The sequence below is a fragment of the Mesobacillus maritimus genome, from assembly GCF_023715205.1.
Classification (GTDB): Bacteria; Bacillota; Bacilli; order Bacillales; family Cytobacillaceae; genus Mesobacillus_B; species Mesobacillus_B maritimus_C.
The window spans coordinates 57,672-173,014 of sequence record NZ_JAMBNR010000011.1; the positions used below are offsets into that span (position 1 = coordinate 57,672).

At 39.1% G+C, this 115,343-nt stretch carries 106 protein-coding genes, 2 pseudogenes and 1 riboswitch (2 of these 109 cut by a window edge); of the genes and pseudogenes, 74 read left to right on the plus strand and 34 right to left on the minus strand.

Features of this window, described 5'->3' with window-relative positions:
- The 4 genes from M3182_RS16385 to metH all read left to right on the plus strand — a co-directional run.
- Positions 1 to 605, plus strand: partial view of a replicative DNA helicase gene (locus M3182_RS16385; RefSeq protein ID WP_251559023.1) — the end only. 676 nt of this gene lie to the left of the window's left edge; only the last 605 of its 1,281 coding nucleotides appear in the window; its start codon lies beyond the left edge, outside the window; it ends in the stop codon at positions 603 to 605.
- A 37-nt stretch (positions 606 to 642) separates the two neighbouring features.
- Complete coding sequence (locus tag M3182_RS16390) at positions 643 to 1,068, plus strand: hypothetical protein (protein ID WP_251559025.1); 426 nt, start codon at positions 643 to 645, stop codon at positions 1,066 to 1,068.
- 373 nt (positions 1,069 to 1,441) lie between these two features.
- The gene (locus M3182_RS16395) at positions 1,442 to 3,289 is read left to right on the plus strand and encodes a bifunctional homocysteine S-methyltransferase/methylenetetrahydrofolate reductase (RefSeq protein ID WP_251559027.1); all 1,848 of its coding nucleotides are present in this window, start codon (positions 1,442 to 1,444) and stop codon (positions 3,287 to 3,289) included.
- Positions 3,282 to 6,713: a methionine synthase gene (gene metH, locus M3182_RS16400; protein WP_251559029.1), complete on the plus strand. Its 3,432-nt coding sequence runs from the start codon at positions 3,282 to 3,284 to the stop codon at positions 6,711 to 6,713. The genes M3182_RS16395 and metH overlap by 8 nt, the downstream gene beginning before the upstream one ends.
- Before the next feature lie 301 nt (positions 6,714 to 7,014).
- On the opposite strand, the gene M3182_RS16405 is transcribed toward metH, so the two are convergent.
- Positions 7,015 to 7,695 (minus strand): phosphoribosylaminoimidazolesuccinocarboxamide synthase, encoded by a 681-nt coding sequence (locus M3182_RS16405; RefSeq protein WP_251559031.1) that lies wholly within the window; start codon positions 7,693 to 7,695, stop codon positions 7,015 to 7,017.
- 508 nt (positions 7,696 to 8,203) lie between these two features.
- Between M3182_RS16405 and M3182_RS16410 the strand changes: the two genes are divergently transcribed.
- Positions 8,204 to 10,486 carry an ATP-binding cassette domain-containing protein gene (locus tag M3182_RS16410; RefSeq protein WP_251559033.1) on the plus strand — a complete coding sequence of 761 codons (2,283 nt, stop codon included), beginning with the start codon at positions 8,204 to 8,206 and terminating at the stop codon, positions 10,484 to 10,486.
- A gap of 225 nt (positions 10,487 to 10,711) precedes the next feature.
- Here the strand turns inward: M3182_RS16410 and M3182_RS16415 are convergent, their stop codons facing one another.
- The gene (locus M3182_RS16415) at positions 10,712 to 11,047 is read right to left on the minus strand and encodes a DUF4363 family protein (protein WP_251426039.1); all 336 of its coding nucleotides are present in this window, start codon (positions 11,045 to 11,047) and stop codon (positions 10,712 to 10,714) included.
- A gap of 94 nt (positions 11,048 to 11,141) precedes the next feature.
- Between M3182_RS16415 and M3182_RS16420 the strand changes: the two genes are divergently transcribed.
- The 3 genes from M3182_RS16420 (at position 11,142) to M3182_RS16430 (ending at position 13,853) form a co-directional block, all read left to right on the plus strand.
- A complete protein-coding gene (locus M3182_RS16420) occupies positions 11,142 to 11,828 on the plus strand; it encodes a DUF421 domain-containing protein (RefSeq protein ID WP_251426041.1) in 687 nt (228 codons plus the stop codon).
- A gap of 89 nt (positions 11,829 to 11,917) precedes the next feature.
- On the plus strand, positions 11,918 to 12,262 hold the full coding sequence (locus M3182_RS16425) for a hypothetical protein (protein WP_251559035.1): 345 nt from the start codon (positions 11,918 to 11,920) through the stop codon (positions 12,260 to 12,262).
- 322 nt (positions 12,263 to 12,584) lie between these two features.
- Positions 12,585 to 13,853, plus strand: a complete 1,269-nt coding sequence (locus M3182_RS16430) for a mechanosensitive ion channel family protein (RefSeq protein ID WP_251426044.1) — start codon at positions 12,585 to 12,587, stop codon at positions 13,851 to 13,853.
- 102 nt (positions 13,854 to 13,955) lie between these two features.
- Here M3182_RS16430 and M3182_RS16435 read toward each other — a convergent pair whose 3' ends face one another.
- The 4 genes from M3182_RS16435 to M3182_RS16450 form a co-directional block, all read right to left on the minus strand.
- On the minus strand, positions 13,956 to 14,822 hold the full coding sequence (locus tag M3182_RS16435) for a metal-dependent hydrolase (RefSeq protein ID WP_251426045.1): 867 nt from the start codon (positions 14,820 to 14,822) through the stop codon (positions 13,956 to 13,958).
- Between the two features lie 150 nt (positions 14,823 to 14,972).
- The gene (locus M3182_RS16440; RefSeq protein WP_349774416.1) at positions 14,973 to 15,152 is read right to left on the minus strand and encodes a sulfurtransferase TusA family protein; all 180 of its coding nucleotides are present in this window, start codon (positions 15,150 to 15,152) and stop codon (positions 14,973 to 14,975) included.
- A 68-nt stretch (positions 15,153 to 15,220) separates the two neighbouring features.
- Positions 15,221 to 16,444, minus strand: coding sequence for a selenium metabolism membrane protein YedE/FdhT (yedE, locus tag M3182_RS16445; protein ID WP_251426048.1), 1,224 nt, complete (start codon positions 16,442 to 16,444; stop codon positions 15,221 to 15,223).
- Between the two features lie 62 nt (positions 16,445 to 16,506).
- Complete coding sequence (locus M3182_RS16450) at positions 16,507 to 16,845, minus strand: DsrE family protein (protein WP_251559037.1); 339 nt, start codon at positions 16,843 to 16,845, stop codon at positions 16,507 to 16,509.
- Between the two features lie 304 nt (positions 16,846 to 17,149).
- Here M3182_RS16450 and M3182_RS16455 point away from each other — a divergent pair, with 304 nt between their 5' ends.
- The 4 genes from M3182_RS16455 (at position 17,150) to M3182_RS16470 (ending at position 21,293) form a co-directional block, all read left to right on the plus strand.
- The gene (locus tag M3182_RS16455; RefSeq protein ID WP_251559039.1) at positions 17,150 to 17,293 is read left to right on the plus strand and encodes a hypothetical protein; all 144 of its coding nucleotides are present in this window, start codon (positions 17,150 to 17,152) and stop codon (positions 17,291 to 17,293) included.
- A gap of 172 nt (positions 17,294 to 17,465) precedes the next feature.
- The gene (locus tag M3182_RS16460; RefSeq protein ID WP_251559041.1) at positions 17,466 to 18,662 is read left to right on the plus strand and encodes a hypothetical protein; all 1,197 of its coding nucleotides are present in this window, start codon (positions 17,466 to 17,468) and stop codon (positions 18,660 to 18,662) included.
- Positions 18,663 to 18,885: 223 nt separating this feature from the next.
- Positions 18,886 to 20,121 (plus strand): Zn-dependent hydrolase, encoded by a 1,236-nt coding sequence (locus tag M3182_RS16465; protein WP_251559042.1) that lies wholly within the window; start codon positions 18,886 to 18,888, stop codon positions 20,119 to 20,121.
- The gene (locus tag M3182_RS16470) at positions 20,118 to 21,293 is read left to right on the plus strand and encodes a M20 family metallopeptidase (protein WP_251559044.1); all 1,176 of its coding nucleotides are present in this window, start codon (positions 20,118 to 20,120) and stop codon (positions 21,291 to 21,293) included. The genes M3182_RS16465 and M3182_RS16470 overlap by 4 nt, the downstream gene beginning before the upstream one ends.
- 311 nt (positions 21,294 to 21,604) lie before the next feature.
- Here M3182_RS16470 and M3182_RS16475 read toward each other — a convergent pair whose 3' ends face one another.
- Positions 21,605 to 22,273: a hypothetical protein gene (locus tag M3182_RS16475; RefSeq protein WP_251426054.1), complete on the minus strand. Its 669-nt coding sequence runs from the start codon at positions 22,271 to 22,273 to the stop codon at positions 21,605 to 21,607.
- A 697-nt stretch (positions 22,274 to 22,970) separates the two neighbouring features.
- Here M3182_RS16475 and M3182_RS16480 point away from each other — a divergent pair.
- Together M3182_RS16480 and M3182_RS16485 are read left to right on the plus strand one after the other, a co-directional pair.
- Entirely contained in the window at positions 22,971 to 25,040 is a 2,070-nt protein-coding gene (locus M3182_RS16480) for a cation:proton antiporter (RefSeq protein WP_251559046.1), read from the plus strand.
- Between the two features lie 374 nt (positions 25,041 to 25,414).
- Positions 25,415 to 25,930, plus strand: coding sequence for a DoxX family membrane protein (locus M3182_RS16485; RefSeq protein ID WP_251559048.1), 516 nt, complete (start codon positions 25,415 to 25,417; stop codon positions 25,928 to 25,930).
- Positions 25,931 to 26,213: 283 nt separating this feature from the next.
- Here the strand turns inward: M3182_RS16485 and M3182_RS16490 are convergent, their stop codons facing one another.
- From M3182_RS16490 to M3182_RS16505, 4 genes are all read right to left on the minus strand, one after another.
- Positions 26,214 to 26,696: a DUF456 domain-containing protein gene (locus M3182_RS16490; protein WP_251559050.1), complete on the minus strand. Its 483-nt coding sequence runs from the start codon at positions 26,694 to 26,696 to the stop codon at positions 26,214 to 26,216.
- Between the two features lie 282 nt (positions 26,697 to 26,978).
- Entirely contained in the window at positions 26,979 to 27,668 is a 690-nt protein-coding gene (locus tag M3182_RS16495; protein ID WP_251559052.1) for a serine/threonine protein kinase, read from the minus strand.
- A gap of 78 nt (positions 27,669 to 27,746) precedes the next feature.
- On the minus strand, positions 27,747 to 28,469 hold the full coding sequence (locus M3182_RS16500) for a phosphatase PAP2 family protein (protein WP_251559054.1): 723 nt from the start codon (positions 28,467 to 28,469) through the stop codon (positions 27,747 to 27,749).
- Between the two features lie 524 nt (positions 28,470 to 28,993).
- Positions 28,994 to 29,971, minus strand: coding sequence for an NAD(P)H-dependent flavin oxidoreductase (locus M3182_RS16505; protein ID WP_251559056.1), 978 nt, complete (start codon positions 29,969 to 29,971; stop codon positions 28,994 to 28,996).
- Between the two features lie 270 nt (positions 29,972 to 30,241).
- Between M3182_RS16505 and M3182_RS16510 the strand changes: the two genes are divergently transcribed.
- From M3182_RS16510 to M3182_RS16615, 23 genes and pseudogenes are all read left to right on the plus strand, one after another.
- A complete protein-coding gene (locus M3182_RS16510; RefSeq protein WP_251559058.1) occupies positions 30,242 to 30,949 on the plus strand; it encodes a nucleotidyltransferase domain-containing protein in 708 nt (235 codons plus the stop codon).
- A gap of 360 nt (positions 30,950 to 31,309) precedes the next feature.
- Positions 31,310 to 31,441, plus strand: a complete 132-nt coding sequence (locus tag M3182_RS26215; protein ID WP_285868519.1) for a hypothetical protein — start codon at positions 31,310 to 31,312, stop codon at positions 31,439 to 31,441.
- Positions 31,442 to 31,730: 289 nt separating this feature from the next.
- A complete protein-coding gene (locus M3182_RS16515) occupies positions 31,731 to 32,048 on the plus strand; it encodes a hypothetical protein (protein WP_251426064.1) in 318 nt (105 codons plus the stop codon).
- A complete protein-coding gene (locus M3182_RS16520) occupies positions 32,045 to 33,250 on the plus strand; it encodes an EndoU domain-containing protein (RefSeq protein ID WP_251559060.1) in 1,206 nt (401 codons plus the stop codon). Before M3182_RS16515 ends, M3182_RS16520 begins: the two co-directional genes overlap by 4 nt.
- A gap of 20 nt (positions 33,251 to 33,270) precedes the next feature.
- A complete protein-coding gene (locus M3182_RS16525; RefSeq protein ID WP_251559062.1) occupies positions 33,271 to 33,606 on the plus strand; it encodes a tRNA-Val4 in 336 nt (111 codons plus the stop codon).
- Positions 33,607 to 34,319: 713 nt separating this feature from the next.
- Positions 34,320 to 34,517: a hypothetical protein gene (locus M3182_RS16530; protein ID WP_251559065.1), complete on the plus strand. Its 198-nt coding sequence runs from the start codon at positions 34,320 to 34,322 to the stop codon at positions 34,515 to 34,517.
- 35 nt (positions 34,518 to 34,552) lie between these two features.
- Positions 34,553 to 34,981: pseudogene (locus M3182_RS26405) on the plus strand (RNase A-like domain-containing protein); the annotation flags it as partial.
- Positions 34,982 to 34,996: 15 nt separating this feature from the next.
- On the plus strand, positions 34,997 to 35,296 hold the full coding sequence (locus M3182_RS16540; RefSeq protein ID WP_251559068.1) for a contact-dependent growth inhibition system immunity protein: 300 nt from the start codon (positions 34,997 to 34,999) through the stop codon (positions 35,294 to 35,296).
- 519 nt (positions 35,297 to 35,815) lie between these two features.
- Positions 35,816 to 36,121, plus strand: coding sequence for a hypothetical protein (locus tag M3182_RS16545; protein ID WP_251559070.1), 306 nt, complete (start codon positions 35,816 to 35,818; stop codon positions 36,119 to 36,121).
- Between the two features lie 318 nt (positions 36,122 to 36,439).
- Positions 36,440 to 37,114 (plus strand): coiled-coil domain-containing protein, encoded by a 675-nt coding sequence (locus M3182_RS16550; RefSeq protein ID WP_251559072.1) that lies wholly within the window; start codon positions 36,440 to 36,442, stop codon positions 37,112 to 37,114.
- A 138-nt stretch (positions 37,115 to 37,252) separates the two neighbouring features.
- Positions 37,253 to 37,543: a hypothetical protein gene (locus M3182_RS16555; RefSeq protein ID WP_251559074.1), complete on the plus strand. Its 291-nt coding sequence runs from the start codon at positions 37,253 to 37,255 to the stop codon at positions 37,541 to 37,543.
- A 286-nt stretch (positions 37,544 to 37,829) separates the two neighbouring features.
- Complete coding sequence (locus tag M3182_RS16560) at positions 37,830 to 41,600, plus strand: AAA domain-containing protein (protein WP_251559077.1); 3,771 nt, start codon at positions 37,830 to 37,832, stop codon at positions 41,598 to 41,600.
- 539 nt (positions 41,601 to 42,139) lie between these two features.
- Positions 42,140 to 42,997, plus strand: coding sequence for a DUF6602 domain-containing protein (locus M3182_RS16565; protein WP_251559079.1), 858 nt, complete (start codon positions 42,140 to 42,142; stop codon positions 42,995 to 42,997).
- A 784-nt stretch (positions 42,998 to 43,781) separates the two neighbouring features.
- Positions 43,782 to 44,210 (plus strand): hypothetical protein, encoded by a 429-nt coding sequence (locus tag M3182_RS16570; RefSeq protein WP_251559080.1) that lies wholly within the window; start codon positions 43,782 to 43,784, stop codon positions 44,208 to 44,210.
- Positions 44,201 to 45,205 carry a hypothetical protein gene (locus tag M3182_RS16575; protein WP_251559082.1) on the plus strand — a complete coding sequence of 335 codons (1,005 nt, stop codon included), beginning with the start codon at positions 44,201 to 44,203 and terminating at the stop codon, positions 45,203 to 45,205. Before M3182_RS16570 ends, M3182_RS16575 begins: the two co-directional genes overlap by 10 nt.
- A gap of 225 nt (positions 45,206 to 45,430) precedes the next feature.
- Positions 45,431 to 45,607, plus strand: coding sequence for a hypothetical protein (locus M3182_RS16580; RefSeq protein ID WP_251559084.1), 177 nt, complete (start codon positions 45,431 to 45,433; stop codon positions 45,605 to 45,607).
- The gene (locus M3182_RS16585) at positions 45,600 to 46,166 is read left to right on the plus strand and encodes an ABC-three component system protein (RefSeq protein WP_251559087.1); all 567 of its coding nucleotides are present in this window, start codon (positions 45,600 to 45,602) and stop codon (positions 46,164 to 46,166) included. The genes M3182_RS16580 and M3182_RS16585 overlap by 8 nt, the downstream gene beginning before the upstream one ends.
- Positions 46,150 to 46,392, plus strand: coding sequence for an ABC-three component system middle component 8 (locus M3182_RS16590; RefSeq protein ID WP_251559088.1), 243 nt, complete (start codon positions 46,150 to 46,152; stop codon positions 46,390 to 46,392). The genes M3182_RS16585 and M3182_RS16590 overlap by 17 nt, the downstream gene beginning before the upstream one ends.
- On the plus strand, positions 46,382 to 48,181 hold the full coding sequence (locus M3182_RS16595; RefSeq protein ID WP_251559090.1) for a DUF2326 domain-containing protein: 1,800 nt from the start codon (positions 46,382 to 46,384) through the stop codon (positions 48,179 to 48,181). Before M3182_RS16590 ends, M3182_RS16595 begins: the two co-directional genes overlap by 11 nt.
- 447 nt (positions 48,182 to 48,628) lie before the next feature.
- A complete protein-coding gene (locus tag M3182_RS16600; RefSeq protein ID WP_251559092.1) occupies positions 48,629 to 49,624 on the plus strand; it encodes a Wadjet anti-phage system protein JetD domain-containing protein in 996 nt (331 codons plus the stop codon).
- Complete coding sequence (locus tag M3182_RS16605) at positions 49,615 to 51,129, plus strand: hypothetical protein (RefSeq protein ID WP_251559094.1); 1,515 nt, start codon at positions 49,615 to 49,617, stop codon at positions 51,127 to 51,129. Before M3182_RS16600 ends, M3182_RS16605 begins: the two co-directional genes overlap by 10 nt.
- Positions 51,126 to 51,875: a DUF6063 family protein gene (locus M3182_RS16610; RefSeq protein WP_251559096.1), complete on the plus strand. Its 750-nt coding sequence runs from the start codon at positions 51,126 to 51,128 to the stop codon at positions 51,873 to 51,875. The genes M3182_RS16605 and M3182_RS16610 overlap by 4 nt, the downstream gene beginning before the upstream one ends.
- Entirely contained in the window at positions 51,853 to 56,319 is a 4,467-nt protein-coding gene (locus tag M3182_RS16615) for a coiled-coil domain-containing protein (protein ID WP_251559098.1), read from the plus strand. The genes M3182_RS16610 and M3182_RS16615 overlap by 23 nt, the downstream gene beginning before the upstream one ends.
- A gap of 132 nt (positions 56,320 to 56,451) precedes the next feature.
- Here M3182_RS16615 and M3182_RS26520 read toward each other — a convergent pair whose 3' ends face one another.
- Positions 56,452 to 56,520 carry a hypothetical protein gene (locus tag M3182_RS26520; RefSeq protein WP_432806715.1) on the minus strand — a complete coding sequence of 23 codons (69 nt, stop codon included), beginning with the start codon at positions 56,518 to 56,520 and terminating at the stop codon, positions 56,452 to 56,454.
- A gap of 224 nt (positions 56,521 to 56,744) precedes the next feature.
- Here M3182_RS26520 and M3182_RS16620 point away from each other — a divergent pair, with 224 nt between their 5' ends.
- From M3182_RS16620 to M3182_RS16655, 8 genes and pseudogenes are all read left to right on the plus strand, one after another.
- Entirely contained in the window at positions 56,745 to 57,179 is a 435-nt protein-coding gene (locus M3182_RS16620; protein ID WP_251559100.1) for a hypothetical protein, read from the plus strand.
- Between the two features lie 207 nt (positions 57,180 to 57,386).
- Positions 57,387 to 59,018, plus strand: a complete 1,632-nt coding sequence (locus M3182_RS16625; RefSeq protein ID WP_349775461.1) for a flavin monoamine oxidase family protein — start codon at positions 57,387 to 57,389, stop codon at positions 59,016 to 59,018.
- A 27-nt stretch (positions 59,019 to 59,045) separates the two neighbouring features.
- A complete protein-coding gene (locus tag M3182_RS16630; protein ID WP_251426089.1) occupies positions 59,046 to 59,570 on the plus strand; it encodes a Rid family hydrolase in 525 nt (174 codons plus the stop codon).
- A gap of 18 nt (positions 59,571 to 59,588) precedes the next feature.
- Positions 59,589 to 59,780, plus strand: a complete 192-nt coding sequence (locus M3182_RS16635) for a twin-arginine translocase TatA/TatE family subunit (RefSeq protein ID WP_251426090.1) — start codon at positions 59,589 to 59,591, stop codon at positions 59,778 to 59,780.
- 83 nt (positions 59,781 to 59,863) lie between these two features.
- Positions 59,864 to 60,582 (plus strand): annotated as a pseudogene (gene tatC / locus M3182_RS16640) (twin-arginine translocase subunit TatC).
- A 324-nt stretch (positions 60,583 to 60,906) separates the two neighbouring features.
- Positions 60,907 to 61,305 (plus strand): CidA/LrgA family protein, encoded by a 399-nt coding sequence (locus M3182_RS16645; protein ID WP_251426093.1) that lies wholly within the window; start codon positions 60,907 to 60,909, stop codon positions 61,303 to 61,305.
- Positions 61,283 to 61,963 (plus strand): LrgB family protein, encoded by a 681-nt coding sequence (locus tag M3182_RS16650; protein WP_251559102.1) that lies wholly within the window; start codon positions 61,283 to 61,285, stop codon positions 61,961 to 61,963. Before M3182_RS16645 ends, M3182_RS16650 begins: the two co-directional genes overlap by 23 nt.
- A gap of 104 nt (positions 61,964 to 62,067) precedes the next feature.
- On the plus strand, positions 62,068 to 62,424 hold the full coding sequence (locus M3182_RS16655; RefSeq protein WP_251426097.1) for a hypothetical protein: 357 nt from the start codon (positions 62,068 to 62,070) through the stop codon (positions 62,422 to 62,424).
- A 505-nt stretch (positions 62,425 to 62,929) separates the two neighbouring features.
- Here M3182_RS16655 and M3182_RS16660 read toward each other — a convergent pair.
- The 6 genes from M3182_RS16660 to M3182_RS16685 form a co-directional block, all read right to left on the minus strand.
- Positions 62,930 to 64,045, minus strand: a complete 1,116-nt coding sequence (locus M3182_RS16660) for a YheC/YheD family endospore coat-associated protein (protein WP_251559104.1) — start codon at positions 64,043 to 64,045, stop codon at positions 62,930 to 62,932.
- Positions 64,046 to 64,605: 560 nt separating this feature from the next.
- Complete coding sequence (locus M3182_RS16665) at positions 64,606 to 65,568, minus strand: ABC transporter ATP-binding protein (protein ID WP_251559105.1); 963 nt, start codon at positions 65,566 to 65,568, stop codon at positions 64,606 to 64,608.
- 12 nt (positions 65,569 to 65,580) lie between these two features.
- Positions 65,581 to 66,579 (minus strand): ABC transporter ATP-binding protein, encoded by a 999-nt coding sequence (locus M3182_RS16670; RefSeq protein WP_251559107.1) that lies wholly within the window; start codon positions 66,577 to 66,579, stop codon positions 65,581 to 65,583.
- Between the two features lie 478 nt (positions 66,580 to 67,057).
- Positions 67,058 to 67,987 carry an ABC transporter permease gene (locus M3182_RS16675; RefSeq protein WP_251426102.1) on the minus strand — a complete coding sequence of 310 codons (930 nt, stop codon included), beginning with the start codon at positions 67,985 to 67,987 and terminating at the stop codon, positions 67,058 to 67,060.
- A complete protein-coding gene (locus tag M3182_RS16680) occupies positions 67,984 to 68,913 on the minus strand; it encodes an ABC transporter permease (RefSeq protein WP_251426103.1) in 930 nt (309 codons plus the stop codon). The genes M3182_RS16675 and M3182_RS16680 overlap by 4 nt, the downstream gene beginning before the upstream one ends.
- Positions 68,914 to 69,009: 96 nt before the next feature.
- Positions 69,010 to 70,662: a peptide ABC transporter substrate-binding protein gene (locus tag M3182_RS16685; RefSeq protein ID WP_251559110.1), complete on the minus strand. Its 1,653-nt coding sequence runs from the start codon at positions 70,660 to 70,662 to the stop codon at positions 69,010 to 69,012.
- Between the two features lie 348 nt (positions 70,663 to 71,010).
- On the opposite strand from M3182_RS16685, the gene M3182_RS16690 reads away from it, so the two are divergent.
- The 5 genes from M3182_RS16690 (at position 71,011) to M3182_RS16710 (ending at position 77,529) form a co-directional block, all read left to right on the plus strand.
- Positions 71,011 to 71,475, plus strand: coding sequence for a PadR family transcriptional regulator (locus M3182_RS16690; protein ID WP_251426107.1), 465 nt, complete (start codon positions 71,011 to 71,013; stop codon positions 71,473 to 71,475).
- Between the two features lie 15 nt (positions 71,476 to 71,490).
- Complete coding sequence (locus M3182_RS16695; RefSeq protein ID WP_251559112.1) at positions 71,491 to 73,236, plus strand: ABC transporter ATP-binding protein; 1,746 nt, start codon at positions 71,491 to 71,493, stop codon at positions 73,234 to 73,236.
- Positions 73,229 to 75,052 (plus strand): ABC transporter ATP-binding protein, encoded by a 1,824-nt coding sequence (locus M3182_RS16700; protein WP_251559114.1) that lies wholly within the window; start codon positions 73,229 to 73,231, stop codon positions 75,050 to 75,052. The genes M3182_RS16695 and M3182_RS16700 overlap by 8 nt, the downstream gene beginning before the upstream one ends.
- A gap of 325 nt (positions 75,053 to 75,377) precedes the next feature.
- Positions 75,378 to 76,871, plus strand: a complete 1,494-nt coding sequence (locus M3182_RS16705; RefSeq protein ID WP_251559116.1) for a DUF1538 domain-containing protein — start codon at positions 75,378 to 75,380, stop codon at positions 76,869 to 76,871.
- Positions 76,861 to 77,529, plus strand: coding sequence for a P-II family nitrogen regulator (locus tag M3182_RS16710; RefSeq protein WP_251426115.1), 669 nt, complete (start codon positions 76,861 to 76,863; stop codon positions 77,527 to 77,529). The genes M3182_RS16705 and M3182_RS16710 overlap by 11 nt, the downstream gene beginning before the upstream one ends.
- A 121-nt stretch (positions 77,530 to 77,650) precedes the next feature.
- Here M3182_RS16710 and M3182_RS16715 read toward each other — a convergent pair whose 3' ends face one another.
- Both M3182_RS16715 and M3182_RS16720 read right to left on the minus strand, forming a co-directional pair.
- Positions 77,651 to 78,619, minus strand: coding sequence for an LCP family protein (locus M3182_RS16715; RefSeq protein WP_432806716.1), 969 nt, complete (start codon positions 78,617 to 78,619; stop codon positions 77,651 to 77,653).
- Positions 78,620 to 78,997: 378 nt separating this feature from the next.
- On the minus strand, positions 78,998 to 79,633 hold the full coding sequence (locus tag M3182_RS16720; protein ID WP_251426121.1) for a CBS domain-containing protein: 636 nt from the start codon (positions 79,631 to 79,633) through the stop codon (positions 78,998 to 79,000).
- A gap of 249 nt (positions 79,634 to 79,882) precedes the next feature.
- On the opposite strand from M3182_RS16720, the gene M3182_RS16725 reads away from it, so the two are divergent.
- Complete coding sequence (locus M3182_RS16725; protein ID WP_251426122.1) at positions 79,883 to 80,434, plus strand: CueP family metal-binding protein; 552 nt, start codon at positions 79,883 to 79,885, stop codon at positions 80,432 to 80,434.
- A 69-nt stretch (positions 80,435 to 80,503) separates the two neighbouring features.
- On the opposite strand, the gene M3182_RS16730 is transcribed toward M3182_RS16725, so the two are convergent.
- A complete protein-coding gene (locus tag M3182_RS16730) occupies positions 80,504 to 80,692 on the minus strand; it encodes a hypothetical protein (protein WP_251426123.1) in 189 nt (62 codons plus the stop codon).
- 672 nt (positions 80,693 to 81,364) lie between these two features.
- On the opposite strand from M3182_RS16730, the gene M3182_RS16735 reads away from it, so the two are divergent.
- The 3 genes from M3182_RS16735 to M3182_RS16745 all read left to right on the plus strand — a co-directional run bounded on the left by M3182_RS16735 (position 81,365) and on the right by M3182_RS16745 (position 85,064).
- Entirely contained in the window at positions 81,365 to 82,960 is a 1,596-nt protein-coding gene (locus M3182_RS16735) for an amidohydrolase (protein WP_251426124.1), read from the plus strand.
- 190 nt (positions 82,961 to 83,150) lie between these two features.
- Positions 83,151 to 84,002: a YhcN/YlaJ family sporulation lipoprotein gene (locus M3182_RS16740; RefSeq protein WP_251426125.1), complete on the plus strand. Its 852-nt coding sequence runs from the start codon at positions 83,151 to 83,153 to the stop codon at positions 84,000 to 84,002.
- A gap of 273 nt (positions 84,003 to 84,275) precedes the next feature.
- Complete coding sequence (locus M3182_RS16745; RefSeq protein WP_251559120.1) at positions 84,276 to 85,064, plus strand: hypothetical protein; 789 nt, start codon at positions 84,276 to 84,278, stop codon at positions 85,062 to 85,064.
- A 327-nt stretch (positions 85,065 to 85,391) separates the two neighbouring features.
- Here the strand turns inward: M3182_RS16745 and M3182_RS16750 are convergent, their stop codons facing one another.
- Positions 85,392 to 86,666 (minus strand): erythromycin esterase family protein, encoded by a 1,275-nt coding sequence (locus M3182_RS16750; RefSeq protein WP_251559122.1) that lies wholly within the window; start codon positions 86,664 to 86,666, stop codon positions 85,392 to 85,394.
- Positions 86,667 to 86,998: 332 nt separating this feature from the next.
- On the opposite strand from M3182_RS16750, the gene M3182_RS16755 reads away from it, so the two are divergent.
- Positions 86,999 to 88,957 (plus strand): electron transport protein, encoded by a 1,959-nt coding sequence (locus M3182_RS16755; RefSeq protein ID WP_251559124.1) that lies wholly within the window; start codon positions 86,999 to 87,001, stop codon positions 88,955 to 88,957.
- 78 nt (positions 88,958 to 89,035) lie between these two features.
- On the opposite strand, the gene M3182_RS16760 is transcribed toward M3182_RS16755, so the two are convergent.
- Positions 89,036 to 89,512 (minus strand): CBS domain-containing protein, encoded by a 477-nt coding sequence (locus M3182_RS16760; protein ID WP_251426129.1) that lies wholly within the window; start codon positions 89,510 to 89,512, stop codon positions 89,036 to 89,038.
- 259 nt (positions 89,513 to 89,771) lie between these two features.
- Between M3182_RS16760 and M3182_RS16765 the strand changes: the two genes are divergently transcribed.
- Both M3182_RS16765 and M3182_RS16770 read left to right on the plus strand, forming a co-directional pair.
- Positions 89,772 to 90,341, plus strand: coding sequence for an RNA polymerase sigma factor (locus tag M3182_RS16765; RefSeq protein ID WP_251559126.1), 570 nt, complete (start codon positions 89,772 to 89,774; stop codon positions 90,339 to 90,341).
- Positions 90,319 to 91,944, plus strand: coding sequence for a DUF4179 domain-containing protein (locus M3182_RS16770; protein ID WP_251559128.1), 1,626 nt, complete (start codon positions 90,319 to 90,321; stop codon positions 91,942 to 91,944). The genes M3182_RS16765 and M3182_RS16770 overlap by 23 nt, the downstream gene beginning before the upstream one ends.
- Before the next feature lie 59 nt (positions 91,945 to 92,003).
- On the opposite strand, the gene M3182_RS16775 is transcribed toward M3182_RS16770, so the two are convergent.
- Genes M3182_RS16775 through M3182_RS16800 form a run of 6 tightly spaced genes read right to left on the minus strand, consistent with a single transcriptional unit; the run spans position 92,004 to position 96,183 of the window.
- A complete protein-coding gene (locus tag M3182_RS16775) occupies positions 92,004 to 92,624 on the minus strand; it encodes a peroxiredoxin family protein (RefSeq protein WP_251559130.1) in 621 nt (206 codons plus the stop codon).
- Positions 92,621 to 93,247, minus strand: a complete 627-nt coding sequence (locus M3182_RS16780) for a hypothetical protein (RefSeq protein WP_251426133.1) — start codon at positions 93,245 to 93,247, stop codon at positions 92,621 to 92,623. Before M3182_RS16780 ends, M3182_RS16775 begins: the two co-directional genes overlap by 4 nt.
- Positions 93,247 to 93,645 carry an OsmC family protein gene (locus M3182_RS16785; protein WP_251559133.1) on the minus strand — a complete coding sequence of 133 codons (399 nt, stop codon included), beginning with the start codon at positions 93,643 to 93,645 and terminating at the stop codon, positions 93,247 to 93,249. The genes M3182_RS16780 and M3182_RS16785 overlap by 1 nt, the downstream gene beginning before the upstream one ends.
- 50 nt (positions 93,646 to 93,695) lie before the next feature.
- Positions 93,696 to 94,769: a HAMP domain-containing sensor histidine kinase gene (locus M3182_RS16790; RefSeq protein ID WP_251559135.1), complete on the minus strand. Its 1,074-nt coding sequence runs from the start codon at positions 94,767 to 94,769 to the stop codon at positions 93,696 to 93,698.
- Positions 94,756 to 95,454, minus strand: a complete 699-nt coding sequence (locus M3182_RS16795) for a response regulator transcription factor (RefSeq protein ID WP_251559137.1) — start codon at positions 95,452 to 95,454, stop codon at positions 94,756 to 94,758. Before M3182_RS16795 ends, M3182_RS16790 begins: the two co-directional genes overlap by 14 nt.
- Before the next feature lie 15 nt (positions 95,455 to 95,469).
- Positions 95,470 to 96,183, minus strand: coding sequence for a cytochrome c biogenesis CcdA family protein (locus M3182_RS16800; RefSeq protein ID WP_251426137.1), 714 nt, complete (start codon positions 96,181 to 96,183; stop codon positions 95,470 to 95,472).
- Positions 96,184 to 96,252: 69 nt separating this feature from the next.
- Between M3182_RS16800 and M3182_RS16805 the strand changes: the two genes are divergently transcribed.
- The 6 genes from M3182_RS16805 (at position 96,253) to M3182_RS16830 (ending at position 100,452) form a co-directional block, all read left to right on the plus strand.
- Positions 96,253 to 96,822 carry a class I SAM-dependent methyltransferase gene (locus tag M3182_RS16805; RefSeq protein ID WP_251426138.1) on the plus strand — a complete coding sequence of 190 codons (570 nt, stop codon included), beginning with the start codon at positions 96,253 to 96,255 and terminating at the stop codon, positions 96,820 to 96,822.
- 652 nt (positions 96,823 to 97,474) lie between these two features.
- A complete protein-coding gene (locus M3182_RS16810) occupies positions 97,475 to 98,041 on the plus strand; it encodes a sulfurtransferase TusA family protein (protein ID WP_285868545.1) in 567 nt (188 codons plus the stop codon).
- A 12-nt stretch (positions 98,042 to 98,053) separates the two neighbouring features.
- The gene (locus M3182_RS16815) at positions 98,054 to 98,443 is read left to right on the plus strand and encodes a DsrE/DsrF/DrsH-like family protein (protein ID WP_251559139.1); all 390 of its coding nucleotides are present in this window, start codon (positions 98,054 to 98,056) and stop codon (positions 98,441 to 98,443) included.
- A 22-nt stretch (positions 98,444 to 98,465) separates the two neighbouring features.
- Positions 98,466 to 99,593, plus strand: a complete 1,128-nt coding sequence (locus M3182_RS16820; RefSeq protein WP_251426141.1) for an MBL fold metallo-hydrolase — start codon at positions 98,466 to 98,468, stop codon at positions 99,591 to 99,593.
- A 183-nt stretch (positions 99,594 to 99,776) separates the two neighbouring features.
- Complete coding sequence (locus M3182_RS16825) at positions 99,777 to 100,142, plus strand: rhodanese-like domain-containing protein (RefSeq protein WP_251559140.1); 366 nt, start codon at positions 99,777 to 99,779, stop codon at positions 100,140 to 100,142.
- Between the two features lie 13 nt (positions 100,143 to 100,155).
- Positions 100,156 to 100,452 (plus strand): rhodanese-like domain-containing protein, encoded by a 297-nt coding sequence (locus tag M3182_RS16830; protein WP_251426143.1) that lies wholly within the window; start codon positions 100,156 to 100,158, stop codon positions 100,450 to 100,452.
- A 478-nt stretch (positions 100,453 to 100,930) separates the two neighbouring features.
- Here the strand turns inward: M3182_RS16830 and M3182_RS16835 are convergent, their stop codons facing one another.
- Positions 100,931 to 101,431, minus strand: a complete 501-nt coding sequence (locus M3182_RS16835; protein WP_251426144.1) for a hypothetical protein — start codon at positions 101,429 to 101,431, stop codon at positions 100,931 to 100,933.
- A gap of 101 nt (positions 101,432 to 101,532) precedes the next feature.
- Here M3182_RS16835 and M3182_RS16840 point away from each other — a divergent pair, with 101 nt between their 5' ends.
- From M3182_RS16840 to arsA, 10 genes are all read left to right on the plus strand, one after another.
- Positions 101,533 to 102,123: a vWA domain-containing protein gene (locus M3182_RS16840; RefSeq protein WP_251426145.1), complete on the plus strand. Its 591-nt coding sequence runs from the start codon at positions 101,533 to 101,535 to the stop codon at positions 102,121 to 102,123.
- Between the two features lie 386 nt (positions 102,124 to 102,509).
- On the plus strand, positions 102,510 to 102,665 hold the full coding sequence (locus M3182_RS16845) for an FbpB family small basic protein (protein WP_251426146.1): 156 nt from the start codon (positions 102,510 to 102,512) through the stop codon (positions 102,663 to 102,665).
- A 15-nt stretch (positions 102,666 to 102,680) separates the two neighbouring features.
- The gene (locus M3182_RS16850) at positions 102,681 to 103,073 is read left to right on the plus strand and encodes a sporulation protein (protein ID WP_251426147.1); all 393 of its coding nucleotides are present in this window, start codon (positions 102,681 to 102,683) and stop codon (positions 103,071 to 103,073) included.
- 48 nt (positions 103,074 to 103,121) lie between these two features.
- Positions 103,122 to 103,889, plus strand: a complete 768-nt coding sequence (locus tag M3182_RS16855) for a TerC family protein (protein WP_251559142.1) — start codon at positions 103,122 to 103,124, stop codon at positions 103,887 to 103,889.
- 74 nt (positions 103,890 to 103,963) lie between these two features.
- Positions 103,964 to 104,578, plus strand: coding sequence for a protein kinase family protein (locus tag M3182_RS16860; protein WP_251426149.1), 615 nt, complete (start codon positions 103,964 to 103,966; stop codon positions 104,576 to 104,578).
- 251 nt (positions 104,579 to 104,829) lie between these two features.
- Positions 104,830 to 105,168 (plus strand): ArsR/SmtB family transcription factor, encoded by a 339-nt coding sequence (locus M3182_RS16865; protein ID WP_251426150.1) that lies wholly within the window; start codon positions 104,830 to 104,832, stop codon positions 105,166 to 105,168.
- Between the two features lie 15 nt (positions 105,169 to 105,183).
- On the plus strand, positions 105,184 to 106,485 hold the full coding sequence (locus tag M3182_RS16870; RefSeq protein ID WP_251426151.1) for an arsenic transporter: 1,302 nt from the start codon (positions 105,184 to 105,186) through the stop codon (positions 106,483 to 106,485).
- Positions 106,486 to 106,659: 174 nt separating this feature from the next.
- On the plus strand, positions 106,660 to 107,079 hold the full coding sequence (gene arsC, locus M3182_RS16875) for an arsenate reductase (thioredoxin) (protein ID WP_251426152.1): 420 nt from the start codon (positions 106,660 to 106,662) through the stop codon (positions 107,077 to 107,079).
- A 182-nt stretch (positions 107,080 to 107,261) separates the two neighbouring features.
- Positions 107,262 to 107,615 (plus strand): arsenite efflux transporter metallochaperone ArsD, encoded by a 354-nt coding sequence (arsD, locus tag M3182_RS16880; protein ID WP_251426153.1) that lies wholly within the window; start codon positions 107,262 to 107,264, stop codon positions 107,613 to 107,615.
- 206 nt (positions 107,616 to 107,821) lie between these two features.
- Positions 107,822 to 109,591 carry an arsenical pump-driving ATPase gene (arsA, locus tag M3182_RS16885; RefSeq protein WP_251559169.1) on the plus strand — a complete coding sequence of 590 codons (1,770 nt, stop codon included), beginning with the start codon at positions 107,822 to 107,824 and terminating at the stop codon, positions 109,589 to 109,591.
- Between the two features lie 511 nt (positions 109,592 to 110,102).
- On the opposite strand, the gene tenA is transcribed toward arsA, so the two are convergent.
- The 3 genes from tenA to M3182_RS16900 all read right to left on the minus strand — a co-directional run bounded on the left by tenA (position 110,103) and on the right by M3182_RS16900 (position 113,078).
- The gene (gene tenA, locus M3182_RS16890) at positions 110,103 to 110,786 is read right to left on the minus strand and encodes a thiaminase II (RefSeq protein WP_251426154.1); all 684 of its coding nucleotides are present in this window, start codon (positions 110,784 to 110,786) and stop codon (positions 110,103 to 110,105) included.
- A 244-nt stretch (positions 110,787 to 111,030) separates the two neighbouring features.
- A riboswitch (TPP riboswitch) is annotated at positions 111,031 to 111,154 on the minus strand.
- Positions 111,155 to 111,268: 114 nt separating this feature from the next.
- Positions 111,269 to 111,901 (minus strand): DUF1541 domain-containing protein, encoded by a 633-nt coding sequence (locus M3182_RS16895; RefSeq protein ID WP_251426155.1) that lies wholly within the window; start codon positions 111,899 to 111,901, stop codon positions 111,269 to 111,271.
- A gap of 91 nt (positions 111,902 to 111,992) precedes the next feature.
- Positions 111,993 to 113,078: a TDT family transporter gene (locus M3182_RS16900; protein WP_251426156.1), complete on the minus strand. Its 1,086-nt coding sequence runs from the start codon at positions 113,076 to 113,078 to the stop codon at positions 111,993 to 111,995.
- A 150-nt stretch (positions 113,079 to 113,228) separates the two neighbouring features.
- On the opposite strand from M3182_RS16900, the gene hemG reads away from it, so the two are divergent.
- Positions 113,229 to 114,614 carry a protoporphyrinogen oxidase gene (hemG, locus tag M3182_RS16905; protein ID WP_251559144.1) on the plus strand — a complete coding sequence of 462 codons (1,386 nt, stop codon included), beginning with the start codon at positions 113,229 to 113,231 and terminating at the stop codon, positions 114,612 to 114,614.
- A 54-nt stretch (positions 114,615 to 114,668) separates the two neighbouring features.
- Here the strand turns inward: hemG and M3182_RS16910 are convergent, their stop codons facing one another.
- On the minus strand, positions 114,669 to 115,343 hold the 3' portion of the coding sequence (locus M3182_RS16910; protein ID WP_251559146.1) for a metal-dependent hydrolase. Its footprint extends 354 nt past the window's final position; only the last 675 of its 1,029 coding nucleotides appear in the window; its start codon lies beyond the right edge, outside the window; it ends in the stop codon at positions 114,669 to 114,671.

Sequence of the window (115,343 nt, forward strand, 5' to 3'; positions counted from 1 at the left end):
TTAACCGTGCAAAAATGCGGGACCCAAAAAGAATGTTGAATCAAATTCAAAAGAATCTATGGTGTGATGTGCTTGGAGACCTCGCAGAAACCCATACCCAAATCTTTGATGGGGCGGGACAAAGTGTTGCCGAAATGCGAGCGAAAACAAGAAAGCTGATGCATCAATTTCCAAACAAGAAACCGATACTTTTTATTGATTACTTAACACTGATTCTTCCAGATCAAACTTACAGTGGGAACTCCCATATGCAAGTATCGGAAATATCCAAATCACTAAAAACGATGGCGAAGGAATTTAATTGCCCGGTTATTTGCTTGGCGCAGCTCAATCGCTCGGTAGAATCCAGAGCCAATAAGCGGCCGCTGATGTCAGATATTCGGGAATCGGGTAGTGTCGAACAAGATGCGGATGTCATTTTGTTTTTATACCGAGAAGCATATTATGAAAAGGAATCTCAGGATCACTCCCTTGAAATCATTATCTCGAAAAACCGAAACGGTCCAGTGGGAACAGTCGCTGTGAATTACAACGTACATACAGGGAGAATTGAGGACCAAAAGGGACAGAACTTCCCCTTGCATGACCTTAAAGCACGAAACTAAACACGATAGAAAATTCATAAACCGATGTGTTTTTCACATGCTTGTGAAAGATCTGTACCTAGACGCGATTACTTTAGAACAATCTTCCTTGGCCCATTATCTCTACCATTTACTTGCAGAAGGGATCATTTCAGCCGATGATCCGATTGAGTCCTTAAATCTTGATCAAGCCGACCATCAAAAAGTAGCGGAAATGATTCAAACCAATCTACTGGGTTTTCATAAGGTAGGCATCTACTCACTAAAAAGAAATGCCAAGGAGTTTGTGTTTATCTTTGCTCACAATAAGCAAGAGGCAATTGAATTCTATACCGAATCATTTCAGCAATCCCCATTGAACTGTCACGAATATTCACTAGATTTCGAGCTTGCTAGAGGAAAGGGTGTTATTTCGTTTCGGGACATGAGGAAGGAATATGAACGGTTTCCAGTGATAGCGGGTTTTTTTACGCGGGGGGAGTGAAGGCGATTCACGGGGAGAAGGAAAGGTTTCTTTCTCCCCAATATGAATGTCCCCGTTTGGAGTAATAATGGGTTTTAAAAAATCGCTAAAAATCTATTCCTTGTTATAGTTTTAAACTATAACAAGGAATAGATTTTTAGTGTTACATTATATCACTTTTTTCATGATACACTTCTTGAAAGGATCAAACGAATGACAGACAAATCATGTTCTGGAGAAGAGACTGAAAGATAAGATGTCTGTAGTCCAGGAGCAATCTTGTTTTTTCAGAGCCTTTCTTCTATCAAAGAAGGTTCTTTATTTATATCTGGAAATTACTGAATAAATCGACTAAATTGAGAAATCAGTCAGCATGATAGGGAGAGGAATAAGAATGGTTAGGTTACTTGAAGCCTTGAAAACGAAGGCATTAACAGCAGATGGTGCGATGGGAACGATCTTATATTCATATGGACTTGAATCTTGTCATGAAGAAATGAACGTTGTGAAGCCAGAGTTAATTGAAAAGATTCATCGTGAATACATTGCAGCCGGCGCGGATTTGATTCAAACCAATACATATGGAGCAAATACGATTAAGCTTGCTCGATATGGTCATCAATCGCGGGTTCATGAATTTAATGAAGCGGCAGTGAGGTTGGCAAAAAAAGCAGCAGATGGAGGGCAATACGTTCTAGGGACGATTGGCGGAATTAGAGGGGTTCGTACAACCGATACTACCCTAGAAGAGATCTTGAAAGCCATTCGTGAACAAGCAGAAGTTTTAATCAACGGTGGTTTAGATGGACTTTTACTTGAAACCTATTATGACTTTGAAGAGTTAACAGAAACACTAAAAATGCTCCGTCAAATGACGGGAATGCCAATTATTGCCCAAGTATCGATGCATGAACCTGGGGTATTGCAAAATGGAATGTCACTAAATGATGCCTTACACGAATTAGAAAACTTAGGCGCTGATATTGTCGGGGTGAATTGTCGCTTAGGCCCATTTCATACCATTCAAGCGTTTCAAGGAGTAGAATTGCCTAAAAAAGCCATGCTATCCGCCTATCCTAATGCATCATTATTAGATATTGAAGAAGGTCGTGTGATTTATGAATCAGAAGTTGAATATTTTGCGCGGGCAGCTGTTCAGTTAAGAAATCAAGGAGTTCGCTTAATTGGAGGGTGTTGTGGGACGACACCTAAACATATTGAAGCCGTTAAAAAACAACTGATCAACTTGAAACCGATTGAGAAAAAAGAAACAGTCCCGCAACAAAAAATTGAAATATCTGAACCAGAACCAAGATTATTAGAACCGCTCCATGAAAAAGTAAAGCGTGAACGCTCCATTATCGTAGAGTTAGATACCCCACGTCATTTAGAAACGGATGCATTTATAAATGGTTCCAAAACCCTTTATAACGAAGGTGCCGATCTTGTCATGATGGCTGATAACTCATTAGCTTCACCAAGAATTAGCAATATTGCAATGGGAGCGATGTTAAAGCTGCAACATAATGTTCGGGTGATGCCGCATATTACTTGTCGTGATCGGAATTTAATTGGATTGCAATCGCATTTAATGGGATTGAATGCATTGGGGCTTCACGATATATTAGCTGTAACCGGGGACCCAACGAAAGTAGGAGATTTCCCAGGGGCAACGAGCGTATATGACGTTTCTTCCATGGAGTTAATTTCGCTGATTAAGCAACTAAATGAAGGAATTTCGTTCTCAGGTAAAAAATTGCGTAAAAAAGCGAACTTCTCGGTTGCTGCGGCCTTTAATCCGAACGTCCGGGTGTTAGAACGTGCCGTAGGTCGACTTGAAAAGAAAATCGAGCATGGGGCCGATTACTTTATTTCGCAACCTGTTTACTCAAAAGAAAAAATCGTAGAAATTTATGAAGCAACGAAACACTTAAAAGCACCAATCTATCTTGGGATTATGCCGTTAACTAGTTTTAGAGCTTCAGAATTTTTACATTATGAAGTTCCAGGAATTAAACTTTCAGATGAAGTGCTTGAACGAATGAAAAATTGTGACGGAGATAAAGCGCGCGAAGCGGCAGAAGGCGTTTCAATTGCAAAAGAATTGCTTGATACAGCAGTGAAATACTTCAACGGAATATATTTAATTACACCGTTTTTACGTTATGAAATGACTCTTCAACTCATGCAGTATATTAAACAACTCGATATGCAGAATAAAGGGGTACAGGCAAATGTATAATCAGTTACTAGAGGAACAATTACAAAAGAAGATCTTAATTTTCGATGGGGCAATGGGGACGATGCTCCAAGGAGAGAATTTAACACCCGATGACTTCGGTGGAGAAGAATTAGATGGGTGTAATGAAAACCTTGTTTTAACCCGACCAGATATTGTTTCGAAGATTCATCGTCAGTATTTAGAAGCGGGTGCGGATATTATTAGTACGAATACATTTGGCGGTACTCCGCTTGTCTTAAATGAATACGGTTTAGGGTCACAAGCGGAAGAAATCAATAAATGGGCAGTGCAATTAGCTGTTGAAGCTGCTGCAGAATACTCAACGTCAGACTGGCCACGTTTTGTAGCAGGTGCGATCGGACCAACTACCAAAACGCTATCAGTAACCGGCGGAATTTCATTCGATGAACTCTCTGAAAACTTTTATATCCAAGCAAAAGCATTAATTGAGGGAGGCGCTCATTTACTTTTACTAGAAACGAGTCAAGATATGTTGAATGTAAAAGCAGCAACGCTTGGGGTTAATCGAGCATTTGAAGAGACTGGCAAGAAATTGCCGATAATGGTATCGGCCACAATTGAACCGATGGGGACGACGCTTGCTGGACAAACAATCGAAGCATTCTATATCTCGATTGAACATATTCAACCAATTTCCATTGGCTTAAACTGTGCAACAGGTCCAGAATTTATGACCGACCATATTCGTTCGTTAGCTGAACTATCAACAAGTTATATTAGCTGTTATCCAAATGCGGGTTTACCGGATGAAGAAGGCCATTACCACGAGTCGCCTGAATCGTTATCAATCAAATTAAAAGGGTTTGCTGAAAAAGGTTGGTTAAATATTGTCGGTGGCTGTTGCGGTACGACACCTGATCATATAAAAGCGATCCATGATGCTGTAAAAGACTCTGAGCCAAGGAAACGTCCAGAACATACACACGGGCATGTCGTTGCCGGAGTGGATCCATTATTGTATGACGACTCGATGCGTCCGTTATTTATCGGAGAGCGTACAAATGTCATTGGTTCAAGAAAGTTTAAACAACTAATTATCGATGGGAAATTTGAAGAAGCAGCTGAAATTGCTAGAGCACAAGTGAAAAATGGAGCGCATGTGATTGATATTTGTTTAGCCAATCCAGACCGCGACGAATTAGAAGATATGCGAAACTTTATGCAAGAAGTCGTGAAAAAGGTAAAAGTCCCTCTTGTGATTGATTCAACCGATGAACATGTGATTGAGGAAGCGTTAAAGTATTCACAAGGGAAGGCGGTTATCAACTCGATTAACCTAGAAGATGGGGAAGAACGGTTTGATGCCGTCATGCCAATTGTCAAAAAATATGGTGCATCGGTCGTGGTTGGGACCATTGATGAAGTAGGAATGGCAGTTGATCGAGCACGTAAATTAGAAGTGGCGGAGCGTTCTTATCAGTTGTTAACGGAAAAGTGGGGGCTGGCTCCAGAAGATATTATTTTCGATCCATTGGTGTTCCCGGTTGGAACAGGGGATGAACAATATATTGGAGCCGCAGAAGAAACCATTGAAGGAATACGGGCGATTAAAGAAAAATTCCCGAATGCTTTAACCGTATTAGGCGTAAGCAATGTTTCCTTCGGTCTACCTCCAGTAGGTCGTGAAGTGTTAAATGCCGTTTATTTATATCACTGTACGCAAGCAGGTTTAGATTATGCGATCGTCAATACGGAAAAGTTAGAACGTTATGCTTCCATTCCAGAAGAAGAAATTCAATTGGCAAATGACCTAATTTTCAATACAAACGATGAAACACTTGCGACATTTACAGACTTTTATCGAGATAAGAAAAAAGAAAAGAAAGTGGCAAATATCCCTGCGACAGTAGAAGAACGATTAGCTTATTATATTGTCGAAGGAACAAAAGAGGGGTTAATTCCTGATTTGGAAGAAGCAAGAAATATCTTTGACACCCCGTTAGATATTATTAATGGTCCATTAATGGCTGGGATGTCTGAAGTGGGTCGCTTATTTAATGATAATCAATTGATTGTGGCAGAAGTATTGCAAAGTGCTGGCGTGATGAAAGCGGCCGTCGCTCATTTAGAACAATATATGGAAAAAGCGGAAGATGATACGGGGAAAGGGAAAGTCGTTCTTGCAACCGTAAAAGGCGATGTTCATGATATTGGGAAAAACTTGGTGGACATTATTTTAAGCAATAATGGCTACAAAGTTGTGGATTTGGGAATCAAAGTAACACCAGCCCAATTGATTGAAGCCATCAGAGCGGAACAACCTGATTTCGTTGGTTTATCCGGTTTACTTGTAAAATCTGCGCAACAAATGGTGCTAACGGCGCAAGATTTCAAAGCGGCTAATATTGATGTTCCTATACTAGTAGGAGGGGCCGCATTATCGAAACGTTTCACAGAGACGAAAATCGCTGCAGGCTACGATGGTCCTGTCATCTATTCAAAAGATGCGATGCAAGGGTTAGATCAGGCTAATCGTTTAATGGATTCCAATGAACGTAAAGTACTTTTGAAAGAACTTGATGAAGCTAGAGAAAAACGTTTGCTTGCTGATGAAAAACGTGCAGCACTACCACTTAAAAAAGCAACAGAAAAGAAAGTTCGCTCCATTGCAGAAGCACCTGTATTTATTCCGAAAGATTTAAACAGTCATGTATTAAAAAATTATTCCGTTGCACATCTACAACCTTATGTGAATATGCGTACGTTAATTGGTCATCATTTAGGGCTAAGAGGAAACGTTGAAAAACTACTAGCTGAGGGTGATGGTCGTGCGACCGAATTATATGAATTGGTCACTAGCTTCCTAGAGTCAAAAGTGTTAAATCCATCTGGGATGTATCGATTCTTCCCAGCGCAAGCGGATGGAGATGATGTGATTATCTATCATCCGGAAGATGCGAAAACCGAAATTGAGAGATTCACTTTCCCTCGCCAACAAGAAGCGCCGTTCTTATGTTTAGCGGACTTTTTAAAGACAGTTGAAAGCGGCGAAATGGACTATGTTGCCTTAATGGTGGTCACAGCTGGGCATGGTGCGAGAGAAATCTCAGAGAAATATAAGAACGAAGGGAAGTTTTTAGAAAGCCATGCATTGCTAGCAACAGCCCTAGAGTTAGCAGAAGGATTTGCGGAACGTATTCATCAAGAAATTCGTGATGGCTGGGGATTCCCGGATGCGACGGATTTTACAATGCGCGAACGTTTTGCGGCCAAATATCAAGGACAACGCTTCTCATTTGGCTATCCAGCTTGTCCAAACTTAGAAGACCAAGAAAAACTATTTAAATTATTGAAACCAGAACAGATCGGTGTAAATTTAACGGAAGGCTTTATGATGGAACCTGAAGCCAGTGTTTCAGCCATTGTGTTTGCCCATCCAGAAGCAAGATACTTTAATGTATAATTGAGCTTTCGTGCCTCCAAAGAGAGTGAACTTTACTCTTTTTGGGGGTTTTTTGATCGTTGAAAAGGGTGTGGGGTCAGTCACAGTTTAGTAAAGATTTTGAGAGACTGCCCCCGTTCCCCAACGTTAAAATTTTGTGCAAAATGGAAAGAAAATGATGTACACCAATTATTGGTGGCCTTGTCATTGCAGGATTACGCGGGGTTTTGGAAGGATAAAGCATAGGGGACGGCCCTGTGCTTGTTTTCGGATCGGACTACTAAAATTAGAAAGCGTAGGGTACATCCCTACGCTTCTCCTACTATAAGAATAATTTTTCTAATTCAATCGGTTCAATATACTCTCCATCTTTATAAGCACGCATATTTCCTCCAGAGATTTCATCTATGAGGACGATTTGTTTGAATTTGCCCACACGGCCAAATTCAAACTTGATATCATATAACTCGATACCTTTCTTGGAAAGTTCCTCCTTGACTACATTTCCAATTTGTTGAGTTAATGCTTTTAACTCTTTATATTCATCTTTAGATAAAATGCCAAGCATATCTAAAGCATCCTCGCTAATAGGAGGGTCTTGGCGTTCATCATCCTTCAAGGTAACTTCCACGAATGCATCAAGCGGTTGCCCTTCCTGTGCATATAAGCCATATCTGCGTAAAAAGCTGCCTACGGCTCTATACCGACAGATTACTTCAAGACCTTTTCCGAACATTTCCGCAGGCTTAACCGTCATAGTAGCCTCTTCCGTATTAGCATCAATATAATGGGTAGGGATTCCTTTTTCCTTTAAAAGTTCAAAAAAGAATTTGGTTAATCTTAATCCTGCTTGTCCTGCACCTTCCATCGTTAAGCCCACAGTGTTTGCTCCAGGATCAAACACACCATCTACTCCCGTGACATCATCTTTAAATTTAAGTAAATAATTCCCATCCTGCAATTCATAAACATCTTTTGTCTTTCCCGTATACTTAAGCTTCATAATAAAATCTCCTTAGAATTTTCCAAACATATTTAATTACACAATAATTATAATAATATAAAAATAAAAAAATAACATGGATTATTGCACATTCATTCTATCTAAGAAAGATGCTCGGATCGGTTCCTCGAAACTTATATATATTCGGCCACCGATTCATAGTCAACCAGACTATGAGCTAGGCTCTGGCCTTCTATAAACACTGTAAACCCGTCTCCTCTAATTTGATCCCGTTTCTTCATGTCCAAGTGATTACGAAAAAAGGGCCAGCCACCATCTAAGTTGGTGTCTAGCACTATTTTATTAAGTCAAAAAGAAAGGATTGTCCTTTTTATTAAAAATGTTGGTCATGGGTACCGATTTGTTCATAGATACAAAGTTGGGAAAGCAGCATCCCTAATTTATTGATATCATTAGAAGGGTGGGGGCGGCCAAAAAGGTATTCTCCCTATTAGAGTTGACTAGACTTGTAGCAAACTGGAGAAGCAAAAACAGGAACGGTGATCAAATGTTGGAAAGAAAAGATGAAATCATTTTAAGAGGGCTAAAAGAAAACAATTTAAAAAATATCGATTTAACTCTATCTAAAGAAAAAATTACCGTCTTTACTGGTCTTTCAGGGTCAGGAAAGAGTTCCGTTGTTTTTGATACGCTAGCAACAGAAAGCAGAAGGCAAATGACGTTGAACTATCCTCACTATGTCAGAAATCAAATGCCAAGGTACGAAAGGCCACACGCTGATCTTATGCAAAACTTAAGCCCGGTTGTGGTCGTGGAACAAAGGCCAATCGGGGGCAATTCCCGTTCAACCTTAGGCACTTATATGGATATCAATCCGTTGATTCGACTATTGTTTTCAAGGATCGGGAAGCCATCCATTGGTTCAGCCACTGATTTTTCGAGTCAAAGTTCCTTTGGGGGATGTCCAGAATGCGGTGGATTTGGGGAGGTCATTATGCCAGATCTAAATAAGATCATCGATTTCAACCAGTCACTCCGAGAGTATGCCGTGAAATTTAAGCCATTATCGCCCTCAGGTTGGCAAGGTAGATGGATGATGACGGGCGGATTATTCGATCCCGATAAACCGATAAAAGACTACTCAAAAGACGAACTCCAGTTACTGTTATATGGTCCACCAGAAGGTGAAAAAGTCTATGCGCCATTTCACACAAAAAACGGACCACAATCACATGAATGGGATGGATTATTGCCTAGATTTACGCGCCTTTATATCAACCGGGATGTGTCAAAGTTGAAAGAAATAACTCAAGATGACGTTTTAGCGGTTTCGACCCATTCCCTATGCCCAACCTGCCTAGGGTCAGGATTAAACCCAAAGGTATTGGACTGTAAAATAAATGGTTTAAATATTGCAGAATACGATCAATTAGAGCTCACGGACCTACTAGATGAATTAATGAACATAAAAGATCCGATGGGAAAATCTGTCGCAAGGCAAGCAATTCCGCCTATTGTTCAACTAGTTGAGATGGGATTAGGCTATTTGAGTTTATCAAGAAAAATGGGGACCTTATCGGGTGGGGAAGCTCAAAGGGTAAAAATTGCTCGTCATTTAGGAAGTAGCCTTAACAATCTTACCTACATATTTGACGAACCAAGTGCAGGACTTCATCCAGAAGAAGTGGATATGGTCATTCACATGATGAAAAAAATCAAAGCCCAGCATAATACCGTTATTGTCATCGAACACGATCTTTCTGTCATAAAAGCAGCGGATGAAATCATTGAGATGGGACCAGGAGCAGGTGCGAATGGAGGAGAAGTGGTTTATCAGGGGAAATTAGCCGGACTAAAAGACTCAAAGGCTGCAACCAACTTAAACCACAAGTTAAGGATCAACAAAAAACCTAGGAAGATAGAAGGTTATTTTACATTAAAAAATGCTTGTAATAATAACTTAAAAAAGATAAGCGTCGATCTTCCTAAAAATGTCTTAGTCTCGATATGTGGAGTATCCGGTTCAGGGAAGAGCTCCTTAATGTTCGGTGCATTTACAGAAAAGTATCCAGAAACCATCATGGTGGGGCAAGGTAGCATTGGAATTTCGAACCGTTCAACACTGGCTACCTACATGGGAATCATGGATGACGTTCGCTCGATCTTTTCAAAAGCAACAGGACAGCCAGCAGGTTTGTTCAGCTTTAACTCTTTAGGCGCCTGTGCTATTTGCAAAGGAAAAGGAGTTTTAACGCCAGACGTAGCATTTGCCGATCCAGTGACGGTTCCGTGTGAAGCATGTGGTGGTACAAGATATTCAGACGAAGCACTCTCTTATCGCTATCAAAATAAAAATATCGTAGAGATTTTAGACTTAACAATCGACGAAGCGATGAGCTTTTTTACAATGCCAAAGATCATAAAAAGAGTGAATACGCTAAAAGACGTAGGGTTAGGGTATCTAACTTTAGGACAAACAACCAGTTCTCTAAGTGGAGGCGAAATCCAACGACTTAAACTCGCAAGTCACTTGCAAAAAGAAGGACAAATCTACTTATTAGACGAGCCATCCTTAGGACTGCACGCAAAAGATAATGGAAAACTTTTAGAGGTTTTTCAAACACTCGTCAATAGAGGGAATTCCGTCATCATCATTGAACACAATCTAGATTTTATTGCGGCGAGCGACTGGGTAGTCGAATTGGGACCAGGTGGAGGAAAACAAGGTGGACACATTCTGTTTGAAGGCACACCAGAAGAGATGGTCAAGTCGGAAACATTGACCGCGAAATGGTTGAAGGATGGAGTTACAGAACAATTTTTCACTTAAAATGGGACTGCTCCTTGATAATAAAAAATCAATGGCAAGTGGAGGAGAAACCAACCGAAACTCTAACCAAACCGTAATCCTTTTCTGCATAAACATTGAGATCCATTCTAGTCATGTGGAGGGCTGTTCACTATTTGTACTTATGGCATTTACTAGGCGGGCTCTTTTTAGACGACTCTAAAGCACCCTCCGCCTAGTTCCTCCAAGACATCTCTCTACCAATTCCTATATTGAATAAATATGATCAATTAGTGTTTTTACAGTTTCCAATTCCATTCTTGAAAGAGTACGATCTTTTTCCTCAATGAGTACCTTTAATTTGCCAAAAGCTTCATAAAGATCTTTATATTCACCTTCACCGCCAACTAATTGTACTTTCCAAAGATTATGATCATAAAAATTAGTCAAATCCTCCATTTGTTTTTTTGCAACATCCCAATCCTCTTTATTTATGGATTGCTCCAAGTTTGCAATTTTCTCATCAAACTCCTCTCTGCCTAATTGATTGGTACATCCTAATAATAGAATGGCTATTAATATAATAATCGAATACTTTTTCATCTACTTGCACATCCTCCTAAATATTCGAATGGTAATTCTTATAATGTCCAATAATAAGATAGAATTTTCACTTGAAAAGGGACGGAGGATTTCAGTGCCAGAGGTTATCGTCATTTTAATTCGTTCTGTAATCGCATTTGTAGTATTGCTATTTTTAACGCGTTTAATGGGAAAAAGGCAGATTTCGCATCTTACTTTTTTTGATTATTGCGTTGGAATAACAATCGGGTCTATTGCTGCTGAAATGTCGATCGAGCAAAATGTTAAAATCTTAAACGGGATTACCTCTTTAGCCGTTTGGGGGCTTTTTCCTGTAGTTTTAGCATTTATTGGTTTAAAGTCTAGAAACTTTCAACAAATGACAGACGGAAGGCCGTCCATCATGATTAGAAATGGGGAAGTTCTTGAAGAAGAGATGAAGAAAAATCAATTGACCATAGACGAACTGATGATGTTATTAAGAGAAAAAAGTATCTTTAAAATTTCTGATGTAGAGATGGCGGTATTGGAAACCAATGGTGAGCTTAGTATCATGAAAAAAACCTCCCAGCAACCCATTACTCCACAAATATTAAGTTTGGTACTGAAGCAAGAACATGCACCAACGCTCTTAATAATTGAGGGGCAAATTTTAAATAAGAACCTTTCTGAATTGGGTTTATCGGAAGAATGGTTGAAAAAGGAAATCCAAAAACAAGGAGTATCTGATCTTAATCAAGTATTTTTAGCACAGGTTGACTCAAATAAGAATCTTTATGTGGATTTGTATAATAAAAAGTGACAGGAAATAATAATTAGATAACAAATATAAGTGATTGGAGAGCATTTTTTGAAAATATAGATGAGGTTTTCGAGAGAGGAGGGTTGTTTTTGAAGAAAAACTTATCTTTAATTGGAGCAATTTTTTTGATAATCATTTTAGTTAGTTGTGGTAATCAAACATCCGTCATCGAAGAAGATATTGAAATAGGAAGCGAAGCTACGGTTGAAGATAAGTATGCAGAAGAAAAAGGCATCTTATCAAAAGACGATGCTGAATTCTTAGTTTATAACGAGCTTAATGATGATGAAAAACAAAAGTATACCGTTGACTTTGTAAAAGAAGAAGGCACAAAATATTTCATTCGAGTTTACGAAACCGTAAATGCTGAAATAAAAGTTAAAAAGAAATTTACGGTTGACTATCATACAAAGGAAATTCGACAGACAAAGTAAATATAGACAATTTTAATGAAATAAATTGGCATCTTTATTCATGTAACGGAAGAGAACATGATGCAAAAAAGAACTTCTATATAATTGGAAGTTCTTTTTTTCTATACCCGAACCCATTTTAATGGCGCTATTATTAGATGGCTTTAAAAGTGTAAATGAAATTAAAGAAAAGTACCTTTGAAGACTGCCCTCAGTAAACTGAAAACGCTACAATTCAGGGGCTATGGCCCCATTTTTACGTTCTGCATGAAGTAAGAATTGACAGGATAAGACCTTTAGCCGTAAAGTTGCTTATGATGCAATTTAAAACGGAGGAGAACCAATGCAATTCATTAATAATCTACTTCTGGATATGGAATTAGAACCTAGATTAGTAGAGTATCTCTCAATCATCATTAAGATTCTGCTAATCGGGCTAATCTGTGTTGTAGCCAATTTTATCTCAAAGAGAATCGTGATCAGGATCATCACTCGGATCGTGACAAAATCCAAAGTTAAATGGGGAAAAATCATTTTAGATAGACAAGTTTTTCGAAAGTTATCCCATATTGTTCCTGCAATCATTATTTATTCATTTGCTTCAACCTTTCAAAACTATCAATCAACGATTGAAAAGTTGGCGATTGCCTATATCATTATTGTTGGGTTAGTGTTTATTCAAAGCTTGCTAAATGCACTAAATGATATTTATCAAACCTTTGAAATATCCAAGGTTAAGCCGATTAAAGGATATGTTCAGGTAGTTAACATTATTATCATGACTCTTGGGGTCATCTTAGTGATCTCGAATCTAATCGGGAAGAGTCCTCTGATTCTATTAAGTGGGATTGGTGCGCTTTCGGCTGTGTTGATGTTAGTCTTTAAAGATTCGTTATTAGGACTAGTGGCAGGAATTCAGTTAACGGCCAATGATATGGTTCGGGTTGGAGACTGGATTGAAATGCCAAAATACGGGGCGGATGGCGACGTAATTGATATCTCATTAAATACCGTGCAGGTTCAAAACTTTGACAAAACCATTACGATGATCCCGAGTTATGCTCTCATTTCCGATTCGTTTATCAACTGGAGAGGGATGCAAAGCTCAGGTGGTCGACGAATCAAGCGCTCTTTGTACGTAGATACAAGTAGTATTACGTTTTGTACCGAAGAAATGATCGAGAAATTTATCAAAGTTCATTACCTTTCAGACTATATTGTACAAAAGGAAAAGGAAATTACGGAGTATAATACTAAAAATGGAATCGATCGAAACAACCGTGTGAATGGTAGGGCTCTTACCAATATCGGTGTGTTTAGGGCGTATATCAGCAATTACCTCAAAAATCACGAAGGGATCCATCAGAATATGACCTTAATGGTTCGACAGCTGGCTCATAGTGAAAATGGGTTACCGATTGAAATTTATGCATTTACAAATTCCGTAGATTGGGCTGTTTATGAATCGGTGCAATCGGATATCTTTGACCATCTATTAGCCGTTGCACCCGAATTTGGACTTCGAGTATTCCAGAATCCGTCTGGTGCTGATTTAAGAAACCTGGTCGAAGAATCGAGCGACAAAGCCTTAGTTGGCGAAAGAAGTTATTAAAAGAATGAATTACTGAAACAAAACCGACTGTTTAAAAGAAACAGTCGGTTTTTTCTCATTTAGAATCTATTGTAGTGATAGATGTTAAGCTTAATTTGAAATTTAATAATCAAAGGATTCAAACAGAAACGATTGTCCGCCTCGGTAAAATCTCGGGTCATAAACCCCGATTTGTTTATCATCATCTATAATCACGACAAATGGTGACCACTGGTAGAGAGTCCTGGCGGCTGGATTTTCATTAAATAGTAAGTCTAAGTCTGCATCCTCTTTCGATTCTAATATATGCAAGGTTTGTTTCGGTTGGAAAATCCCATCTTGAAAGAGGGTGACTTTCTCATCTTGCTTCGTAATCACTTGAAAGGTAGTCGGGATAAAACCGGCTGATAAAGCAACTTGGTCATAATCATTACTGTACTTTTGGTAAAAATAGTAGCCTTGCACGCTTTGAAGAGCAACGTGCACCACAATGAGAATCCAGGCTGCTCGGAAATAAACGGGTCGGTTCACAACAGGCTTCTTTCGCGATAAAAAATAAGCGCCACCCATAATCACCCAGAAAACAAAATCAACAATCGAGATCGTTCCAAATGTAATGCGCATATCCGAAAAGGGCTCCAGATAGCCTGTGCCCCACGCATTAAAAAGGTCGCTCGTCCCATGTATGATCACTGCTACCCATCCAAGAAAAAACAATCGCCGATCTTTGACTTTAAAGAAAACGATGCAAAGAACATAGAATAGCAACGCCCATAGGGGAGTCAGAAAAATCGAGTGGGTAATTCCGCGATGCCACATTTGATACAGTCCTTCAGTATCCCAAGCTTGCGAAATCACATCAATATCCGGAATTTGGCTGGCTCCTACGGCTGTGAATAAATAAGCCATTTTTGTTCTGCGATCCATCTTTTCTTTAGGAACGGTGCCATATAAAGAAAGTCCAAAAAGGGTATGGGTAATCGTATCCACAGCTGTGTCCTCCCCTACATAATTTGTGTTCCTTATTATAGCAGAGGAGTCATTCAGAGCCCAAGTGAAAGGGTGGGCACCGTTTCTAAAATTTTCGTAAAGGAAAAAAACAGGCAGACACCATTGTACCGGTGCCTGCCTTATTCAACTCTATTTAACTACCTTTATATAAAAGTAGATATCTTGACCGTCCTTTTCGGGTTCAGTGACCAGTTGATAACCATGCTTGACTGCCTCCTCTGGAACACTTTTGAAGGATTGCGGGCAATCAGCGATGACTTGTAACACTTCACCGGCTCTCATTGTTTTTAGCGCATCCAGCGCATAAATGACGGGATAAGGTCAAGGCTCACCGCGAATATCTAATGTAAAATCAATCTCAAGCTCTTCCAACATCATTAAACCTCCTTAGTCGCAAGCTTTTGCGTTTCTTGTTTTGTAATGCCACTGCCATAACGGAACCGTTTTTCCCACCAACTTGAGAAAAGGAACCAAAGTGCTAGCATACCTAACGTTCCGAGAAGGGCTCCAGTAGGTCCCCATTCCTCGATTAAATTCACTGCCGCCCAATCTTTTGCCAGTGCGTTAAAGATTCCAAGATGATCCCAGCCATAAGCGAGAAGAGTGGCACCAATGATATTGCCTACTCCGACTACCCAGAAAAGGATTTGACCTTCCATGGCACGATACATCATTCCGGTTTCACATCCTCCGGCGAGAACAATGCCAAATCCAAATAACAATCCGCCAATGACGGTACTTGGAGCCGCGATTTTAATAATCTGGGCAGAGCCAGTTTGAATAAGGATAAAGGTAAGGACAACGCTGACCATCATCCCAACTGCGATGGCTTTTGACATCACGGCACGTCCACTAATCCACATATCGCGGAAAGCGGAGGTAAAGCAAATCTGTCCACGTTCAATCAGAATCCCAAATAGAGCGCCTGCAATCGCTCCAATTGCTAGAAGATTGCTACCTGTAACGAAAAAGTAAATAATGACTCCCACGTAAACACAAGATACAAGCAATCCAAGAATCGGCTGGAGATTCGATTTTTTTTGCTTCCGTTTTAAAGTGACTTTCCCTGCGCCCTTTTTTAGGTTCGGTTTGCCTAGCCACCATTTCGTGCTGACAACTTTAACCCCAAAGTAAGTACCAACCGCAGTCGCCACCATAAAAATCCAGGCGTGAAAGGAAAACTGCGGAACCCCGGTGAAAAAAGCAGCTAGATTACAACCAAGGGCCAGTCGGGCACCGAATCCCGCAATAACTCCTCCGATTAATCCCTGCACAAGGCGACGTTTTTGATTAGGAACACGAATTTTAAAGCTGTTGCTAAGTAAGATCATAATGAGTGCCCCAACCAGCATTCCGATGACAATCCACCCATCTGTCCGACCGATGGGCGATCCCTCGATCCCGACTAGGTCGAAGTAAGCCCATTCCGAAACATTCACACCAAACCATTGTAAAAAGTGACCACCGAATCTGGTGAACTCACCAGTTACAGCCCAAACAGTTCCCGTTAAGCCGAAGTATAGAGCACTGATCAGTCCTGCTAGACTAATAGCCACATAGGGATTCCAATATTCTTTAAAGATTTTCTGATACCAGTTCATGCTTAAGTCTCATCTCCTTCATTAGTAAAAAGTGCGAACACCCTAAACCCATTCCGAAAAACTTAAGATAAAGTTAGGACTTCATAAGTTGAAGCTAATTCAATGAATTGGGCCATTCCGCTAATTTTCCCAGCCACAAGCTGATTTTCAACCTCGTAGTAATCCACACATGTTTTACAAGCAAGAAGCTCTACACCCTTTGCTTCAAGCTCTTTTAATTGCAGAGAAACGAGGGAGCGTTCGGTTAGAGTGAAAACTCCAGAATTCATGCAAAAAACGGCCACAGGGAGTTCTTCCTTCTGCTTTAGAATGGTAAAGAAGGTTTCCAATACCCCTTCACCTAAATCTTTATCCCCTTTCCCAAGTTGATCGGATGCTAGTAATATGACTTTGTTTTTCAAGTTTTTCACCTCACTAAATTTTTTAGATGCTGATGTATGTACGCCAATTTTCCTTAGAAAGCTACAGTTGGATGAGCTAGGATCAAGCAAGATTCAAGTCCAGCCTCGATTTGATCAGGACAAAATAGGAAAAACAACTGCACCATACTGATTATATAAGTTGATAAGCCTAAATATAAATTCATTAAATCTATATCATCTAAGGGAAACAATCGATTTTATCGATAACTAAACAAGGAGGTTTCCTAGATGTGAGGTAAGTTTAGTTGGCTAACCGTTATGAGCTGTTCAGGAGTAGGCATAAATGGGGAAGCTACTGATGAGCATGAAAACTAGTTCATTTAAGGAAGGGAAATCAGAAGCAAAACCAGGTTCAGTTTTTTATCAAAAAAGCGTCTTAAAAAAAGATAAAGAATATACTAATCAAATGAAATTATTATCATACTAATAATATCGTTTTTATAAATTTCAACTAAAGGTGTTTAAATATTCAAATGTAAACGTTTTTACAGAAAAATATGAAAGTTTGAATTGACTGAATACTGTAATTCTATTATTATTCTAATATATCTAACAAATTAAACTGATATACAATTTAAAAGAGAAGTAGGGTGATCCTTATGTCACAGATGTTAGCTTTAGTTATTTTAACCCTTATATTATTTATCGGGGATTTGGTTGCAGTTCGAACAAAAGCCTGGGTGCCTTCCATTTTCGTTTGTGCTGTGTTGTTTTTATTAGGTTACTGGACCTTCTTCCCGCAAGATATCGTGGCGTTAGCAGGTGTTCCACCAGTTGTAGCGACGATGATGATGTACTTATTAATCACGAATATGGGAACGTTGCTTTCCGTTAAAGAATTGAAAAATCAATGGAAGACGATTGTGATTGCTCTTTCTGGGATTTTAGGGATTATCGTGATTTTGCTTACAGTTGGAACGCTTCTATTTGGTTTCGAGACAATGATTGTAGCGGTTCCGCCATTAGTTGGTGGTGTTGTTTCCTCATTAATTATGTCAGAAGCAGCAAATGCAGCTGGATTCACCACTTTATCGGTATTGGCGATTGTCATCTATGTGATGCAAGGATTTGCCGGATACCCTATTACATCGATTGTTCTAAAAAAAGAAGGAAAACGCTTGTTGAAGCTGTATCGTAACGGACAGCTTGAAAAGATAGAAGATGATCAGAAGGCCAAAGAAGAGGTGGCAGCTACAGTAGAAGCAGGTTCCACTCGATGGAAAATGCCTGAAAAATACAATACAGAGTTCTACAAGTTTTTCAAACTTGCTCTAGTAGCTTACCTTGCTTACCTTGTGTCAACAGTATTAACACCTATTGTCAATATCAGTCCATTCATCCTTTGCTTATTGTTTGGGGTCCTTGCTTCTAGTGTTGGTTTCTTAGAAAGACAAATCTTGCAAAAAGCTAATGGTTTTGGATTTGCCCTTTTAGCTTTAATGCTGTTTATCTTTGACGGTTTGAACAAAGCTACACCGAGTATGATGGTAGAAATTTTATATCCACTTTTCGGCACAATCATAATCGGTATCATTGGCATGTACATCTTCTCATTCATCGCCGGGAAAATATTAAAGGTGAGCAAGGATATGGCGTTTGCAGTTTCATTAACCGCATTATATGGTTTCCCAGCAGACTATATCATCACCAACGAGGTTATCAAGTCATTGACAGAAGATGAGAAAGAAAGGGACGTTTTAACAAGCCATATGTTACCACCAATGCTTGTTGGAGGATTTATAACCGTAACAATTGTATCCGTTGTATTAGCTGGAATATTCGTTAGCTTCTTATAGACAGGAGCGAATCAGCAGCCTAATTAAGTTTTTATAGGCTGAAGCCAAATGGAAATCTGATCGGCGTAAAAAGTCCGAGTGGCTAAGGCACAAGGAACCCTTTCATTTCACAAATCGGATGTATGCGAGGGGTTGGTTGATCCCTCGCATAAGCTTTTATACGAAGATTTCAGAGGTGAGAGGTACCTACCAGCTAAGGCGGGTAAAAACTGGAGGGAATATCATGAAGAAATTAACAGAACGGATTGAGCATCATATTGAAGAATTGAGTAAATACACGGCGACACCTGGAAATGGAACAACTCGGCTTTCATACAGTCATGAGGATTTACAGGCGCGTAATTACATCAAGCAACAAATGCAGGCATCCGGTCTGACCGTTCGCGAAGATGGCTTGGGAAACATATTCGGAAAGTTGGATGGCACGATAGAAGGTGCGCCTAGTGTCATGATTGGTTCTCATTTTGACTCGGTTCCCAATGGTGGTGCATATGATGGACCTGCTGGAGTGGTTGCTGCCTTCGAAGTTGCAGAACTTTTCCATCAAAACAACCTGAAACCCAAGTATCCACTTGAAGTGGTGGCACTAGTTGAGGAAGAAGGGGCCAGATTTGGCGGCGGGCTCATGGGGTCAAGGGGAATGACAGGTTTGCTTAGTGAAGAGGAGTTTAAGAGTTTAACAGACAAAGATGGAATCTCAACGGTCGAAGCGATGCAAAAAATTGGCTTAGATTCATCGCTACCGAAAGAAAGAGACTCCAAAACCATGAAAGCTTTTCTTGAATTGCATATCGAGCAAGGTCCGATTTTAGAAGAAAAAAACATTTCAATCGGCGTCGTGGAAGCAATTGTTGGGTTAACTCAATTTGAAGTAACGGTTACAGGAAAAGCAGGACATGCGGGCACAACCCCAATGGACCGGCGTACAGATGCATTAGTCGCTGCGGCGAAAATCATTAGTCAATTGCCAGAACTTGTAATCCAAGAAGGCAACGGAACAGTGATCACAACAGGTCGCTTAAATGTGTTTCCAAATGGGGCAAATGTGATCCCAGATAAAGTCGTGTTTACCGTGGATATCCGCTCTGGAAAAGAAGCAAATGTTCAGAACATAATTAAAAACATGCACGAATTATTTGGTACCCATAATCAAAATGGGATAGAAGTTGTAGCTGAGCAGCGATTATACATGCAACCAAAAGAGTTAAATCAAGGCATTCGCTCGCTTTTAAAAGAAAGTAGCACGGAGCTTGATATCCCGTACTGTTCGATCGATAGTGGGGCTGGACATGATGCGATGGTCTTTTCTGATTTTACAGATGTGGGGATGTTGTTTATTCCAAGCAAAGCAGGTCTAAGCCATTGTCCGGAAGAATGGTCGGATGCAGAGCATATTGCCCAAGCGGTTGAAATTTTCTACGAAACAGCAAAGAAGTTAACGGAGGTTGAATCAGAATGATCCATCAAAAAGTAAAAGAAGCCATAAATCATTATAGTGAAGAACTAACCGCTTTACGAAGAAAATTACACAGTGAACCTGAGCTTTCTTGGCAGGAAGAAAACACAACAAAGTTTGTCTGTGCGTATCTTGAGAATCTGGGGATAACTTATCATCGGACAGAACCAACCGGAGTGATTGCTGAAATTAAGGGAGGGAAGCCAGGGAAAACGGTGGCGCTTCGTGGAGACATGGATGCCTTATCTGTTCAGCAGCTTAATAAAGACTTGTCTTATGCTTCAAAAGAGGATGGGAAAATGCATGCTTGTGGCCATGACGCACATACTGCCATGTTGTTGATTGCCGCAAAGGCCTTGAACGAGGTGAAAGACGAGTTACCTGGGAATGTTCGATTGATTTTTCAACCGGCTGAAGAAGTGGCAGAAGGAGCAAAAGCGCTTGTTGAGCAAGGGGCAGTGGAAGGAGTCGACAATGTGTTTGGCATTCACATTTGGTCGCAAATGCCTACCCATAAGGTAAGCTGTAGCCCTGGACCTTCCTTCGCTTCAGCGGATCTGTTTACCGTAACTTTTACAGGAAGAGGTGGTCACGGGGCGATGCCACAAGATTGCATTGACGCAGCGATTGTTGCTTCGGCATTCGTCATGAACGTCCAACCGGTCATTTCAAGAACGATTGATCCGCAGCAACCAGCCGTCTTAACGGTAGGAAAAATGACGGTTGGCACTCGTTTCAATGTGATTGCGGAAAATGCAGTCATCGAAGGCACCGTCCGTTGCTTTGATCCAAGTACGCGAGACCATATTGAAAAACAGCTAACGCATTATGCGGAGCAAGTAGCTGGAATCTATGGGGCAAAAGCAAAAGTTGAATACACTCGTGGGACACAGGCCGTAATCAATGATGAATACAGCGCGAACCTTGTTCAAAAGGTCGCTGCTGAAGCCTTCGGAGAAGAGGTCGTCTATGATGAAAAACCAACAATGGGTGGCGAAGACTTTAGCTTCTATCTTGACGAAGTCCCTGGAAGCTTTGCGCTTGTTGGCTGCGGGAACCCAGAAAAAGATACAGAATGGGCACATCACCATGGCCGCTTTAATATTGACGAGGATGCCCTCGCCACAGGAGCAGAGTTGTATGCCCAGTACGCTTGGGCGTATTTAAATGAATAATTTCTGTGAATGATCGTGATAAATTAACCTTCGTTTCCTCTTCTACAGCTATTTAGAGAGGAAAGCGAAGGTTTTTTTTATAGGTTTTTTGCAAAGAATGTTGCTTATAAAGATCGATGGTAAAGGCAGAAACCCTGACAGCGGAATGGTTAAAGGATGAGCCAGATTACAACCTTTCAGTTGTAATCAATCTGGAGTGATCATTTTTAATTTCCTCACTCATCGGAGGAAGGTTGCTGGCTAATGACAGGATAAAAAGAGAAAAGAAAGTGGAATCCCAGATAATCAGGAATTCCACTTTCTGTTGATTGCTAGTCATGACTGTTAAATTTATATTCAAATTCAGGTGCTGTTTGTGCAAAATAACCGCTTCTTACTTGTCCAGCCCAGTTATGGAGTGCTTCCTTCCATTGTACACTATTAAAAAATTGATCAACTGTTACTGTAGAAGAGAACCATACCACTGGGGTGAATGGTGCAAGTTGTCCAGTCCATATTCCACCTGCTCGATCCTGCATCGTCCTCTCGATAACAAGAAGTAAAGGAAGGCCGCGTTGATAGGCCATGGAAGGTTCAATTTGCAAGAGCGGTGAATAAGGTTCACCTTTGTCCGTAGGTCCAGTTGGCACCAAGAGAGCAGCTGCTAGTCCATAACTTGAATTAACCAGGGTACGAATATTTTCTAATGTTGTATCGGGGTATTGTTCTGTATTAGGTAAAGTTCTGGGGAAAAGGAGAACCTTTTTAATTTCTTTAAACATCCGAATAATAAATTCCTGCTGCCTCGTAAAAGGCGGATTCGGATCACCGAGACTAAAAAGGTTTTGATGGCTAAAGAAGACGGGAATTCTAAACAAGGCAGTCGCTGCATCATTTAAATCTTGAATATCCCTATAACACTGTTCCATTTCTTCCTTACTTAAAGTTAGATTGGATTGTTGTTTTTGATTCGATTCGTCCTTACGTTTCTTATCCGACATGTTTCATCACCTCCTTAATAAAGGATATTCCAGGAAAAAAGGAGTGATTGGACGAGTATATCTAATGTGAATTTTATAAAAATCCAACACCAGCAGCAGCCCCATATGTTGTCATATACATGCATGACATGTCGAGTGTATCCAAAAGAAGGCAACCAACGTTGTGGTCGTCCTTTTTTAAGGTTCGAACACTTCCATTTGACTAGCTATAGCTACAAGCGCTACAACTTAAGGTGCAGAGGTCCCATTTTTTCGTAATGGAGGATGAAGATAGCACGGTTTAATAAGGGGATCATTTTTATTTTAACTGTAAAAAGGTTGAAATAGTGAAAGGTCAGTTTCCTCTGCAAATAACAGCTTTGCGGAGGGACTGACCTTATTTTTAGTCATTCAACCCAAGTCTATTTCAAAGAAAATCAATCATGTAACAGTCAAGTGATCATATTATTTTAACGTTAAAAGAGTGGGCATCCAGGAATATACGCCAAAATGAATGAATAAATAGATACGAATATTCAAAGACATCTGGCTGCTACTTATCAAGCAAATTAAGTAGTTTCTGATTGAGCTCCAGGTGGATCATAAATATAAATACCCCATTTAGCTAGTTTTTTTACATTATATATAGTACATTATTGTTTTGTTTTAAAAAAACGAATGTTCTATATATCTATAAGAAAGTGAGGTTGGGATCTTTATGCATGCTTTGCACCTCCCTCTTCAAGAACCAGTTCTCATATTTGGTTTTGCTGTATTAATTTTTTTGTTATTCCCTATATTGATGGGGAAATTAAGAGTACCTGCAATTATTGGTCCCATTATAGCGGGAATTATCGTCGGACCTAACGGGCTCGAAATATTAGCACGAGATTCGACAATTGAATTGCTGGGAACAGTCGGATTATTGTTTATCATGTTTATAGCAGGACTTGAATTGGACCTGGACGGTTTCAAAAAATACCGAAACCGAAGCATCTTATTTGGCATCCTATCGTTTTTAATCCCATTAGTCCTTGGAATCATCGTCGGACTATGGCTTGATCTCAGTATGATGTCAGCCATTTTATTTGGTGCCATTTTCTCTACCCATACACTTTTAGGGTACCCTGCCATTAGCCGGCTTGGCGTTTCAAAAAACAAGGCTGTCACAACAGCCGTTGGCGGGACATTACTAACAGATAGTTTGGCATTGCTTGTTCTTGCTGTCATCATAGGGGCGTCAGAAGGCGATTTAACGATTGGATTTTTTGGATCCTTGTTTCTTGCAACAGCACTCTTTGCTGTAGCTGTTCTAATTTTAACCCCCTATTTAACAAAGTGGTTCTTTAAACGCTCGAATAATGAAGGAACGATTGAATTTAACTTTGTTCTGGCGATTTTGTTCGTTGCAGGGGCAATTTCGTTATTTGTAGGACTGGAACCCATTATTGGGGCATTCTTAGCAGGTTTAGCCTTAAACCGGTACATTTATGACCACGGGCCCTTAATGAACCGAATTCGATTTACGGCAAATGCATTATTTATTCCGTTTTTCTTGTTATCTGTTGGGATGTTAATGGATCTTCGTGTACTTATCTCTAACCCTGATGCATTATTAACCATCCTTTTAATCACCATTGTAGCAGTTGGCAGTAAACTACTTGCTAGTTGGATTACCGGTAAAGTATATGGATATTCCAAGGCGGAAAACTTGGTGATCTTTGGTCTGTCCACTACACATGCTGCAGCCACTTTAGCCATAACAATGGTTGGGTATCAATTTGGCTTATTTGACCAGCAAATCATCAATGCTGTCATTATAATTATTTTAGTTACCTGTATTCTGGGGCCATATTTCTCTGAAAAATATGGGAGAAAACTGGCCGTAGCACAGGAAAAAGTGGTCTTAGACGATGCACTTCCTGAACGGATCTTAATCCCGATGGGGAACCCAAACACAATGGAATCTCTGCTCGATTTAGGTTTTGTGTTAAGAAATGCGAAAAAGACTGTTGAACCGCTTTATCCATTAACCATCGTTCAAAAGGATTTAAAACAGGCAAACAATGAAGTGGCACAAGCTGAAAGAATGCTCGGACGCTCCCTTATGTATGCATCAGGAGCAGAAGTTCCTGTTAAGCTTTTAACGCGGGTGGATCATAATATTGGTTGGGGAATCGAACGTGCGGCTATTGAAGAACGAATTACAACAATCATCGCGGGGTGGGATGGTGCAGATGTTGAGAACCAAAAGATCTTCGGGAAAGTGATTGATAATTTCCTTGAACATACCTATCAACGCGCACTCATAGCCACAATCAACCAGCCATTGAACACAATGGAACGGGTGATTCTCATTCTGCCAAATAATATCGTGCATAAACCTGGTTTTGAAGACGCCATTTCAATCGTTAAGAATATTGCTTCACAACTCAGTGCAACCATTAAATGTCTTGTCATTCGAGATGAGCTAGAAGCTTATAAGCTAGTTTCCGAACATGTACATCCGAATATTGAAGTCGAGTTCCAATCCATTGATGGCTGGAATTCCCTTTATGAAAATGATTTAAATGATGTGAAATCTACCGATCTTGTGATCTTAGTAAGTGCGAGACGAGGGACTGTGGCATGGCATCCAAATTTAGAAGTGATACCGAAAAAACTAACTTCCATGAATCTAGAAAACTTCATCGTGTTCTACCCAACAGAGATGAAAGAAACAGACATTCGCGGCTCACGTGGAACGGAAGTCCCGAAAGAATTACTTTTTAAAAGAGATTATGATTAATGATCATAGGTGGGGGAGTCCAGGAACTGACTCCGTTTTATGAAAACTCAAGGTGTGGAGTCGATCCTAGTTAAAGGCTGTCCCAATATATATAAAACTTTTAAACGATCGTTCGTCTCTTACATGTTAAGAGAAATGAAGATCGTTTTTTTTATTTTACTCAAGGTGTAGGACAGTCCCTAGGCTCCTGAAAAATTCACTGATTTAAGGGCTAACCACGATTATAGGCAGAAGAATGGGCTAAGACACATTTCTGACAAGATGTTTTTAACAATTTGTGAATTAATGAACATAATCAACATTTCTATAGTGGAAACTGATATATTATGAGTGTAATCATTAAATAAAACTTTTTTCGAAAGGAAGCGCTCATTATGTTCGCAAATATTTTAAGAGAAAACAAAATTGTAGCAGGGATTCTAGCAGTTATTCGAATCTGGCTTGGATATAACTGGATGACAGCAGGTTGGGGGAAATTGACAAGTGGAGGCTTTGATGCATCTGGATTCATTAAAGGAGCGATTGCGAATCCGATAACAGGTCCAGATGGTGCTCCTGTATATGGCTGGTATGTAACCTTCTTAGAAAGCTTTGCATTGCCAAACATTGACTTGTTCAACTTTATTGTCCCACTTGGTGAGTTTTTAATTGGACTAGGTCTAATTCTTGGCTGTTTAACGACTGCAGCGATGTTCTTCGGGCTAGTGATGAACTTTAGCTTTGTGTTAGCTGGAACTGTATCTCATAACCCAACTGATATCTTGCTTGGATTTATCATCCTGTTTGCAGGTTACAACGCAGCCCATTATGGTTTAGACCGCTGGGTGGTTCCATTCCTTCGGAAAACATTCAACAAAAAAGTGGACGTTCACGTAAAAACAACAGCCTAACTATTAAAAGCCATATCCCAAACAGATTTTGTGTATGGGGTATGGTTTTTTTCCTTATTACGCATTAACTGGTAGTGTAGTAAGCCCACCATTGAATGACGTTTACTTTATTTTCTAGGGAGACTGACACTATTTTTTCAATACATAACGACTGCCAGTCTCAACCATTCAGTGATTTAATGAAGCACAGTGGTGAATAACCGGTGCGTATATTGCTTTAGTGGAACATTTATGTGGAAAAAGATTATTCGGCCAATTTTATAAAATCCCAAACCTTCAGCTTTTAAAAAATGACAGCGATAATGAACCATCCGATCATTAATAATTGAATAAGTACTTTCGCCACACTACCTCCTAAAAATCCGATAATCGTAGCAAATCCAATTTTAAAAGCCTTCTTAGTGTCTTTATGATGGATCAATTCTGTAACAAGCACCGCTAAAAACGGAACGAGAAGAATCCCAAAAGGAGGGAAAATAAAAGAACCGACAATCGTAGCAACTCCTGCTATATTCTCTGATGTTTTTGAACCACCGTATTTTTTCACAAAATAACTGTTTGCAATGAAGTCTGCCGCGATTAAAACAACACTAAGGATTCCCATACTGAGCCAGAACCAGATTGATAACTCATTAGGGTTAATGAGAAATTGATAGACAACAAATCCTCCCCATATCGCCAACACCGACGGAATAATCGGATAGACAATCCCTACAAAACTTAAAACGAACAAGAGGATTGTTAATCCCCACCATACGAATTCCAATGTTAAAACCTACTTTCTTTTTGATTTTTTAAGGCTCTTTTCTCAAACTTTGTTGTTTTTAGAGATAAAATGAAAAAAATCAGTCGTGTTTTCGCTTGAAAGTAACTTTAAATCAGAAGAAAAGAGCCAGCAAACTTTGTATGAACGAACAAAATTGCTTATTTTGCGTTAAAATCGGCTTTAGGATTTTAACAACAATCTTTACGAAAAGAGCCTTTTTTAAAATCACTTAAGCCGACACGTTTGATCTGCATACAATTAGTACCATTGTGCTTGAGAAAATCAACTCTCTTTTTTCAAAAACGTTGGAAGAAACGTATAGGTATTCCTCATAAACTCTTCCAAAGAAAAAGGGGAATGGGCACGTTGATTGTATCTTTTGCGAAGCGTTTCTATTAATAAGAGTGGAACGGGTTTTCCCTTAATTAAATGATAATAGTGGTCATATCCCTTTTTTAAATGCTCCCATCTTTTATCATTCCCAGGCTTCACATATTCGGAGACATCAATGATTTTTGCTCTGCCATTTTGGAGGATGACATTTTTTAAATGGATGTCACGAGGATTTAACCCCTTTTGACGTACATAATCCCGAGCGTGGTCGACATCTTCCACTACCTGTTTTGGAATAGGGATCCCTTGAAGTAAACAATCATATAAAGTGATTCCTTCTTCAAAGTTTAGAACTAGGTAAGTATCTTTGGAACCAAAACAGGTTGAGAAATAGGGGGAGTTTCCTAGTGCTTCATAAACATCTCGCTCAATTTGAACTTTGTGTTTTTTATCGTCCGCATACATTTTAAAGACATAAGCTGGGATATCAGTGGATTGAAAAACAGCTGCGTCCGTCCCGATCCCAATACATTTTAACCGTTCAGATGACCCATGGATTGTTACAGGTTCGTTGTTTGGATTGGAAGTAATTGAAATTTTTGATAGGTGTTTATCAGCCAAAATCCACTCCTCTTCCATTCACCACATCTCCTTTAAAATTTATTTTTTTGTTGATAGAGTTCAGCTACAATTTTCGGTGCTTTTTAGAATCAGTCATCAAGATACCTTTGCTTCTTTGGGGGTGTTTTTGGTAGATTGAAATTTATTTTCCTTATTTAAATAGATCATTTCTAGTAAACAAATGCATAGAACTAGCCAAACACTTCCAGCCATGTAGCCTGCCAGTACATCAGAAGGATAATGTACCCCAAGATAGATCCGACTGATTCCAATCAATAAAATCATGAAACCAAATAAAAGGCCACAGCCTAACTTTGTAAGAGGTTTGTACTGACTACGTATCACCAAATAGCCTAAAAAACCGTAATACGTCATACTCCCCATGGAATGCCCACTTGGAAAACTAAACCCATCCGCCTCGATGATTCGATTGATGGTAGGACGTTCTCTCTCAAAATAGCTTTTTAACCAAAGGTTTAATAGCCCCCCTCCAGCTACAGTAAGAAAGTAAAAGAACATCCCCCAAACATTTTTGCGTTTTACAAAAAGCCAAATCATACTGATCAATAGGAGAAGGCCAAGCATAAAGGTCGATCCCATTTCCGTCATAAAAATCATGAACAGATCCATTTCTGGTGAAGCATACGATCGGACCGCATCAATCACCGTCTGATCAAAGAGGAATGGCCGTTTTTCTATTAAATCGCTTGATAAAATCATAAATATGTACAAACAAGCACCAGAGAAAAACAAACCCGTCATTCCCCAAAAAGCAAGAAGAGGGGGAATCGACCGACCCTCTGTCCATTTTCGAATCAATGTACATCACTCCTCCTAAACAAAATGGAATCTATAAAGCTGGTTCATCTAACAACAATTGAACTCTCTGAAAAGAAAAAGACCTTTACAACAGTATGTAAAGGTCTTTAAAAATAAAAAGAGACCTTACCAATTATACTGGTAAAGGTCTCGCTAGCAATCAACATCGCCAACAAAGCCGAGGACTCTCATCCCGTAATGACGACTTTGTTATTAAAGCTACTCCCCTTTAGAGGATCATATAGGTTTTTATAATAACAATATTGTAATTTTAAAGCTTTTAAAAGTCAATAAATTCACTTAACAATGAAGTCTTTACATCCATTTTTGAAGATAAAGACCCTGTTTATGTAGGTAATTATGAGTAGACCAACTACTCCGATTTTAACGTAATTAAAATTGTAGATTGTCCCCTTACTGGGGGGCTAGTTTTATACATATTCACCTCCTGCAAAGAGTATTCGGGTCGGTGGGAAAAATCTTTTGGAATGGTGAAGATTTTTCCCAAGGGATCAGCTAATCGCCTAATTGGAAAGACAATCTTTGTACTCGGTCATGATGCTGTGAATGATCGTTTCGACGGGAAGAATTTCGTTGATTTCATGAACCCGAGCCCCTGCAAAAACGAGCCCATTCTCACAATCCCCATCCATTGTGGTGATTAAAGAATCCATTGTACAGAAGCGGTAAGAGCAATCTTTCAGGCAATCGATGCACTTCTTGATTTTTACCTTTTTATCATCCGCAATTAAATCAGTGAAGTGGTTTCTTATTGCCCGACCTTCCAACCCCACCGTTGTTTTGACCATTACGGTATCTTCTTTCTTTGCATGCACATATTTTTCTTTAAATGCTAAAGGGGCATCACATTCGTTGCTGGCGACAAATCTTGTTCCCATCTGAACTCCCGAAGCTCCCAATCGGATGGCACGAGCGAGATCCTCGCCAGTCATGATTCCCCCAGCAGCAATGACAGGAATTTTAACGGATGCCACGACTTCTGGCAAAATATCGAACAAGGGCCGATCGGTGCCAAGGTGGCCACCTGCTTCATGGCCTTCTACCACAACGGCAGAAGCACCAAGACGTTCTGATATTTTTGCAAGCCTTGCGGAAGAAACAATGGAGATTACCGGAATGCCAGATTCTCTGCCCCAGCTGTACATATCCCTTGAGATACCAGCACCTGAAATAATAAAATCAACTTTTTCCTCGATCGCTACTTTCATTTTTTCAGCAAAATCATTCATTGCAAACAGGACATTGACGCCAATATAGCCACCATCCTGAAGGGATTCCTTCGCCTTCCTGATGTGATAACGCAATTCATCAAAACTAATACCGGTTCCTGAAATAATTCCAATTCCCCCGGCATTTGCAACAGCAGAAGCGAGTCCGCTTAAAGAAATGCCTACTCCCATTCCTCCTTGCATAATTGGAAAGTTAGGCGTCATATGGCCAATTTTTAATTGTGGAAAGTTCAAGTGAATACCCCATTTCATTAATAATGTTCTTCCTCCACCATATTGTAATCACTGGACATCACATGAATAGTTACAAATATAATACCTAGTCCTAAAATCAGATGATAATGATGTAGATGTCACAAAATGTACAAAATGTGCGGGGCACCACCCGGTTCCAACCAAAAGCCTAAGGAATGACAAATCCTTTTTATTCAGGTGACTGTTAGGGATGATTTTCCATCTATTTTCCATGCTCTAGAACATTAATCATTTAGGTGAATATCTTGGGTATGGGAGGTGTTGCAAATGAGAGACTCGATCAAGCGAATAGCTCAACAGTTTATTGCTTCCCACTATCCTGAATCAGATAGTGTCTGGGTAGGTGGAAGTGCTGTTTCTGGAAATTTGACAACCGAATCTGATATTGACTTAGTGATCATTGATGAAACAGAAACACCAAGACTTGAATGTTTTCACTTTCTTGGGTGGAAAATTGAAGCATTTATTTTTACGGCCTTATCTCTAGAGTTTGAATTTCAAACAGCTCGATATGTAGGGATGCCCACCATCATTAAAATGTGTGCCGAAGGTCTACTTATAAAAGATAAACATGGGAATGGAGAAGAAGTCCAAAGAGAGGCAAAAAAACTTTATGAACAAGGTCCACAACTTTGGGATGAGGACAGAATAAATGAAGCTAGGTATCAAATTACAGACTATCTGTCGGACTTTAGAAGTTCAGAAGACTTTGAAGAAAGTTTATTTATTTTAAATAAGTTAATCAATACGTTAACCGAACTGATTTTAAGGGCAAATGGACATTGGGTCGGTGAAGGAAAGTGGAAGGTTAGAAGTCTTAAATCATATGATAAAGAGATGTGTGACAAACTGTTTAAATATACGAAAACATACATGAATACAAATGATAAAACGGAACTAATTTCATTCATTCAAAATACACTTGAGAATTATAGTGGAGAATTGTTTGTTGGTTATAAGAAGTTCTTTTTGTAGATACAAAATTTCTTATATTTAAAGCAATAGTAATGGAAATGAGCTTTTTATAGTTTCAAATATTTAATTTGCCTAATCGAAACGTATTTTTTATTTATTATACAAACAACAACATACACATTGAAAATGAAAGAAGCTTCTTTAAAAGTGAACGATTCCTTTTGCTACTCTGGATCGTAACCTACCTTTCGACGGTTACCCGAAGTTTATCTAGTTGAATTTTCTTTTGTTACGATTACCTTAGCATCATTCATTACGATCTATTTTCCTAGATTTTTAGATTTCTCCATATTTGTCCATTTCGCCGAGCACCTTTGTGGCATAACCTTTAGTAACACTTAATAAAGGAGGAATTTTTTTATGCCATTCTTCATAGGTGGTTTCGGTGGTGGTCCTCGTTTCCGTTTCCGTCGAGGTCCCGTTTTTCGCCCTCGCTATCGTTTTCGTCGTGGTCCTGGTTTTCGTTTTCGCCGTGGTCGGTTCTTCTATTAATGGTGGTCAGTTTTTCTTTTGATTGATATCTGTGAGAGGTTTTACTACTAATGGTGGTGTTTATATACTCTTTCATAAATTATAACTAGAAAAGCTATATGAAGGTTAGAAACGCTAAAGCTTCGATGGCGAACAGTGGCTGTCACTGTTCGCCTACTTGTTTAGGTAAAAAGAACAAGATAAGAACCCGAAAAAAGCTCATTTATAAGATTTTCGTAGGATTTTTCAAGTGGGGTATTTTGGTAAAATTTACATATTGGTTGAGAATAATAGAAGGGTATGAAGTCTTGTGGAATTAAAGATTGCCGAGGAGTTGGAACGGAAGGCAAAACGGCAAAAAGTATTGGTTCAGATTAATATACTAGAAGGTTATCGGTCCAATGTTCGACAGGCGATTCAACGTTTAGAAAAGGGAAAAAATATGTATCGCCAAGGGCACGCGAACTATACCCCTTCATGGCAAGGGGAATCCAGAAACGCTTATGAACAGATGGCGGCAGAATTGAACCAAACGGGGAATAAAGCTTATAATACTGGTGAAGAGCTCATTTCCGCGATTAATCGTGAACTGAACAAGCTTCGCGACCAAGCGGAGGCGTTAAGATGAGCCAAATTAAGGTGAAATTTGATGAACTAGAGGCGTTTGCGAAACAGATTGGAAGAGCAGAGCAGCAATGTGATGGGGCTTTAAATGCACTTAATTGGCATTTTAGTTCGCTATTAGCCAATTTTCCGGGAGTCGTACCCGGGAATATTGAGAATCTCGAAGCGGATTTTAAATATCAAATTAAGAAATATAAAAGCCAGCTGAATAACGCTCAAAGTCTAGTGAAACTGACAGTCGAGAAATCGAGAGAAGCCGAGAAGAAAATCTCTGGTGAGACAGACAAGAATGGAAACATCTTCTTGGAGCTGATTGGCTGGTATGATGTCCAACGTCTATTTGGTGATAAAGACCCTGTGACAGGAGAAAAACTCACAGCCGGGGATCGAACATTAGCTGGAGTGATGCTAGCGTTATTCATTTTTCCACCTGCAAAGGCAGTCGGGATTGGTGGAAAAGTTGTCGTAAAAGGTGGACAAGCAGCAATTCGTGCAGCTTCGAAATCAGGATTAGCTTCACTGGCCAAAAACCCTGCCACTTTCCGCTCCATCAAAAATGTTATAAATCCAGATAAAGTCCGGACAGCATTGAACAGTGTCTACAACCAAGTCGTCCTTGGACCGCTTTCAGCGACCAAACTTTGGTTCGACAATGTTGTTAAGAAGTTGGGAAATCTTCCTGTTCCAGCTAATTTGCAGGTGCAATTGGCGGGTGCTGGAACTTACCGAAAGACATTGAGAGAGGCTTTTGATGAGGCCAAGGCCACGATTGTACAGATGGCTGGGCGTGGGAAGAGTGATGGTGGAGTAGGAGTTGTTGGGAAGGGTACGGGTAAATATAATACTGGTACAATGAAACATATATATCATGGGGAAATTAATAAACGTGGGAAAGCAGTTGGATATCATCATGAAAGTATGATGGGTGGTAAGATTATTCCAGGGACTGAGAGCGTGGCTGATAAAAAAGGGGTTTATAGAGCCAAAGTTGAAATTGATGGGGTTGAAAAAGTAGCCAAATCTAGTTTCTTTCCAAAGGAATGGAATCGTGTTGATGTGTTAAAAGCTGTTGATGAAGCCTATCAAAATAAAAAACAGATAGGTTCTAATAAGTATATAGGTGAGACTTCTTCAGGAATAAAAATAGAAATGTACATAAATAGGGATGGTTCCATAGCTACAGCCTATCCGTTATATAATAAATAGCAAAGAAGGTGATTAATAATATGAGATATTCATATGAATTTAAGAAAGATTCATTTGGTATTACAAGAATAGTGCTACCGGAGAAAATAAGTATTTTCTCGGATTTTATCGAAGATATTTCAACAGAAGATGAGGTAGATGAGTATATAGGATACGTTAAGAAAGTTTTAGAAGGAATACATGAAGACTTTGAAATTACACTGAATGCTACGAGTGTAAATATCAAGAAACATGTGACAATAGCTGAACATCATTATCGGATTGAAGAACCTTTTGAAAATACAATAGAAACTGAAGAATTTTTAGATTTGATGTTCATATGGAGAGAGAAGATTATCGAAGAGAATAAAGATTGAATGGAAAAGGATTGGGAAAATTCTTGGGTAGATTTATTTTGAATATATCAAATTTTATATATCTAATTTAGAAATATAAAAGCCAGCTGAATAATGCTCAAATTCTAGTGAAACTGACTGTCGAGAAATCGATTGTCTGACAAAGATTAATTAAGTACAAATTAATTATTTATGTGGCTAAAATATCTGTTAGTGCATAAACATGAATAATAAGTTTATTTGTTTTAAACTCTCAGATGCTTAATGAGCTTATATTTCATTCCTGACAAGGCTGTTATGGAGAACGTATTTTTTAGCAGCTAAGCTTTAAGTTTATCTTGCATTGCTTTATTTAATTAAAAATACTGAGTCCTTGATTGGCAATAGCCTTTCAAGGTTTTTTATTATGTTTGGTTGAGGGCAATCCCCCTGCTCTACTAGAGTATTCACGTCGTTTTGGACTGCTATAGTATATTAGGGGATTACTGGAACTAATTAAATGATATGATGTCCAGCGTCTGTAGGTGGTAAAGACCTCGTGAGAAAGCAAAACTCTCAGTTGGGGATCGGACCCTTGCTGTGGTGATGCTAGCGTTATCCTTTTCCCACCCACAAAAGTAGTGGTAAAGGGTGGATAAGCAGAATTTAAAGGAGCTTCGAAAACAGGCTTTGCTTCACTCGCCACTTTCCGCTCTATCAAAAATGTAGTCAGTCCAGATAAAATTCGTACAGCATTGAAAACTGTTTATAACAAAGTCATCTTAGGACCGCTTTCAGCAACAAAGGTTTGGTTCGACAATGTCGTTAAGAAGTTGGGAGATCTACCAATTCCAGCTAATTTGCAGGTGCAATTGGCAGGAGTTGGGGCTTATCGAAAGACAGTAAGAGAGGCTTTTGATGAGGCCAAGGCCACGATTGTGCAGATGGCTTGACGTGGGAAGAGTGATGGTGGAGTAGGAGTTGTTGGGAAGGGTGTAGAAATGTTAAATCAGGAGATAAAAGTTCACTTGCTCCTGGTGGTGGATTAGCTGCACATTAGGCGAAGGGTGGACATTTAATATCAAGACATGTTGGAAAAACTGACGAAGAATTAATAGAAAGATTGCATAGTAATCCTTAAATTACTGGATCTTCAACATTTAAAGATAGAATGACAGCTGAGAAAGTAGCAAATACAGTTTTAAGCAAGCCAAAGAATATCGAGAAAATAGAAAAATGGATTTCTGATCCTAATAGTAGACCCACATTACCATTAAGATATAAGGGTGACGGAGAGATACTTGGCAGAGGTGTGTCAAGACACTCAGAGGAATTAGAAAATTATACGAACGCTAAAATTGTACTTAAAAAGGATAGTAATGGGGGATTTATTCTTACAGGGTATCCAGTCAAATAGAAGAGAGGAAATACTATGAGTGAAAATTATGATTTTATTGAAGAGTTAGAGGATTTTTTGGGAGGTACGTTTCATCAAGATATTAGTTCTCCCGAACGAGCATTAGATGATTTTATAAATGAAGCTAGTAAAGAATGTCTGCTGTTTACTGTAAAGTATTGTGAAGAGTTTTTAGATAGTGATCTAACAAATCAGGAAAAGGAAAATATTATTCAAAGTAATGCAGAAATCTATTTTCCGGCAATTGAATTAACTCCTCTACAATGGATAAACAAATTAGTTGAGGAAATAAAGGAAGCTGTAAAAACAAAATAGATTCAATCGAGAGCCTTGAGTTGCTAAAAGCATTTCAAGGTCTCTTTTTGTACTGGTATCTAGTGACAGATAAGCTGTGTGATTTACCGATTCCATCTAATTTGCAAGGTGTAAATTGGCAGGTTGGTTGTGACTTATCGGAGGTTGTTGATGAGGTATCTGTCAAAAACTGTTCCCTTTATTCATGGAGTTACACCAGTCTAAAATCTTACACCGATTTCAATATTAAAATGTAAATGCCCTCAGCAAACTATTCTTTTCACTTTGCCACTACAGTCATAACTACAGTATGTTCACAAATATAAAAACCGGGAGAATTGGCAAGCACTTAGCATTACGAACGTAAGTGAAATGCAAGCATATCTCTCCATTGATCATTTCCATAATGGATGATGAACTAGTAAAGCGATTTGAAGTGTAATGTATTCCATTGAACTTGCAAAACTAACCGCAAAAAAGGCGAACGATGCCTAGTCACTGTACGCTATACATGAAGGTTTTATTAAAGGAGTGAGAACTTTGAAACTATATTTTTTAGAAGAATGTTTAGGAGAAATAGAAAATATTAGTGTCGAAGGAATGTGGATGAATGGGGAAATAGTCCCTAATAAGAACATGGAGAAATTCAACGACTTTTTTGCAGGGATTGTTGATGAGGAAAGTGACTTTGAAGAAGTGAATTTTAGTGCAGAATGGTTGGATGATCGTAATTGGTTTGCAATTGATGATAAAAATAGTAAAAAGGGGATATACATACCTGCAGTTTATCCTGATAGAGAAATTAGTTGGAGATGGAGATTTAAATTATATACGGTTGATTCTTAGTAGACCTTGATAGCAATAGCCTTCAGGGTTTCTTTTGGTGTAAGATAAATGATATGCCTTCTACCTCTATGGAAGTTAAGGTGGATTAAAGATTATATAGGGTCAGTCCCCCGACGAAATAACCATTACTTCGTCGGGGGACTGACCTTGTTTTTTTATATATTTTGGGTGCTGTTAAAATTCCTATAACTTTCACAACCTTATCACTCCTAGTACTCTTTTATTTGGTATTTTGATACTGAATGAGAGGAATTTTTAATCGTTCAACTTTTAGCTGTACAGATTCTTCAAATGAAAATAAGAAGGGAGTGGGTTGTTATGCAAACAGAAGCTAAAAAAGAAAACAAAATTAAAGGTAAGAAGCTTTGGCTGAAAGTAGTTGGTGTGCTGTTTGCTTTATTCATCGTTTATAGTATTGGAGAGAGTGCGGCAAAAGTTGAATTAGAGGAAGAAAAAGTATCGTATGATCAATTAGTAGAAAAAATTGAAGACAAGGAAAAAGAAATGGAAGAAAAGGAAAATGAAGTGGAAAAAATTGAATTAGATATAGGGAGTATTCAAAATGAATACGATAAAAACAAAGCTAAATTGGAAGAAGCGATGAAAGTTGTTGCTGAAAAAGATTCAGTGCAGAAGGAAATTGATAAGCTGACCCTTGATATTAGCCAAAAACAAGAAAAAACCAAAAAACTTGATACTGAAATAAAAGATAAGAAAGATGAATTAGCAAGCATCCAGGGAACGATTAAAGAAAAGAAAGATGCTCCTATTACTCTTCCAGCAGGGTTTTTTACTGTCGGGAAAGATCTTCCAGCTGGTAGATACAAAGCTGTTCCTAATGGTGGAGGTGGGAACTTTTTCGTGAATAGTGGAATGAAAGTTAACATCATGCTGGGAAATGGTGAATTTTATGAAGACGAATATGTCTTTTATGCAGATGAGGGAGATGAAATTGAATTGACTTTATCTGCTAAGTTTATACCTGTGGAATAATAGGGAAAAACGGTGCAAAAAACTTAATAAGTGTTTTAATTGCTGAATTTTATTGTATTAAGTAAAATTTTTCCGTTTTCCGTGGTATTATATGGATGCAGTCAAAAAGACCCATTTGGTGTTGTTAGGAGGCAAAACATGGCGTTATTTGGATCTAAGTCACCTGAGAAAATAGTTTCTAATACAGAGTTTTCATGGAAAGCGAATAAAATTAAGATAGAAAATGGTTATCTAACTAGTGAGGGCTTGATTAATATTGTGCGTATTCCTATTCGAGATATCGAAACGGTTACATACACTATAGAAGGGGTAAAAGAGGCATTGACACCGGAACTTAATATTATTGGTAAAGGTGTACTCTTAGGAAAGCTAAAAGTAGGTATAGATTTAAAGGATGAAATACAGGACTGGATTCTTGAAAGAATATAAAAGTTAATGGGGCTCACCTTATTAGGGGGGCCTTTATTGTTTGAAGAAAGATTAGAAGGGGAATCGAATTCCTCAGTATAATCGATTAACAGAACGATAGATTAGACTGAAGTAATCGTAATATTTAGTCTATTATGGATTTTTTAGAACGAAAAGGATTTAAAAGGTATAGTGACCAAATTAAAGAGGCGCTTAATGGTAAGGATTTAAATGTAAATTATTAGGGGTTATAATATACAAGGATTACACAAAATATAGGACTAATTATTTATTGTAGGTGGAGAATATGAAGCAAAAGTTAGTTCAGTTAAAAGACAGGTTGAATGACTTAAGTAAGAGGAATCGATCCATTCGTATGTTAAAGTTGTATGATAAATGGGCCTTCGATATAAGTTTAATAGATAAATTGGATCAAAAAATCAATGCTAAAACCTTAGTTGAAAGAGTTGTTGACCAAAAAGGAAATGTAGTATTGGTTAAAGCAAATGTTACGAATAAAGAATCATTAGTACTGTCAGGAAAATTAACTTCTTTGTATCGCAATATTAAGGGGATTGAGGAAGAGACAGGATTGTATGATTTATATGTTGGTTACCCATTCGTATCCGGCAGTATGTTAGATGGCACATACATCCGAGCTCCATTATTTTTATATCCAGTAAAATTAGAAAGAGAAAGAGTAAATGGTACTCAGTGGAAATTATCTTTAGAAGAAGGAGAACCACAATTAAATCGAACCCTTATTTTGGCATTTAAAAAATTTAGTGGATTAGATATTGACGAAAAGATATTTGATGAAGCTGAAGAGCAGGCGAAATCAATAAACTTTTTAAAATTGATTTCTTGGCTAAAGGAATACTCATTAAATATTCTCTGGAATAATCAACCTGAGCTAGAAAAGTTTGTAGATTACAGACAGGACACGATCCCAGAATTCCAAAAGGGTCAATTTCAACTTGATAATATGGCGATCTTAGGCAATTATCCTCAAGGTAATTCTGCTTTAATAAAGGATTTTGAGGATTTAATAAATGAATCTGAAAATGGAAATGATTTAGGGATTATCGCTGAGTTATTACAAGCTGGAGAAGAATATAAAAAAACAGAATCTGATTTAGGAGATTTGAATCAAGAGGATAAAAGGACAGAGAAATCAGAGAAAGAGAACTTTTTTGTTCTTGATACAGATGCCTCACAGGAAGAGATTATTAATGAAGTAGATCATAATCGAGGTTTGGTTGTTCACGGACCTCCAGGGACCGGTAAATCACAAGTAATTGTAAATCTCATTGCCAATTCCATCGCACAAGACAAAAGAGTCCTTTTAGTGTGCCAAAAAAGGGCTGCACTTGATGTGGTATATCAACGTCTTGAGGTATTAGGGTTATCATCACATGTTGCCTTATTACATGATGAAAAAAACGATCGTAACCCACTGTATAGGAAGCTACACACTTTATTGGAAGATGATAAAAAAATACAGGATTATGAAAATGATCTTACACAACTCTCCAACAAAATCGAAGAGTATGAAGCTAAGTTAAATGCCATTGTGAAGGGACTTTATGAAGTACAAGACCATGGATATAGGGCATTCGATTTATATGGGTTAGGAAAGCCGATTTCTGAAATTGAGGTAATTCTGGAATTAAAAGAGGTTCTGAATTCACTTACAAAAGATAATCTTGATGAAGTGTTAATGAAAATATTTTCATATGGCAACCATTATAGTCGATTTGGTGGAGAGAACTATCCACTTAAGGACAGGAAGTCGTTCGCAAAACTTGAATTGAAAGACCGACTAACAATCATAGAAATTTTAAAAAACGTCATTGAAAAAGCTAAGTCGAGCATTGAATATTTAGATAAAATTGACCAGGATGACATCACCCCAGAATATACATGGCTTATAAATGATAAGTTAGAGAAAATATACGATGATTTAAATCCAGATGAAAAACGAACATTGCAAAAACTTCGATTATGGTGGTGGACTTCTTTTACGGGAAAAACAATCGTAGAAGAACTTTTGAATGGGGAAAAATTCAAAGGCATATCTTCTAAAGAATGGCCACGAGTAAGGGAAAGTTTGAAACTTTTGTTTGACTTATCCCAGGTTTCTGAAAAAATGTCCAATGAAATTAAAACATTACAACCTTATTTTTCAGATGAATTAGTTAAAAGGTTTAATGAAAGAATTTCTAAAGGAGATATTCCTTTAAAGGAATTTGAGCAGAAACACGAATATATCATTCAGGACTTTGAAGATTTACGTAATATGGATCGTGAGTACGATGAACATTTACCGTATATAAAAAAGATCATTGATATGTTAAAAGATAAAACAGCTAGTAACATCCACAAACAGTTATCCGATGAGTGGGTAGATATTGTTAAACAATCCGCTTTTATTCACTGGATTGATAATATTGAGGCAAAACATCCAGTGCTAACGAAAATTGGTACAGAAGAAATTGAAAAAGTTAGGGAAGATTTTAAAGATTTATTGTTAAAGAAAAGGGATCTTTCTGTAAAAGTACTGATCAATCGTTTAATAAAAAAATTAAATCATGTTAAACAGACAAACAATAAAGCAATGAAGGAATTAAAGCATCAGGTTGGGAAAAAAAGAATGGTTTGGCCAGTAAGAAAGCTAGTTCGAGAGTTCGCTTTAAATGGACTTCTCGATGTGATGCCAATCTGGTTAACCTCTCCGGAAACTGTTTCAGCCATTTATCCTTTGAAAAAAGAACTATTTGACATCGTTATTTTTGACGAGGCATCTCAATGTACGGTAGAGAACGGACTTCCAGCTGCTTATCGAGGGGCAAAAATTGTTGTTGCCGGTGATGAAAAACAATTACCACCTTCTAACTTATTCAAAGGTGCAATCCAAGAAGATGAAGATGATCTAGAGATTGATGATTTTACTGAATCGGAAAGCCTGTTGAACTTGGCCAAACGAACTTTACCTGAAAAAATGTTGCAATGGCATTATAGATCCAAATCTGAGGAGTTAATTAACTTTTCCAACCATGCCTATTACAATGGATCTATCCAAATCGCGCCCAATGTTGAACCGCTACGAACTCCAGCAGCGATTCAATGGCATAAAGTCGATGGACTTTGGGTGAATCAATGTAATGAAGTTGAAGCAAAAGCAGTAGTTGAGTTACTCAAAAAGTTACTATTTCAGAATCCAAACAAGACAGTGGGAATCATTACCTTTAATGCTAAGCAACAAGATAAAATTCAAGATATTATAGATGCTGAAGTAGAAGCTGATCAAGAGTTTGGAGTACTCTATCAGCAAATTATGAGTAGGGACTTGGATGAGAGAGTATTTGTAAAGAATATTGAAAATGTCCAAGGGGACGAAAGAGATATCATTATATTTTCTATTGCATATGCCAAAAATAAAGAAGGAAGAGTTTATAATCGGTTCGGTCCTCTCGGTCAACAGGGCGGGGAAAATCGTTTAAATGTTGCCGTTACTAGATCAAAAGAGGAAATTCATATAGTTACAAGTATCGAGCCAAATGAACTTAGTGTTGATTCAACTAAAAATGATGGTCCGAAATTCTTAAAGAGTTACCTGGAGTATTCAAAAGCTGTTTCACAAGTGAAAAAGGACGAAATCGAAGCGGTTCTATCTAAACTAAATCAGAATCAAAATACAAAAAAACAAGATGGCCCATTGCAATTTGATTCTCCTTTTGAAGAACAAGTATACAATGCCTTAACAAACCTAGGTTATAAGGTTGATACACAAGTTGGCATGTCAGGCTATCGAATCGATCAAGCAATTGTCCACCCTAATCATCCCGAGAAATATATTCTGGGAATTGAATGTGATGGCGCTATGTACCATAGTTCACCTTCAGCAAAGGAACGGGACGTTTATAGACAGCGTTTCTTAGAAACAAAGGGTTGGAAAATCACTCGGATTTGGAGCCGTAATTGGTGGAAGAATTCAAGTGCAGAAATTGAAAAGATTGATCAATTGGTAAAAAAATTGATGAAAGAGGAAAATATTAAGGAAAAAGTAATGAGTTGATTTAAATTAGGGTCAGGTCCAGTTTGTTTGAGTATAACGGATTGGGGACTGGCCATATTTTCGAGTTTTTATTTTGTGAAACAAGTATTCGGATTGTGACAGTGCACAGTAACTTAGTTTCCCACAGGAAGAAGTTAATGAGGATGAAGCGCCAAGCTACTTAAAATTATCAAGAGTAAAGATCAGTGATTTTATTTATTTACAATCCATTTCTATTACATCAAAAGAACTGATTATTAAAGCAGTAGGATATTGGTTGATGTACAGTGAAGACAAGATGAGTTTAGGAAGCAGTCACAAATGGTTATGGAAGGGGCGCGAGGAAATATCCATCATCTCTGAAATGTATAATAATAATGTTTTTAACAATACCATGTTTGAAGAGTATTACCTGATATATAAAACAAAATTATTAGATTGGTTTTCTAGGAAGAATTAAATGAATATTTGAGGTAAAGAGAATATAATAGATTCTTGCTATTTTTATATAAAAAAAAGCGGATGACTAGAAGGCAGAAAAATCAAGGAGAGAGTAATATATGAGTAAATATTTATATAATGACTACATTATTAAGTTAGCAGAAAAGTTTAATCGAATAATCGATGACATTTCGGCAGACTTCAATTTTGATTATGGTTTTGAATTTGAAATTGTTATATGTAAGGCACTACGAAAAATATTACCTAACAAGTACGGTATCTGCAGAGGTCATGTAGTAAGTCGCAATGGAGAAAAGCAAGGCGACGATATCATTATCTTTGACCAAGAAAGATTTCCTACCTTAAAAGCAAATGATAAGGAAGAGTATTTCAGAAAAGAAAACATTCCTATTGAAGCCGTTTATGGTTATATTGAAGCAAAACATACGCTAAATCCTAAATCTTTAGATAAAGCATTTGAACAGATAACGGCTGTAAAAGAATTAATCATGAAACGCCCACAGATGAATTTGTTTCAAAACGATCCTTATATTAATGATGAAAGAAGGGTAGGGGTTCACAAAAGTGAAGATTATCCTCTTTTTCGTAATCCAGTATTTTGTATAATTCTTAGTAGATACGCAACCACAAATGATGGAAAACGAGCGGAAAATTCACAAGAAATTCATGATTTTCTACAAGACCGACTAACTGCATTGGATGGTAAATATAGACCTGAGCTCATAGTTGCAGGAAAGAGCAATTTTTTAGGGATTGGCTACAAAGAGAGTGATGGGGATTTTACACCAACGTTATTTACACTGAATGAATGCCCAAAATTAGAATATGAAAACCTAATTAGAGAGAATCTTTCATTTGGTATAGCCCTTGCTCAATTACTATCAGCTATTGATTGGATTCGATTGGGTCGTATGCCTTGGGAAGAAATCCTTAATGACGCTATAGAGGAAAAATAATCAGTGGCAGATCGAACCGTAAAAAGGGAGAAGCATGGGGATGTACCTATGCCTCTTTTTGTATCTACAGAAATTATGACTCTGGATGAGGTGTAAGGGATATCCCTGTGCTTCTATTAGAATTATCCTTCCAGGAATTTTTGTCAGCACACAGGATAATGATTAAAATTCACATAAACCCCTCATTTTCACAAACTCTTTAATGTTTTTACATAAAATTACAATTACCATCACTATGAGCGAGAATTAACATAGTAAATAACACACCTTTTAACATCATAATTAGAGCATTGACAATAGCTATTGTAATTATGTGAGATATGGAGTGAAATGCTCTGCATTTCTAATGTTACAACCCGATAATTTTTTCGGTAAAAAGAGAAAAAACCAATTCAACTTTGCGATTTGGTCTAAAAAAAAGTAGTGGGGTGCTCATGATTTAGTTCTTAAGCTGATGTTAGGGGCCCTTGTAATATTTGTGGTCAGTCCCACGGCGAAGTAGTAACTCTTTGCCTCGCCGTGGGACTAATCCTGTCTTTCTAAAGGAAGGTTCAATTTCTGTGTTTCTTTGTATCTATTAAAGTACATTGACATTGCAGTTAAGTAAATAAATAGCAAATATTAAGAGACCACTTTGTGGTATAATTTACCTAAATAAAAATTTAGTAGGAAAGAAACATAACTTCGACGAAAAGGAATCTGAAGATAATGTTACTAGCTCTTAAGTGAAATAATTAATATATCAATAGATGAGAAGATATTCATGATAAAGGGGATAAATATTGTGGAAGATAATGAGATACATATTAAAGACAATATAATTTATAAGATAGTAGACTATCATCGGAGAAGGCCAAATCCTGAGAAATCAGTATGGGATAGAGATGTTTCCGTTGAAGATGAAATTGGACTCTTTAAGGAGGTTGTTCACAATAAATGGATAGTTGAAGATTTAAATAAACAGAAACACCTGGGGTGGGGGATACTATCTTATGGGACTAGATTAGGAACAGGTATAACACCTGAAAAGAAGCCTTTATATGTTGCAAAATTTAAGGATGAAAATCTAAATGAATACTTTCATGGTTATCCCATTGATTATACTTGTGTACACGATAGGGTTCCTAAAAGTATTTTAAAAGATTGGAAGAAGGAAACAAGAATTTCAAAGGCCCAAATGTCAAGGATGGGGAGAGGTTTTGATTGTCATTAGAAAATCCAAAAATATTGAGAATACTTGGGGATTACTGGGACATATTTACAGTTGATAATAAGGTATATATTTGGGGTTTCGACGGTAGTGTAATTTGCTTGGATTGGGAAAAATTAAAAGAGTATTTAAAAACTAATGAGACAGTGGTTGAGTTAAAAGATATAAAAAACAGTATAAACGGTATCTATCAAAATCCATTTAAGGAACTACATACAGACTTTGCAACTTACAATAATAAAATATATGCAGTCCTTGATGAGGGTTTGTACTCTGCTACCATTAATACTAATAATACTAATAATAGCATTAAAACAGAAACAGTAGAAAAAATTTGGGACTGTCCTTTATTTGCTCTGAAAATTAAGAGTAATGGAAGGGTGGCTCTTGCTGGTGGAGAGGAGGGGCTTTTTCAATATGATATCTTAAAAAAAGAGACTGGGTACATATATAAATTTCATAATTACGATAGCAAGATAGATCAAATAAGTAAAGACCATTCTTCATTTGTGAACTGGGCACATTCAAGTATTTTTAGCTCTTCTAATAGAGGTGAGTCTTACTTAGCGGGATTTTACTGGAAGGATGGGCAAATAAATTATAAAGGAATATTAAATGAATCAGAGATTTTTGGGAAGAACAATAGTGGGGAAGTAAGTTGGGCTTATAGAGGGAATATTTATCGAACTACATCAAATGGACTGGAATATATTTCTTTTACACAGCAAAAATTACAAGGAAATAGGCAAGGCCAACCATTCTCGGAAGTAAAGAAAGTTCCTTTCATGCCTTATAAAGGTAAGCCATTATTTGCGGAAGTTTCAATGTTTGGTTCAATTATAGAGTGTGAAAATGCACTGGTTGTTATGGAAAATGAAAAATCATTTTTTAATATACCAGAACCACCAACAAGATGGAGAGTTTATCCTGAGGATGCAATTTTTAAAAATCATTTACATGTTATTTTTGAAGATTACTTAAAGTTATATGTTTTTTAATGTTTATTATTTTCTGAGTACACATTCAGATAACGAAACTGAAAGGAAATAGGCAGCTTTATCAGACTGATAAATATAGACCAGAAATGGAAGTTTCATAAGAAATGATTAATGGAAACCAATCGATAAAAATACTCTTTATAGTGATTTTTTTCAAAGATACAAATGTTTCATGTGGCCCGAAAGGTATAGCATAAACTAATAAATATGGAGGGTTATCTTTTTATGTACATTGATTTAAATAATATAGCAAGTTGGGCTTCAATTATTTCATTAATTATAGGAGTTATATCAATACTAATGAGTACTTACTCTATTAAAAAGGTAAAAACATTTAATAGTAATATTAAGATAAAAGGTAATCAGAATAAAACTGCTGGACGGGATTATTTTAATGATTAATAGGAATAATATGGAGGTCTATGGAGATAACAATAAAAGTGCAGGTAGAGATTTTATTGATAATAGGAAAACTATAATATTTGAAAATGATGGCTTTTCTCCACTTAGATTTTTTGATGATGATATCAAAGAAATAATAATAGAATTTGCAAAAGTTGCACAACGTGTTAAAGGGCCGAATTATAATTTCCAGAGAATTAAAGCGATAGAAAAAAATAAAATAAATGGGCTTTCAACTGAATACTTTGAAGAAGTTATTTTGGAAAATAGTATTAGCTATTTTCAGCAAATCGATGACTTTCTTAAAAATCCGATCAACGAAAAGTATCTAAGGATGTATGAAAATACAATAGATGAATTAAATCAAAAGATATTAATGTATAGGGAAAGATACGATAAATTTGACATGGTTTTTAATGATTTGCATGATTATATTTTAAATAATAACAGAACCGATCTAAGATCAGACAGAAGGTTGATTTGGGTTATGTTACATTATATGTATTGGAAATGTGATATTGGTAAAGGGGGAGAAATCGGGTATGCTGATCCCTCATAAATATATGAATCTTGAAAAAAGTGTTCTAAAAATGAGCGGTTCTATAATAGAAGTATTTTTAAATAATAAAACTATAGAATTTGATTATTTATTCAAGATAATAGAACGAAAATATGGTATAGAAATTTATGAGTTATTTATTCCATCACTTAGTTTGTTATATTGTCTAGGAAAGATTAACTATATAGTCGAAGAGGATTTATTGGAGTGGAGAAATGAAGATTAATCAAATATATTCAAATAAAAAAGAATTTAAATGGGTCAAGTTTAATGAGCAACTTAATGTTATTCTAGGAGTAAAAAAAGATAGAGAAAAAACAGACTCTGACTCACATAATTTAGGGAAATCAACATTGATTTCAGTTATAGATTTTATGTTCTTACAAAAAGTTAGTGGTAATAATCATTTGTTTAAGAAGAATTATAATCTTTTTAAAGATTATACTTTTTTTATGGAGCTAAAAAAGGATGAAAAAAACTATGTAACAATAAAAAGGGATATAAGAAATAATACTAAAATAAGCTTAAAATTTCATAGTGAACCTTTTCAAGATTATAGAGAGAATCAAATATGGGACCTTACAGATTTACCACTAACAACTACAAAACCTGAGAAAAACCCAAAAATAATACTTAATAATTATTTTGGTTTTATTAATTCAGAAAAATATAATTATCGTAAATACTTAGGGTATTTTCTAAGAACGCAATATGACTACGATGAAGTTTTTAAATTAAAAAAGTTTGCAGGATCACAAATGGATTGGAAACCAGCATTACTTGAATTATTAGGCTTTAAAGGTGACTTTTTGTCGAGAAAATTGTCTCTAGAAAATCAAATTAGCTTGACTAAGAAATATCTAGAACAGATGAAAGAAGAACTCAAAGTTACTGACTATGAAGTAGATGTTATTCAATCATTAATCGATGATAAAGTTGAAGATAAGAAAAAACTCAAGGAAAAAATTGACCGTTTTGATTTCTATAATAAAGAGAGAGAGAATAATAAATTATTAGTTGAAAAAATAGAGTCAAAGATAAGTCAACTTAATACAATGGAATATAACCTATCTTATGAAATCGAGAAAATAAAGAATTCCTTACATCGAAACTTTGAATTCGATTTCAAAAAAATAGAAACAATATTCAATCAGGCTAAAGTACTTTTTGGAAATCAAATAAAAAAAGGTTATAATGAATTAGTGCAATTTAATAATGATATTATAAAAGAAAGAAGTACATATCAAGAAAAAGTGTTACAAAAAAAGAATAATCAATTGGAGAAGATAAGAGATAGTTTAAAAGAACTTAATGAGGAAAGAAAGACAACTCTTTCTGGTTTGCAAAATACTGATACTATGAAAAAATTTAAGAATTTCCAAAGTGAATTAATAAATGTTGAAAATGAAATTAGTAATTTACTTAATAAGTTAGATAATGTAGATATAATTAAATCTATTAACAAGAAATTAGAAAATCTTGATAAGGAATTTGATAAGTCCATATCAGACCTAAAAGAACACCTAGAAGAACCAAATAGTGGGTATGTGGAATTAAAAAACAATTTTAGAAGCCTTGCTAAGGAAATCCTAGGTGAGTCTGCAATTTTATATTATAAGGTAAATCAAAATAATAATCCTGACTTTTATACGGAATTTGTTAATATAAATGAATCTTCAATAAACGCACAGTCAGATGGGTATTCTTATAAAAAAATGTTATGTGTATGTTTTGATCTTGCACTATTGATCACATATTCTTCAAGAAACTTTTTTAAGTTTGTTTATCATGATGGTGTATATGAATCAATGTCCGATACAAGAAAAATTAAATTTCTTGACAAAATTAGAAGTGTTTGTGATGAATATGATATACAATATATTTTAACAACATTAAGTGATGACATCCCAATGGATTCAAACAATAATCCCTATAATTTTAAGGAAGAGGAAATAATATTAACTTTACATGATGACGATGATAACTCTGGAAGATTGTTTAGCAGGAAATTCTGATTTTAACACATAATTATTTCTTACATCCCAAAGGCTCCGATTGTATCGGGGTCTTCTTTATGTTCATATATATTGTTGGAATTTCTACTTTGTCTTCACTGCGTTAAGGGATTTGAAATAAAAAATTAGGAAAAGTAATTCAATCATAGATATATGTAGTTTGAACAGCTTGTAGAAAATTGAGGAAACTATTTCTAGATTTATCTGTCTCAGTTAAATAGTTGTTATAATCAGGACATCCATGTCATTAGTGTCTAAAAAATTTCCTTCCCCCTAAATCCCCCATCTAGTTTATAATAAAAAGATGTCGAATTTTGTTACAAGGAGTTCTTATCCTACGACAATAAAAAGCTAGTAACATACAAGTAGGTGAGTAAAATAGACATCATTGAAACCCGGGTGCGTGGCTTTATCGCAGACATCCAACACCCGAAACAGAAGAAAAAAATGAATATAAATGACCTAGAACTGCAGTTGCGCAGGCTGATGGATAATTATTTTGATATGGATGGATATTCGCTGTTTTACCAGGCGATTGAAAAGTTGGTAGGGGAGGAGGTACTGACACCAATTCAAAATAATCAATACAATGGGCGAACCCCAGCTCTGCCTTTATTTTACTGGGTGAATATAAAAGTTCAGAACACGAAATGGGATCGGCTTGAGATGATGAAGCTGAGTGATCTGTTCGATTTTACTTATTACGAAAATCATCCTGAGTGGCAAACGGAAGACGAATGGAATCGAATCCAGAATTTATATACCTTTCTTCAAACTAGTGAGGAGCGGGAAATTGTTTCATTAGAAGAGAGATGTCTGGAGCTTTTTGGTCATGAAAAGTTTCTATTAGATAGCAATCAATTCCCAGAAGGCAAAGGCTTTTTAACTCGAATTGGTGTTACCGAAGAGCAGCTGAAAATCGTCAAACTTGGGGAACCATTTGTGTTTTGGTTGAAACAAGGGAAAGAAATCAAAGATGTTCAACGCGTGTTGATTATTGAAAATCTATCATTCTTTCATACGGCGATTCAATTACTAGAAACCAATCAACTTGATTATGAACCGGAACTTCTCATTTATGGAGAAGGAACGAAAATCGAGCGAAGCTTTTCGTTTTTCTTTCGGATGTTTCCAGAGAAAAACTATCTCATCTATTATGCAGGTGATTTAGATGCGGCCGGATACGGGATTGTCATGCGTTTGATTGAAAAATACCCGGAAACGACGATTCAACCTGCTTTGAAAATTTATCGTAAAATGCTAGAGTGTCAGGATCAAAAAAATGACCAGAAAACGGGTCAACTTCAAAACTTGAAATACTGTGGCCAGTTCTTCGAATGGTTTACCGAAGAAGAACAAGAACAGCTCATGCAGTTATGGCAGGAAAACAAACGAATAGCTCAAGAAGTGTTAACAATTGAAACATGGAGGCGATGGATGTGAACGAATCATGGGAAGGTTTCGCCCAGCGGATGCAGCGATTGAATCCATTGTTTGAGCTTGGGAGAGGCATGGAAGTGGGCGAGTTGAAGCCGCATCTCCAAAGCATTCTCATGCATGTGCTGCTGACGATCTTTTATCGCGAACTCAATGATGATGATCATCGCCGCAAATCCGATATCAAATATATGGTGGAAGATTCAATTAAACAAATGAAATTGTTAGCGGACGAGAAACAAATCGAACGGATTACGAGCGGACTTTTGTATCAAGGAAAAGAAGAGTACAGCAAACCGTTTGAAGCGTTGTACTATGACGAAATCAAACAATCGTGGGAGAAGCAAACGTTTCGCTATGTCACGATGGATGAATTGTATACCAATCTTGAGATGGGCGGGTCGATTGTGTACAAATTGACCGATGTTGCCCAAGAAATGATTTTTATGAGTCGAGAAATGGCGGAGGAATTCTCGATTACGATTGAACAGTTGTACAGCATGCAGCTGATTAAAAACGGTAATTTCCGTAAAGCAACCCGAAACCTCGATCACCTCATTTCCCGTGTAAACCGCTTGATGGCAAGAGAATTCTCCTTTCAAAAGGAAATGGTCAACAATCCCAAAATTTTATTAATCGAAGCCGAAATGCAGCGAGCGGACAATCGAGTCGAAATTGAAAAGCAGTTCGAAGAAGAAAAGACTCATTTCCGTACGATTAGCTCGATGATTGAAAAAACAAAACGAAGAAACGAAGAAGACGACATGATTCAAAAAGAATTGATGTTGCTTCAAGAAAAAATCGGTCACACAAGAGCACTGCATGACCGTTTCGCCAAGCTTGTGATTCAAAATATTTCATATGAAATGAAGCTGAAAGCCGAAAACCCATCTCTATTCTGGGAAACGAGCTTGGTTTCGTTTCGTGAACATCTTTATGAAAACTGGTTCATGAAGGAAGGCGTCGATTCGTTTGATACGGTAGAAAAGGTGCTTGGGCCGTTGTTTTCACCGAAGAATGAATTCATTTTGCCGTTAGATTGGATTTGGGGCGAACAAGAATATGATGAAAAACAAGTCACCGATGTGTTCGTGGAAGAAGAGGCAGAAGAAAGCATTACCCACCAGCGCGTGACCAACTGGGATTCGGTCGTTAAAGCTTGGAGTTATGTGTTTCAGTACATCCAAACGTATGGCGAGTTTTCATTGGCCGATTTGGCAAGCATGCCATTAGAGGTCCAGGATTTATGGTTTGAAGAATCTGAAACGATTGATTTATGGATGATGTTTGATAAAAAACCATTGAAAATTCAAGTGTTGCATCGACAAGAAGAAACATTGAGTGATGAACGGGAATTTCTTCTCTACAAACTGATGCAGGAATATCCGCAATTTCAAGTGTTTGAAGGCTCGAAAATTTATACCAAATTTGACCACCGGGCCGAGCCGTTCCTCTGGTATCGAATGAAAATCACCCCGTTTAAGATCTGTGTACAGGAGGAGAACGAATGAGTGCAGAAACAATCAAAAAAGCATCCGGAGTTTATTTTACGCTCTTAAAAGAGAAAGTCATTGATGAAACAAGCGAACACTTTCAGACGTATTTTGAGCCGGAAGTGAGACAGACGGTGCTTTTATTAGCGGACGAATCTGGGACGTATATCATTGAATCGCCAAAACGAATTCAATTGGTCGTACAGCCAACAGGCTCAGTGTTTGCGACCAATTTTACACATATGAAAGACAAGCACAAACAAGTGGAAACGAAAAAACACTTTCATTTAATGAGCGTCGTGATGATGTCGTTTTTAGCGAGCATTGACCGGAACCAAGCGGCGAGAATCCGTACGAAGCGGGAAGGCATTAGCTATTACGCGCTCGAGCGCCAAGTGAACGATGTAATCATGAACTGGGATTCAATTCTTAAAACTCAATCAAACTTCGGCGAGAACGAAAAGATTGATATGAAAGAAGTGGTCACCACATGGAAGTACATGGAGGTTGACACCGACGATTATGGAGCTCGAAAAGCCAATCGCCGCACGCGAATTGGATTGATTGCCAGCAGCATGAAGTTATTAGAAGGGGAAGGGTTAATCGTGATTCTCGACCGTGATGATATTCCGAAGGCAATCCCGAAACAAGAATTGTTTGAGCGGATTGACTATTTGTATCACGATTATGACCGGTATGAAATGTTTAAGAAATTAATTTCAACAGAGGAGGATGAGGAGCATGCCGAAGATTCATCGAATTAGAATTGTTGGCCTCAAGTATGATGGCATGCAGAAGCAATACAAAGATACGACGTTCAACTTCCATGATGAAGAGACAAGCACAAACGGTCTCATTTCGATGATGAATGGTGGCGGAAAAGGCGTATTTTTGCAAACCATCTTCCAAATCTTGAAACCAGGTACCGCTTGGGGAAAGCAAAACAATCGTTATTATCAGCAGTTCTTTTTTAACAATAAAGAGCAGTTTATTCCTTATACATTTCATGTGCTGATTCAATGGGAATTGGACGGAGCCGATCACCGTCATTTGGTCACAGGCGGAATGTTTTCAGCGGAGCAGCGCATTTCGATGAATGAAGAAACTGGAGCGGAAAGCCAGACATTGGAACAGGAAGCGAAAATTGTTCCGAACATTACCTTCTACACACGCGAATTTGAGCGGAAAGAAGAAGTTTCGCTTGAGCATATTCCGCTCTATGAAAATGGTGAAGTCGCAGAAACGGAAAGTTTGAAAGACTATTTAAAATGGAACGGTTATGATGTCTACCGCGATACGAAGAAGCATTATCGCATTCTGGATACATACGGAATCAACCGTAAAGATTGGGAGATTTTAAAAGACATCAACAAAGATGAAGGTGGCGTTGGCAAATATTTTGAAGGCGCGGAAGATGATCATTCTTTGTTTCAGAAACGAATCATTCCGACTGTGAGTCAAGTGTTGCATCGAACCGAACATCAGAAAAATGACCTGGTTGAGATTTTTAAAAGTCAGGCGAGCATTGCGAAAGACTTGCCGGTACTGTTGAAACGTGAGCAAGCGCATAAAGAGTTTTTAGAAGATATTGTGCCGTTTGAAGAGAATCTTGACAAAGGGATTCAGCATAAAGAAATTGTCGATGACAGTATCAAAGTGGGCCGCCAGTTGCTGGGTGCGTTAGAGCATTTGAAACAAACCGAAGAAGAAAATTTGGTTTCGTTAGAAAAAGAGATTGAAAAATTAACAGAAAAGCAAATTGATTTGCGCTATCAAAAGGATAATCTGGAGTATGCCAGAGCGCATCGAGAAGTGCTAGAGTGGGAGAAGAAACTAGCAGAAGAAAACAAGAAACATAGCGGTCTGCAAGAAGTGGTGATTGAGAAACAAAACCGCAAAGACGAGCTGGCGTTTCAAATGTTATTAAAAGAATGGCTAGAAGGCGAGCAAAGCATTCGCGCGTTGTCGCAGCAAATTGCCAAATTGGAACAAAACAGTGGCTTAGAGCAAGTGAATCAGCGCATGGATGAAATCAAAAAAGAAGCAGCTGGACAGTGGGCAGAGGCTTCTGTCGCGATTCAAGATGCGGTGAAACAGTATTTAGGTTACCAAAAGTTTTTAAAGAAATCGGCTACCGAACTATCGAAACAAGATAAAAAGAAAACAAAAGAGATTGCCGGTCTGGAGTCGGAAATTGATTTTCTGTTTACGCAAATGCATGAGTTTGAATCGCAGGAAGAAAAACTTATCAAGGAATTTGGCGACCGGTTGACGTATGATTTAAAAGGATATATTGAGAGTCTCTCCAAGCAGATTGAAGATAAAAATGCGAAGTTAGACGAGCATCAGGTAAAAGATAAAAAATCGATTGAAAAGCAAAACGAGCTTGCGACTGCACATGGGACGCTCGTGCAAGCAATTGAGTTTAGTGAAGATAAAATCGAAGAGTTGAAGAGTAAAAGTGAAATTCAAAAGCAAAAAGAAAACAAATTACTCGATCAGCTTCATGGGTTACTAGATGATGTGACAACTCCGTTAACGAACGCACTGCTCTCCAAATATGCGTTGCAAATCGAGGATCTGCTTGTTCAAAACCGCGAGCAAGCCGAAGAACTGAAAAAACAGCTGTGGGAAACGCAAATCGATTATGACTTAAATGATGAGCATTTCTGGATTGCCAATAAAGATGTGAAAGAATTAAAAGAATGGATTGATGAGAAAACAGGGATTGATGTGTTCTACGGAACGCAATTTCTGCAATCATTGAAACCAGACGACCTGGCGAACCATTTGCTTGCGTATCCGCTTCTGCCATATGGGTTGGTGGTGAGCCGACAGCAGTGGGAGAAAATCAATCAACAAGTTTTATCAAGCAGAATGTTCAAAAGCCCCGTTCCGATTTTTATGCGTGAGGAAATGGCAACGGAAAACAGTGGGGCATTGTTTGTGCTCATCAATGGAACAGAAAAAGAGCTGTTAACCGATAAAAATCAATTTACTGATTGGAAAATTAAGCTTTCGAAACAACTTGAAGAACAGAAAGAAACGCTTGTTGAAATCGAAAAAACGGAAGTCGCATTCCGGCGAATTTTAAAAGAGATTGATCGTTTCTTAGCGAATGATCTTGCGAGTGAAATCGATAAAACGTTGAGCAAAGAACAAGAGAGTTTGCTTGAGAAGAAGACGAAGTTGCAGGAGACGATTGTACAAACAGAAAAAGAAAAAGAGCACCAGCTTCAATTGAAAGAACAGGTTGAGAAAACGAAGGAAAAGATCGAAAAGCTCACAAAAGATGTGGAGACGTTAACAGAGTTTGAAGAGAGTAAGAATCTGCATCAGGAAAATAAACGCGTAAAAGAAGAAAAGGAAAAACAAAAAGAAGCGTTGGTTCTCGCTCAGAAAGAAATCGTCGATGAGCATCAAACGACCGTTGATTTGCAAGACAAGTGGAATCAAACGTATTTGGAATGGAAGTACCGGACCGAGCAAACCATCAAGGAAAATTCGTTCTTTGTTGAAGACGCGGCGTTCCCATTGTCGGAAAAGGGCGAGCTCACAGAAGTAGTACCGAGTTTATCTTCTCGTATTTTAGAAGACATCAATGGCAGCATTGATGAACTAAATCAACTGCAAAAGTCGAAAGAAGAACAAGCAGGTGAATTGCTGGCGATTCAAGCGACAAAAGAATCGGAGCAAAAGCAGCAGAAGAAGCTTGAGAAGAAATTAAATGGGATGAACGAGGACTGGAAGGATGCTTCTGAGCCAGAGGAGCCGTTAAGCATTTTAGAAAACATGCTACAAAATGCGCAAAAGGAAACAAAGGCAGCGGAGAAAGAAGAGCGTGAACAAGGAACAGCGGTTACAGTTGCGGAAACGTCGTTAAAACATGCAGGTGAGCAGCGTGAGAAAGCGGCGAAAAAAGTAGCCAAGCATGAAAAACAGCCGGAAGAATGGGAAGACCTTGATTTAGAAGTGAAGGAAGTCGAAATCAAGGACCAAACGAAGGTAACCAAAAAGAACATCAAGGACAGCGAAAAACTTCAGAAAGAAACCGAAGCGAAGATTACTGGCTATGAAGGCGACTTATTGACATTATCGGTCATTCTCAAAGAAGACGCCGCTGCATTTACGGAAGACGATGTTGAGAAAATCAAAACGCAAGGCAAGCAATGCATTCTAGCTTGGTGTGAAGACCATCAAAACATCCAAGAAGAAGGCCAAGAAAAGCATGCGAAAATCGAACAATCGTTGCGAAACTTAAAGCTGACGATTGAAGGGAAAGATTGGGAGATTCGCTTTAAAAACGAAGTGTTAACGACGCTGGACCATATGGATACAAGGCATTATAACCATATCCAAAATGTCGTGAAAAACATGAAGCGTTTTTCACAAAGTGGATTAGAACAATTAGAGCGCGATAAAGAGCGAGCTGAAAAAGCGCAGAACTTCTGGGCAAGCCGTGCGAGCATGAAAGTAATGGGCATTTCAGAAGCAATTCGTTCAATGATTGCGAAAATGAAATTGAAAAACGAACGGGGTACCTTCCCACTTGTACAGCTGAAAGATGACATTTTGCCGAAAAAAGCAGAGGATGTCGAGCCGTTGTTGAAACAGCATTTCGTTTCAGCAATTAACAAAATCACGAAAAACTTTGACATGATTGATGACACCAACCGCGAGTTGGACCAAGAAATCAAGCAGCTGATTAGTGATGAACAAATTTTATTTGTGTCGTTGCGCAATCGTTATCCGGAATTGCTTGTTTACAATATGCGGACTGATAATGCGTTTATGTATGGCAAACCGCAACGTGAGCATTATTCAACATGGCAGACGATCAACCAGGGATCGAAAACGAAGTCGGATGGTAGTGGTGGTCAAAAGCTTTCAGCAAGGATGGTCATGATGATGATGCTCCTTTCCGTTAAGAGTGAAACTGATCAAAGCTGGGTGCCGTTAGTCGTAGACAATCCATTTGGACAAGCCGCATCGGCCCATGTGTTGGATCCAATCTTTGCGGTTGCGAAAAAACTGAAATTCCAGTTTATCATCGTTACTCCACCTGAATTGGTGAAAACGGAAATTAGTCAGCGTTTTGAAGCGTATTACAAATTGGACTTTATTCGTGAAAAAGGCAAAGAAATTGTGAGTGACACGATTGTGCCCGCGTTTCGAATTTATCAGGGGGAAGAGCCAGTTTCGCAATAAGCTTTGGGAATGGTTAATCCATCTATTCACTATCATTGAACCCACTTATCATGGCGATAAGTGGGGTTTTTTTTATCATCAAATACTTTTTTATTTACTAGATTTGAAGTGTTCCATTCTTTCTAGTCCTCATCATTCATTAAGAAATCCCTGAATGATTGTTGGTATGTACTTGTTAATAAAATTGACACAAATAGGGATTTTTAGTTAAATGTTTTTGTAAAAGTTAGAACAAGTGTTCTTGTAGGTGTTATAATCAACTTACATCAGATGAATCTTCTACTGTACTTCCTCACTAATTCACTTCATTTCTTCACCTTTGAACATTTCGTCTAGAAACATTACTTTGTCTTAAGTAAAAACAGCGAGAGTGGTATGAAAGAGTAGGCTTTTAAAAGTAAGATCTATAAAAAGGAGAGATTACGATGGGTTCAATTGTATACCCGGCTGAATGCCCAAATTGCGGAAAAACGGCTACCTTTGATGATTATTATCATACAGGTGAACTATTTGTGTATTGCTGGCACTGTGGTTTGTATACTACAAAGCTCACAGCCGCTTTTGACACCTATGAAGAAACAAAAGTAGGAGGTTTTGGTATTTTCTCCCTGACAGACAAACGGGGCCGCACTCGTGTTACCTGTTTAAATGAAAACTTGACTTTAGAAGAAACGGAAAAATTCGCAGAGTTGTTCAATGCGGAAGAGACGGATTCTGCTAATAGTTATTTAGTCACCTACCAAAACGGTCAATTTACCTGTTTACTAGGGGAGCTGCCAGACGATTTTTTACTAAGCTACAAGGAATTTAGCGAAATACCAGACGAAGAGAAACCAGCTTTTCACTATATTTGGGGGTGACTAAACGAGTGCCTGCGTGTAAAGGAAAAATCCTGCTTTCTATTTTGGAGAGTGGGTTTTTTATTGGTAAATTTTCCTAGACTGGGACAATGAACCTGTCCCTCCGTCCCAAATTCAATGTCAGAAACACTCCCAAGTTCGTAGTTTCATCTACTACTCTATTATATTCTTTGTCTTGTAGGAAGAATTATAAAGGAGTTGACGCTGGTGGGAAGCAAACCTGAAAAATCAATTAGTAGAAGGGAGTTTTTAAATCAAGTAGGAAAGGTAGGTGGAGCGATTGCTGTTTACGGAGCAATGGATTCGCTCGGATTACTAGGATCCTCCATGTTTGCTAGTGCTGCGGAATTTCAGGCTCCAAAGAAAAGTGACCTGGTGATGGCCAATAAAAAAGGAAAGAAAGTCATCATTCTTGGAGCCGGTTTAGCCGGTTTAGCTTCAGCTTATGAACTTGGGAAAGCAGGTTATGACTGTATCATTCTCGAAGCCCGCGATCGTGTCGGTGGTCGAAACTGGACGGTTCGAGGAAAGACGGAAGAAACTGAAATTGGTGGCGTCAAGCAAGTAGCGAGGTTCGACAAAGGGCAATACATGAACGCAGGTCCGGCACGAATTCCTCAACACCATGTGACAATGGATTATTGCCGCGAACTTGGAGTTGAATTAGAAGCTTTCACGAATGTAAATGACGCTGCCTATTATTATCATGAAAATGCAGGTCCCTTATCTGGGAAAAAAATCAGAAAAAGAGAAATAAAAGCTGATACGCGTGGATATATTGCCGAATTGCTATCAAAGGCGAATCCCGCAGCATTAGACCAATCCCTCAGCTCAGAAGATGTGGAGAAATTAATGGCCTTTTTAGCGCGTGATGGTTCATTAAAGGATGGAAAATATACTGGGACAAGCTATCGCGGCTATATAGAAAATGACCTTCCGGGGGCTGGACTGAAACCAGGAACAGTCGGGACTCCATATCCACTTAGCCAAATCCTTCAATCAGGCATGATGAATAACTTCAGTTCCGAATACTCCTTTGATCAACAGATGATGGTGTTCCAGCCTGTGGGCGGGATGGATGCCATTCCAAAAGCGTTTGCAGCAAAGCTTCCAGGTAAAATTACCTTTGGAGCAGAAGTGCAAGAAATCCGCCAAACCACAAATGGTGTCCGCGTTGTTTATAAAAATATTAAAGGAAAAGGCCCAGTAAAAGAAATCACTGGTGACTATTGCATTTGTACGATTCCGTTGCCTGTTCTTAAAAAGATTCCTGCAGGTTTTACCTCAGAGATGAAAAATGCGATTAGTAAAATTAACTATGCTCAAACAGGGAAAATTGGTTTCCAATTTAAAAACCGCTTCTGGGAGACAGAGGACCGCATCATGGGTGGGATGACCACAACCAATATGGATATTAATCAAATTTGGTATCCGTCGTACGGATACTTGTCACAAAAAGGTGTCGTCATTGGTTATTACAACTTTGGTCAAGCTGCGGTTAAATATGGTGACATGTCGCTGAAACAGCGGGAAGCAGCGGCCTTGGCACAGGGAACGAAAATACACCCGCAGTATACAAAAGAGATGGAACACTCCTTCTCAGTCGCTTGGCACAAAATTAAATATAACGAAGGGGGCTGGGCATCTTACTCTGCGTCAGACCTGCAAAACTATTATCCAATTTTAAATAAACCTCAAGGGCGCATCTATTTAGCCGGAGAGCATCTCAGTTACATCACTGGGTGGATGGCAGGCGCATTTGAATCGGCGCGCGTGGCCGTCAGTCAGATTCATGAACGTACTATGAAGGAAAGTAGTGCACCAGAAAAAGTCGGTTGATTTGATGAAAACAAAGGAGAGGATTATATGAAAAAAGCGAAATCTTTGGTTGCCTCGGTCGTCTTTGGTACAAGCTTACTTGTCGGTGCTTATGCATTTGCCGGCTCGGAGAAACAAGATTTAAAAACGGATAAGGTCACATTTTTTGGGACTCCTTCGTCGTCGATTTCCAGTTCAGTTTCCATTCCAAAGCAATACAATCAGCTATGGATAAGTGGAACTGTGCCACCTACGCTCAATGCAAAAGGGACAACCATTTACGAGAAATATGGAGATACCCAGAAGCAAGCAGAGGGGATTTTTGAAAATCTGAAATCTCAACTGAAGGCGAAAGGTCTATCGATGAAGGATGTCGTCTATCTTCGGGTGTACGTGGCTTCCGATCCAGAAAAAGGGGATAAACCAGATTACACCGGATTCTTTAACGCTTATGGAAAATACTTTAATACAAAAGAAAATCCAGTGAAAACGGCCCGTTCTACGGTTGGTGTGGAGAGTCTTGTGAATCCTGACTGGTTAGTTGAAATTGAAGCTTTTGTTGCATATAAATAAGGACTGGAGTGATGAGGAATGTTACAAAATATTGGAGTTCCAGGATTGATTTTGATCCTTGTTATTGCATTGGTCATCTTTGGTCCTTCTAAACTTCCAGAAATCGGCCGAGCATTTGGGCGTACCTTAACAGAATTCAAAAATTCAACCCGAGAGTTGGTATCGGGGGATTCGGAGGAACAAAAGACGAAAGAGGTAAAAGACTCATAAGAAATAAGGGTGTGGGGGTGTAAACTATAACGTTTACATCTCCTGACTTTTATAAGGAAGTGAAACGGATGAAGGAAATGAAGATGCTCGAGCATGCTACTGAATTCAGAAAGCGTTTATTGATCGTTCTTGTTCTATTTGTAATATTTTTTGTCGCTGCTTTTTCCATTGTTGAGCAGATTTATAAGTGGTTTGTGGATCGTTCGGATATAAAACTGACGGTTTTAGGACCAACAGATATTCTTTGGGTTTATTTTGTCCTTGCGGGGGCCTTTGCCTTAGTCGCTATATTTCCTATTGCATTGTTTCATTTATGGCGATTTATCTCTCCCGCATTAAGTGAAGAAGAGAGGAAAGGCTTTTTGCTTTATCTTCCGCCGCTGCTCTTTTCTTTTTTAGTAGGAGTACTGTTCGGCTTTTATATTTTATTCCCCAATGTGATGACCTTCCTAATGAGTCTTGCCGGAGATCAAATGAACACGATGTTTACAGCGGAGAAGTATATTTTGGTTTTTTATTGAACCTTACGCTCCCAATCGGTTTTCTGTTTGAGCTTCCAATTGTGGTTATGTTTTTAACTCGGATTGGACTCCTTAATCCGATTCAGCTTACAAAAGCCCGGAAAATCGCTTATTTGCTCTTGACGATTTTATCCACTCTGGTTACTCCTCCCGATCTGATATCCGCTGTTCTCGTAGCGATTCCACTTGTTCTTCTCTATGAACTTGGCATTCTCCTTTCCAGGAAGGTGTACGCTAATAAACAGAGAGAAGCACTGAAAACTAGTATGGAAGTATCCTAATTCCAGGGAGCACCTACATATCGATTGTTTTTCTTCTCTTCTTTGACGTTAACTATTCTCAAAGCAAACCAACTTGCCTCGTAAAATGGTTTAGGTGCAACATTAGAGAACCCACTTCCTCAGCTGGAAGTGGGACTTTTTATTAGGAAAGTTTTCTAAGAATAGGACAGTGAACCTGTGTTTCTCTGTCTTATGTTGGAAAGTGGGGGGTTGTTGGGGGATATTTCCAAGGCGGGACGATGAACCTGTCCCTCCGTCCCACTAGACCTGTTTACATGTTCTTGGTATAATTTTATTTTGGTGCTCGAAAGGAATGATCATCTTGTGAAACAGACTTTACTATTTTTAGCACAATTGTTTTTTCTTTATTTAATTTATCAAGGTTCAAGCTATATTGTGAGTTTTCTAGATTTGCCGATCCCTGCTAGTGTGTTTGGGATGATTGTTTTATATATTTTATTGAGCAATGGAATCGTTAAGCTTCATTATATTGAGGTGGCTGCATCGTTTTTGTTGAAACATCTGTCATTGTTTTTCGTTCCCATTTCGGTCGGGTTAATGGATTATGGTGGCTTGATTCAAGCGAGTGGTCTGCAATTGCTTGTGATGGTGGCTGCTAGTACCGTCATCGGTTTACTGGTCACCGGGGGCTTAACTCAATTTTTATCAACGAAGAAAGTACAAAAGGAAGAAAACTATCATGAACAGTCTCACTCTCATTAGTATTCTATTAACCATTGTTGTATATATAGGGGCAATGAAGTTGGCGCGCCTTGTTCGTTCGCCGTTTACCAATCCGGTATTGACGACCACGATTGTGCTGATAACAATCCTTCATTTTTCAGGCGTTAGTTATCAAGAATATTCCCCGGCGAAAGACTGGATTAGCTCATTGTTAGGCCCGGCCACTGTGGCTCTTGGCGTTCCTTTGTATAAAAATAGAGACATTATCAAGGAAAAAATGGTTCCTGCCGCGATTGGAATTCTGATTGGAACACTGTCGACCATTGTTTCCGCTGTCTGGTTATCCAAGGCTTTACAGTTACCGGAGGATATTCAAGCTGCATCTGCGGTAAAGGCTGTCACAACCCCTGTGGCGATTGACACTGTAAAAATCATTGGTGGCGACCCTACGTTAGCAGCCGCATTTGTCATTGCCTCAGGAATTTTTGGAGCAATTTTTGCCCCAATTTTATTATCTGTGGCCAATATTTCGGACCCGTTTTCACGCGGTCTTAGTGTTGGAACGGTTTCCCATGGAATTGGCACCAGTCAGATCATGGTAGAAGGACCGATACAAGGTGCGGTCTCAAGTGTGGCAATGGGTACAGCCGCGATTATTACGCCTATTATTCTTCCAGTGATTTTTCGATTTCTCTGAGTATCGCCAAGAACCTATTTATAATCCAATAGCAGGTTATCGTCCAAGCATTGCCAAGCTAAATCCATAAGCTATTATAAATAATCGATGAAGGGTGGATGAATGTGCCTGTATTCATTTATGGATCGGTTTCTATCGGTAGGGTAGAAGGAGGTACGGTGCAATTTGGTGATGTATTAAACACTGCTTCTAATAACAGTTCGAGTTCAACAAATGGTTCAGGGGCGGCAAGTAGCAGTGGAATGACAGGGACAAGTGATGCAATGACGGGTCCAAACGGTGGAATGACGAGTCCAGTCGGTGGAGTGACAAGTCCAAGAGGTGGGAAGAAGCAGCGCACAAACGGTGGAGTGATGAGACCGAGCTGTAGGAAGATGGGTTCAAACGATGGAATGACGAGACCAAGCGGTAGAATCACGGGAACAAAAAATAGAGTTTGTGTAAATATATGGAAATATTAATAGGGTCAGGGGGAAGAAACTCCTTGAGCCTATTAATCTTTCTAGTAGTGGTTGGAGACCAATGGGAAATCATAGAAGGATTGGACAGTGTCCCTCCTTTTTAAGAGAATTACCTAATAAAAAATCTCACTTTCGATGATGAAGGTGAGGTTTTTTCTTTTATAAAAAGGCTCTTTTCTCAAACCTTTGCTGCTTTTAGATATAAAGAGAAAAGAATTAGCCTTGTTTTCACTGGACTGTAACTTTAAAACAGGTGAAAAGAGCCAGTAAACTTAGTATGAACGCACAAAATGGCTTATTCTGCGTTAAAAGCGGCTTTAAAATTTTAACAACAAACTTTACAAAAATAGCTTATAAAAAAAGCATGGACAATAACGGTTCCTTGTCCGTATAAACTTTAGCTAATCTTTTTTTAAAGGAAATATTGTGCCTGTCCGACAGTACAATGACTCCCAACTAAACCATTTCCTATTTTGATAGGGTCGACTATAACGTGGAAAATTACTTATTTATTTTTACTATTCGTTTCGTTATCTAATAAATAGCGTGCATAATCGATCGGATTTGTAAAGACAGCCTTCCATTCCTCGTGTAGAAGAACTCCATTTCTGATTGTAAATCCACTGTATGCTGAGATGAAATTGCATTCGATATAATAAAGATCTCCTTGCGGGGTAATGGCGATGTCGAAACCAAGGTCTGCCGGATGTGGGACATGTTTGCTATAGAGATTGGCTATTTTTATAGCGAGTGAGGTAATTTGCTTCCTTAACTGGTCAGCATTTAGGTGCGGATACTCTTTCATTAGCTCATCAAGCGTATAGGCGCTGGCTCCCTGCTCAATATTGGTCAAAAAGGTTCCTTCTCGGGCTACTTTCCCAATAATGGCGGAAACCTCCCAATTTCCTGAACCATTCTTTTGCGTAGAGACTCTAAAATCAAAAGGAGAACCCTGATAAGTGGCTAATGGAAGTAGATTCTGAATCAAATAGACATTATTTTCTAGAGTCTGCTGCAACATTTCTGGAATCGTATCTTGAAAGGTGATTTCTTTCCAGTAACGTCTTTTTCCCTCTCTGGCCTTGTAGGATAAACACCAGTCCTTTTTATTTACCTTTTGAAGCTTGAGGATTCCTTTTCCGATGATACCGTTGTCTGGCTTCAGAATTAGTTGGGTGTATTTTTGCATCATTTCCTTTAGATTTTTCAAGTTCCCAATTTTAGTTTCGGGCAGATACCTATGGAATTCAGGGTTTGCTTCTAAAATCTTTTGAAACTTATATTTTCTTAGAATATTAATTTCATTAAACACCTTTATCCCTTTTTGAGTTAAGCGTTTAATGATTTTCTCCCTAATGGGGGAGGTCCATTCAAGATTATAAATGACGCGAGGAACTGGAATCCTCTTTTCTTGATATACCCCATTTTCGTTTACCAAAGCTGTAATATGATCCTGACTTCCAGAAAGATGGCTGAAGAGAAAATAACAAGGAATCAAATTATTTTTCCTTGCCGCTTCTTCGCGAAAAATAACACTTTTGGGCACTTCCTTTGTCCCATTTTTTAGCCTGTAATACACGGATTTCATCGATAAAAAGCCAATATATTGTTGTTTAGACAAACGGATGATCACTCCTTTAACTTGTTTACCTACAGTTTATGGAGTTTTCCAAGATTGGTACGGACTGTAGCCTCAGCGACATAATAAAACGGAAAAATGGTCCAGTTCCATATTTGCGTTTACTCCTCTATCCTAGCTATAAGAAAAAGAGCTGCCACTGAATAGAATCAGGACACCTCTTCATGTTTTCGTTTGGCTCTTTTCTCAAACTTTGTTGCTTTTCAATAAAAAATACTCTGAATATGCTAGGTTATTCATAAAAATAGGTACATTTTATGAGAAAAGAGCTTGCAAACTAATTTTAAACATACGAAATGTCTACTATTTCGTTAAAATCGGCTTTAGGATTTTAACAACAATCTTTACGAAAACAGCCTTTCGTTTATAACAATCACTACTCCATGAATTATACTCGCCACTAATCAGTACAATTGACGAGGTTTGACTAGCTTTCCAACAGGGGAACCATAAATAAAAGGACATGTTCAAAAATCCCCGAACAAGTTAAGAGAGAACCTTCTGTTCCACATCACGACTGGGTCAATGAACCTCCATCCTAGCTATTCATTATAAAGATGACAGGCTGTAAAATGCCCTTGTTTCACTTCTCGCCATTCAGGAGCAGCCGTACTACAAATCTCCATTGCATGCTTGCATCTTGTCCGGAACACGCATCCGGACGGGGGATTGATTGGACTTGGCACATCTCCTTCTAACACAATTTTCTCTTTTTTTACTAGTGGATCGGGAATGGGAATCGCCGACAATAGTGCCTGTGTATATGGATGCAACGGTTCATTATGAAGCGAGTCGCTATCGGTCAGTTCCACCATATGGCCAAGGTACATCACCAAAATTCGGTCTGAAATGTATTTCACCATTGATAAATCATGGGCGATAAACAAATATGTTAATCCGAGTTTTTCTTGTAGTGATTTTAATAGATTGACAATCTGCGCTTGAACCGATACATCCAAGGCTGAAATGGGCTCGTCACAAACGATAAACTTCGGGTTTAACGCAAGTGCTCGAGCGATGCCGATTCGCTGCATTTGCCCGCCGCTAAATTCATGGGGGAAACGGTGGAGATGTTCTGGGTTTAGCCCGACCAACTCTAGTAATTCTACGACGCGCTCTCTTCGCTTTTTCCCTCTGGCAGCACCATGAATATCGAGCGGCTCGGCGATAATATCCTCAACTGTCATCCGCGGATTTAATGATGAATAAGGGTCTTGAAAAATAATCTGAATTTCTCTTCGCAGCTTTTTCAATTCCGCCTTGTTGACTTGATAGAGGTTGGTTCCATTGTAATAAACTTCTCCTTCTGTTGGTTCATGCAGACGGATAATCGTTTTCCCAGCCGTCGATTTCCCGCAACCACTTTCTCCAACTAACCCGACTGTTTCACCTTCAAGTATGGTTAAATTCAGTTGGTCGACAGCCTTCAAAGGATGCTCTTTATAAAAGAAATATTTCTTTAAGTTTTTGATCTCAAGGAGTGGTTTTTTTACAGTTTTTGCCAAAAATCTCCCTCCTCAGTTCTTTGCCTTTTCTAGCTTCTTTTTTATCGGATGATGCAGCCAACAGGCAGAATGTTGTGCTCCTTGAACAAAGTCTAATGTAGGAGAGTGGTCTTTGCACACTCTCATCGCTCGTTCGCAGCGCGGGAAAAACGAGCATCCTTTTGGGGGATCCAATAAATCTGGTGGTGTCCCGATGATGGGTTTTAATTTTTCACGTCGGTCCATATCCAAACGCGGCATCGAGTTTAGTAAACTTTGCGTGTAAGGGTGAGAGGGGTTCGTGAAAATTTCATTAACTGAACCGGTCTCCACCACTTGCCCGGCATACATCACAACAACTCGATCACATAATTCCGCCACGACGCCTAGGTCATGTGTGATTAAGATAATTGAAGTATCGGTTTGTTCTTGTAGTTGTTTCATAAGCTTTAAGATTTGCGCTTGTATCGTTACATCTAAAGCAGTCGTCGGTTCGTCGGCGATTAATAGTTTCGGCTGACACGCCAAGGCAATTGCAATCATCACTCGTTGTCTCATACCACCTGAAAATTCGTGAGGGTATTGATTGATCCGTTTTTCAGGAAGGGGGATGCCTACCGTTTCAAGCATTTTTATCGCCTGGTTAAGGGCTTCTTGCTTGCTGATGTTTTTATGATTCATTAACCCTTCCGCAATTTGATACCCGACTTTCGTAGTGGGATTAAGCGAAGTCATCGGATCTTGAAAAATCATGCCGATCTCATTGCCGCGGATCTTTTGCATTTCTTTTTCTTTTTTATTTACCAGGTTGACGCCGTTCAAGAGAATCTCACCATTCTGAATCATTGCCTGTGGTGGCAATAGTTTCATAATCGTTTTCGCGGTGACACTTTTTCCACAACCCGATTCGCCTACGATGGCAATGATTTCACCAGGTTTGACATGAAAAGAAATGCCGCGAACGGCCTGCACTTCGCCTCCATAAGTTTTAAATGAGACTTGGAGATTCTTAATTTCTAGTAACTTCTCCATCCAACCCCCTCTTTCTATCGCATTTATTAGAGTTTTGAGGTATTCAGCGTCGTTGGGATCCTGTTCTATTCCAGTGCACAGCGACTAGGGTGTTAGGGACATTAGCAATCAGTCTAGATGGTTTAGCCACATTTCATCTAGTTGTTTGGTGTCGCATGGACACTTCATGGAGCACATTTTTTATGTCCCGAACCATTAGGTGTCGCATGACCACCTCATGGAGCACTTTTTTTATATCCCGAACTCATTAGGTGTCGCATGGACACTTCATGGAGCAGATTTTTCGTGTCCAGAATTCATTAGGTGTCGCATGAACCCTTCATGGAGCTCATTTTTCAAGTCCCGAACTCATTAGGTGTCGCATGACCACTTCATGGGGCCCATTTTTCACCCACCGAACTCATTAAGTGTCGCATGACCATCTCATGGAGCCCATTTTCCACCCACCGAACGCATTAGGTGTCGCATGAACCCGTCATCATCGCCTCAACTTCGGATCAAGCGCATCCCGTAATCCATCCCCAAACACATTAAATGCAAACATCGTAATCGAAATCAGCGCAGCGGGAATCAATAACTGATAAAAGTTTCCGATTAAAATACTTCCAAGTGCGTCACTTGCCATCGTTCCCCAGCTTGCTTGTGGGGCAGGAATGCCTAGTCCTAAAAAGCTTAGCGTCGCTTCCACAAAAATCGCGCTCGGCACGGTTAAGGTGATATTGACTAGAATCGGTCCCATTGTATTTGGAATCATATGTTTTCGTAGAATCCAAGAAGTCGAGGCGCCCATCGCATTGGCTGCTTGAACAAACTCGTTTTCTTTTAGCTGGAGAACTTGGCCCCTGACGAGTCGCGCCATTTGAATCCAGCCGGTAATCGACATCGCGATAATGATTGACCATAATCCGCGTTCAAGTACAATCATGATTAAAATGACCATTAACAAAAACGGAATCGCATACAGCACTTCGGCAATTCGCATCATGATGTTATCGACTTTTCCACCGCGAGAACCAGAAACACCTCCGTAAAAAACACCGATGACGAAGTCAATAAACGCGGCCATAAACCCAATAAACAGCGAGATTCTCGCACCATACCAAGCCCTTGTAAAAAGATCGCGGCCAGAGGAGTCCGTCCCAAACCAATGTTCCGCATTGGGGCGGAGGTTTTTCTTCGTGAAATCTTGCTCGTAAAACGTGTAGCCATTCAGATAAGGACCAATAAGTGCCATAATGATTAACAGAACAATTGTCACCAAACCAACCATTGCCAACTTATTTTCTTTTAACCTGCGCCAAACGTCTCCCCAGTAAGAGAGGCTAGGTCTTGCGATTTTCTCCGCTTCCTTAAAATCATTGTCAACTGCTTGAAACATGTCTTCTGATAGCTTCTGTTCTTTGTTCATTTGCGTTCCCCCGAAATCTTGATTCTTGGGTCAATCCATGTATAAGCCAAATCAACGATTAAAATTAAAAAGATGAGAATGGCGCTATAAAAAATCGTTGAACCAAGGATCACTGGATAATCGCGGTTAAAGATGCCTTTTACAAACATTTCGCCCATGCCTGGGATTCCAAAAATGCTTTCGATAATAAAACTTCCGGTCACGAGGTTGGCGATTAAAATCCCCAAGACGGTCACGACGGGAAGCATAGCGTTGCGAATCGCATGTTTCAGGATGACTTTATTTCGACTCAGTCCTTTTGCTTTTGCGGTTAAAATATAATCCTGACTCAACACTTCGAGCATGCTTGAACGCATTAATCTGGCAATATAGGCCATCGGCATCATCGCCAATGCAATCGAAGGTAAGACGGTATGAGACCATGATTTCCATGTCGCGACGGGGAATAGCTGCCATTCGACGGCAAAATAGTTAATCAGAATCGTAGCTAAAATAAAATTCGGAACAGAAATGCCAATGATTGCTAACACCATCGATAAATAGTCCGGCCATTTGTTGCGATTCAATGAGGCAATTACCCCGAAAATCAATCCAAATGTGATCGCAATCAGCATCGCTTGCGTACCTAAGTGCAAGGAAACAGGGAACCCGCTTTTAATATAATCATTAACTGAAATGGAAGAGGATTTTAATGATGGTCCAAAATCAAGTTGTAGCAATGATTGCAAATACAGTCCATATTGAACAAGTAAAGGTTTATCGAGATTATAATAGCTTTGTAGATTTTCATATACGGCTTTGGGCATCGTTCCTTCCTGGGCAAATGGATTGCCTGGGATGTTGTGCATTAACAGGAATGTTAACGTAATGATGACCCAGAGTGTTAGTAAAGCTAATCCGACTCTTTTTAAAGCAAACTTTAGCACCAGTTTCCCTCCGTTTCTATGAAGAATAAATCATCCTCTTCTGTTAGAAAAATCGGGGGATGCTGCAAGAGCATACCCCCGACAGAAGATGGCTTCTTATTCTATGTCTGCATAGATGAATTGAGGGTAACTGTTAATTGGTGTGTAAACGCCTGTTACATGTGGCTTTACTGTAAATGGCTTTGTATAGAAATAAACAGGAAGAATCGGCATTTCATCCATTAAAATTTTCTCCGCTTCATGCATCGCGTTCATGCGTTCTTCTTGGTCCATTGTCGTTTTAGCAACTTCTACCAATTTGTCGTATTCAGGATTGCTCCAGTTGGCATCATTATATGGGCCGTCTGTTACCCACAAATCAATAAACGTCATCGGGTCTACATAATCTCCAACCCAGCCTGCACGAGAAATGGTGTAGTCTCCTGCTTTTTCACGGTCAAGCTTCACTTGAAACTCGACGTTTTCGAGGGTCATTTCAACGCCAAGGTTTTTGCGCCACATTTCTTGAACCGCTTCGGCAATCGCTTTATGTCCTTCAGATGTGTTGTACGTTAATGTGAAATTCGGAAGCTGATCCATCCCTTCTTCCGCAAGTCCTTCTTCCAGAAGCTTTTTCGCTTCATCGAGGTTTTCCTCAAATAAGTTGCCAGTATTTTCTTGGTAGTCCCCTGATACATCCGGAATCCCAGGAGGAACAACGGAATAGGCAGGGATTTGCCCACCTTGTGCTACATGTTCCACAATCGTTTGTCTGTCAATGGCCATAGATAGTGCTTTTCGAACTTTTGGATTGTTAAACGGCTTCACTTCATTGTTGAAATTGAAATAATAAACAGCAAGGTCTGGACCTTTTACAAACTCAGGGTCATTGTTGGCAAGCAGCTGTCCTTGAACATCCTGTGGAAGTGGATACACTAAATCAAGTTCACCAGCTTGATACATTTGCCATGCTGTATTCTCATCATCAATAATCACAAAATGGACTTCATCAAGCTTGATTTTATCTTGCTCGTAATAATGTTCATTTTTTTCAAGCTTCATGCTTTCTTTATGTTTCCATTCTGTCAATTTGAAAGCACCATTTGATACATAGCTTTCGGCTTCTTGGTACCATTTAGGATTTTCTTCCTGGACTTTTTGGCTGATAGGGTAGTAGGTGTAGAAAGAGGTGAGATCGAGAAAGTATGGTGTAGGTTGGGCTAGTTTCACGACTAGGGTTTGGTCATCTTCAGCGGTTACGCCTACTTGATCTTCATCCGCTTTGCCTTCATTAAATTCTTGCCCGCCTTCTAAGTAATAAAGCTGATAAGCATAGGTGGAGGCTGATTCCGGATTCAGGGCGTACTTCCAAGCGTATTCAAAATCCGCTGCGGTAACAGGATCCCCATTGGACCATTTGATGTCATCACGTAAATGGAATGTCCAGGTAAGACCATCTTCGCTCGTTTCCCATTCTCTGGCCATTCCTGGGATGATTTCTCCTTCTGGCGTTTTCTTCGTTAGTCCTTCAAATGCATGCTCCAAAATCCATGAATCATGTGTTCCTTGCGCGGTGCCGGGGTGGAGGGAACCAGGTTCTGAACTATTATTTAGTCGTAGAATTTTAGGTCCTGTTTCCTCCGTTTTTTCTCCCGGGTCCGCAGACTCCTCTGGTGTTGACTCGTTGTTCGTCCCACCGCCAAAACAGCCAGATAAGACAAACACAATGCTGAGTAAAAAAATAAGAGAACGAGCTAGATTCTTCTTCAAACAAATCCCCCCATCGACTCAATTGGTTAATAGTGGAATGCTTAGTTTCCACAACTTAATCATATAGACATGGCTAGCAAAATATTACAAGGTTATTAAATTTTCAGGGACTAAGCATAAATTCAAGAAACAACCTATTAACGCTTTAAAAGATTAATGAAGGAAACCGGAAAAGATAGATTGTGGAACATTTTTCTGTGAAACAAGAAAATTCGGGGCGTCCCTGTGACTTTTTGTGATGCCTGAGTGAATTATATGGGGATGGACCAACTTTATCGATTGCTTGTTTTCGATATATCGATTAAAATTAGCGATATAGTGTAAATTTGATTTTTGGAGGATTGATCGATGAAGCGGCGTAGGGGGTTTATTCAGTTGGCGGTTTTGCATTTGCTTGGGGAGCGTTCGATGCATGGGTATCAGATTATGAAGGAGCTGGAGGAGCGGTCGGACGGGATGTATAAGGCGAGTGCGGGGACTGTTTATCCGGCGCTTCAAGAGTTGCTTGATAAAGGATTGATAGATTTATCAATGGATGAGCTTGAGAAAAAGACATATAGCATCAACAGTAAAGGGCAGCAACGTTTGGCAGAGTATGCCGAAACTGAGAAAGGGGATATCTGGGCAGAATGGCGCGAGCGCTTGATTTGGCGAAACTCGAAAGAATTTATAGAGTTAGAGGAAACCGTGAAAGAGTGGGAACACGAGCTGCGAAACGCAATGAAAAAATTGCGCAAACATCCAGAGAATACATCGGAACTCATTCAGCTATTAACGGAAACGAAAGATATTTTAAAAAGAGATTTTCGATAGATAAGGGGAACCATCATGCAATCGGTTAGAAAATTGCTTTTTTATTTAAAACCATATACGCTGTTTGCGATTCTAGGGCCATTTCTAATGTGTATTGAAGTGGCGATGGATTTGCTGCAGCCAACCATTATGCAAAAAATTATTGATGACGGAATCACGGCGCAAGATCATGCTTATGTGATCAAGCTTGGACTCCTCATGCTTCTTAGTGCAACGATTGGGTTAATCGGTGGTGCAGGAAGTTCTGTATATGCGTCGAAAGCGGCTGTGAATTTCACGACCGATATTCGCCGAGATTTATTTAAAAAAATTGAAATGTTTTCTAGTCAAAATACCGATTCCTTTGGAGCTGGTAAATTAATCACCAACGTCACAACAGATATTGCCACGATTCAATCGGCCCTCATTATGACGTTTCGTGTGTTTGTGCGCGGTCCATTGTTATTTTTTGGCTCCGTTGCGATTGTTTGGTTTACTGCGCGTGAGCTGTTTCCGATTTTACTTGTCAGCATTCCGATTTTGATTCTATTTATCTATTATTTTTCAAAAAAATCTGGTGCATTGTTTTTATATGTGCAAAAAGCGATGGATCAGGTGAATACGAAGCTACAAGAAACCTTGGTTGGGATTCGAGTGATTAAAGCTTTTGGTCGCCAGGAGGATGAAAAACAACAGTTTCGCACCATCAACAATCTATTAACAAAACGGAATCTGTCGGCGGAACAAGTCATTCTCACGCTTATGCCAATCATGATGTTTGTCGTGAATCTTGGCATTGTTGCGGGGATTTGGCTCGGGGCGATCAAAGTAAACCAAGACACAATGCAAGTTGGGGTCATCTTGGCGTTTATCAACTACTTAAACATCATGATGAACGGGTTAATGAGTAGTAGCAATGTATTGATGCAAATTGCTCGCTCGTTTCCTTCAGCGGATCGAATTGTGCAAGTATTAGAAACGAAAATCGACATTACCGAACCAGATCAGCCCGTTGCACATCAGCATGTCCGTGGTGAAGTAAGGTTTGAAAACGTCAACTTCAGTTATAGTAAAAATGGTGAATATGTGCTGAAAAACATCAGTTTCACTGCCAAAGCAGGTGAGACAATCGGAATTATCGGCCCAACTGGAAGTGGAAAATCGACGTTAGTCAAATTGATTCCACGTTTATATGATCCAGATTCTGGGACCGTTTATGTGGACAATGTTCCATTGAACAAGTTGTCATTGCAGCAGCTTCGTTCAAGTATTGGCTTTGTCCCTCAACAGGCAACGTTATTCTCCGGTCCGATTGAAGAGAATTTACGATTTGGAAAAGAAGAGGCAACGTTAGAAGAGATGCAACTAGCAGCTGAAACCGCTGTAGCAAGTGAATTTATTGATCGTTTAGAAGATGGTTACTCTTCACCTGTCTCCCAAGGCGGTACCAATTTTTCAGGTGGTCAAAAACAACGATTATCAATGGCTCGTGCGTTTATCCGCAAGCCAAGCATCCTTGTTTTAGATGACTCGACTTCCGCCATTGATGCGATTTCAGAAGCAAAAGTACAACAAGCTTTACAGCAGCAATATCCAGAGACAACGGTGTTTATCATTTCTTCGAAAATTTCATCGATCAAGGATGCCGATCAAATTCTTGTCATGGAAGACGGAAAGCTCGAAGCAGTGGGAACCCACGAGGAGCTGCTAAACAGCAGCAAACTCTATCAAGAGATTTACGCATCACAAAGTGGAAGGGAGGTTGCTGTTTCCAATGAGTAAAAATGATAACATTGTCAGCCGTGTTCGTGGTCCCAGAGGCGTAAGTGGGCCAGTTGAAAAAGCGATAGATTGGAAAGGAACATTAAAGAGAATCTGGCGTTATATCGAAAAGCAAAAAGCGCCATTGGTTGCCTCGATTCTATTTGTAATTCTCTCCACTTTATTAGGTTTAGTGGGACCTTATTTAATTGGTGTCATCGTTGATGAATACATCATTCCGAAAGATCTAGCTGGAACGATTCGCTGGCTGGTTGTTTTAGCGGTTGTGTATTTTCTGGTCGCGCTGTTCACATGGTTGCAGTCTTTTATGATGGTCCGTGTATCTTTGCAAACGATCCGCGATTTACGGCAAGACTTATTTGAAAAATTTCATTCTTTATCGTTACGCTTTTTTGACAAACATTCGCATGGCGATTTAATGAGTCGTGTCACCAATGATATCGAAAGCTTGAATGCAGCGCTCAACCAAAGTGTCATTCAAATTTTCTCAACCGTTTTAATGGCAACAGGGGTTACGATTGCCATGTTCTCCTTAAACTGGACTCTCGCGATTGTCTCGCTTTTGATTATTCCTTTGATGATGTTTACGACGAAAAAAATCATTAAATATAGCAGCAACTATTTTATCAAAAGACAGCGAGATTTAGGGGAACTCAATGGAATTGTTGAAGAATCGATTTCAGGAAGTGATGTAATTACCCTGTTTGGCAAAGAAGAGACGGTCTTTAACAAGTTTTCGGTAACCAATGAACGGTTGCGGCATTCGGCGATGAGTGCCGATATGGTATCTGGCTTTGTCGGGCCAACCAATAACTTTATCAACAACTTGGGCTTGAGTTTGATCATTGGGGTCGGTGCAGTGATGGCGGTACAAGGAATGACAACGGTTGGGGTGATTGCGGCCTTTGTAACGTATTCACGCCAATTTTATCGCCCCATCAACCAACTCTCTAGTCTTTTCAATATGTTTCAATCGGCGATTGCAGGAGCGGAACGAGTGTTTGAAGTCATGGACGAAAATCCAGAGATTGTTGATAAAAAAGACGCTCGGAACGTCGCTGCTTTTAAAGGAGAGGTGACGTTTACGAATGTTGATTTTAGCTATGAACCTAGGAAACCAATTTTAAAGAACATTCATTTTGAAGCCAAAGCCGGCGAAAAAATTGCTTTAGTCGGGCCAACAGGATCTGGTAAAACAACGATCATAAACTTACTAATGAGGTTCTATGACGCGACATCAGGAGAAATCAAGATTGACGGTTACAATCTCACGGATTATAAAGTGAGAGATTTGCGAAAACGAATTGGCATTGTGCTTCAAGATACGTACTTGTTCTCGGGAACGATTCTAGAAAACATTCGCTATGGGCGGTTAGAAGCAAGTGATGAAGAAGTCGTCAAAGCGGCTAAAATGGCGTCAGCACATCAATTTATCAAGCATCTGCCAAATGGCTATCAAACGCAGATTAACTCAGGTGGTTCGAATTTAAGTCAAGGACAGCGACAATTGCTTGCAATTGCGAGAGCGATTCTAGCAGATACGGACTTGCTGATTCTTGATGAAGCGACTTCAAGCATTGATACGCGAACAGAAGTGGAAATTCAAGAAGGCATCAACGAGTTAACAAAAGGGAGAACAAGCTTTGTCATTGCGCACCGTCTGAAAACAATCGAAAACGCCGATAAAATCTTGGTCATTCATCATGGTGAATTAATTGAAATGGGGACGCACAAAGAACTCCTTGAAAGAAAAGGATTCTATTATCAGATGTATGAACGGCAATTCGGGCAATCCACTACGAAAGAAGGCGCGTAGCTCCCGCCGTTCTTTCTTTTGGAAATCGTGAACGGAATTTAAGTATGGAGATTTGTACAAAATCCAACACTTGTCTTTTATCGCACAATTTCGATAACAATTCTATGAATCTATTCTTCATATATGTAATAATATAACTATATAAGCTTACAAACATCCTATTAAAAAAGTCATAGGGTGTGGTTGAAATTACTTAAGAGTAGTCTGTCACAATGGGATATCTTGGCCTTTTGTGGCAGGCTTTTTCACTATTGCAGGCTAAATTCTGAACCACTCGTGTTTGAAAAATCGATGTTTAAAAATAGATGAAAGGGTTGATTAGAAATTGGATGTCTTACGTTCGAAAATAACAGAAGTGTTATACGCCGTTATCCCGATTACGGGGATCGTGTTGCTATTACACTTAACGTTAAGTCCTCTAGACTCGTCTTTATTGATTCGTTTTTTCATCGGTGATCTTTTCATTATCGTAGGCTTAGCGATTTTTCTATTTGGTGTTGACATTGGGATTACTCCAATTGGTCAAGAAATGGGAAAAGGAATCGCAAAAACCAATAAAGTTTGGATGGTTGTGGTCGCTGGTTTGATTCTAGGTTTTTTCATTTCAATCGCTGAGCCTGACTTACATATTCTAGCGGGACAAATTGAAGCTGTCACCTCAGGAATGGTCTCGAAACTAAGCATTGTGGTCATTGTATCGATCGGTATTGCGGCGCTTGTTTCTCTTGGACTCGTTAGGATTGTGTTTAATGTTCCTCTTTATAAAATCTTATTCGGATTATACTTCATTATTTTAATTCTCGCTTTGTTTACTTCTCCAGAGTTTCTAGCCATTTCATTTGATGCGTCTGGTGCGACAACAGGTGCCTTGACGGTTCCATTTATTTTGGCTCTAGCATTAGGGGTGTCAGTTTTAAAAAGAGATAGTAAAGCATCAGAGAAAGATAGTTTTGGACTTGTGGCGATTGCTTCGACCGGTGCGATTATCGCTGTCATGATCATGAACATTTTTTCTGGAGCAGATGAAATCTCAGGAAGTTTATCACAAGTGAAAACGGCTTCTAACTCCATCATAGGTCCATTTTTGCAGAAAGCTCCAATTATCACCGGTGAAGTGCTTTTAGCCTTGCTGCCAATTTTAATTCTTTTTCTTGTATTTCAGAAATTTTCCTTTAAAATGACGAAGAAAACAGTTCGAAAAATTTTAATGGGGCTCTTGTTTACCTTTGTTGGCCTGGTGCTCTTTTTAGTTGGGGTGAATGCTGGTTTTATGGATGTCGGCAGCGCTGTTGGATATAAAATTGCCTCTTTAGATCATAAAGCATATGTTGTTATCGTAGCGTTTGTATTAGGATTAGTAACGATTTTGGCTGAACCAGCTGTCCATGTGTTAACGCACCAGATTGAAGATGTGACGAGTGGGTATGTAAAAAGAACAGTCGTCATGGCGACATTGGCATTGGGCGTCGGACTCGCAATCGCTTTGTCGATGTTGCGCATTCTGATTCCAGAATTGCAATTATGGCATTATTTGCTTCCAGGGTATGCCATTTCCTTAGCCATGAGCTATTTTGCTCCAAAGCTGTTTGTAGGAATTGCGTTTGATTCTGGTGGAGTTGCCTCCGGTCCCATGACGGCAACGTTTATCTTGGCATTCGTTCAAGGAGCCGCGGAAGCCATTGAAGGTGCCAACGTCTTAGTCGATGGATTCGGCATGATCGCGATGGTTGCGATGACGCCAATAATCGCTTTGCAGATCTTAGGGTTTGTTTTTAAATTAAAATCGAAAAAAGGAGGATTGGAGAAGCATGCTGGTTAATTCGAAGGTGGCGGACTTTGAACTAGTTTGTATCATTGTGAATTTCGGGCTAGGAAGCAAAGTTCTGCAAACCGCAAAAAAACATGGCATAACAGGAGGAACGGTTCTGCTCGGAAAAGGGACCATTAAAAACCGCCTGTTGGAATTTTTAGCTTTAACAGATGTTCGCAAGGAAATTGTCATCATGGTTTCGCATAAAAACACCGTTCATGAAGTGCTAGAACAGTTGGATAAAAAATTTAAATTCAGCAAACCGAATCACGGCATTGCCTTTACGACCTCTGTTAGTCATATTGTTGGGGCAAGTAGCTATAAAAGTGATGAGATTAAAGAGGGAAGAGGTGCAGAAGCCATTATGTACCACGCGATTATGGTGATTGTAGAAAAAGGAAACGCCACAGATGTGATTGATGCAGCGAATGAAGCAGGATCCAAAGGTGGAACCATTATCAACGCCAGAGGCTCAGGAATTCATGAAACAAGCAAATTGTTTTCAATGGCCATCGAACCAGAAAAAGAAGTCGTCATGATCTTGTCCGAAAAAGAAAGTACCGAAAAGATTGTCTCCTCGATTCGCGAAAAGCTTAAAATTGATGAGCCAGGAAACGGGATTATTTTTATTCAAGATGTGAATAAAACCTATGGACTGTATAGTTGAATTTAATTATTCAAAGGAAATAAACGTGAAAAATCCCGCCCGGTCAATCAGCACCAAGCGGGTATTTTCGTTTATCGGTGAAACATTATTTTGTGAACCAAGAATCTTCGGGGCGTCCCTGTTACCCTTCTTCTTCCTCCTGCTCTTCCAAGAACTGCTTCAAGGTTTCAGTGTTTTGGTAAAAATCCACTTCTAATCCTTCTCCAAGTGTTTCGTGTCGTTGGTTTTCGAAGGTTCCGTTTTTAGGGATACGGAGTGTTTCAATCTTGCTGTTATTATTGGTTAAGATGTTTTTTCCCACCGATAGCAGCGTAGTGGTTTCGATATTGGTATCGACGTATGTATTGAAAATGTCTAATAGCTCTGGTAGCTTGACGACACTATGTAAACCGACGGCTTCCTCTTTTAATTTGCCGATCACTTCCTGCTGTCTTTCCACGCGACCAAAATCGCTTAAACGATCCTGGCGGAATCGAACATACCCTAGTAGTTCTTTGCCGTGCAATTGTTGCGTGCCTTCCTCTAAAGTCATTCCAATTCCATCCGACATCTCATATGGAATATCCACTTCAATTCCTTCTGGAACAAGGAGATCGACTGCTTTTTCAAACCCTTTAAAATCAATAATCGCATAATAATGCAAATCAAGGCCAAAATTTTCTTTAATCGTTTTTCTGAGTAATTCAGGGCCACCATAAGCGAAGGATGAATTTAATTTCTGCTGTCCATATTCAGGAACAGTCACAAACATATCTCTCATCAGCGAAATCAGCTTTGCTTCTCCCGTTTGTGGATTGTAATGGGCAACCATGATTGTGTCTGTTCGCGCTTGGTCTTCTCCCCGAGAATCGCTTCCTAAAAGTAAAACATTGATAGGTTCCTCTAGTTGTTTTTCTTCCCCCTGAAATGGATCCTCTACTGCTTCTGCCGTTTTCTGGGGAGGTTGAAGTGCTTGAAATGTGTCATTTACGTAATGCATGGTTTGAATGAGACCCACACAAAAAATCATGAGTATTAAAAAGGCTACAACGACCCGACCCCATTTCACTTTTAACCTTCTTTTCTTTCTCTTTCGTGCCAAAGTTTGCACCACCTAATTGATTACGAAGTTTACTAGTTTTTATAATAAATCAATATGTAAAATAAAAGTCTCAACAGAAATTGAGGGCATTCGACAATTATTAACAATCCCTTGAAGAAATCATTATGACATAACTAAGTTTCAGCACATTTTAAATCAGATTACATTTCGTTAAAATTCAGATTACAATCATATTATTCTAGTTTAAAAAGTGAAGCTAGAAAGTCCTGTTGTTTGATATAGATGAGATAAAGACCCAGCTTTTTACTGAATTTATTGAAAGGGGTTGGGAAGTCAACAATCATAGTCAGACAAATAAAAAAACCGACCTAGTTAAATTCAAGATCGGCAAAACAAAAAAATGATTACTTCCTTGTAGGTTTTAGATTACTCTCCTTTCTCAATCTTCTCCACATGCAAAACCCGGAAACCTGCATGTTGAATTTTTTCTTTTAATCTTTGAATCACTTGTTCATTTTCTTCAGAAATCGTAAATGTCATTCTGCGAACAAGTTCATTGCCGTTTCCAAACGTGTGAGCTCCTTCAATATTAAAAGTTTTCAACAGTTTTAATAATTTTAGGAATGCTCCAGTTTGTTCCCAAATCGAGACGGTGAAGCAGTATCCGCCTGTTTTCATCCCAAATCCATCACGGAATAAATCCATTAAAATGGAATGAGTAACGATTCCTAGAAATTCTTTTTTTTCGTTTGTAACTGCTAAAAACGGAAGGCGATCGATTCGTAACAATGCTAAGCTAAGCGAATGGTCTTTATGAATATAGGAATCAGGTTCATCAACGACCGCTAAAACGGACTCCTCCGGTTTGCCGCCTTGCTCGTATAAAAATTCCAGCAAATCCACTTTATAAATTTGACCTTTGTATTCATTACTATCCGTATCAACCACAGGAATACAACGATAGGTTGTACCTTTAATTAAGTCCAGTGCTTGTTTTGCCGTATAAGAGCTTGGACAAGTCGTTACCTTATGGTTTTCTACATAAACATTTCGGACAAACATGTTTATCGCCTTCTTTTCCATATAATGGTTTATGGAATATATATATTCAATACCTTTGAATTTTTGCTACTTTAAATGGCTGAAGGAGGACTTTTTTCCTAACCCTTAGTTAAAGGGGATCGTTATCACTTCTGAAACAAAAAGTTAATTTAAAAATGTAGATATTGTGTCAAATGGGAAAAGGGGATTTTCATAAAAACAAGACATGATATAATTTCTCTATGAAAGAGACAAGGTGGTGAAAACTGAATGAAATGGAAGGTACTAGCGGTTGCTGCTTTCGCTTCGATGATGTTAGTGGCTTGTAGCGGAGACAGTACAACGGAAGAGAACAACAGTAAAGAAACCGTTGCCCAAGTAGGGGATACTCAAGATCTCAAGCAATTGGTTCAAGATTATAGCTTACGGAAAATTGAAACTGGGTCCGCGTCGATTACATCTAAACAATTGATTGTCACAGACAGCGATGCAAATGAGGTTGTCTACGATTTACCAGAGGATGAATTCTTTGTTTCGATTGCTCCTTACATCAACGAAACCCACCCTTGAACGAATCATAGCTTGACAGGTTGTCAAGGTGAATTGGTGGAAAAAGAAATTGATCTTAAGGTTGAAGACAGCGAGGGCAATATCATTGTAGATGAAACGGTAACATCCCAAGTGAACGGCTTTATCGACCTATGGTTGCCAAGGGATGAAAATTATAAAATAAAAATGAGTCACGATGGCAAAGAAGTAGAATCCGAGTTTTCTACTTTCGAAAACGACGGAACTTGTATTACATCCATGCAGTTGACTTAAAAACGAAAAGCACCGTCTGGTGCTTTTTTGTATCAAGGATCATCACATTCTATTCAGTTTCTTAGTTTCTTAGTTTCTGCTAAGTTTTTGGACCCCTATATGTAAAATCAACCCGATCATACTCCACACGTTCAATACAACACTTCCTATTAATAAAAATGATTTCAGCAGTTGTGGTAAATCAGTTGTTGTTGCAATTGTTAGAGTGCTACAACCGATTAGGAACATAATGGATAACAAAGGTAAGTTCTTTACCAATTCAAGCCACCTCCTTTTATCTTTATTATACCAAAATAGTATCGTTTTTGGTTTTTTTGAAGGATCATTACTTAATTTTATGATGAAAAGGAATTGTTTGGATGCATTTATTAATACTTCACAACAAAGTAGACAGTACTTAATTTTCAGTGTACAAAAATTTTTAGTCGTATCAATTTAATCCATGCATATGAAAACAGCCCTTTATTTTTGGATTAGAATCAGCCTTCTAAATAAAACAGAGGGAGGATCTAGATAAGAAAGCTAAAAGGGTCTAATAGGATAGAGGTCCCTATTCAATAAACAAGTACTTTCCTAAAACAAAGTTCTGTCAGGTGTATGAGTATTAAGCGTAACAAGAGCGAAAAAGCCTAGTTCAAAAATAAGGAGATACTCACAAAGAATCACAAGAAACCTCCATTGCAACCAGACTATGGTTGATCGCTTTTTCATTCTACATTGACCATCTATTGAGGAAATAGGAATTCATATGGTACCATAATTTTGAATTTTAAAAATTGCTTAACAGACCGGTGAGGTAAAGAGGCAAAATGGAATAGTGATTCACCAGAAGGTATTTAATATTGAATTCTTTTCATTTTTCAACGAATGTATACTTCATGTGTTGTTTACTCTTATCTTAGTTCTGCAGCGTATAAGGAGAAAATTGTCATGAGACAAATCTATAAAAACGGAAGTATCTATACTTTTAACGCAAGAAAACCAATTGTTCAAGCGGTTGTAATTGAAAACGGTCGTTTTATTGATATGGGCTCTACAGAGGATATGATTCTCCAGTGGGGACATTCAGCAACCATCATTGATTTAGAAGGAAAAACCGTAACACCAGGGTTAATCGATAGCCATCTTCATCTATCGATTATTGCGGATGGTTTTACAAGATTAGACTTAACAGGTACAACCTCCAAGCATGATATGCTGGATAAAATTCAAGTAAGAGCAAGCCAGCTTCAACCAGGTCAGTGGCTTCTTGGGATTGGTTGGGATGAGAACTTGTTTACAGATGGAACCATCCCGACAATTGGTGAGCTTGATTATGTTTCCCCTGCAAATCCACTGATGCTCACAAGAGTTTGCCAACATGCGGCCGTCGTGAATAGCAAAGCGTTGGAAGTAAGTCAGTATCACTCATCTAATTCCGTTCCTGAAGGAGGAATTGTTGTTTTAGATGAAACAACAAAAAAGCCAACAGGATTATTACTCGAATCAGCGATGAATTTGGTGAAACAGCATATTCCAGCACATACTCATGAAACTTGGAAAGATGTAATCCGTAAAACGATGCACTTGGCCTTGTCTAAGGGGTTAACAAGTGTACATACAAACGATCCTCTCTATATGGGAGGCCTCACGAAAACGTGGAAAGTGTTCGATGAACTTTTAAACGACGAACAGATTGGTTTACGTAGCAACTTGTTAATCAATCATGAATTTTTACATGATTTAAAAGTAGCTGGAATGTATACAGGTTATGGCAATCACACGTTGCAGATTGGGGCGGTCAAATTATTTGCAGATGGTGCGTTCGGCAGAAGAACGGCGCTTTTATCTGAACCGTATTACGATGACCCGGCAAACTATGGTGAAGCGATGTATGATCAAGAGCAGTTGTATGACATTGTCAGACGTGCTCGCGAGTTGGACATGCCTATTGCGGTTCATACGATTGGGGACCAAGCGGTAAAAAATATTCTTGATGTTCTCGACCAATTTTCACCAGTTGCATACCGTGATCGAATCATTCACACCCAAGTGTTGAACGAGGAGTTGATTTCCCGGCTAGCACACCCAAATCGTATTGCGGACATTCAACCGCGCTTTTTAGCGAGTGATTTTCCGTGGGTGGAAGAGCGTTTGGGGAAAGAGCGAATGAAGCTTTCTTACGCATGGAAATCGTTGATGGATGCGGGTGTGATTTGTGCGGGTGGTTCGGACGCTCCGATTGAACCCGTTAATCCACTGCTAGGCATTCACGCTGCTGTGACACGTAAAAAGCCAGGAGAAACGCATGATGGTTATTATCAAGAGCAGAAACTTTCAATGCAGCAAGCTTTTCGTTTATTTACGGAGCTAGGCGCCTATCCAACAAATGAAGAAACCATTAAAGGGACGATTGCTCGTGGGAAATTAGCGGATATGACCGTTTACTCGACGAACCCATTTGAAATAGAAGATGCAGATGAGCTTTTAACAACCGATATTCTCATGACGATTATCGGCGGAGAAATAAAATATCGTAAACAGTAAGGGAGAGTACAAAAAAGTTTTTAAGTTATTCTAAAAAATCCATTCCCATGAATGGATTCCGTTTGTATTGATTTCCTATAGCTTGTAGCCTGTCCAAGTTTTGGATGGGCTTTTTTGCTAGGTGTTATCGCATAGAAAGCTTTTATTTAGCCATCATAATGAGAGAAATGCGATGAGGAGGGAAAGGTAAATGAAGAAAAGCTGGGTAATGCTAGGATCTGTCGTTTTGGGCATGAGCCTTGTCGGTTGTGGAACTGCGAATGATAACGCCACAGAAGGCAATCAAAATGGCAATCAACAAGTTCAATCGAATCAAGGAGCGAGAATTTTAAACAATGATCAGCAAGATCGCATGCCGACGATTGCCGATCGCGCGGAAAAAAAGGTTGAGGAAATGGAAGAAATTGAAGACGCTCATGTTTTCATCTATAAAAATAATGCCTATGTTTCCGTTAAATTTGCAGACGACCAAAATCAGGGGGCTCGTGATCGAAATAACGGAGACAATGCGGGAAATGCAAACAATGTTGATGAAAATGGCAACGCGATTGTCAATGATGCTCTCGATGGAAACGGCAGAACCATCATGGATAATGGGACTGTGAAGCCTAATCGTGAGAATGGCAGCGACGGCGTTATTGACGGAAAAGGCGACGCTGGAAATGGCAAAGGTACAAACAACCAGTTAGGAACTGATCAAAATACACGTGGGAACGCTGATGGCAGTACGAAGGATAAAGCAAACAACAGAATCATGAACGACGGAGATGGAGGCACTGCAGATAATCAAAATCAATCTGGTGAGCTTGCTCAAGGACGCAATAACTACAAGCCTGTGTCAAATAAGTTTGAACAAAAAATCGCAGATCAGGTTCGCCAAGCAAATAATAAAATTCATGACGTTTATGTTAGCTTAAGCCCGAACTCCTATACAACCATGGGCGAATATGCGGATGATATCCGAAATAACCGAAACCAAGATGGATTTTTTGAAGGTTTTAACGAGATGATTAATGATCTATTTCCAAGAAGAAATGGTTAACAACTAAGATAATAGCGCTGAAACGACTCGTATAGCCGGGTCGTTTTTTTACGTTCGCGAAAATTCTGATTAATAAAACTTAACAACGATTGGAACAGCATTAGCCTTAATTTAGTGGTAGTTAGGAAATTTTACCCCTCCTTTTTTAAAAAATTAATCACCTGAAGGCTACAATGATAGTCTTTTTTATCCATTCACTTTACGTGGTTTCTTCTATATCATAAAAACCATCACGAATTCAATCACCACAAGCCAGAAAGGGAGGAGCACGGTGTGAACACTGACGAAGCCTACGAGTTGTTGAAAAATGCAGGTGTTGAGGATGAGACAAGTATTCAAACGGTAAGGCGTTGGTTACTTGAACGGAAAATACGCTACGAAGGTACATATCGGAAAAATTCTCGCTATGTATTGGATGATACCGATCAGGCTTTTAATCTATTAAAAGATGCTGGGGTTGCTCCAGATGTGGCCATGCAAATTGTGAAACGGTGGTTACGTGAAGGGAAGATTGAACATGTGGGTGAGGGAAATCATAAACATCATTATCCTTCCAACGAGCCCCATTCGAGAGTGCCTGTCCAAGTTTCCAGTCAAGAAAAAACGATTCGACAATTAAAGTCTAAAATTAATGGCCTAGAAGATCATATAACTGGAGTAGAAGCACTCCACAATTCATCCATTAACAGGATGAATCAAAAAATAGATCAACTGAAAAATAAAATTGTCGAGTTAGAAAAAGAGAAACAAGAGTTGCAAAGTGAAGCAAATAGTTTATTAAAAGAGAATTTAAACTTACGGAAAGAATTGTTCAAGCTAAAAGAAGACCAATTGGGAGGAAGAAAACGGGAACCGAATAAAACCGAAAAAATACATACTCCTCCACCTAGAGTGAATGATTACCGTGAGAAATTAGGACTTTCACGATCGGCTAACGCTAAAGAAATACTCGCTGGATATAAGAAACTATTAAAACTCACTCACCCAGACCAAGGTGGCAACGCAACGGCCTTTCATTACATTAAAAGAGACTATGATCAGTTTAGAAACAGCTTAAAATAATCAGCACTTACATAAATGATTAGAGAAAAAATGTAGGCCCGTATTGATCCGACTACGGGCATTTTTAGTTGGGGAAGATTGCTATGGTAAAGGAGAGGCTTTTTCAAGCTCAGGGAGAAGATTCAATTACTCTTTAATGTAGGCTCCTATCGTGCCCGTTTCTGTCTCTAGATTGCTCGTAAGGTAACCATAGGCTCCTATCGTGCCCGTTTCTGTCTCTAGATTGCTCGTAAGGTAACGATAGGCTCTCTATCGTTACCGTTTCTAGCTCTCGACTACTCTTAAGGTAACGATAAGCTCTCTAACGTGCCTATTTCAAGTCCTCAATCAAAGAACCACTTCCTCCACTTCCAACGGTTCAAGAGCAGTTGTACTATTAATGTAAATAAAAGCATCGTACCTCTCTGGCAGCACGCTCGGTACATAGTTTCCGTAATGTTCATATTGGGGGTGGTAGACAACGCCAATGGCTCGATGGCCAATCTTTTTGTTAAAAACGGCGCGGTTTGTCTTGTGGAAAAGCAGAACCTTGTCGTGCGGATTCGCCTGATGCATGAAATCTTCCCAAGAACCTGATTGTGCCGGTGGAATGAGCATTCTCTCAAAATCAACTCCCCATTCATCAGCCGCAATCACGGTTCCACGATGCGTTCCAAATCCAACGATAAAAACATTTTCGTTTCCCTCTTGTTCCCTTAACAATTGGCCAACATTCACCAATTCCTCGTCAGCCATATCGGTTGCGCGTGCATCGCCTACATGTGTGTTATGGGCCCAAACAATTCCTTTTGCAGCTTCCCCGTAGTAAGTGGCAATGGAGTTGATGACTTCCACCATATGTCGATCACGGATGTTCCAAGATTCATTGTCATGGGTCACCATTGTTCGGTAGTAATTTTCTGAGTTCGCTGTCACCAATGCATTTACTTCCAGGTTGAGTTTTCCTTCTTCATAATAGCTTGTATGAGCTTTCTTTTTTAAGGTGAGTTCGGTTAGCAATTGAATGACTTCTTCTTTACAATCTTCTCGATAAAAGGATCCCGAAACACCATATAACTGAGGATCCCGGTTAAACGGCTCAAAACAGGCAAACGCCTTTTTCGCTGTTTCTAGCTCAGGGGCGTCTGTTTTTTCTAAGTACTTAATGATTTCGTCCATCGACTCCCACAAGCTATACACATCCATACCGTAGAAGCCAACTCTCTTCTCGGGTGGCAAGCCTTGATTGTGCACTTTTAACCACTCAACAAAATCAATCAGTTCCTTATTCGCCCACATCCACGTTGGCCAACGCCCAAAAGCGGTTAACGCTTCACGAGCATTTTTGTAATCGTGTTCGTAGCCTTTAATGTATCGATTCACTTGTTGACAAGCCGGCCAATCGCCTTCAACAACAATAAAAGAAAAACCTTTATCCTTAATTAGTGTTTTCGATAGTTCCGCACGGGTCGTATAAAACTCCGAAGTTCCATGCGAGGACTCCCCTAACAGTATATATTTCGCTTTTTTGCTAGCATCAAGCAAAGCTTTAAAATTAAAATGTTCCTTATGTTTCAGTGGAATAGCGTCCTTTTTTATCGCTTCAATTATCTCAACACTCATTGTAATCCCTCATTTTTATGTAATCGTTGCACATCGTTTTTATTTGTTTCCTAGTTAAGATTATTCTCTTCACCTGACACTACTTTTACCCAACATAACCTCAAGAAAAATTTACATTTACTGGATGGTGCCAGGCACCATCCAGTAAATTACCATTCAGGAGGAACGATTTCAAAAAAACTATTTAGCAAACTCGACCTAATATTTGGATACTGTTCAAGTCTTAATTGTGGGGGTAATTAAAAGTAACAGATGGAAAATAGGGACATGATAAACTTGAAAACATTTAATTTTTCGGTCTTGTTGAAATTGGGATTTAAGAAGGTGAGCATTTGAAAAGGTTTCTATGGGTTTTATTCAGTGCGTTGTTCTTGGGTGTCATTGGATATAGTGCTTTTCAATTTGTTGATTTTGACTATGCGTATACGCCACCAGACGATAAGTTAATGGCTTATCAAGTGAATGAGCGCAATAGCTATGATCTCTGGGGGGAGCATATTACGGATCAACAAGCGAAAGAACTTGAAAAAACGGAGGATGGTCGGGAAAAACTAAAAGCCGAAAACGGTGCCGTCAAAATCGATCAAGACCTTATTGACCTCGGGAGAAAAACATTCTATGAGGAGACGTTTGGGAATGAATACTTTTTTACCGATATAATGGGCGTTCTCGATGGACCTATTACGTTTGCAAATATATCCAAAGCGATCCTTGCCTTAAAGGGAGAAGGCACGAACAATCTTCAAATTGAGCTAGCTGAGGATATCACTATTGGAAATAAAACGTATAAAAAAGGTGATAAAATCGATACCGGCCTCGATGTTGTGAAAGGAAGTCATGTTCCCCTTGGGATGCCGGTTTCGGTCGATGATGGGCGGGTTCGAATTGGAGTAAGTTGTGCGGCTTGTCATGCAACAGTCGACCCCGACACGAAAAAAATCATCGAGGGAGCTCCTAATCAAGATTTTAACGTTGGACTCATGTTGGCACTGGCAACCAATTCAACAGCGTTTTTCACCCATACCGATGTCGAAAATATAAAGGAATACATAGTGAACCATGATCGAACAATTGCCAATTCAAAAGGGAAACAAGAAGCTCTCCCTGATGCCGAGAAACTTGAAAAAAAGGTAGACGAAACGTTCGCAAACTGGCCGAAAGGAAGCGTCGATTCGACGATTGATTTAGTGGGCAACCCTGCACAAATTCCTGATTCCTTTACTTTACACGATCATCCGTATGGTTGGACTGGGTTTGCGATGGCAGGTCCTTTTAAAGGATTAACGGTCTTTAGTCATAATGTCCATTCACAAAATACAGATTCTTTATCACAAACCGGTATCAGTGAAGATTTACTTGGCATCGATAAGGAAGTCTATCTTGCGACTATTTTACAAAATGCAGCCAGCGAAGAATTCCGTTTTGCTCCGGACAAAAACCAAAAGCCTTCCGAGTTTTTTAAAACAGTGGACCCAACTCCGAACTCAGTAGGAATAAATGAATCTGTAACAAATCCAGAATATCCGAAGGTTTCTTTGCTTGCACCAGATGGTGTGATTATCAACAGTCCTGGCTATAAATTTAGTATGCAAATGAACGGAGCGGCGGCTTTTCAAAATAGCATTCAGCCTCCTAAACCAAAGGAACAATATGACGGAAATACGGTGAAGGTGGGACGAAAAGTCTTTGAACGAGCAAATTGTATTTCTTGCCATGCTGGAAATGCTTTAACAAATCATAAAATTATTCCTGTTCAAGAGATTAAAACGGAACCATCACGGGCCAAGGCGCATAAAAAAACGGAAATAATCTTTGGAGAACCTCTCTACTATTCACCAGATACACCTGTGCCGCTGCCGAAAAATCCGAGAATCTTAAAAGTGCCAATAAAGAATCTGGATCCGGAACAAATCAAGCTTGCATATGCACATGGTGACTCACTTGGTGGATACAAAGTTCCTAGCATTATTGGTTTGTATTGGACAGCTCCATATCTCCATGATGGAGGAGTCGCTGTTGGTTCAGACCTTGAAACAGAGCTTGGTGTACCAGGAACACTGGCGAACAATAAACTGCCTGACCCAGCCAATAGTTTGCGAGCACTAGTAGATAAAACGCTACGAGCAAAAGTGATTGAGGCAAACCAACAAGACACTGGGTTGAAACAGGTTCATATCACTGGAGAAGGGCATGAGTTTTGGGTGGATGAATCAACCGGCTTTACGAAAGAAGAACAAGACCAGTTAATTCAATATTTATTGTCGTTATCTACCATTGAAGATCGTGAATAGCACCCAGAAGAATCACGTGTGCAGCGTATAAAAAATCAATCAAAAAAAGACCAACTCTACTTGAGTTGGTCTAAAAATTTAATTCGCAATATCAACCTTTTCTAAAATCGATGTTTGGATTTTTCGAATCACATCTCCGCGGCTAATGACGCCAACAACATGCATATTCCGATTCACAACCGGCAATTTTTTGAAATGGTTTTGGGCAAAAATCGATACAGCTTTTTCCATGTCATCCTCTTCAGTAACACTAATGACTCCTCGTGTTTTCGCAATATTAATGATTTCCGTTTCGGCTAGTTTGTTTAAACGTTCGCCAAGATCTTCTCCTTCACCAAAAGCGGTAAAAATTAAATAATGATAAAAGCGAGGATCAATCGGTTTAATGGCCCTTAAAATATCTCCATCGGAAACCATGCCAATTAATTTCCCATCTTCACTGCAAATGGGTAGACCGCCAATCTTATTTTCCACCATTCGTTTCATAATCTCTGTGACACTATCATTCGGATGTCCTTTAATCACATCCGTAATCATAAAATCTTTGACTTTCATGCAAACCACCTCGTTAATAGGCTGATAGAATTAAAAAGAAAAAGGCTACTAGAAATAAAGTCCTGTAGAGAAGTCCCACTAAAAAGTATTTCATTTTATCAGACTAAAGTCAATGGAAGAAGAACCCCGACGCCACTAAATAGCGTTTTCATTTTTGAAAAATAGAAAGTTTGCGAAAAAAATGAAATGAATCATTCCTGAACCTCGTTATACTAGATGAAGCGGAACAAGATAGGAACGGGAATGGTAGGAGGTACTTATGGACGAAGAACGGCAGTGGATTTCTGCGGTATTAGCCGGAGACAAGCAGGCTTACGCGCACATCATTCATAAATATAAAAACCCACTTTATGCCACCATCTTGCGGATGACGAAAAACCAACAAGATGCACATGATTTGGTTCAAGAAGCATTTATCAAAATTTATCATCAGTTAGGAAAATATGATGGGAAGGGATCGTTTTCGAGCTGGATTTATCGGGTGGCAATCAACCATTGTATGGATGAATTTCGAAAGAAACGCTATAAAATGAAAGTGGTTGAAGTCAGAGACGATCACATGGTGGATGCCCATCATCCAGAAGTGATTTTCTTAAAAAAAGAAAAAAGTCGTCAGTTGGAAAAATTAATTGAGACACTTCCAGAAGAGGATCGACTCATCCTGCTTCTTCGCTATGTGAACGAGCGGAGTTATGAAGAAATTAGCACACTAGTCAATCTTCCGCTCTCAAGTGTTCGAAACAAGCTTCATCGAGCAAAGAAAAAATTGCGAGAAACAGTCAACCGAGATGAAGGAGGTTACTTTCATGAAATGTCCAACAACCAATAAATTAGCAGAGTGGTTTGATCAATTTTTACCAGAAAAAGAACATGCTGAGATCAAGGCTCATATTGAACAATGTCAGGCTTGTAGTCAAGTCATCGCCTCTCTTCAAGACGAACAAGCTTTTCTTAAAGAAACGTTAGAAACGCCTATGTTACCCGACACTTTTGCTGACGAGATTTTGACTCAGCTCGCACCCTATGAATCAAAGAAACCGAATAAGAAGAAAATTTGGAGGAAAGTGATGCTTCCGGCAGCGGCTGCCGTTTTAGCTTTAGGAATAACATCCACCTTGCATCCTAGTTTTGCTCAGTGGATTGGTGGCTTTTTTTCCACTGAACAAGTTGATGAAGGCTTGCGGATGGCATCGGAGGCAGGACTGGCCGAACGAGTCAATCAAGAAGTGACCGATAGCGGGCTTACTCTGAGGGTGGAAGACGTGTTGGCGGACTCGACGAGGGTCGCTTTATCGTATCAAATTGTAAATGAAAACGGAAAAATACTCGATTCCTATCTAGAATTGGATGAACAAAAGAATTTTATTAGAGCTTATGATCAAGACGGGAATCAAATCGAGGGTATGGGGATGGGCTGGTCTGATGGCTCTGAGTATGGACTTATCGAATTTTCTCTACGCGAGATTCCTGCTGAAAAGCTAGAAAGGCTAACAATTCAGTTTAAGTTACAAGAATTAAACGGGAGGAAAGGAAACTGGGAGTTAGAACTTCCGGTGGATTTAACAGAGAGTAAGAAAATGACGACTACCCTCACGCTTCATAATCAAAAAACAAGCAGTCATGGTGTAGAAGTACATCTGAAGGAAGTGCAATATGCCACTTCTTCAAATGAAATCCGCTATAGCACGGATTTTACAGAGACCCAGCGGAAACAGGTTGAAGCCCAAATCCAAAATCTTGAAAAAGACTTCGGTGAGGAGAAGGTCCATACGTTCAGTAACTATGGAACCGCAATTCAATATCATATTGAAAATGAAGCAGGCGAAACGTTGTATCAACATAATGCTTTCGTTAATCAAGGTCATCCAAGTGACCTAGGCTTGTTGCAGGGAACAGGTCGAGATATGGAACAACTCGGTCATATGGAGTGGAATGAATCATTTGTTCCACAAGAAGAAGAAGAGCAGTTGACCTTTGTCTTAGATGGAGTGATTAAGACTCTTCCATCGGACTTCTCAATTAAAATCAAACCAAAGGAATTGAAGCGTGACCCGTTAACCTTCGAACATAAAGGCAATTATCTAACTATCAAAAAAGCGAAAACAGAAAAAAAATACAGCTTAAGAAAAGCGCTGATTCCGATTCAAAGCGAAACCATTTTTAAAATTGAAATGGAAGGCGGGAAGGAAGTTCCGTCTGTAGATTTAGGTTCTTGGGTAGTAGTAGATGATAAAGGAGAAGTGTATCAGGCCTACCATAGCGGTTCGATTCTTGATGAGAAAGATGAGCACGGTCGGTTTAAGACAACAACAGAATTGACGATTTACGGAATGGAAGAAACGCCTGATGAACTCACGTTACATTTATTATCAGAGACTCACTATGAAAGTTTGGCTGAACCTTGGGAAGTACCGTTAGAAGAAAATGAATAAGAGAATGAGAAAAAGCTTGGGTAGGGTACCGACCGGTACTGAACCCAAGCTTTTCCTGTTTAATCCATCGCGGAAGTCAAATCTTCCATCATCTTTTCATCCATTGGACCAACAATTTTTTTCCTGATGATTCCTTTCGAATCAATCATATAGCTCGTTGGGATGGTAAAAGCTTGATACTGCATGCCCACTGTCCCTTTTTCATCCAATGGGATATCAAACGTAAGACCATATTCTTCGGCAAAATCCTCAATCGCACTCATGCCGTTATCCATGTTCGTTAAATTTACTGCCACAATTTCGATTCCGTTATCCTTATTCTTTTCATAGAAATTTTGCATATGCGGCATCTCTGCCTTACATGGCGGGCACCAAGTAGCCCATAAATTTAAGATTACTTTCTTTCCTTGATAATCAGATAGTTTCACATATTCCCCGTCCAAATTCTTAAGCGTAAAATCAGGTGCGGGGTTCCCTTCTTTCACTTCATTCAGGTCTACACCTGGAATCGACTCTTCCTCGTCAACAACTTCTTCATTCTTTTCCGCAGATGTAGACTCAGAGACGGGGGCCTGCTGGTCTTTCTGTTCACTTGTCGTCTGATTGGCGTTCCATAAGTTCACGCCAACAATCCCGACAGCAAGTACAAGAATCGCTATCGATAATAAATTTTTTTTCACGAACGCGTTCCTCCTTGTTTCGTTTGAGTATTTAGGTAATACGCAGTAGCACCTAACCATAGAATCGTAAGCGGTCCGATGGTAAGGATAGAAATCGAAAAACTTAAAATCAGAATTTCAACCATTAGAAAGAGTAGTAAAAACTCGGTAGGTAATCGTTCCTGTTTGCTTTTTTTACGAACTTGAAGAAATGCTAGTAAACTCACGAAAATCATAATGTGCAAAATAGCCTGCATCCATTGCTGGTTTAAAAGATGAATGGTCACTTCATAGAGAATGATGAAAAATAGAACCAATTGACTGGCTTGTTTATAAATAGAAGGATGTTTCTTCCCAGCTAAAAAGATGAAATAGATGGACAACAAAGCCAATGCTAAGAAATGTCCATATGTCCCGCCATTGAAATAAACAATGGAAAGAGGCATATCCAAGAATAACAAAAAGTTAAATAGAATATAGCTTAATTTCCACGTTAGAAAGTAAAGGAAGAACCCATTCCAATACCATTCTCCTACTTTTTCTCCTGATTGAATACGATGCAACCATGAAGATGCAAATAAAGCAATAAGAACGGCAAGCCAAATAGCAGGTAGGGATAGGCTTCCGATTTGAAAATAATGCACTAATTATCACCTGATAAGATAGATTGTATTTGGAAATGAATCTCAATCGATTGAATCACAGACTGAATCATTCCACAATTTTTCAATACTAAATTGGCCAGCTTTTCCGCTTGTTCAGCTGGAATCGATTCTTCCGTATAGACTTTCGCTGTAAACATTAGCTTTTCAATTCGGTTCGCCTGGTCAGGATTTCGAACATAATCTACGTCAAGTTCAAGCCGACCGTAAGGAATGCGCTTCTTTGTTAAAATATTTCGCAGCAAAGTCCCGCTGCAACCAGCTAATGAAGATACAAATAGCTCAAAAGGTCGATAGCCTTTCGTGTCGTCGGGGGAAATTTGAATGGCCCCATATCCCAATTCAGCATTAATCTGTTCATTTTCAATTGTGTATTTCATTTTCACACCTCATTTCAGGTTCATTATGATGGCGAACTGTTAAGGAATGATTAAAATTCAGCGTTATTTGTAAGAATAGGGAGTTCAACCCAGAAAGTATGATGGGTGCCGTCTGTTGTTAGTCCAATCTTGCCCTGATGAGCATGAATGATGCTTTTGGCGATTGCAAGGCCAAGGCCTGCTCCTTCTGCTTTTGTGCTCCGTGATTCTTCCAACCGATAAAAGCGTTCGAAAATCTTCTCCTTTTTATCAGGATTGATTCTTTGCCCAGTATGGCTCAACTCGATATGGTAAATGTCTTGTACCTTTTGTCCTCTAATGCTCAAACTACTTCCAACGTTATAGTCAAGGATATTTTGTAAAAGGTTCGAAAATACTTGTTTCAGTCCATCTTGATTTGCTGAGATCGTGGCTTCATCCAAGGCAATCTGTTTGTCCGCAAATTGTTCCGTTAATTTTAGTTGAAAAGCTGTCACCGTATCGTTTAGTAACTGGTCGATTTTAACAGGTTCGTATTCTTTTTCTAAAAAAGACTGGCCATTGCTCCAAGAATTTAGTTCGGTAATCAATTCAACAATTCGCGTGATTCGGCGAGATTCCTCGAGCAAAGACCCAAACAATTCAGGATCCCCTTCAATCACTTGATTCTGGAGCGCCTCTAAATAGCCATTAATATTTGTCAATGGAGTTCGCAATTCATGAGCAATATCGCGAAGCATCTCGTCTCTTTGTTCCTGAACAGATTTAAGCGTTTCGGACATGCTATTAAAGTTTTCGACGAGCTCCTGAAGTTCTCCAGATGTTTTTACAGACACTTTCGTTGGAGGTTTGCCTTCTTTCATTTCTTTTGCGGCAACCGATAAGGTACGAATGGGTCCAATCATTCTTTTAACCGTTAAAAAGTGGAATAACCCTGCAATCATAAACGCAAGGACACCAACCTTCCAAAGAAACCCATTTAATAGATCTACCAATTCTTGGCCGACGACTTGTTCAGAATTGACTAAATAACAGGCATAATCTTTCACCGAAAAGCCAGCTAATAAGATGACGAAGAGGATGACAAGGCTATTAACAGCAACCAACTTTGATAATAGGTTTGACAGGGTTTTAAACAGCGACAAACTTATACCCCATTCCTCTAACTGTTTGAATATAATCCTTCGTAGTCTTTTGTTTTAACTTCTCTCTCAAATGTTTAATATGGACATCAATCGTTCGGTCGGAGACACTCTTTTCATTGTTTTCATATATAGAGCTAAGAATCTGTTGCCTCGATAAAACTTGATTGGGATGCTGCATAAAGGTATGTAAGAGCTTAAATTCAAAGTGTGTCAATTCAAGCAGATCGCCATTTAGCCATGCTTCTGCTTTTACCGGTTTAATCGTCAAACCGGTAAAACTTAATTTTCCACAGCGACTGGCGGTTCTTCTTAGAACCGCTTCGATTCTTACCATCAATTCCGCAGGGCTGAATGGTTTGACGACATAGTCATCTGCACCTAATTTAAATCCTTGAATGCGGTCTTTTTCCGATACTTTGGCGGTGAGCATAATAATCGGCATCATATTTTGTAAATCTTCCCGTACCCATCTGCATATTTCTTCGCCACTGACTTTTGGCAGCATTAGATCAAGGATTAAGATGCATGGATCATACTGTTGAATTTTTTCCTTCGCTTCCAACCCATTTTCAGCCTCTAATACTTCATAGCCTTCCTTCGTCAGATAAATTCTTAACAATTGTCTAATTTTAGGGTCATCTTCTACCACTAAAACCGATTTTCCAATCAGGCCACTTTGACTCACGCTTGCTCCTCCTAACTAGAATTCAAATAAGCTAAATGCAGACAGCCAAGCGCTGATTTTTTGCATTTGTCCGCTCAATACGAGAAAACCGAGCCCAACCATAATCATTCCATTAACAACCGCAAGTTTGCCTAAATAAGTGTTTATTTTTCGCAGAGTTTTTAACGAATACGAGATCACTACGGAAATGATCAAAAATGGAATGGCCATTCCAATGGAATAAGCACCTAACAAAAATATACCATGCGACAATGTTTCGGATGAGCTGGCTAGCAATAAGATCGATGATAGGGCAAGTCCAACGCATGGGGACCAACCAGTTGCAAACGCCATCCCGAGTAAAATGGAGCTAAAGATATTTTTAGGTTTTTGTTCGGACTGCACTCTTTTTTCTTTCATTAATAATTTGAATTTTAACAGTCCTGCCATCTGTAAGCCAAAGATAATGATAAGGATTCCGGCAATCTGCATAATCAGAACACGATACTGCGCCAAAACTTGGCCGACGAAACTAGCGGAAGCTCCTAATGCAATAAAAATTAAACTAAAACCAATAATAAAACCGATTGATCGGGAATATAGGGTGGTTCGATTTACATGCAATTTCGAGTCCTCAATCTTTCCACCTGTTAAATGGGTAATATAAGCGGGCAAGAGGGGAAAAACGCAAGGGGAGAAAAACGATAAAACCCCTCCTGCTAAAGCAAAAAATAGTCCAATGTCATTCATACACACGCACTCCTTTCATGTTCATTATTGAGGGGGATTGTTAAAGTTTGATTAAAAGGAGGAAAAAACATGGGCGGTCATCGCTTTAATCCAGAGAAAGCAGATTTACTGGTTGATCCAAAAAGGGAAGAGACATTATCTCCAACAAAGATGGCTGAACTCCTTGAGCTTAAGCCAGGGGAGATCATCGCTGATTTAGGTGCCGGAAATGGATTTTTTGCTATTCCTTTTGCTAGAAAAACAAAAGAAAAACTGGTTGCAATTGATATCGAACCTTTAATGTTGGAAAAATTAAAAGAACGAGCTAGGGAGGCTGGAATTAAAAACATTGAATACAAAGTAAGCAGTCTTGAAAACTTGCAGCTTGAAGGAGGAACATTCGATAAAATTTTGACAGCGCTTGTTCTTCATGAAGTGAGTGATTTACAAGGGGTTCTAAGTTCTATCCATAAAGCATTAAAGCCAAACGGAAAAGCATTGATTATTGAGTGGGAAAAGGTCGAAACAGACAGCGGCCCACCTTTACAAGAGCGAATTTCATCTGAAGAGATGGTGGAAATTGTGCAGAAATTACCGTTTAACACGACCGTCCATAAACTGAATGATTCTCAATATGGCGTGTTGCTTGAAAAAATATAGATGGATTAATTTAGTGAGGTTTATAGTTAGTCAAAGAATAATAGCAGCAAAGCATTTTAATGGTTGCAGTTTTTTTAATCGGTAATCAAGGAAGGGGACTTTTGAGCTAACTCACAGCTGTCGCTCCTTTCGAATTGTTTTTATAAAGATAAAATTGATTTTTATAAAGAGGAGCTGAATTCATGGTAAATAAACTTACAATCATTCAGCAAAATGACACTCATGTCTGTCTTGAGATTCACCCGAACCTTACTGAAAAAAACAGTCCATGATTAAAAAGCTGGAGGTTTTCTAGAATCCAGCACTATGTGGCCCTTCAAATGCTGGTTGAGAGACAGTTTTTTCACCGAAGCTCTGTTTTCTATCTTTCAACCCCAAGTGGTGGGACAGTTTTTTCACGGAAATGGGCAGTCTATCGGGCCATACAAAAGGGTAGAAGGAAAAAATGGTAACGATAGAAGATCTAACCTGCCCTAAGATGGTTGGATGTAAGTCAAGGAAACAATAGAAAATCATTCATCGAAGTAGCAGTCATTATCTCAAAATACCAACTCTTTCCCTGTGCATTTTTTTAATAATTGGCAGTCGAAATCCGGCATTGAATAACGGAATAATAAGATAATAAAAAGGTAATGGAAGGGGGATTGTGACAATGGATGTAAATAAAGTATTAGATGCGAAAGGGCTTGCGTGCCCGATGCCAATTGTTAAAACGAAAAAAGAAATGACAACGCTTGAAGCTGGCCAGGTGATGGAAATTCAAGCGACAGATAAAGGTTCCACTGCAGATCTCAAAGCTTGGGCTGAGAGCACTGGTAATCAATACTTAGGGACAGTCGAAGATGGTGATGTGTTAAAGCATTACCTTAGAAAAGCCACTCCAGAGGAAGAAAAAGAAGAGGCGAAACATCCAGATGTAGTGAACTTAGGAGATTTACAAAAGAAAATCGCTGGCGAGGAAAAAATTACGATTTTGGACGTGAGGGAACCAGCGGAATATGCATTTGGTCATATCCCAGGTGCCGTTAATATCCCTCTTGGGGAACTGGAAAAGCGGTTTGAAGAATTGAATCAAGACGATGAGCTTCATATCATCTGCCGTACGGGCAGCCGGAGTGATTTAGCGGCACAGAAATTGACGGAAAAAGGTTTTAAGAATGTGAAAAATGTCGTTCCTGGAATGAAAGAGTGGACAGGCGATTTAAATAAAAACCATTAGGGGGAAATCATAATGAAAGTCGCGATTATCGCAGCAAATAGCGGAATGTTCGATGCCTATAAAGTGTTTAATATTGCAACAGCAGCAGCGGCCACGGATGCAGAGGTCGGAATTTTTTTTACCTTTGAAGGATTAAACCTTATTCATAAAGAAGCACATAAAAATTTACCGATGCCAGCGGGGACGGAACACTTCCAGGAAGGTTTTAAAAAGGCAAATGTGCCACCCGTTGAAGAATTAGTTGGAATGGCGGCAGATCTTGGTGTAAAAATGATTGCCTGTCAAATGACAATGGATGTCATGAGTCTTGAAAAAGAACAATTTATTGAGGGAATCGATGTTGGTGGTGCGGTTACGTTCCTAACTTTTGCAAAAGATGCGGATGTCACGTTAACCTTCTAGCTGAATACGAAGAGGTGAAAAAATGACAACAGTGAAAACCATCTCGGTAAAAGAACTGGTCAAAAAGATTCTCAGCAACGAGAAAATCTTTATTTTAGATGCTCGAAATACCGATGATTTCGATGATTGGAAAATTGAAGGCGAGAATGTGGAAATCATCAATGCGCCGTACTTTGACTTGTTGGACGGAGTGGAGTCGATTGTAGACAAGTTGCCGAAGGGGCAAGACATTTTTGTGATTTGTGCAAAAGGTGGCTCTTCGGAATTTGTTGCTGAACAGCTTGTTGAGGCTGGGTTTACACAAGCTTATTCGATTGAAGGCGGCATGAAAGCATGGAGTGAGCATTTAGAGCCGATTAAAGTTGGAGATGTTTCTGGTGGCGGAGCGATTTATCAATTTGTTCGAATCGGGAAAGGTTGCTTGTCTTATTTAGTAGAATCAAACGGACAAGCAGCGATAATTGATACAAATCGCATGCTTCAACCGTATGAGGATTTTATCAAAGAAAAAGGATTCAAATTAACTCATGTGTTTGACACTCACTTACATGCCGACCATATCTCAGGTGGAAGGAAGCTCGCCGGAAATTATGGCGCACAGTATTATCTGCCACCGAAAGATGCCGATGAAGTTCAATTCAACTACAATCAAGTCAATGATGCTGATGAATTTAAAGTGGGAGACATAATGATTAAAGCTCTTTATTCCCCAGGGCATACAATCGGAAGTACATCTTATATTGTGGATGACAAATATCTGTTAACAGGAGATATTTTGTTTATTGATTCAATTGGACGTCCAGATTTAGCTGGGAAAGCTCAAGACTGGGTAGCGGATTTAAGAAATACGCTTTATAAAACATACAAAGAACTAGCCGACGAATTACTCGTTCTTCCAGCTCATTATATGACTCACCATGAAATGAATGACGACGGAAGTGTATCGGAAAAGCTTGGCGTGCTGTATAAAGAAAATCACGGTTTAAACATTGAAGATGATGAAGAGTTTCGAAAGACGGTATCGGAAAATTTACCGCCACAACCAAACTCTTATCAAGAAATCCGTGAAACCAATATGGGAAAGATCAGCCCAGAAGAAGAGCAACAAAGAGAAATGGAAATTGGTCCAAATCGCTGTGCAGTAAGATAGACGTAAAAACTGGGATACCTATGTTGGTGTCCCAGTTTTTTATTTTTATTTTTTAAAAACCTGCTGCAAAAAAAATTGTTTAAACTGTTGACATTATACCTACAGGGGTATAATATAAATCTTGTCACCGCAATTCAAAGTACATTGGTGATCAGACATATTAATGGAAAGGTGGGGCCCAATTTGGAATATATCAATTATATCTTAATCGGTATACTTGTTTATTTATTATTGAAACGTCTTATTCCGACAAAGGGAATTAGACATATATCAACAGATCAGTTGAAAAAAGAATTGAAAGAAACGAAAAATAAACAATTCATTGATGTGCGCTCACCTGGAGAATTTAAAGGCAATCATATTAGAGGATTTAAAAATCTTCCATTACACCAATTATCGCAAAAAGCCACAACTCTTGATAAAGATAATGAAGTGGTAGTGATTTGTCAAAGTGGAATGAGAAGTCAAAAAGCATGTTCTCAGTTGAAAAAATTAGGATTTAAAAATATTACAAACGTAAAAGGCGGAGTAAGCGCCTGGAGACCATAAGGAGGAAAAAAGAATGAAAAAAATGACAGCAAAAGAAGTAGAAAATCTTTTAAAAGAAAACAAGGAATTAAATATTGTGGATGTACGTGAAGTGGATGAAGTCGCAACAGGGAAAATTCCAGGAGCAATTCATATCCCGCTAGGCTTAATCGAATTTCGTATGCATGAACTAGATAAATCAAAAGAATATATCATGGTATGTCGCTCAGGAGGTAGAAGCGGACGTGCATCAGAGTTCCTTGAGTACAACGGCTACAAGGTCATTAATATGACTGGTGGCATGATGTCATGGGAAGGACCTACTGAATAAATTTTTGGCTTTTATCATACCCTTCTGGGTAATATGGAATCAGGTGAACTGAAATTCTAACAAAAATCATCGAAGCATATTTTAACGAAAGAGTCAGGTGATTAGATGGAAGAGAAAAACGTAAACAACGTCAATGATTGTTCCACTGGTTCCTGAGGCATCGGGAAACAAAAACCCGGTCGTCATAAAAGCATTCCGCCGATATGACCTGGGGTTTATGTTTGGCTCCTGGTAGGAGCTATTATGTTGATTAAGAGTTTCTTCTAAAGAGGAAGGCTAGCATATTAACAATGTAAGTCAAAAAGAGTGTCAATGGGTACCGACCCCCAAAATTTAGATGATAAAACTAACTTTTTGGAGTGTTTTTTTGGTCAAATATAGTGAGGAATTTAAAATAAAGCTTGTTACTGAGTATTTACATGGAAATCTTTGATATAACTCATTGGCGAGAAATACAATAAGCCCTCTTTTTTAAGCATTATCGTAACGGTTTTAAGCTAAAGTACTCAAGCGCTTGATTGATATAATCTAAGTCAAAGATTTTCTTCTCGATGCAAAATTGAAGAACTAAATCTTGTGTATCACTATCAGAGAACGAATACCCTGCCGCACCTAAAAGTTCAACAACATCGTCGTAATCTAGTTTTAAAGCGAAAGCGAGGCTAAGCACCGTATTTTTTCGTGGTTGGTAGTTCGGAATCGAACGGATTTTTGAAAACAACTTGCGGTCGATTCCTGCTTTTTTATAAATGTCCGCATCACGGGCAGCTGTTTGATCGATGTAACGAAAAAGGACTTGGCTAAAGGTTGGTTTCCGCCGTGCTTCAATAAATGCTTCGAGTTCAATCTGCTGGAGTTCTTCTTGAAGGGGGCTATCGCTATACAATTCTAATTCAGCGGACGTAACCAATTCAAAATCAATCTGCTGGTAGGTTTGTACATATTGTTCCAATTCCATGAGTAGTTCTTTGCTTAGCATTGGATAATCCTCCGAAAAATGTCGCTTTTAAAGCGACCAAATATTGGTTGCACTCAAGTACGATTGTACCATGGGAAACCAATTTTGAGAGGATGATAGACATGAAAGCAAATAAAACGGAAATCGTTTTTTTACTCGATCGCAGTGGTTCCATGGCTGGACTTGAAAAAGATACGATCGGTGGATTTAACTCCTTTTTAAAAAGACAGTATCAATATGAAGGAGAAACCATTGTGACGACGGTTCTTTTTGACGATGAATATGAAATTTTGTGGAATGGGGAAGATGCAAACGGAATGATTCTGACGGAACAGGAATATTATGTAAGAGGATGTACGGCATTGCTTGATGCCGTTGGAAAAACCATTTTAGATGTCGGTGCCCGATTATCGAAACAAGCTGAGGATGAACGACCGGAAAAGGTGTTATTCGTGATTACAACGGATGGAATGGAAAATGCTAGTCGGGAGTTTTCTTATCAAAAAGTCAAAGAGATGATTCACCACCAGCAAGAAACATATAATTGGGAATTTATTTTTATGGGAGCTAATATCGATGCTGCTGCTGAAGCTAGTCAATTAGGAATTGAGAAAAAAAGTGCGTTCCAGTTTGATGCTTCTGAAAAAGGAGTAGAAGAAATGTATGAAATGGTGAATGAGGTTGTCACAGAAAAAAGACGAAATAGCATATAAATACAAAGGGACAATTCAAATGAAACATGCGAGTTTTAAAGTTTCATACATTCTAATTGACAAAATCCTTCACCGTCGTTTATAGTATTACTATCTTAATTGAATAGTTCTCCTAAAGGGGAGTAGCTTTTACAGCAGAGTCGTCAATTCGGAGATCACCATCTCCCGGCTTTGTTGGCAACCTTGATGTTGTTAGCAAGACCTTTACCTTTAATGGTAAAGGTCTTTTTGTTTTTCTGGAAACCTTTACCAATGTTGGTGAAGGTTTTTTGTTTTATTCAAGGTTAAAAGAATGCGAGGTTGATTACAGCAGCAAATTCAACACAATCTTATCCAAAAAATAAACCTAGCATCATAGGAAATTAATACAGATAGGAGAGAAAATAATGAAAAAACCAAAAATTAACTTCATGGATCTGGTAAAGAAAAATAAAGAAGAATTACTAAATGATCGCAAAGAATTGGCGAAAATTGAGGAGCGGATTGAAAACAAACATTCCAAATTAGCAATGGAACAGTTATGGAAATTAACTTCAAACTAAACTAGGGGGCTATTCATGTTACTAAGAAAATATATGTCTTTGTTAGGAATTGGTTCGGCACAAATCGATTTGGTATTGGAAAAAGATACTTATCGAGCTGGTGAGACCGTAAAAGGGGTCTTCCATATTAAAGGGGGTACCATTGACCAGCAGTTAAAGAGAATTGAATGCGACTTGGTGCGCCGAGACCTTCTTTTAGAAAAAGATGTAGTGCTGCATACCGCTACGATCCTAACTTCTTCAACCATTCAAGCAGATGCTGTAAATGAGGTTTTGTTTTCATTTAAGCTTCCTGAGGATATGGAGGTCTCTACAGAAACGCAATCCTATCGATTTTCAACAAGGTTATATTTTACGCAGGGCGTGGCTAGCAGTGATCATGATGAGATCAAGGTTGTCACGAATTAACCTTTGTGAAGCAGCCAAACATCATTTTATTTTAGGAGGAAAACAGAATTGGAATTTTCCATATTATTAGAGTACGGGTGGGTCCTATTATTATTAGTTGCCCTTGAAGGACTGCTTGCCGCAGATAATGCGTTAGTTTTAGCGATTATGGTTAAGCACCTTCCTGAGGAAGAAAGGAAAAAGGCGCTTTTTTACGGCTTAGCTGGAGCGTTTGTCTTCCGTTTTGCTTCCTTATTTGCAATTTCCTTCCTTGTCGACGTTTGGCAGGTGCAAGCGATTGGAGCGTTATATCTCCTGTTCATCGCAATCAATCATATTGTGCGGAAACTTATTTTTAAACAAAAAGAATCAGATGTACCAGAAAAAGAAGCAAAGAAAACTGGATTTTGGGGTACGGTGTTGAAAGTAGAATTAGCGGATATTGCCTTTGCGGTTGATTCCATTCTAGCAGCTGTCGCCTTAGCAATGACTTTACCAAATACAAACCTTCCTGCCATCGGAGGCATGGATGGTGGAAAGTTTTTAGTGATTTTCGCCGGTGGGATGATTGGTTTGATCATCATGCGGTTTGCCGCGAATCTGTTTGTGAAATTGCTCCATTCCCGTCCAGGGCTTGAAATTGCCGCATTTGCGATTGTTGGTTGGGTAGGTGTCAAGTTAGCGGTGTTAACGTTGGGGCACGAAGATATTGGAGTCATTCCACATGACTTTGCTCATTCAACAGAGTGGAAGCTTATATTCTATATCGTTCTATTAGGAATTGCAGCAAGTGGATGGTTTTTTACAAAAGGAAAGCAAGAACAAGCGGCCTCATAATTCTGAAGAGCTAAGAGCCTGAACGACTCCAAGCAACCGAGCATATGTTACAAGCAAGAGGAGGCGATTTAGGATTGGCATCATTCAGTAGCTTAGCTCAAAGTGTTTCGTTCACTAGCCAGGGCTCAAGTTTTCGGCTGAATGACAAGCATCCAGAACTTGAGCCAATCGGCAAGGGTAGAAGCGCTTATGCTTTTAAAATAAAAGAGACAAACCTAGTAATCAAAGTGTTTTTCCCTTCTTTTGAGTCAGTCGCAAAAGAGGAAGCTGATGTATATAAGGTACTTGGCCAAAACCCATATTATCCAAGTTTATATGATTCTGGCGATCGTTACTTGGTTATTGATTATATAAGTGGTGATACATTATTTGATTGTTTAGTAAAGGGAATCGAGATTCGAGATGAATACATTCATGAAATCCAGCAGGCTCTTCTGTATGCAAGAAAACAAGGGCTAAATCCAGCGGATATTCATTTGAAAAACATCATTCTAACAAAAGATAAAAGCATCAAAATGATCGATGTTGCTCGTTTCCGACAACATCAAAAATGTAGAAGATGGCTGGATTTAAAAAAAGCCTATACAAAGATTTATAAAAAGTGGTTCTTTCCCAACAAGACACCTGAATTTGTCTTGAACCTCATTGCTTTTTTTTATAAGCGGAGACTGATTCCTTCTTTTCGGTAGGAAATCTATTATTACTTTGATAAGACCCTGCTCATGATAAGTGAGCAGGGTTTTTTTTGTGGTTTGAAAACAGGCTAATGGCAAGTTGAGGATTGCTTATAGCAAAGTTTCTCCGTAAATTAATTGATTGAGATTTGTTCATGAAATCGTCCATTTTAGGACATCGTAAAAATGAAAAAGGGTTGCAATCAGCATATAAGCATTTTATTATATAAGTAGTTTCTTATATGTTGATGTGTGGGGGTGAAGGAATGGAGAAGAATTCATTAGAAGGTACGGCAAATATTTTAAAACTAATGGGCGATAAAACAAGATTATCGATGTTAGGTTTATTAATCAAACATGATTGTTGTGTCTGTGAGTTTGTGGAGATGTTTAAAATGTCACAGCCTGCCATTAGTCAACATCTACGAAAATTAAAGGATGCTGGTTTAGTAAAAGAAACAAGGAAAGGTCAGTGGATTTTTTATTCTTTAAACAAAGACAATCAGTATTATCCACTTGTTCAGGATGTGATCAAATATATCCCTGACCAGGAACAAAAATTGATTCTTTTACAGCAACAGGGACTTCGAATTTCCTGTGATTAAAATGGAGGTTTTACCGTGACACAAGTTCTACTCGCTTCATTGATTTTTATTGTGACACTGATTCTAGTCATTTGGCAACCGAAAAACCTTTCGATTGGTTGGTCTGCTTGTGGCGGGGCGATTCTTGCCTTACTCGTCGGTGTTGTTGATTTCGGAGACGTCTGGGACGTAACCGGAATTGTTTGGAATGCGACATTAGCTTTTATCGCCATTATTATGATCTCGCTTATACTGGATGAAATTGGTTTCTTTGAATGGGCCGCACTTCATATGGCAAGAGTCGCAAATGGAAACGGGGTCAAAATGTTCATCTACGTCTCCATTTTAGGTGCTTTGGTTGCTGCGTTCTTTGCCAACGACGGTGCCGCTCTAATTTTAACACCGATTGTGCTTGCGATGGTGCGCGCGTTGAAATTCGATGAAAAAATGGTGTTTCCATTTATTATCGCAAGTGGATTTATTGCAGATACGACGTCATTGCCACTCATTGTTAGTAACTTGGTGAACATTGTTTCTGCCGACTTCTTTGGGATTGGCTTTGTTGAATTTGCTTCGCGAATGATTGTGCCAAACTTATTCTCGTTAGCAGCAAGTATTTTGGTTCTATATTTCTTTTTCCGAAAAAGCATTCCGAAAAAGTATGATATAACTCATTTAAAACAACCAGTTGAAGCGATTCGCGATCGTAAGATGTTTACGATTTCTTGGGTTGTGCTTGCTGTTCTGTTAGTCGGCTACTTTGCAAGTGAGTTCGTTGGGGTACCGGTGTCGTTTATCGCCGGCATCATTGCGATTGTTTTCTTATTGATGGCAAGACGAAGTCCAGCAGTCAATACGAAAACGGTCATCAAAGGAGCTCCTTGGAACATCGTTTTCTTCTCGATTGGGATGTATGTGGTTGTTTATGGATTGCGTAATGCTGGATTGACTACTGTCCTATCCGATGTGATTCAAGTGTTTGCGGATCAAGGGCTATTCGCAGCGACCGTCGGAATGGGCTTCATAGCGGCGATTTTATCATCGGTAATGAACAATATGCCTACCGTTATGATTGATGCCCTTGCGATTGCCGACACGAATACAACCGGTGTGATTCGAGAAGCCTTAATTTATGCAAACGTCATTGGTTCGGATTTAGGACCGAAAATCACGCCAATAGGATCGCTAGCGACCCTATTATGGCTACATGTTCTAAGTTTAAAAGGCGTCAAAATCACTTGGGGTACTTATTTTAAAACAGGAATCATTTTAACGATTCCCACGCTATTCATTACGTTAGTGGGACTCTACCTATGGTTGCTGATCATCCCGCATTAACTGGCAGTAAGGCCCCTACTTCAAGACATGAGGAAGACCTAAAAAGGATAAGTCGGGGACCAACTGCCAGTAAAAGCCCGATTGGTTCAACTAACATTCAGTGGGGGATGGAGAACCCCCCCCACTGAATGAAGTTTCACTTTATCTAAATTACATCTTAAAGGAGAATCATCTATGTCTAAAAAAACAATTTACTTCTTATGTACAGGAAACTCTTGCCGCAGCCAAATGGCCGAAGGTTGGGCGAAAAAATATTTGGGTGACGAGTGGGAAGTCAAAAGTGCTGGAATTGAAGCGCACGGGTTAAACCCAAATGCTGTAAAAGCAATGAAAGAAATCGACATTGATATTACGAACCAAACTTCTGACATCATTGATCCAGAGATTTTAAATAACGCTGAATTTGTTGTCACTCTTTGTGGAGATGCCGCTGACAAATGTCCAGTCACACCTCCACATGTAAAACGAGACCACTGGGGCTTTGATGACCCAGCTAAGGCCCAAGGAACAGATGAAGAAAAATGGGCGTTTTTCCAACGTGTGCGTGATGAAATTGGTGAGCGCATCAAAACATTTGCGGAAACTGGAAAGTAAAAGGAGCAGTGCGAAGAGGCTTTGCTCCTCTTCGTGTTTGACTAAGGCTCTTTTCTCAGGCCTTATTGCTTTTGAACAACAATTACACTGAATGAACTAGGTTATAAGAAAAAAAGAGCTGTTTAGGATTTTAAAGGTAATTTTTACGTAATAGCCTTAACTAAAAAGAGGAGGGATTCGATATGAACATAGTAGAAATCTTTGATCCGGCATTATGTTGTCCGACGGGTGTTTGTGGACCAAGCGTCGATCCGGAGCTAACAAGAATGGCGTCCGCTGTTTTTCTATTAGAAAAGAAGGGACATGATATTACGCGATACAATCTAGCGACCGATCCAGCTAAATTTGCGGAAAACGAAGCGGTAAATAAAGTCCTTCACGAAAAAGGACCAGATGCACTACCTATGACGGTCTTAAACGGGGAAGTTGTCAAAACAGGAGCATATCCGAGCAATGAACAGCTTGCTTCATGGTTTGGTGTCGCGGAAGAGGATTTAAAAGAAAAGAAAGCGAGCAAAACGCTTAACTTATTATAGAAGGCTCTTTTCTCAGACTTTATTGCTTTTGACACAAAAAATACGACTGAATAAGCATGGTTATACAAATAATAGCTTCATTTTATGAGAAAAGAGCTTGAAAACTTAATGAAACATACAAATTGGCTATTATTACGTTAAAATCGGCTTTAAGATTTTAACAACAATTTTTATGAAAACAGACCGATAGAAAGAAGGTACACATGATGTTTCAACCCTTTGAACCAAAACAAGTAATTGATACTCCGTTTCTGTTTTTTACCGGAAAAGGAGGGGTAGGGAAAACGTCAACGGCGTGTGCCACTGCCGTTTCATTGGCGGATGAGGGGAAAAAGGTGCTCCTTGTTAGCACAGACCCCGCTTCCAATTTGCAGGATGTTTTGGAAGTGGAATTAAGCAATGAACCGAAAGCCGTACCATTAGTAGCTGGTTTATTTGCCTGTAATCTTGACCCAGAAGAAGCTGCAAGAGCTTATCGTGAAAAAGTGGTCGGCCCTTACCGCGGAAAACTGCCAGATTCCGTTGTCGCGACAATGGAAGAGCAATTATCAGGTGCATGTACGGTCGAAATTGCCGCATTTGATGAATTTACCGGCTTGCTTTTAAATGAAACTATTGTGGCTGCTTATGACCATATCATTTTTGATACGGCTCCTACTGGTCACACGTTGAGATTGCTGCAACTTCCGACGGCTTGGAGTGGATTCTTGGAGGAAAGTACCCATGGAGCGTCTTGTTTAGGTCCATTGTCAGGATTAGCGGAGAAAAAGGCGATTTATTCCGAGAGCATGAAAGCCTTAGCGGACCCTAAAAAAACCACTTTGATTTTAGTGGCGCGCCCAGATGAATCTTCGTTGTTTGAAGCAAACCGAGCTTCACAAGAATTAAAAGAAATCGGCATCAGCAATCAGCTATTAATTGTGAATGGATTAATGGAAACGTTTGTGGCAGATGACACCGTTTCAGCGAGTTTTTATGAAAAGCAACAAGCAGCGATTGCCAAAATGCCAGCGGGGATTGTGGGAGTGACGACCTTCTCCTTGCCTTATGTGTCTTATTCGTTAACAGGATTGGCGAACTTGCGACAACTATTGGATCATCAAACAGTGGTTGAATCAGGGGGGGCTGAAGTAAGCTCCCATCATCAGCTAGCGAGTCTAAATGAATTGGTAGAAGACTTATCTAAAAAAGGGACAAGAGTTATTTTTACAATGGGGAAGGGCGGCGTCGGCAAAACCACAATGGCGTCGGCGATCGCGGTTGGACTTGTAGAAAAGGGACATAAAGTTCATTTGACGACAACCGATCCGGCAGCCCACCTCGACCTGATGTTCAAGAGCGACGATCATAATGAGTCCTTATCTTTGAGTCGAATTGACCCTAAAAAAGAGGTTGAAGCCTATAAACAAGAAGTTTTAGCAAATGTGAGCGAAGAACTCGATGAGGCAGGCCTAGCCTACTTAGAGGAAGATTTAAACTCTCCATGTACAGAGGAAATTGCTGTGTTCCGCGCGTTTGCAGAAGTTGTGGAACGCTCCAAGGATGAAATCGTGGTCATTGATACAGCGCCTACTGGTCACACATTATTGCTTTTAGATGCAGCACAGTCTTACCACAAGGAATTGGCGCGGACAACAGGGGAAGTACCAGAAAGCGTTCAAAAGTTGTTGCCACGATTGCGTAATTCCGAAGAGACGAGTGTTGTTATTGTGACCTTAGCTGAAGCAACACCTGTTCTCGAGGCAAGTCGTTTGCAAGATGATTTAAAACGAGCGGAAATAACTCCGAATTGGTGGATTATTAATCAAAGTTTATATGCGACCGACACAAAGGACCCTGTTTTGAGAGGCAGAGCGCTTGCTGAAGAACAGTGGATTGAAAAAGTCGAAACAGAATTAGCAGAGAAAGCCGCGATTGTTCCGTTATATAGTCAAAATAAAACAGGTTATGAGCAGTTAAAAGTGTTTAGTGGATGATTTCTCGAATTGTTGTCAAACTATTGGATGAGGTTCAGATATGAAGGAAGCGTTAAAAAAGATTTATCCGAACGCTTAAAAAATCGATTAAAGAGGCTCGGTTCTGGAATGGAATCGAGTCTCTTTTTGGAATTGTGGAGGACTATCGTTTCCGAAAAGAGAGGAGAGAAGAGAGTTTGGTAACGATAGAGATTCTATCGTGCCCGAAAAGAGAGGAGAGAAGAGAGTTTGGTAACGATAGAGATTCTATCGTGCCTGAAAAGAGAGGAGAGAAGAGAGTTTGGTAACGATAGAGATTCTATCGTGCCCGAAAGAGAGGAGAGAATAGAATTTAGTAACGATAGGAATCCACCCTCATCCAGGCCGTAAACCGCGAGAAGTGTCTAGTGTTAGTGTTACGAAAGAAAACAACCACGACGCTTTCATAGCCATCGTGGTTATCTACTAGAACGAAAATCGCTAAAAAGTACGACTCTAAATTAATCCCGCAGGATATTCAATCTACATCCCTTTAAATCTCTACCCTCTCGTTTGTTACCGGCCAAGTTTCTAACTGATAAGCCATTTCCCAAAAAGCGTATTCATATTGACTGCTAATGATGAAATGTTCTTTCATTCGTTCGCGGTCCGTTTCGGTCACATTTTCCGCGATTTTATCTAATCTAGCAATCTGTTCTTCTACTAATGTCCGGAACCATTCACCGCCATAGGCAGCAATCCACTCTTGATAAATCGGTTCCTCCGGCGTACAACCTTTGAGCCTTTCACCAATTTCATAATAAAGCCAATAGCATGGCAAAATTGCAGCGATAATATCACCGATATGACCTGAATAAGCCGCACGGTACATATGTGAAGTATAGGCATACGCAGTTGGTGCTGGTTTGAAATTGCTCTTTTCTTCCTCGGTAATTTCTAATAGCTTCGAAAACTTTTCATGCAGCTGCAATTCTGCTTCATAAGTCCCTTGAGCATGGCTGGCCATGCGGCTTGTTGTATGTAAATCTGGTGATTTGGTTGCCCCTAAAGCTTGCACTCTAGCAAAATGGGATAAATAGTAGGCATCCTGTTGAACGTAATAACGGAAACAAGAAAGCGACAAAGTCCCATCTCCAATCCCTTTTACAAACGGGTGGTTAAAACTTGCTTCCCAAATATGATTAGCAGCTTGACGAAGTTCTTGTGAAAATTTCATTTTAATTCCCTCCAATAATTAATTATTTCTCGTAAAGAAAAAAGTAAAGCTCACCGGCTAGTAAAGGTTCTTCGCAAAAAAACTCTGATCAACGATTAACCTGAATAAATAGTAGTCTATCAACCTTAAGTCTTTGTACATCCCTCCAGACTCCAACCGATATCCATCACAATCTCGTTAAAGGTCAATAAAAAAACCACTTTCCAAAGACAGAAGGAAAGTGGTTTAAATGACAACAAGATACAATCGTTGTTCTCCACTTCCCTACGCTGGTATGAGCCAGATCAGGTTCTAAGGGTCTTAGAGTCATACTCTAATCTCAGCTTTTAGGCGAAAATCTCACCAATAAAGCACCCCTAGTGGTTCGGTTAGATATGTAATTTCCCTTTATCCTAACAGGTTTGTGTGAATTGTCAAGGTTTTCAGATACTTCAATTAAAAAAGAAGGACTTTTCCATGTGGTGGAAAAGTCCTTCTGACTGTTAAGATTGATTTTCAACTGGTGTTAATTCATTTTCCGTAACCCACTTGTGATTGGTAACTTTTTCGGAGTCATCTGTAGGTGTGAAATCAATCATGTAAACCGTTGTTTGTTTTGCTGAAATGATTTCAGCTGTTGCTCCTTTCATGCCTTCCATATGATCTGCATCGAGGATTACTTCGGATCCTTGTCCGTACGGCTGATCGTCGGCATCTTTGATTTCTTCATGAATCACCCATTTATGGTTTTCTACCATCTCTCCACCGGTCGTTGGTGTATACGATACCGTATAGACTGTCGTATCATAAGCGCCGACAATGGTGGCTTCGGCTCCCTTCATTCCCGGCATATGACCTTCTTTAATCACAGCTTGACTTCCGACAGGAAATTTCGGATTTGTTGATTCTTTTAATCCATCAGGAACATCCCCGGACCCTGAATGATTCATATGGGAATGATCTGTTTTCGCTTCGTCGGTATTTTGTTCAGCTTCAGTTGCCTCATTGTTGCTATGTTGCTCCGTTTCGCTTGCATTAGAGTCAGGGGGAGCTTCCTTTTCGGTGTTCCCACAAGCGGTTATAAATAGAACGGTTAGCATTGTGACAAGGACCAGTATCCAATTACTTCGAATCATAGATTTTAAAACCTCCAATGTTGCCTTTTATCAAAATAAAATGGTCACATTAACTTTTATTCCCATTTCTATTCGTTTTAATCGATAATATCTATGAGACCTCATGCGTAGGTTTCTGCACCGACCGTAGAAGTTCCTTTTTAAGTAGAGTTGTAATGGAAAGATAAAGTTCAATGACTGTTAGACAGAGAATCATCCATATTCCACCGTGGATGATGATTTTTTTCATAATCAGAATATAACTAAGCTGACTTTGAATGAAAAAAGTAAACGTATAAAACATCGCAAACGTAAAAATGCGGCTCCACTGGGACACATCATAGACGAAAATTCCTCTTCGAACTCCGTACAACCTGATCCGCTTCACCAAGCGGGCAAGCTCGATTGACTCGACAATGAAAAATAGGATAAAAGCGGAGGTCCAAATTGTTTCTATCATGAACGGATGTGTTGCTTGTGAAAGAATACAGGCCAAGCCAGAAATCGAAAGGGCACCATGGATAATACAATTGGTGTTTTTCCAGTCAGTTTCAATCGCCCATGGGTTGTACCGGTAGCGCCGATAAATGAAAAGAAGACTAATAAAATAGAAAAGCAATCCGACAAGAATCATCATCAAATCAATTGCATCCGGAATGGGTTTATGGAAAGAACTTAACAATAACACTAAGGACTGTGTGCTAACGGTAGTAAGAAAGATAATTCCATGTACTTGATCTTCCTTTTTAGTACGGTAAATTTGATAAAGGGACATTGTCGACACCACCATGTACCCAAGCCATAGTGAAAAGTTTAAAGTGGCAATGACAATTGCTGCTTGTTCCCATTGTGAGACATGACGATTGATTAAAACTCCACAAATGGAACTCGCTGCTACCCAAGTACCGATCCCAAAACGATTCATGATGGTAAGATAATGTAATGAGGTGAACTTGGCTTTAAAGAGTGACCGCCACAAAGAAAAGAAGAAGGCAATCCATAACGCTAGAATGATGCAGATACTATAATGGAAGAGGATAGACTGGGTAAAGCTTGAACGAAAAAAGTTTGAAATCACACCTTGTGTCATGATTCCTAGCGCCATAATCACGGCCATAGTAGATGTTTTTATATAAATATTAAAATAAAGAATGATGAGGATAAAACAAATAGATAGACTAACAAGAAAATAAAGCATGCTTAACCACCTAACGAATTAAATATTTTAAATATTACCATTTATATTGTGAAAATAGGTGAATTTTGCTTAACCCTGAAACTATAGTTGTCAATTTGAAGTGTGGTACACTTATGAAAAACGAAGATTGGTCATAGAGGTGGATATAAAGTGAAAACGGTTCTAGTGATTGGCGGAGGTATTACAGGCTTATCGGCCATGTATGAATTACATAAATGGAAACAGGAAAAAGGTGCGGATGTTCGATTAGTCCTTGTAGAAGCAGGAGAAGAACTTGGTGGAAAAATAACCACCGTTCATCAAAGTGGTTTTATTATGGAAGCAGGGGCGGACTCCATTGTCTCTAGGAAGTTAGAATCACTGTCTTTGGTGGAAGAGTTGGGACTAGAACAAGAAGTGGTTTACAACTCAACTGGAATTTCTTTTATTTATACTGATGGAGAATTAAAGGCCATACCGGCTGATTCTGTATTTGGAATTCCGGCAAGCATCAAATCTTTAGCGGAAACGACGCTAGTTTCAGCGGAAGGAAAAATAGCAGCACTAAAAGATTTTTACACAAAAAACGACCAGTTTACCAAGAATGATTCCGTCGGTGCTTTCCTTGAACATTTTCTCGGGAGTGAATTTGTAGAGAAACAGATTGCTCCGGTTTTATCAGGTGTATATAGTGGAAAATTAACGGACTTAACCATTGCTCCCACGCTTCCGTATTTAATTGACTACAAGGAGAAGTATGGAAGCATCATCAAAGGCTTAGAAGCGAATAAACAGCAATTTAAAGGTGGCGAGCGTAAATTTCTTTCGTTTAAAAATGGCTTAAGCAGCATAATTGAGGCAATCGAAAACCAGTTGGAAGACGTAGAAATCTTTAAAGCCATAAAAGTAAATAAAATTGAAAAAGACAATCAACATTATCGAGTGGAATTGAATAATGGGGAAGTCGTTGAAGCAGATCATGTTGTATTAAGTATCCCGCATACAGCAGCGGAAAAACTGATTGACGATCCAGAACTTACGAAAGGATTCTCCGGACTTCGAAATAGTTCTCTAATCAGTGTATATGTTGGGTTTGATGTCCCAGATCGCATTCTCCCAGCGGATGGTACCGGATTTATTACCGCAAACACAGATGAGCTATCTTGTAACGCTTGTACCTGGACAAGTAGGAAATGGAAGCATACGTCAAAGTCTGGGAACCTTTTGGTAAGATTATTTTATAAAAGCAGTCATCCAGCCTTTGCTTCATTAAAAGAAATGAACAGAGAGGAACTGTTAAAGGCTGCGATGAACGATATCCAAAAAAGTCTAGGTATCGATGCTGAGCCAGTTGCTAGTGAAGTGACCAATTGGTCGGATCAAATGCCCAATTATCTAATCTCACACCCTCAAAGTGTGGCAATGCTTGAACAAAAGTTAGCTGCAGATTATCCAGGCATTCATCTCGCTGGCTGTTCGTATTATGGCGTTGGGATTCCAGATTGTATCGAAAATGGGATCAAAACGGCACAGAAAATCATTCATTTAAATAAGTAAGCCTATAAATCAATCCCCTTTGTTGGGATTGGTCAATAGGCTTTTTTCTATTTTCTAGTTGGCCTCGCTTTTCACGGAAGGGAGGTTTTCTTTTTCTTCGAGTTGGGCATGATTTTTCAACTGTCGTACAATCTTTTTGTATTTCTTCAAAGAGTAACAAGAGCCAGAATAGGTTAAATGCCGACTAGAATCAAACGGAATATAAATGACAGCAAAAATTGGGAAAAAGGTTCTTCGTCGAAATCGCAAGTCTTTCCAAAACACAAAATACCCATTTTTTCGTTTCTGAACATGTGGAAAGGCGTACTTCGTTGATAAAATAAAATCACGAATGGTTTGACTTTCTAAGCTATCTACAACAACATTCGGAAAGTCAATTTGTTTCGCTAGCACATAATCCACCGTAAATTCTTTACGAACATAAACCCCAAATAGATAGTCATTTTCTGTTTCAATTAACACTTTCCATTTCGAAATGGGCTGTTGCGGAATGAGCTTGATTTCGATCGCTTTTTGAAAATACATAGATAGGGTTCTTTTAATTAAGAAAGAGTAGAATTTCCGAAAACCGATGTATAGGAACATAAGCGAATAAATAACCGCAAATACAGTACCTGCTTCATAAAACAAGAGTGATACAAAACCAGCTGCATGGAGAAGCAAAATATAGGTGTCTGTTAGTGGGATGCTATCAAATGAAATCCATTTGGTTGTAAAAGGGCGAAGGGC

What these genes read in the sequence shown, in the direction of transcription:
- M3182_RS16390 (WP_251559025.1), top strand. Translation starts at nt 643, where the DNA reads ATGCTTGTGAAAGATCTGTACCTAGACGCGATTACTTTAGAACAATCT.
- M3182_RS16395 (WP_251559027.1), top strand. Translation starts at nt 1,442, where the DNA reads ATGGTTAGGTTACTTGAAGCCTTGAAAACGAAGGCATTAACAGCAGAT.
- metH (WP_251559029.1), top strand. Translation starts at nt 3,282, where the DNA reads ATGTATAATCAGTTACTAGAGGAACAATTACAAAAGAAGATCTTAATT.
- M3182_RS16405 (WP_251559031.1), bottom strand. Translation starts at nt 7,695, where the DNA reads ATGAAGCTTAAGTATACGGGAAAGACAAAAGATGTTTATGAATTGCAG.
- M3182_RS16410 (WP_251559033.1), top strand. Translation starts at nt 8,204, where the DNA reads ATGTTGGAAAGAAAAGATGAAATCATTTTAAGAGGGCTAAAAGAAAAC.
- M3182_RS16415 (WP_251426039.1), bottom strand. Translation starts at nt 11,047, where the DNA reads ATGAAAAAGTATTCGATTATTATATTAATAGCCATTCTATTATTAGGA.
- M3182_RS16430 (WP_251426044.1), top strand. Translation starts at nt 12,585, where the DNA reads ATGCAATTCATTAATAATCTACTTCTGGATATGGAATTAGAACCTAGA.
- yedE (WP_251426048.1), bottom strand. Translation starts at nt 16,444, where the DNA reads ATGAACTGGTATCAGAAAATCTTTAAAGAATATTGGAATCCCTATGTG.
- M3182_RS16455 (WP_251559039.1), top strand. Translation starts at nt 17,150, where the DNA reads ATGGGGAAGCTACTGATGAGCATGAAAACTAGTTCATTTAAGGAAGGG.
- M3182_RS16460 (WP_251559041.1), top strand. Translation starts at nt 17,466, where the DNA reads ATGTCACAGATGTTAGCTTTAGTTATTTTAACCCTTATATTATTTATC.
- M3182_RS16465 (WP_251559042.1), top strand. Translation starts at nt 18,886, where the DNA reads ATGAAGAAATTAACAGAACGGATTGAGCATCATATTGAAGAATTGAGT.
- M3182_RS16470 (WP_251559044.1), top strand. Translation starts at nt 20,118, where the DNA reads ATGATCCATCAAAAAGTAAAAGAAGCCATAAATCATTATAGTGAAGAA.
- M3182_RS16475 (WP_251426054.1), bottom strand. Translation starts at nt 22,273, where the DNA reads ATGTCGGATAAGAAACGTAAGGACGAATCGAATCAAAAACAACAATCC.
- M3182_RS16480 (WP_251559046.1), top strand. Translation starts at nt 22,971, where the DNA reads ATGCATGCTTTGCACCTCCCTCTTCAAGAACCAGTTCTCATATTTGGT.
- M3182_RS16485 (WP_251559048.1), top strand. Translation starts at nt 25,415, where the DNA reads ATGTTCGCAAATATTTTAAGAGAAAACAAAATTGTAGCAGGGATTCTA.
- M3182_RS16495 (WP_251559052.1), bottom strand. Translation starts at nt 27,668, where the DNA reads ATGGAAGAGGAGTGGATTTTGGCTGATAAACACCTATCAAAAATTTCA.
- M3182_RS16505 (WP_251559056.1), bottom strand. Translation starts at nt 29,971, where the DNA reads ATGAAATGGGGTATTCACTTGAACTTTCCACAATTAAAAATTGGCCAT.
- M3182_RS16510 (WP_251559058.1), top strand. Translation starts at nt 30,242, where the DNA reads ATGAGAGACTCGATCAAGCGAATAGCTCAACAGTTTATTGCTTCCCAC.
- M3182_RS26215 (WP_285868519.1), top strand. Translation starts at nt 31,310, where the DNA reads ATGCCATTCTTCATAGGTGGTTTCGGTGGTGGTCCTCGTTTCCGTTTC.
- M3182_RS16520 (WP_251559060.1), top strand. Translation starts at nt 32,045, where the DNA reads ATGAGCCAAATTAAGGTGAAATTTGATGAACTAGAGGCGTTTGCGAAA.
- M3182_RS16525 (WP_251559062.1), top strand. Translation starts at nt 33,271, where the DNA reads ATGAGATATTCATATGAATTTAAGAAAGATTCATTTGGTATTACAAGA.
- M3182_RS16540 (WP_251559068.1), top strand. Translation starts at nt 34,997, where the DNA reads ATGAGTGAAAATTATGATTTTATTGAAGAGTTAGAGGATTTTTTGGGA.
- M3182_RS16550 (WP_251559072.1), top strand. Translation starts at nt 36,440, where the DNA reads ATGCAAACAGAAGCTAAAAAAGAAAACAAAATTAAAGGTAAGAAGCTT.
- M3182_RS16555 (WP_251559074.1), top strand. Translation starts at nt 37,253, where the DNA reads ATGGCGTTATTTGGATCTAAGTCACCTGAGAAAATAGTTTCTAATACA.
- M3182_RS16560 (WP_251559077.1), top strand. Translation starts at nt 37,830, where the DNA reads ATGAAGCAAAAGTTAGTTCAGTTAAAAGACAGGTTGAATGACTTAAGT.
- M3182_RS16565 (WP_251559079.1), top strand. Translation starts at nt 42,140, where the DNA reads ATGAGTAAATATTTATATAATGACTACATTATTAAGTTAGCAGAAAAG.
- M3182_RS16580 (WP_251559084.1), top strand. Translation starts at nt 45,431, where the DNA reads ATGTACATTGATTTAAATAATATAGCAAGTTGGGCTTCAATTATTTCA.
- M3182_RS16585 (WP_251559087.1), top strand. Translation starts at nt 45,600, where the DNA reads ATGATTAATAGGAATAATATGGAGGTCTATGGAGATAACAATAAAAGT.
- M3182_RS16590 (WP_251559088.1), top strand. Translation starts at nt 46,150, where the DNA reads ATGCTGATCCCTCATAAATATATGAATCTTGAAAAAAGTGTTCTAAAA.
- M3182_RS16595 (WP_251559090.1), top strand. Translation starts at nt 46,382, where the DNA reads ATGAAGATTAATCAAATATATTCAAATAAAAAAGAATTTAAATGGGTC.
- M3182_RS16600 (WP_251559092.1), top strand. Translation starts at nt 48,629, where the DNA reads ATGAATATAAATGACCTAGAACTGCAGTTGCGCAGGCTGATGGATAAT.
- M3182_RS16605 (WP_251559094.1), top strand. Translation starts at nt 49,615, where the DNA reads ATGGATGTGAACGAATCATGGGAAGGTTTCGCCCAGCGGATGCAGCGA.
- M3182_RS16610 (WP_251559096.1), top strand. Translation starts at nt 51,126, where the DNA reads ATGAGTGCAGAAACAATCAAAAAAGCATCCGGAGTTTATTTTACGCTC.
- M3182_RS16615 (WP_251559098.1), top strand. Translation starts at nt 51,853, where the DNA reads ATGCCGAAGATTCATCGAATTAGAATTGTTGGCCTCAAGTATGATGGC.
- M3182_RS16620 (WP_251559100.1), top strand. Translation starts at nt 56,745, where the DNA reads ATGGGTTCAATTGTATACCCGGCTGAATGCCCAAATTGCGGAAAAACG.
- M3182_RS16630 (WP_251426089.1), top strand. Translation starts at nt 59,046, where the DNA reads ATGAAAAAAGCGAAATCTTTGGTTGCCTCGGTCGTCTTTGGTACAAGC.
- M3182_RS16635 (WP_251426090.1), top strand. Translation starts at nt 59,589, where the DNA reads ATGTTACAAAATATTGGAGTTCCAGGATTGATTTTGATCCTTGTTATT.
- M3182_RS16650 (WP_251559102.1), top strand. Translation starts at nt 61,283, where the DNA reads ATGAACAGTCTCACTCTCATTAGTATTCTATTAACCATTGTTGTATAT.
- M3182_RS16670 (WP_251559107.1), bottom strand. Translation starts at nt 66,579, where the DNA reads ATGGAGAAGTTACTAGAAATTAAGAATCTCCAAGTCTCATTTAAAACT.
- M3182_RS16675 (WP_251426102.1), bottom strand. Translation starts at nt 67,987, where the DNA reads ATGAACAAAGAACAGAAGCTATCAGAAGACATGTTTCAAGCAGTTGAC.
- M3182_RS16690 (WP_251426107.1), top strand. Translation starts at nt 71,011, where the DNA reads ATGAAGCGGCGTAGGGGGTTTATTCAGTTGGCGGTTTTGCATTTGCTT.
- M3182_RS16695 (WP_251559112.1), top strand. Translation starts at nt 71,491, where the DNA reads ATGCAATCGGTTAGAAAATTGCTTTTTTATTTAAAACCATATACGCTG.
- M3182_RS16700 (WP_251559114.1), top strand. Translation starts at nt 73,229, where the DNA reads ATGAGTAAAAATGATAACATTGTCAGCCGTGTTCGTGGTCCCAGAGGC.
- M3182_RS16710 (WP_251426115.1), top strand. Translation starts at nt 76,861, where the DNA reads ATGCTGGTTAATTCGAAGGTGGCGGACTTTGAACTAGTTTGTATCATT.
- M3182_RS16720 (WP_251426121.1), bottom strand. Translation starts at nt 79,633, where the DNA reads ATGTTTGTCCGAAATGTTTATGTAGAAAACCATAAGGTAACGACTTGT.
- M3182_RS16735 (WP_251426124.1), top strand. Translation starts at nt 81,365, where the DNA reads ATGAGACAAATCTATAAAAACGGAAGTATCTATACTTTTAACGCAAGA.
- M3182_RS16740 (WP_251426125.1), top strand. Translation starts at nt 83,151, where the DNA reads ATGAAGAAAAGCTGGGTAATGCTAGGATCTGTCGTTTTGGGCATGAGC.
- M3182_RS16750 (WP_251559122.1), bottom strand. Translation starts at nt 86,666, where the DNA reads ATGAGTGTTGAGATAATTGAAGCGATAAAAAAGGACGCTATTCCACTG.
- M3182_RS16760 (WP_251426129.1), bottom strand. Translation starts at nt 89,512, where the DNA reads ATGAAAGTCAAAGATTTTATGATTACGGATGTGATTAAAGGACATCCG.
- M3182_RS16765 (WP_251559126.1), top strand. Translation starts at nt 89,772, where the DNA reads ATGGACGAAGAACGGCAGTGGATTTCTGCGGTATTAGCCGGAGACAAG.
- M3182_RS16770 (WP_251559128.1), top strand. Translation starts at nt 90,319, where the DNA reads ATGAAATGTCCAACAACCAATAAATTAGCAGAGTGGTTTGATCAATTT.
- M3182_RS16785 (WP_251559133.1), bottom strand. Translation starts at nt 93,645, where the DNA reads ATGAAATACACAATTGAAAATGAACAGATTAATGCTGAATTGGGATAT.
- M3182_RS16800 (WP_251426137.1), bottom strand. Translation starts at nt 96,183, where the DNA reads ATGAATGACATTGGACTATTTTTTGCTTTAGCAGGAGGGGTTTTATCG.
- M3182_RS16805 (WP_251426138.1), top strand. Translation starts at nt 96,253, where the DNA reads ATGGGCGGTCATCGCTTTAATCCAGAGAAAGCAGATTTACTGGTTGAT.
- M3182_RS16810 (WP_285868545.1), top strand. Translation starts at nt 97,475, where the DNA reads ATGGATGTAAATAAAGTATTAGATGCGAAAGGGCTTGCGTGCCCGATG.
- M3182_RS16815 (WP_251559139.1), top strand. Translation starts at nt 98,054, where the DNA reads ATGAAAGTCGCGATTATCGCAGCAAATAGCGGAATGTTCGATGCCTAT.
- M3182_RS16820 (WP_251426141.1), top strand. Translation starts at nt 98,466, where the DNA reads ATGACAACAGTGAAAACCATCTCGGTAAAAGAACTGGTCAAAAAGATT.
- M3182_RS16830 (WP_251426143.1), top strand. Translation starts at nt 100,156, where the DNA reads ATGAAAAAAATGACAGCAAAAGAAGTAGAAAATCTTTTAAAAGAAAAC.
- M3182_RS16835 (WP_251426144.1), bottom strand. Translation starts at nt 101,431, where the DNA reads ATGCTAAGCAAAGAACTACTCATGGAATTGGAACAATATGTACAAACC.
- M3182_RS16840 (WP_251426145.1), top strand. Translation starts at nt 101,533, where the DNA reads ATGAAAGCAAATAAAACGGAAATCGTTTTTTTACTCGATCGCAGTGGT.
- M3182_RS16845 (WP_251426146.1), top strand. Translation starts at nt 102,510, where the DNA reads ATGAAAAAACCAAAAATTAACTTCATGGATCTGGTAAAGAAAAATAAA.
- M3182_RS16850 (WP_251426147.1), top strand. Translation starts at nt 102,681, where the DNA reads ATGTTACTAAGAAAATATATGTCTTTGTTAGGAATTGGTTCGGCACAA.
- M3182_RS16865 (WP_251426150.1), top strand. Translation starts at nt 104,830, where the DNA reads ATGGAGAAGAATTCATTAGAAGGTACGGCAAATATTTTAAAACTAATG.
- arsC (WP_251426152.1), top strand. Translation starts at nt 106,660, where the DNA reads ATGTCTAAAAAAACAATTTACTTCTTATGTACAGGAAACTCTTGCCGC.
- arsD (WP_251426153.1), top strand. Translation starts at nt 107,262, where the DNA reads ATGAACATAGTAGAAATCTTTGATCCGGCATTATGTTGTCCGACGGGT.
- arsA (WP_251559169.1), top strand. Translation starts at nt 107,822, where the DNA reads ATGTTTCAACCCTTTGAACCAAAACAAGTAATTGATACTCCGTTTCTG.
- tenA (WP_251426154.1), bottom strand. Translation starts at nt 110,786, where the DNA reads ATGAAATTTTCACAAGAACTTCGTCAAGCTGCTAATCATATTTGGGAA.
- M3182_RS16895 (WP_251426155.1), bottom strand. Translation starts at nt 111,901, where the DNA reads ATGATTCGAAGTAATTGGATACTGGTCCTTGTCACAATGCTAACCGTT.
- M3182_RS16900 (WP_251426156.1), bottom strand. Translation starts at nt 113,078, where the DNA reads ATGCTTTATTTTCTTGTTAGTCTATCTATTTGTTTTATCCTCATCATT.